The sequence below is a fragment of the Actinomadura sp. NPDC049382 genome (assembly GCF_040677125.1).
Taxonomy (GTDB): Bacteria; Actinomycetota; Actinomycetes; order Streptosporangiales; family Streptosporangiaceae; genus Spirillospora; species Spirillospora geliboluensis.
This window is the reverse complement of the sequence record NZ_JBFARO010000019.1, coordinates 1-108,894: the sequence shown is the minus strand read 5'-3', so window position 1 is coordinate 108,894 and position 108,894 is coordinate 1. Positions and strand designations below refer to the sequence as shown.

The following is a 108,894-nucleotide window of genomic DNA, read 5'->3' as shown; positions in this document are numbered from 1 at the left end:
GCAAGCTCCGCTGCAGTCCCTGCAAGGCCGGCCACCTGGTCAAGGCCATCGCTGTCCTACAGAACTACGAGGTCACCCGAGGATGAAAAAGGCTCACTCCGCGTGACGTCCACGCCCCGCGTTCTGCCAGCCGGTGCTGTTCCTCAAGAAGCCCGTCCGGCTGCCGCTCTAGGAACAACAGATGGTCGAGCACCATGCGGATGCCCAACTCTCCGCCCAGCACTTCGGGCCTGCGCAAGGCGAAATTGAGCCTCTCAACGAGGTAGCCGTGAATGTCTTCCGAGGAGGCGAGCACCGGAGCGGCCATTCCTTCATTATCCCACCTTCGATCATGGCGACGCCGGCCGGGGACTCGCCCATTTCCCCGGCCAACGCGCTCAACTCCGAGTCGGACGCGGAGCAGCCCCTGCCTGAACAACGCCATTGGCGCTTAACGCTCTACCGGTGGTTCAGCAGGGCCGTGGCAATGGCGACCTGGGCGGGTTCCAGCGCCGTCTTACCGTCCTCGATGTCCCACAGGGCGTTCTGCAGGACGCGGCCGAGCGTCCAGCCGGTCGCTCGGCGGCGGTCGAGTTCGAGGACCTCGGTCAGCAGGTCGAAGCGCCGGAGGACCGCCCGAGCCACATTGCCGGTGGCCTCCACCTCGTCCCACCGGTTGTCCAGGGCGGGCAGCAGCTCGAACCCCGGATCGCCCGCGAGCGGTTCCGGGTCGATCGCCAGCCATGGTTCCCGCTCTCCGGCGAGGACGTTGTCGTAATGCAGGTCCCAGTGCAGCAGCCGGTCGCCGGGCTCACCGACCAGCTCGGCCATGGCCCCCGCGCACGTGCGCACCAGCCGCCGTTCGTCGGGGTCGCTCAGTAGCGGCACCGCACGCGGCACCTGGTCGAGCATCGCCGAAGCGACGTCGGCCAGCCGCCGCAGGCCCTTCGGAGCGGGCACCGAGGTCAGCCGCGCCATCAGTTCGGCCAGGATCTGCACCGCCGCGACGTCGTCGGCCACCGTGGACAGGGGACGGGCCGCGTCCAGCCGTTCCAGCAGTTGCGTGGCGCTCGCGTCGTCATGGTCGAGCAGGCGCACGACCCCGTCGCCGTTCCATGCCCGAAGCCCAACGGCAGTACCGGCGGTCTCGTCCCGAAGCTGCTGGAGCTTCAGCGCAGCCGGAGTGCCGTCCGATCGGACCACCGGCAGGACCAATGAAGCCATGCCGTAGGCGGACGGACCATCGAGCCGCAGGTCCCAGCGCTCCAGGAACTCACCGCCCAGTCGCGGCAGCTCGGCGACCCACGCACGCTCCTCAGCGCCGTGCGCACCATAGGACGCGGCGAACGCGTCCGGAACATGAATCGACCTGGTCACGGAAATCTCCTTCGTCATATGAGAGCCAGAGCGATGAACGAAGGAGACAACGGAGGTGCCCGAGCATCGGGCAGGCGTCAACGCATGAACTCACCCTACCCGAACAAGATCACCGCCCGGGATCGTCCAGGCAGCGCACATTGCGACACAGCGCTACTTACTCACGACGACCCGCAGACGGTCATTCAGTACTCTGCCAAGCGCACTAACTCGACCAGAACCCAATCATCAGGGAGACGTAAGCACGAGAGGCGAATTGATCTGCGTGTTGCCGGCCACCCAGATCTGTCCACTCGGCGCGACGGAGACGTCGTGCGCCCACGCCTCAATCGGAGTGGTGAACGTCTGCCAGGCACCGCCCGCGTATCGCAGCAGCGGCGCGGGGCCGTACAGGAAGGCGCGACTAAGGACCACGAGCGGATTGCCATCCTCGTCCAGCCGGACCTTCTTGCCGTAGCCGTCAAAGGCACCGGCGGGGGCCGCAGTCCACGTCTGGCCGTTCCAGCGGTACAGGGTGTCCCAGGTGAGCGCCCAGACCGTCCCGTCGGCAGCGGGCGCAACACTGGCGACGCAATACTGCGTGGGGAGCGGGGGCAGCGTCATCCAGGCAGCGCCATTCCAGCGCAGGGCAACCGATTCCTGGCTTTGGACGGCGGCGTTGTAGCGGCAGCCACCGGCCCATGCCTCGGTGGCGCTGCGCGCTTGGAAGTCCGCCAGCCCTTCCGGCAACGAACTGGCACCGGGGTCGGCCTGCCACACATCGCCCACGCGGCGGTACAGCGCGCGCAGGAAATGGTGCTCGCTCGGGCCGCGCACGGTGATCTGAAGCCACACCCCGGCCGGGCCGGCCCACAGACGGGTGTCGTACGCGTATGTTGCATCGGCCGGCAGGGCGACGGGCTGGAACGCTCTGCCGTCGAACCGCGCCAGATAGACCTTTTCCCCGCCCTGGACGCCCCAGGCCCAGACTTCCCCGCCGTACGCGACGACCTCCGAAATACCCCCGTTCCCGGACCAGCCGTTGAGCGGGTACTCCTTCCACTGCGAGCCCATCCGACGGCGCACCACCGGGTTGCCGACGCTGTCACCGACCTGCCCCTGCCGTCCGGCAACCCATGCCTCGGTGTCAGAAACGGCGGCAACGCTGTGCACCCCTGCCCTGGGCCACAGGAACGGCAGCGGGACGTCCCTCAGCGCGGCGGGCTGGGTCTCGGCATGGACGGCGGACACAGGAGCCAACGCAACGACCGCAACAGCCACAGCGGCCAACCGGGCGCGGAATGATCTCATCCCGCCATCATGCGGTCTGCACCAAAAAGATGCCAGTGTTCACTGGAAAGAACCTCAGCCGCGACGCTCAGACGAGCCTGGCCGGCGGTGGTGGTCCGGTCGTTCGATTGGCGGGGCGGCTGCCGAGGGCTCTCGACGGTCTTGCTAACCGCAGGAAGTACCCAGAGCCCGGCAGGCGGTTGAAGACCTGGTCACGGAGCTGAAGCAGGCGGTCGGGCCGGTCCTGAGCGTCCTAAGAGGCAGGGCGTTCGCGATGACGACGGTATCTTCCGATCGTGGGTTGGGATAGCGAGGGTGTGCTGGCGGGCCGGTACCGGAAACTCGGGCCGATCGGGCAGGGCGGGATGGGCGCGGTGTGGCGCGCTTATGACACCGATTTGGAACGCGAGGTGGCCATCAAGGAACTGCGGGTTCCCGAGCAGGTCACCGAGCAGGAACGGCGCGTGTGGTACGCGCGGATGGGGCGGGAGGCCCGGGCCGCCGCCCGGCTGAGGCATCCGGGGATCGTCACTGTCTACGACCGGGTGATGGGCGAGGACGGCCGTCCGTGGATCGTGATGGAGCTGATCCGGGGGCAGTCCTTGGATCACCTGCTGGCCGAACGGCAGATCCTCCCCAAGCAGCAGGTCGCCGTGATCGGGTTGGCGGTGCTGGAGGCGCTGTCGGCCGCCCACGCGCACCGGATCGTGCACCGCGACGTCAAACCGGCCAACGTGCTGCTGGAGGGCGATCGGATCGTCCTCACCGACTTCGGCATCGCCGCGGTGGAGGGCGATGCCACCCTCACCCGCCCTGGCGCCGCGCTGGGCACTCCCACCTACATGTCCCCCGAGCAGGTGGCCGGCCAGGCCGTCACTCCCGCCTCGGACCTGTGGTCACTCGCCGCGACCTTGTACGCGGCGGTGGAAGGCCGCCCGCCGTTCGCCGCTCCCACGTTCGGGGCACTGTTCGTCGCCATCGCCACCCAGGACCCCGTACCGCCCCAATGCGGCGGGCCGCTCGCGCAAGTCCTGAACGGACTGCTGCGCAAAAACCCCGCCGACCGGCTATCCGTCGCACAGGTCCGTGATCTGCTCACCACCGTCACCGAGCCCGGTGCCCAGTCCCGCCGATCTGCTGACCAGAAATCCGCGCCCACCCGCAGCTTTACGGACGACGTGACGCTTCTCCGTGGCCCCATATCCTCCCCAGAAGACAAAGGACGGTCCCAGTCGGCCCGTGCTGCCAAGGATCTGCCCGAGCATGCAGAGGTCGCCAAGTACCGGGAGCTGGCCGAGGCCGACCCTGGCCGCTACCGTCCCGACCTCGCCCGATCTCTGAGGCAGCTCGGCAACGCCCTGAAGAAGCTGAACCGCCATGCCGAGGCGGCAACCGTCAGGCAGGAGACGGTCGCCCTCTACCGGCGGTTGGCCGAAGCCAACCCCGGCCGCTACCGCCCCAGCCTCGCCCTGGCGCTGCACAACCTCGGCTTCACCTTGGGGAAACTGGACCGCCATGCCGAGGCAGTGCCCATGCAGCAGCAGGCGATCGCCATCTACCGGGAACTCGCCGAGGCCGAACCCAGCCGCTATCGCCCCGATCTCGCCGTATCGCTGCACGAGCTCGGCAACACACTGTGGAAACTTCAGCGCTTCACCGAAGAGCTGGCTGTAGAGCAAGAGGCGGTCTCCATCCGCCGACAGCTGGCAGAAGCCAACCCTGAGCCCTACCGCCCCGACCTCGCCCTATCGCTCCACAACCTCGGCCTCACACTGTGGAAACTGGACCGTCTCGCCGAGGAGCTGACTGTAGAGCAAGAGGCGGTCGCCATCCGCCGGGAGTTGGCGGAGGCCGACCCAGGCCGCTACCGCCCCAGCCTTGCCCAGACTCTGCGCAACCTCAGCTTCACTCTGAAGAGGCTGGACCGCCATGCCGAGGCCGCACCCATGCAGCAGCAAGCGGTCGACCTCTACCGGCAGTTGGCCGAAGCCGACCCAGACCGCTACCTTCCCAACCTCGCTCAATCGCTCCACGAGCTAGGTAACACGCTGTGGAAACTACAGCGCTACGCCGAAGAGCTGCCCGTGGAACAAGAGGCGGTCGCCATCCGCCGGCAGTTGGCCGAAGCCGACCCAGACCGCTACCGCGCCAACCTTGCCCTTTCGCTCCAAAACCTCAGCTTCACCATGGGGAAACTGGACCGCCATGCCGAGGCGGTCCCCGTGAGGCAGGAGGCGATCGCCCTCTACCGGCGGTTGGCGGAGGCCGAACCAGACCGTTACCGCCCTGACCTCGCCGTATCGCTGCACGAACTCGGCAACACACTGTGGAAGCTACAACGCTTCACCGAAGAGCTGGCTGTAGAGCAAGAGGCGGTCTCCATCCGCCGACAGCTGGCAGAAGCCAACCCAGAGCGCTACCGCCCCGACCTCGCCCTATCGCTCCACAACCTCGGCCTCACACTGTGGAAACTGGACCGTCTCGCCGAGGAGCTGACTGTAGAGCAAGAGGCGGTCGCCATCCGCCGACGGTTGGCGACCGCCAACCCTGACCGCTACCGCCCCGGCCTCGCCCAATCCCTGAGCAACCTCGGCAACACGCTGAAGAGGCTTAACCGCCATACCGACGCGGAAGCCGTGAAACAGGAGGCAGACGCCATCCGCCAACAGCTAGGCCAAACCTGACCCAACCGCGACCACCCGCTGACATAGCCGCCAAACTCGGGCTTCCGGACGTGGCCGGGGTCCGGTGGGTGCATGCGGGGCAGCTCGCGCGGCTGGTGGAGGTGCCGGGACGGGCGAGCGTCCGGCACATCTGGGCGCGCCCCCAGTGCGGACCTCTACTCACCGGCACATCGCGTCGATCAGGTCCGTGAAGTTCGGGAACTCCTCTCCCGCCGCCGCCACGATCTCCGCCGCGGAACGGCGCCCACCCGGCGCGTGCTGCTCCGCGATCGCGCGAAAGACCTCGTTCGGCTCCGTTTTACGACCTGGATCCGTGATCGCCTCATGCGGCCCCGAGCCGGCCGCGAACAACCAAAGCAGGTCGCCGAGGTCGCGGGCTATCACGCCGCACTCGCCCTCGGAACCGAGGTAGACGACAGGCTGCTCGACGATGGGCGCACCGGGCCGAGCAAGCCAGAAACCGACATAGTCGCCGGTCCCGGTGGCGCCGAAGAAGCGGAACTCGCTGCCATCGACCTCTTCGTTGCCGGTCCACAGGCGAAACCACCACGCGGTCTCCGCCGGCGCCTCGAACCGTTCGTACGGCTCGAAATCACAGCCGTGGGCCTCGTCGGTTTCTTCGTCCCATTCCCACTCGAAGCCCACCTCGGCCACTTCGGCCAGGGCGATGGGCAGCGTCAGATCTTCGGGGGCCTCCGTCATTTTGAAATGCTAAACCACCTCTCACACCTGGCAGTCAGAGGGCTTCAGACCTCCGCCCCCTGCTGTGCAACGAGATCAAGTCCGCCCAGGAGCGTCCTCACATCCCTCCTGACCAGCGTCGGCCCCCTCCCGCACGCCCACACCCGGCACGGTGGGCGAGTCCGCACGGCCGCCGATGCGGTGCCGCTGGTCAGTCGATGCCTTCGACGATGCGGAAGTCGCGCTCGACGCCGTCGGGGAGGGCGACCAGCGCCTTCTGGTATGCCTCGCTCTCGTATGCCGCGACGGCCTGTTCAAAGCTGTCGAACTCGATCAGAACGACGCGTTGCGTGATTCCGGCCTCGTGGGCGACGACTCGACCGCCACGGGACGGGAGGAGGGCCAGGTTGCGCCCGCCCCCAGCCTGGACGGCCGGACCGGCCAGCTTGTCGTAGGCAGCCAGCCTCTCAGGGTCGGAAATGGCGGGGTAGACACTGACCCAGTAGCCCTTAGCCATGGAAACCTCCAGTGTTCGGCCGGACACGTCCGACTTCGAATTGACACCCAGATCGATCGATCCCGGCGACCGGTACTGCGGTCGGCTGAATCGTCATATGCGCAGGTTAGGACTTGATGTGCGGTCGAGGGAAAGACCGGTACGAGATAGACTCAGAACGGATCGTTATCAATCGACCGGGAGGGCACGTGGCGCCGGATACGGTGAGCCTGCGGTACTTCCTGGTGCTGGCGCAGGAGTTGAACTTCACCCGCGCGGCCGCTCGGATTGGTATTGCACAGCCCGCACTCAGCGCCCGGATGCGCCGATTGGAGGCGGAGCTCGGCACGGCCCTGCTGGTCCGCAACACGCGTAGCGTCGTATTGACCACAGCCGGTGCGGCTTTGGCGGAGTCCGCGCCGCCCGCGCTGGCGGCGCTGGACCGGGCCTGGGACACCGCCCGGAGCGCGGCGGCCGGTGAACTGGGCACGCTGCGCATCGGATACAGCCTCAGCACCGGGGCCGAGACGGCACCGGCCCTGGTGGACAGGCTGATTCGCGGCAACAGCGGACTCGATGTCGGCGCGGTCCCGATGGCGACACCGGAGATCTCCCCCGCGGTGGCCGACGGCCGCATCGATGCCGGGATCACCCGCGGTGAACAGCCTGGCCGCGGCGTGCGCCGGTTCCTGCTGCGGCGTGAGCGCATCGGGGTTCAACTGGCGCAGCACCATCCGCTGGCCGAACACCCGGAGATCGAGATCGCCGACGCGGCCGCGTATCCCCTGCGACTCGCCGACCGTGCGGCCAACCCCGTGGTCCACGATCAGCTGTCCGCACTGTTCCAAGACACCCGACCACACCCCCGATTCCACACGCCCGCAGTCTCTTTCGACATGTCTCAGCGCGACCTGCTCGACGGGGTCACCCTCGCCCCGGCCGGAGAAGCCGCGGTCACAGCACAACCGGCCGGTCTCACCTGGCGACCGCTGCGGGGCGCGCCCACCCTGACGATCCACCTGGTCCTCCCACGCGAACAGTCGCCGCTGCACCGCCGCATCCGTACCGTCGCCAAAACCCTGGCGCACGAGCTGAACTGGCTGCCGGACTGACGCTCAGGAGGTCAGGCGAGACGGACGCCTGCGGTGGCGAGGCCGAGCACCTCGCGCCCGGCGGACTTCGCGATGATGATGACGACGGCGGTCTTGCTGAATGCCCGACTCCGCCCCGCCTGCTCCGCCTCGGCGCGGTAGAGGTCGGTGTGGCGGTCGTGCTGGTCGGCGCCGAGGGAGATCAGCAGGCGTTCGGTCATGCGGCGGGTGAGGGCGTCTTTGTCGAGGAATGCCCAGCCTGAGAGGTCGGAGAGGAAGCGGGCGAACTCGGTCTTGCCGGATCCTGCGTAGCCGCCGACCAGGACCAGGACAGGGTTACCGCTGGCGTTGGCGACGGCTCGGCCGTGCCAAGCGTTGGCGAGTCGGGTCTTGAGGCGTCGGGGATGCGTAGTCCGCGTTCCCAGCGGGATACCTCGTGTCGGGTGAGGGTGTCAGAACCGGCGAGGTCGCAGAGTTGGCAGCTGGGGTGCGTTGGCTTCCTGCTACCTCGTAAGCGTTCTCGCCCTGGTCCTGGTCTTCCTGGCCGTTCTGGACAGCGCCGGCAGCGGCAGGGGCGGGTGGGAGGCTCCCAGACCACCCACGGGGACGAGGTAGAGGACGAGGGGTCAGGCAAACCGGACGAAGACGGCGACGGGGTGCCGAAGGAGTCCGGGACCGGGAACACATCGGCGGCTGGACGGGCGAGGGGCGAGCCGCCGCGTGGGGGCGGCCTTACGGCGTTTCGCCATGGACGAAATGGCGGGGGCGCTGTGTCAGCAAAGCCCTCTTGCGGTGACCGCAAGAGGGCTTTGGGGTGGAGCCGCCTATCGGAATCGAACCGATGACCTATTCATTACGAGTGAATCGCTCTGCCGACTGAGCTAAGGCGGCGTGCCGTGCGGGGCACGGCGGGATGAAGTCTACCGGGTGTCGGGGGGTGGGTGTGCACGGGTTTCAGCCGCAGGTGGTTCCGGACTTGGGCGGGTCGGCGGTGATCAGGTAGTTGTCGGTGGCCTTGGTGATGCAGGGGTTGCCCTGGAGGTAGGCGGTGTGGCCGTCGCCGTTGAAGGTGAGGAGGACGCCGCTGGAGAGCTGGCTGGAGAGGTTCTGGGCCCACTTGTAGGGCGTGGCGGGGTCGCGGACGGTTCCGATGACGACGATGGGGGCCGCGCCCTTGGCGGTGATGGGTTTCGGCTGCTGGTTGGTCTGGAAGGGCCAGTAGACGCAGGGGAGGCCGCCCCAGACGACGAAGGGGCCGAAGCGGGGGGCGACCTTCTGGGCCTCGTCGGCGGCCTTCTTGTAGGCGGCGAGGTTGGACGGGTTGGGCTTGTCTATGCAGTTGACGGCCATGTTGGCGTCGGTCTGGTTGCTGTAGGTGCCGTTGGGCTTGCGTTCGACCATCTCGTCCGCGAGGGCCAGGAGGACGGTGCCGTCGCCGCTCAGCGCCTGGACGAGCGCCTGGCGGAGGACGGGCCAGTACTCCTTGACGTAGAGCGCCCTGGCGATGCCCATCACGGCCAGGGACTCGGTGACCTTGCGGGAGTCGCGGGTGTTGCTGAGCGGCTTCTTGTCGGTGGCGGCGAGGAAGGACTCGATCTTCGCGATGACGGCGTCGGGGGTGGTGCCGAGCGGGCAGTTGCCGGACTGGACGCAGTTGTCGGCGAAGGCGCGGAGGGCCGTCTCGAAGCCCTTGGCCTGCTCGATCAGGAGGTCGGTCGAGGAGAGCTGGGGATCGACGGCGCCGTCCAGGACGAGGGCGCGGACGTTCTTCGGGAACTGCTCGGCGTAGAAGGCTCCCAGGTAGGTGCCGTACGAGGCGCCGTAGTAGGTGAGCTTCTCGTCACCGAGGGCGGCGCGGAGGACGTCCATGTCGCGGGCTGCGTTGGCGGTGCCGACGTAGGGCAGTTTCGAGGCGTCCTTGGTCCTGCAGCGCTGGGCGAACTCCTCGCTCTGGACGCCGAGGGCGTTCGTCTCCTGCTGGTCGTCCGGGGACGCGTCGGTGGCGAAGAACTTGTCGAGTTCGGGGCCCGTGTTGCAGCGGACGGGGTCGCTGGCGGCGACGCCGCGGGGGTCGAAGCCGACGATGTCGAAGCGGCGGCGCAGGTCGTCCCCGAACGTGCGGGCGGCCTGGCGGACGAAGTCGACCCCGGAACCGCCCGGCCCGCCCGGGTTGGTGAGGAGCGAGCCGATCCGTTTTGATTTGTCCTCGGCCGGGAGCCGGATCACGGAGATGCCGATCTCCGCGCCGGTCGGGTCGGAGTAGTTCAGCGGCACCTGGACGGTCGCGCACTCGAAGCCGTTGTCGCAGGACTTCCAGGACGGTTTCTGGCCGTAGAAGGACTTGAGGTCCGCAGGGACGCTGGCCGGCACCGTCTTCTTCTCGCCGTCGGCGTCGCTGCTGCTACTGCTGCATCCGGTGGCCATCGCCAGTACCAGCACGGTGGCCGCACTGATGAACCTCGCTGCCTGCACCCTGGTCCCCGTCTCGTCATAGCGGCACGTACGCCGCCGCCTACGCTACGTCGGCGCGGCGGCAAAGGGCCACCATAGGGCCGAGACGGGGCCCGCGTGGCGCGGCGCGGGCCCCGTCCGTGCGCCATGCCCCGCGGGGTCGGGCACGGCGCGTCCGGGCGGTCGTTTGGGCCGAGCGGCCGACCGGACGTTTCTAACCCGGGCCTCCGCCGGGCGGTCCCTCTGGGCCGCTGACGGGTGGTCGTCCTCCTCGGCCGTCGCCGGGGGCTCCTCCTCGGCCATCGCCGGGACGTTGCGGGGCCAGGGATGCGCATGCCTGCATGGCCTTCTGTTCCTCGGCCGATCGGGTTGGACGGGTGGACGGTGCGTTGCTTGGGCGGGTGGTCGGTGCCCCGGTCGGGCGGCCTCCTTCTGGGAGGTTGACGCCCTGTTGCTCCAGGCAGGCGCGGAACGAGGCCATTGGGTCGGCGGCGCCGGGCTTGTCCGACGCGCCGCCTCCGCAAGCGGCGGTGAACAGCAGCAAGGCGGCGCCCAGAGCGCCCAGAGCGTAGGTCGGTCTCATGAGTCTCCTCGGTCCTCGGGTCAGCGGCCCGCGCCCTGGTTCACGGTGGTCGCGGTGAGCGTGCCGTCCGCGGCCTTGGTCCCCCGGACGGTGACGTTCGCGCCCGAGGCGACGTTCTTCAGGTCGCCGTCCTTGGTGATGCGGACCCTGGTCTCCTCGCTGGTCGCGACCTTCACCGTCTGGCCGGACGTCGTGCGCAGGTAGAGCGTGTTGCCGGTGACCTTCACGACCGTGCCTGTCGTGGTGTCGCCGCTCCCTGCGAAGCCTCCGGGGCCCGGGGCGTTGCCGGGCGGCTGCGCCCCGGGCATGCCGCCGTAGCCGCCTTGGGGGCGTCCGGCGGTGAAGCCTCCGGCCGGACGCTCGGAGCCGTCCGATGACCACTTCTGCGCCTGGACGCCGCCCAGGAAGCCCGCGACCAGGATGATCCCGGCGGCGAGGTAGAGCGTCGGTCCGGGCAGGGAGCGGCGCTGCGGGCGTGCCGCCAGCGTGGCGTCGAGGTCGTCGGCGAACGGGGAGCTGGACAGCAGTTCCGCGTCCTCCGAGGGTGCGCGCGGGCCGGCAACGCGCTTGCCGGGCGGTTCGGGGCTCACGGTTCTCCTTCGGTCGTCAGTCATGGCGGAGCGCCTCGATGGGACGGAGCCGGGCGGCGCGGGAGGCGGGGTAGCCGCCGAAGAACAGGCCGATCGCGACGGAGACGCCCAGGGCGAGGACGATCGACGACGGCACCAGGACGGGGTCGACGCCCGCGATCGTGAAGCGGCTGCCGACAACGCCGGCGAGGACGCCGAGGAGGCCGCCGAGCAGGCTGAGGACGGTGGCCTCCGCGACGAACTGGCCGAGGATGGCGCCGCGCGGCGCGCCGATGGCCTTGCGGATGCCGATCTCGCGGGTCCGCTCGGTGACGGTGACCAGCATGATGTTGGTGATGCCGATGCCGCCGACGAGCAGGCTGATCGCGGCGACGGCGCCGAGCAGGACGGTGAACGTGCGGCTCGACTCGCTGACCGCCGTCTGGACGCTGGCCTGGCTCGACACGGTGAAGTCTGCGGTGCCGGAGGCGGTGTCGTGCCGCTGGGCGAGGAGTGTCGTGATCTCGGCCTGGGCTGCGTCGACGGCCTCGCTGCCCGTGGCCTGGACGATGATCTGGTCGAGGCCGCCGTAGCCGGTGAGGGTCTCCTGGACGGCGGGCAGCGGCGCAACGGCGATGCTGTCGGGGTCGGAGAAGGAGGACGAGGACGAGCCCGTCGCCTTGAGGACTCCGGTGACCGTGAACCGGATCCCGCCGACGTCGATCTTCTTGCCGAGCGGGTCCACCCGTCCGAACAGGTCGGACGCGACCGTGCTGCCGAGCACGACGGTCTTGCGCGCGGCGGTCACGTCCCCGTCGGTGAACAGTGCGCCGGACGCGACGGTCTTGTTCGCGGCGCCGAAGTAGGTCGGGGTGGTGCCGACGAACTGGCCGATGGTCACGCTCGTCCCCTCGTAACCGGCGGTGACCGACTGGCTGGTCACGACCGGGGACGCGCTCTTCACCGACGTCGCCTTGGCGAGGGCCTTCGCGTCGGCCGTGGTGAGGTCGTGGGCCTGGGTGCGGGGGCCGGTGTCGGTGCTCTGGCCGGGACCGCCGCCGAAACCGCCGAAGCCGCCCGGGCCGCCGAAACCGCCGCCGCGGCCGGTCGTGGACGGGCTGACGGTCAGCGAATCGGCGCCGAGCCGCTGGATGCTCTTCTTGATCTGCTCGGACGAGCCGTTCCCGACCGCGACGAGCAGGATCACCGCGGCGACGCCGATCAGGATGCCCAGCGTGGTGAGGGAACTGCGCAGCTTGTTGGCCGACAGTCCGCGCACGGCGAACCGCAGGATGTCGAGGACGCTCAACGCGCGCCTCCCGCAGGCGTCGTCCAGGCGGCGCCGGGCGGCGGCCCGGTGACGGGGGCGCGGCGCGCGTCCTCGACGATCCGGCCGTCCACGAGGCGGACGACGCGTTTGGCGTGCGCGGCGACGTCGTCCTCGTGGGTGATCACGATGATGGTGCGGCCGGCGAGCGCGAGCCGGTCGAAGACGCCGAGGACGTCGGCGGTGGAGGCGCTGTCGAGCGCGCCGGTCGGCTCGTCGGCGAGCAGCAGCGCGGGCGCGGTGACGAGGGCGCGGGCGACGGCCACGCGCTGCTGCTGGCCGCCGGACAGCGCGTTCGGCTCGTGCCGGGTCCGGTCGGCGAGCCCGACCTCGCGGAGCGCGGCGAGGGCGCGCCGCCGCCGGTCGGGGCCCTTGACGCCGCCGTAGGCGAGCGGGAGTTCGACGTTGGCCTGCGCGGTCATCCGCGGGATGAGGTTGAAGGACTGGAAGATGAACCCGATGCGGCGGTTGCGCAGGATCGCGAGGCTCCGCTCGTCCAGCCCGGCGACGTCCCGGCCGTCGAGGAGGTAGCGGCCGCCGCTCGGCGTGTCCAGGCAGCCGATGATGTTCATCAGCGTGGACTTGCCGGAGCCGGACGCGCCCATGACCGCCACGTAGTCGCCGCGTTCCACGGTCAGCGAGACGCCTTGCAGCGCGTGGACGGCCGTTTCGCCCGTCCCGTACACCTTCGTCACGTCGCGGAGGTCGAGCACGGGGGCCGCGGGCGTCATCGGCGGCCTCCCCCGCCGGGACCGCCCCCGCCGCCCATTCCGGGCCCGCCGCCGCCCGGGAACCCCTGGCGTCCGGTGGTGCCGGACGTCCCGGAGCCGCTCGTAGAGGACGTGACGACGACCTGGTCGCCCTCCTCCAGGCCGGATTTGATCTCGGTGCCCTGGTCGCCCTTGACGCCGGTCTCTACCGTAAGGGTGCTCTGCACGCCGTCGCGGACGACCGTCACGGTGCTCTGCCCGCCGGCCGTCCTGACCGCCGCGCTCGGGACGTAGAGGACGTCCTCCGCCTTGGCCACGGTGATCTCGACGGTCGCGGTCTGGCCGAGCCGGACCCCGGACGGGACGTCCCCCAGCGAGATCGTGGCGGGGAACTTCACCACGTTGTCGGTGGTCGTCGGCGACACCCCGATCGCGGTGATCTTGCCGGTGGCGGTCGTGCCGGTCAGCGCGTCGAACGAGATGGTCGCGGCCTGGCCGACCTTGAGCTTGGTCGTGTCCGCCTCGGTGAAATTGCCCTCGATCTGCAGGTGCTTGGTGTCGGCGATCTCGATGAAGCCCGACCCAGAGGAGGACGACGACGAGGACGTGGACGAGGACGTGGACGAGGACGTGGACGAACCCCCCGGCGAAGATCCCCCGCCGGAGCTCGCCCCAGTGCCCGAGGTGGAGCCGGAGCCGCTGGAGCTGCCGCCGACCGTCCCGTTGACGGCGGTGACCGTCCCGGCGAACGGGGCCTTCAAGACAGTGCCCTCATAGGCGCGCAAAGCGGAGTTGTAGGCGTTCTTCGCCTGGACGTAGCCGGCGTAGCCCTTCTCCGACGACGTGTCACCCTGGGCGGCGACGGCCAGGTTCGCCTTGGCGGCGTTGACGTTCTCCAGCGCCTCGGTCTGGTCCAGGCGGGCGAGGACCTCGCCTCCCGAGACCTTCTCGCCCGCCTTGACGTAGATCTTGGCGACCGTGCCGGACGCGCCGAACGACAGGGCGCGGCTCCGGGCGCTCGCCACGGAGCCGGACGCCGACACCGACGACTCCACGGTCCCCCGCGCCACGCGCGAGACCCGGGTGGACGCGGCGGCTCCGTCACCCCCGTCGCCGAGCGTGAGGTATGCGGTGCCGGCGCCCGCGACGAGCAGCACGCCGAGCGCGCCGTTGACGAGCAGCGTCCGGCGCTGAAACGGCCGATTCATGGAGGTGATGCTCTTGGGCCCGCATGTGGCTCTCGTGAGCCGTGAGTGAGAAACGGATGAGAGAGGCGCCGGGGGTCCGCGGCGTTGGCGGGCGGCGACAACCTCCGCCGCCGTCTTTGTCATCTGTCTTTACACCAACGAATGGAACATCCTGCGATGGTGTGATGCCTGTCGCTTTGGCGCTGGACGCCTTGAAAGGTCACACCTCCCTACGCGACCGTAGGTTACGCGAACGTAAGTTACCGGTCGGCAGGGAGGCAAGGTGATCAGTGCGGCGCGGTCACGCCCGGACACCAAGGCGGGCACACGCAGACGGCGACGGGTCGCGGAGGCGGCCCGGGTCCTCACGACCCCGCTCCTGCCCGAGGACTACCTCGGCCTGGTCAACCCGCTGTGGTCGGCCACCGACCTGCGCGGGCGCGTCGACGCCGTCCGCCACGAGGCGCCGTCCGCCGCGACGCTCGTGATCAGGCCCGGCCGGGCGTGGCGGGGGCACCGGCCGGGCCAGTGGGTCAGGATCGGCGCGGACATCGGCGGCGTCCGGCACTGGCGGACGTTCTCGCTGTCGTCCCCGCCCCGGCCGGACGGGCGGATCACCGTCACCGTCAAGGCCGCCCGCGACGGGTTCGTCTCCGCGCACCTCGTCAACGAGATCCGGCCCGGCGCGCTCGTCCACCTGGCCCCGGCGGACGGCGAGTTCGTGCTGCCCTCGCCGCTCCCCCGCAAGCTGCTCTTCATCACGGCCGGCAGCGGGATCACCCCGGTCATGGCCATGCTCCGCGCCCACGCCGGAGACGGCGCCGACATCGTCGTCCTGCACTCCGACCGGACGGCCGGGGACGTCATCTTCGGCGCCGAACTCCGCGCGATGACCGGCATAAGCCTGCACGAGCGGCACACGTCCGCCGAGGGCAGGCTCAAACCGTCCGAGCTACCGGACGTCTGCCCCGACTGGGCGGAACGCGACACCTGGGCCTGCGGGCCCGGCGCGATGCTGGACGATCTCGCCGCGCACTGGGACGCCGCCGGGATCGCCGACCGGCTCCGCGTCGAACGCTTCCGGACCGTTCTGCAAAGCGGCGGTGAAGGCGGGCGCGTCACGTTCACCAGGAGCGGCGTCGAGGCGGACGCCGACGGGAGCACGCCGCTCCTGGTCGCCGGCGAGGACGCGGGCGCGCTGCTGCCGAGCGGCTGCCGGATGGGCATCTGCCACGGCTGCGTCGGCGCGCTGCGCTCCGGCAAGGTCCGCGACCTGCGCACCGGCCGGGTGCACGGCGAGGAGGGCGAGATCGTCCAGACCTGCGTCTCGGCCGCCGCCGGCCCCGTGGAAATCGACCTCTGAGGCTCTGGGGGACCCACCATGACCGACCATCTGACGACCGCGGACTACGACACGATCGCCGCCGAACTGGACGCCCTCCGCGAGGAGGTCATGGCGGCGCTGGGCGAGCGCGACGCGTCCTACGTCCACCGGGTGATCCGCTGGCAGCGCGGCCTGGAGATCACCGGGCGGGCGCTGCTGCTGGCGTCCTCGCTGCCGCCCGCCTGGGTCGCCGGGACCGCGACGCTCGCCGTCGCGAAGATCCTGGAGAACATGGAGATCGGGCACAACGTCATGCACGGCCAGTGGGACTGGATGCGCGACCCGAAGATCCACTCGACGAGCTGGGAGTGGGACAACGTCTCGCCCGCCGAGCAGTGGAAGCACTCGCACAACTTCGTCCACCACACGTTCACGAACGTCCTCGGCAAGGACAACGACGTCGGCTACGGCATCCTGCGCGTCGCGCCCGAGCAGCGGTGGAGCCCGGCGCACCTCCCGCAGCCCCTCTACAACCTGCTGCTCGCGATGTTCTTCGAGTACGGGGTGGCGGTGCACGACCTGGAGATCGACAAGATCCGGGCGGGGACGGCCGACCCGGCGGCCACCCGGGAGAAGCTGCGCCAGATCGGCCGCAAGATCGCCCGCCAGTGGGGCAAGGACTACCTGGCGTTCCCGCTGCTCAGCGGCCCGCAGTTCCTCTCCACGCTGGCCGCGAACCTCACCGCCAACGTCACCCGCAACGTCTGGGCCCACATGATCATCTTCTGCGGGCACTTCCCCGGCGACGTCGACGTCTTCGAGGAGGAGCGCCTCGACGGCGAGACGAAGGGCGAGTGGTACGTCCGGCAGCTGTGCGGCTCGGCCAACATCACCGGCGGGCCGCTGTTCCACCTGATGACCGGGAACCTCAGCCACCAGATCGAGCACCACCTGTTCCCCGACATGCCGAGCAACCGCTACGCCGAGGTCGCCCCGCGCATCCGCGCCCTGTGCGAGAAGTACGACCTGCCGTACCACACGGGCTCGCTGTCGAAGCAGGTCACGAGCACCTGGAAGAAGATCTTCCGCTACGCCCTCCCCGGCGGGCGGCCCGCCCCGGCCAAGGTCTGAACACGGCCAGGTCTGAACAAGGCCGGGGACGGAGTCCGGGCGTCAGCCCAGGGCTTGGGCGACCGGCAGGTGGAGGCGGGACGGGTCGTTCGCGATCGGGGCGCCGTACTCCATGACCGTGGTGGTGAACGCGGGGCGGAGGCCGTGGTCCTCCGCCCACGCGATCAGTTCCGGGTGCCGGTGGTCGATGTCGAGCCGTATCGGACCCTTGGGAGCGACCTCCTCCACCAGCGCGAGCGCGGTTCCGGCGTCCTGCGCGATGACGGGGCCGACGACGGCCTGGTCGTCGTTCCACCACGCGCCGCCGTAGCCGACCACACCGGTCTCGTCCCGGACGATCCGCAGTGTCGCGCAGAACTCCGGCAGGCCCTCGACCAACTGCGACCGGTCGGCACCGAACACCTCGGTGTCGAGCTGGTGCACACCGGGCAGGTCGTCCGCCTCCAGTGGGACGGACATGCCCTGCCCGGACGTCCCTCCCCACTCGCCCTTGTACGTCGTGCACAGGCCCACAGAACGGAACCCAAGACGCTCATATAGAGGACGCCCGTACTCCGTGGCAGTCAGGCACAGGCTCGCCGTGCCCGAGTTCTCCATCGCGTGGCGCATCAGCCGCCCGCCCAGGCCGCGCCGCTCGAAACGCTTGGCGACCAGCACCATGCTGATGGCCGCGACGTCCTTGCCGTAGGGAGTCGACACCACCGTCCCGGCGAGCCCTCCCTCGCCGTCGTCGATCCCGTAGACGTCCCCCACCGAGAACAGGAACCGCCACTTGCGGTCCTCCGGCCCCCACTCGCGATCGGCCGCGAGCCGCTGGCAGGCCCCGAGCTCATCGATCCCTAGCAACCGCACAGTCCCGTCCATGGGCGGACGCTAGATCGGCCCGAGCGGCCCCCACAACCGATTTACCGGCGTCATGGGCTTCAGTACACGGAGACGCCGTAGGCGGAGAGGATCGGGCTGATCGGCTGGAAGAAGGACGTGCCGCCGCTGGCGCAGTCACCGATGCCGCCGATGCCCAGGCCGACCGCGGTGGTGCCCGAGAAGTACGGTGCGCCCGGGGTGTCGCCGGGCTCGGTGCAGAGGGTCGTCCTGGCCAGGCCGGTGATCGTCCCCTCGGGGAAGCGGACGGTGACGTTGATCGCCGTCACGCTGCCGCACCGGACGCCGGTGGTGGGGCCGCTGCGGCACACGCGCTGGCCGACGACCGGGCTGCCCGCGGACGTGATGTCCTGGGAGCCGGGGTAGAGGCGCACGCTGCCCGGCCGCTCCACCTGCGGCTCGACGTACCGGACGAGCGCGACGGCGATATTGCTGACCGCGACGACGGTCCCGAGTTCCGTGGTCAGCGCCGGGTCGGCGTACAGGATCAGCCCGACCTGCGCGCAGCCGCCCGCCGTGAGGAAGTAGTAGGTGCCGTTCTGGCGGACGTTGAAGCCGAGCGTGCAGCGGACGCCGTTGGCCCCGTAGACCGCCTGCCCGCCTTCCCCGCTCGGCGCGGCGGCAGGTGCGGCGTGGGCGGCGGGTGCGGCGGGTGCGAGGACGCCCAGAACGGCGGCGACCACGGCCAGCGTGAAGATGCGGCGCATCACGTACCTCCTGTGGGAGCCCAGGATGGCGACTCCCCGGAATAGTGCGTAGGACGGGCCGCGACGGCAAGGGGACGAAGGTGCCAAGGTTCGCGGGGGCCGTATATCAGAATCACGATCACCCCAGGTGGGAGGGCGGTCTTGGAATGACCGCGACCCTGCGGGGGTTCTCCAGACCGTTCCATGGGACGGACGGGAACCGGGGCGGGTGAGACTTCCAGGATGACCGAAAGTCGGGACGAGTCCGGGCCGTTCGCCGGGCGGACCGCCTGGGCGCGCAGCCTGCGCACCCCCCTGCGGCAGTTCCTGCGCACCGAGACCGGCGGCGCGACGGTGCTGCTGGCCGCGACGCTCGCCGCGCTCATCTGGGCGAACGCGGACGCCGGATCGTACGAGCGGCTGTGGGACACGGAGGCGTCCGTCACCTTCGGCGGCACCGGCATCTCGCAGGACCTGCGCGACTGGGTCAACGGCGGCCTGATGACGGTGTTCTTCTTCGTCGTCGGGCTGGAGGCGCGCCGCGAGTTCGACGTCGGCGAGCTGCGCGACCGGCGGCGGCTCGCGCTGCCGCTGGCCGCCGGGCTCGGCGGCATGATGGCGCCGATCGCGATCTACCTGGCGTTCAACGCGGGGCAGCCGACCGCGCACGGCTGGGGCATCGCGATGTCGACCGACACGGCGTTCGCGCTCGGCGTGCTGGCGCTGGTCGGGCGGCGCTTCCCGGCCCGGCTGCGCGCCTACCTGCTGACGGCGACCGTGGTGGACGACGTCGTCGCGCTCGCGGTCATCGGGATCTACTACAGCGAGGACGTGCACGCCCCGGCGCTGCTGGCGGCGCTCGGCGTGTTCGCGGTCATCGTCGCGATCCGCGCCGCCGGCGTCCGGCAGTTCGGCGTGTACGTGCTGCTGGGCGTCGGCGCGTGGGCGGCGCTGGAGTCGTCCGGGGTGGAGCCGGTGGTCATCGGGCTGGCCATGGGCCTGCTGACGTACGCACATCCGGCCGCGCGCAGCGACCTGGAGCGCGCGTCGGAGGTCTTCCGGCTGTTCCGGGAGCAGCCGACGCCGGAGTACGCGCGGTCGGCGCAGACGAACGTGGCGGCGGCGATCTCGCCGAACGACCGCCTGCAGCTGCTGATCCACCCGTGGACGAGCTACGTGATCGTTCCGCTGTTCGCGCTGGCCAACGCGGGGATCTCCATCAGCGGCGACTTCCTCGGCCGCGCGTTCACGTCCCCGGTCACGCTGGGCGTCCTGGTCGGCTACGTCGCCGGGAAGCCGGTCGGCATCGTCGGCTTCTCCTGGCTGGTCACGCGGCTCAGCCGGGGCCGGCTGCGGCCGCCGGTCGGCTGGGCGGCGGTCGGCGGCGGCGGCACCGTCGCCGGCGTCGGGTTCACCGTGGCGCTGCTGATCGCGGCGCTCACCTTCACCGGGCCGCGGCTGGAGGAGGCGAAGATCGGCATCCTGTCCGCCGCGCTGGTCGCCACGGTCCTCACCTGGGCCGTCGTCCGCGCGACGTGGCTGCTGCCGCCGGCCTGGCGGCTGCGGGCCCTGCTCGGCACGGCGGAGACGATCATCGACCTGGCCGCGCCCGTCGACTCCGAGCGCGACCACATCCGGGGCCCGGCCCGCGCCCCGGTCACCGTGGTCGAGTACGGCGACTTCGAATGCCCGTACTGCGGGCAGGCCGAGGACGTCATCCGGGAGCTGCTCGCCGACTACGGGGACGTCCGGTACGTGTGGCGGCACCTGCCGCTCACCGACGTCCACCCGCGGGCGCAGCTCGCGGCGCAGGCTGCGGAGGCGGCGGCCGAGCAGGGCGCGTTCTGGGAGATGCACGACCTGCTCCTCGACCGCCAGGACGCGCTTCAGCCGAAGGACCTCGTCCGCTACGCCGCCGAACTGGGCCTCGACGTCGACCGGTTCCGCGCCGACCTGCGCGCGAACGTGGGCACCGACCGCATCGCCGAGGACGTCGACTCCGCCGACCTGAGCGGCGTCTCCGGCACCCCGACGTTCTTCGTCAACGGCCGCCGCCACACCGGCGCCTACGACATCACGGCCCTCTCCGCGGCCGTCAAGACGGCCCGCAAGGCCATCGCCCTACGCTCCTGACCCCTCGTCGGGGTTGTACATGGCGTCGTGCTGCTGGCGCGGCGAGCACACCGACGCGGACGGGCAGGAGCACCGCCGCGAGCCCACCTTCACCGTCACACGGTCGCCGGGAACGTTGTATCCGATGACCTGCCCCTCGCCCTCGGGAGTACTGACGCGCGACCCCAGCCGCGGCGCCTTCTCCTTGAACTCCATGTAGAGCGGGTGCTCGTACTTGAGGCAGCACATGAGGCGGCCGCAGGCACCGGCTATGCGGAGCGGGTTGACCGGGAGGTCCTGCTCCTTCGCCATGCGGACGGAGACGGGTTCGAAGTCCTTGAGGAAGGTGGCGCAGCACAGGTCGCGGCCGCAGGGGCCGATGCCGCCCTGGAGGCGGGCCTCGTCGCGGGGGCCGACTTGGCGGAGCTCGACGCGGGCCTTGATGCCGCGGGCCAGGTCGCGGACGAGGGCGCGGAAGTCGACGCGGTGCGGCGCGGTGAAGTAGATCTTGAAGACGTTGTCGTGGTCGAGGAAGTCGACGCCGATGACCTTCATCGGCAGCTCGTGCTTGCGGATGAGGCGCTTGGCGATCGAGCGGCCCTCGGCGCGGCGGCGGCGGTTGGTCTCGTCGCGGGCGAGGTGCTCCTCGGTGGCGGGGCCCGCGCACTCGGGCAGGCCGTCGATGTCGTCGGACACCCACTGGGGCGCCCACACGCACTCGGCGACCTCCGGGCCCGAGTCGGTCGGGACGAGCACCTTGTCGCCGACCTTCGGGGTGTGCGGACCCGGGTCGAGGTAGTACAGGCGGCCGTAACGGGTGAAGCTGACGGCCATCACCATGCCCACGGTTTCGCTCCGTTCGCCCGGTTCCGTTGCTCCACGTTAGCCGTCCGGGCGCGTGCGTCACCAGATGGCGCCGGCTCAGCGGACGGCGCCGCGGCTCACCAGGTGGCGTCGGCGAGGTCCTTCGCGGGGACGGCGGGGCTGCCCAGCACGTACAGGTCGCCGGCGGTGACCATGATCGTCCCGCCGGGGACGGCCGGGTCGATGTCGGTCAGCGGGCCCGCCACCTTCTGCCGCCACAGCACCTTCACCGGCTTGCCCGCCAGGGTGAACGACTGGACGGTCAGCTGCGACTTCGCGACCGTCCCGGCGACGATGGTCTTGCCGTGGACGACGGCGTTGGAGCTGCCCTTGGGCAGCGTCATGACGGCCTTGCTGACCTTCAGGTTGCCGTCGGCGCCCTTGGTGTCGAGCATGCGGAGCTGGCTCTTGGCGGAGCCGACGGGCGTCCAGACGAAGGACAGTCCGGTGCCGGACCAGGAGAGGCTGTCGACGCGCCCAGGCGACTTCGTCGTCCAGGTCTTGCTGGTGCCGCTGCTCAGGGACAGCACCGTCACGCGGCTCCGCTTGCCCGTGTAGGTGACGTAGGCGACGTGGTCGCCGGAGACGGCGATGTCCGACCAGGCGGTGGAGGTGCCGGGGACGGTCGCCTTCGGGATGTCCTTCAGGTCGTGCGGGTGCCCGTCGTCGTTCAGGTGGAGGCGCTGGAAGGTGACGGTGCGGTCGCCGTAGGACGCGACGATGTACGAGCCGTCCTTCGCGGCGGCGACGCGGTGGAAGACGCGGCCCGGCGGCGGAGCCACCGGCAGGCCCACGTTCGCGCCGGTGCGCACGTCGCGGACGAGCAGCGCCGTCCCCTCCGCGGTGACGCCGACGACGAAGCGGGGGTCGTTCCGGTCGGCCTTCGCGGCGGCGGCGGGCTTGGCCTCGCGCTCCTCGTCCGGGGCGTCCTGGCGGTTGTGCACCAGGTCGACACCGCCGCCGATGAACAGCGCCGCGGCCGCGGCCGCGGCGAGCGGAGCCAGGCTCTTCCATGAGCCGAGCCGCATCCCCGAGTCGTCGCGCCTGCCGTCGTCCATGGGTACGCCGTGCACCTGCCTCTCCACGCATGGGTTACCGCGTCGTTTCTATCTCATCTACGGGCATACAAAAACCCATGAAGCGGGAGTTACCACATCGACGCACAACGCCGGGCGCGCGGCGGTGCCGGAGCGTGAGGCACTACAGGACGACGGCGCGGGCGCGGCGGACCTCCTCTCACCTCTCCGGAGCAACGTCATCACGAAGCGTAACCAGCATGGCCAACACGGTTACAGAGAGTTCTCTCTTACTCAGCCGAGAGACGCGCGTGCGGCGTCCACGAGCGACGCCCGGTACGAGCCGCCGAACAGCGCCACATGGACGAGCAGCGGATGCAGCTGGTGCAGCGGGACGCGGGCGCGCCAGCCGTCCGCGAGCGGCGCCGCCTCGTCGTAGGCGGCCAGGACCGTGTCGAGGTGCGGCGTCCCGAAGAGCGCCATCATCGCGAGGTCGGTCTCCCGGTGCCCGCCGTGGGCGGCCGGGTCGATGAGCAGCGCGCGGCCGTCCGTCCACTGGACGTTCCCGGACCACAGGTCGCCGTGGATCCGGCTCGGCGGCTCCGGCGGCCCGGCCAGCTCCTCGATCTCCGCCATCACGCGCTCGATCAGCCGGACGTCGTCGTCCGACAGGTGCCGGGCGCCGAGGCGGAGGAACGGCTCCAGGCGGCGCTCGGCGTACCAGCGCGGCCAGCCGTCGCCGTCCGGGGTGTTGTCGAGCGGGAGGTCGGCGATGAAGCCGTCCCAGGGCGCGCCGTAGGCGTCCGGGCGGTTCCCGGTGTGCAGGGCGGCCAGCTCGCGGCCGAGCCGCTCGGCGGCCTCGCGGGACGGCGACGCCGACGGCAGCCACGGCAGGACGAGCATGCGGTCGTCCGCCGCGAGCACCTCCGGGACGGGCGTCCCCGGCCCCGCCTCGCCCAGCCACCGGAGCCCCGCCGCCTCCGCCGCGAACACCCCGGCCCGGTCGGCGGCGGCCTTCACGAACACCTCGCGGCCGTCGGCGAGGGACGCCCGGTGCAGCGTCCAGGAGTGGCTGGAGCCGAGGCCGCGCACGTCCGCGACCCCCGTGCCGAGGAGGCGCTCCAGCCGGGCCCGCACTCAGCGCTCCTTGAGCGCGGCGCGGATCTCCTCCAGGAGGCCGGGCATCGCCGCCTCGACCTGCTCCATGACCAGGTCGAAGTCGGCGGGCCTCCCGTAGTACGGGTCGGGGACGTCCAGGTCGCCGGCCGCGTCCGGGTCGAACTCGCGCAGCAGCCTGGTCTTGCCGCGCGCCTCCTCGTCCGGCGCCATCGAGCGCAGCGCCCGCAGGTGCCCCTCGTCCAGCGCCAGGATCAGGTCGTACCGGCCGAACCAGGACGGCTCGAACTGCCGCGCGACGTGCGCCGACCGGTAGCCGGCGCGCTCCAGCGTCGCGACCGTCCGCTCGTCGGCCCCGTCGCCCACATGCCAGCTGCCGGTGCCGGAGCTGTCGACCTCGACGTCCAGGCCCTCCTGCTCGACGTGGTGGCGCAGGACCCACTCGGCCATCGGAGAGCGGCAGATGTTACCCGTGCAAACGAACGTGACGCGGTACGGCATGACCCCCATCATGCCCGAGGTCAGCGCCTTTCAACGATGACGGTGTCCACCCCCGGAACGCCCAGCACGACCGGGGGTGAGCCGCCCCCGGACAGAACACGACCCCCGGCCGGGGGGCCGGGGGTCGCGTCCTGGGGTGGGTCGAGCGGCGGCGTCAGCTGCGGACGGCGTTCAGCGCGTCCACGATGCCGTTGCCGAAGAACCCGTTCTGCTCCTTCGAGCCCTCACAGGTCTGCGTCGAGGTCTGCTTGCCCGCCGAGGTGTACCAGACGTACTCGACGGTCCGCGGGCTCGGGCATTCCTTGGCGGTCGCCGTGCCGCGCAGCACGCGCTCGACCGTGTTCGGGCTCAGCGTCAGGCCGCCGTTCCGGGTGTCCCGGTGCCCGTACCGGCTGACGATGAGCGCGGCGACGCCGACGGCGTGCGGCGACGCCATCGAGGTGCCCTGGATCGACTGGTAGTAGGCGCAGTCGTCGCCCTTGCAGCTGCGGATGATGTACGGCACCTTCGGCGTGCCGTCCGCGTTCAGCTCGCCGCGCTCCTTCGCGAGCCGCTCGGGGTAGGCGGCCCAGATGCCGCCCTTGTCGTCCGGACGCTGCTCGGCGTTGTCGACCTTGTCGCCGCCGGGCGCCGCCACGGCGACGTACCCGTTGCCGAAGCTGCTGTAGTACGACTTGCGGGTGGACGGGCCGGTCGCCGAGACCGGGATGACGTGCTCGCCCTCGGACGGCATCGACACGCAGCTCGCCGGGACCGTCCGGTCGTGCGGCTCCTCGCCCGGCGTGGACGGGAAGTCGGGGCTGGAGTCGTCCTTGTTGGTCTTCGTGTAGTCGACGAGGTCGTTGCCCGCCGCCGAGATCAGCGTGACGCCGCGGTCATGCGCGAAGTCCAGGGCGCGCTGCGCGGCCTTGATGATGGTGCGCTGCTCGAGCTGGTCCTCGGGGCTGTCGGCGGGGTTGTTGCCGCAGTTCCACAGCCACGGGTCGATGTAGTACGACATGTTGACCACGTCGATGCCGTGCTTGGCCGCGTAGGTGAGGCCGTCGACGGTCGGCTGCAGGAAGAAGTAGCCGGAGTCCTGGCCGACGCGCAGGTTCACGATCGACACGTTCGGCGCGACGCCCGCCATGCCGAGCCCGTTGCGGGGCGAGGCGATCGTGGACGCGACGTGCGTGCCGTGGTCGTTGTCGTCCCAGTCGTTGGGGTCGACGCACGACTTGAACTCGCAGGGGCCGTCGACCTCGTTGCCGTTGGCGTCCGTCGGGATGTCGGTGGTGAAGTTGCGGCTCAGCTGGCGGTTGAAGTTCGGCTTGATGTCCGGGTGGTCGCCGTCCACACCGGTGTCGAGGACGCCGACGAGCACGCGCTTGTCGCCCGGCTCCTTCTTGTACGAGCCGTCAGCCGTCGCGTGGATCTGCTTCATGTCCCACTGCAGGTCCGCGAGCGGCTCGGCGTCCTTGGACGGGGCGCCCTTCAGCGACACCGTGCTCTTGGTGCCGGTCATCCGCTCGACCTTCGGGGCCGCCTTCTTGGCCTTCGGGGCCTGCCCGATGATCCGGTTGTGCGCGACGCCCTCCAGGGCGCGCTGGCGCATCACCGCGCGGATGAACTCGGGGTTGTCGGACCGGACCGTCGCGACGCCCACATCGCGGTTCTCGTGGACGATCTTGCCGCCGGCCGCCCGCACCGCCTGGTGGGCCTGTCCGGGGGATACGCGTTCCTTGTAGAGGACGACGTACTCCGACACCTCACCCTTCGCCTGCGCTGGTGTGGGTTCCGCTGACGCTGGGACCGCGAGAGCCGCCATGGTGGCGACGGCGCACGCGGCGGAAATCAAGGCTCGCCGCAAAGCTGACCTCCTGGCCGTGGGGAGCTAGCCCGGGTGATTGGGGGTAAACCAGGCGAAGGTACGCGTGCGGCTGTTGAGAGTTGCGTACGTTTATGTAACGAAAAGGGAGATTCCTTGTAAGACGTCATCATCCGGTGCGGAGCGCCAGCGTGAGCGCCTCCACGGCCAGCAGCGGGTTGACGTTCGCCTCCAGCCGCTCCCGGCACGCCATGATCGCGTCGAGGCGCTTCAGCGTGTCCTCGGGACGGCCCTGCGCCGCGGCCGTCCGCAGCTCCGGCCCGAGCTCGGTGTTGACCAGCTCCGTGCCCGCCCCGAGCTGCAGCGTCAGGACGTCCCGGTAGTACGACGCGAGGTCGAGCAGCGTCCGGTCGAGGGCGTCGCGCTCCAGCCGGGTCGCGCGCGACTTCTGCCGGGCCTCCAACTCCTTCAGCGCGCCGGCCGTGCCCCGCGGCATCCGGCCCTTCGCGCTCTCCCCGAGGGCCTGCCGCAGCGCGGACGTCTCCGACTCGTTCAGCTCCTCCGTCCGCGCCTTCGCCTCCGCCTTCGCCGCCGCGACCAGCGACTCCGCCGCCGCCACGGCCGGGCCCACCGACGACAGCCGGCGCGGCACCGCCAGCACCTCGGCCCGCCGCCGCCGCGCCTGCGGGTCGGTCGCGAGCCGCCGCGCCCGGCTGATGTGCCCCTGCGCGGCCCGCGCCACGACGTCCGCCGTCTCCCGGTCGACGCCGTCGCGCAGGGCGAGGACGTCCGCGACGGCGCTGATCGGCGGCGTCCGCAACGTCACCAGCCGGCACCGCGACCTGATCGTCACCAGCAGGTCGTCCGGGGACGGCGTGCACAGCAGCCACACCGTCCGGGCCGGGGGCTCCTCGATCGCCTTCAGCAGCGCGTTCGCCGCCGCCTCCGTCGCCCGGTCGGCGTCCTCGAACAGCACGACCTGCCAGCGCCCGCCCGTCGGGGACGACGACGCCCGCAGCACCAGCGCGCGCGCCTCCTTCACCCCGTACGACAGGCCCTGCGGCCGGACGACCTCCACGTCCGCGTGCGTGCCCTGGAGCACCTGGTGGCAGGACGCGCAGTGCCCGCAGCCGCGCGGCGCCTCCTCGCACTGCAGCGCCGCCGCGAACGCCCGCGCCGCCGCCGACCGCCCCGCCCCGGGAGGCCCGGTGAACAGCCACGCGTGCGCCAGGCCGCTCGTGCCCTCCGCGGCCGACGACAGCTGCGCGACGACGGGCTCCTGCCCGACCAGGTCATCCCACACGCTCATGGGATAGAGGCTAACCGGCCGGGCGGATCAGAAGTCGCGGATGGCCGGGAAGGTGCTCGTGGCGTCCTCCGTGCCCGCCGGGACGGGGTCGGGGAGGATCTCCCGGATGCGGTACTGGATCTCCCGGCTCAGCTCGCCCTGCGGGCGGCTCGCGTCCAGGATCAGGTACCGGTCGGGGTCGGCCTCGGCGAGCGCGCGGAACCCGGCGCGGACGCGCTCGTGGAAGTCCTGCGGCTCGGACTCGATGCGGTCGGCGGGCGCGGGCAGCCGGCGCAGCCCCGCCTCCGGCGGGATCTCCAGCAGGACGGTCAGGTCCGGGACGAGGCCGCCGGTCGCCCAGGCGTTGACGCGCACGATGTCCTCGACCGCCTGCTGCCGCCCGAACCCCTGGTAGGCGAGGGACGAGTCGACGTACCGGTCGGTGACGACGATCGCGCCGCGCTCCACCGCCGGCTTGATCACGTTGGCCACGTGGTCGGCGCGGTCGGCCGCGTACAGCAGCGTCTCGGCGCGGTCGGACAGGCCGGTCGTGTCGCGGTCGAGCAGCATCGCGCGCAGCCGCATGCCGATCTTGGTGGCGCCGGGCTCGTGCGTGGTGACGACGTCGTAGCCGTGGTCGCGGAGCCAGATCGCGGCGAGCCGCGACTGGGTGGTCTTGCCGGCGCCCTCACCGCCCTCGAACGCGATGAACACGCCGCGTTCGCGGTGCGCGGGCTGCGGCGCGTCGGGGGCCTGCTGCGGCGGCGTGTAGATCTCGCCGCGCAGGGCGGCGCGCAGGTCGGGGACCAGCGGGATGCCGCGCCGGTCGTCCAGCCGCCGGTACGCCGGGAGCGCGGCGACCAGCGCCACGACCGCCGCGACCAGCAGCCCGCCGCCGGAGCCGGTGAAGTCGTAGACGCCGCCGCCGAGATCGATCCGGTGCTCGCCCAGCGCCCCCGCGATCAGCGGGACCGCGACGAACGCGACCAGCACGGCGACGAGCGCCACGGAGCGCAGGTAGGCGGTGGGGCGGGCGTCCTCCGGGGCGTCGGGGTCGGTCACCGCGCCCGCGGCCGTCGACCATGCGGCCCCGGCGAACACCCCGAGGAACGCCGCCAGGAACACCACGACGACGAGGTTCTGGACGAGCGCGAGCACCACCAGCGTCAGCGCGGCGGCGATCAGCGCGAGCCCGAGCAGCCGACGGCGGCTGAACGGCACCAGGACGCGCGGCCCGAGGAACGCCCCGAACCCGAGCCCGACCGCCAGCCCGGCGAGGACGGTGCCGTACCCGGCGTTCCCTCCGCCGAGCGCGTCCGTGTGGACGCGGGCGACGGCCACGACCGCGCCCGCCGTCAGGGACGCCCCGGCGACCGCGAGCCCGAGCCCGCGCGCTGCGGCCGTCCCGGGGCCCTGGAACAGCAGCTTCAGCGGCGCCGGGACCGGGTGCATCGCCGTGACCGGGATCTCCCGGATCAGCGCGACCGCGGCGGTCGCGACGGCGAACACCCCGGCCGTCACGTAGAGCGCGAGGTCGGCGCGCGAATCGCGGCCGAACGTCCCGTCCGCGATCAGCGCGAGGACGGCGAACAGCACGGCGGCGACCGGCGCCGGGCCGTAGTTCACGCGGGTCGCGGCGCGGGCGGCGCGGGGCTGCTCCTCGTCCGGCAGCGCGGCGGACAGCGAAGCGCGCGCCGCCGCGACCCACAGCAGGCTCAGGCACGACACGAGGAACGCCGCGGCGAGCGTCCACGCGAGCATGCCGACGAGCGGCACCGTCACGACGACGACCAGCCGCAGCACGTCCGCGATCAGCAGCATGAGGCGGCGGTCGACGCGCGCGGCGAGCATCCCGCCGAGCGGCGCGAGCAGCACCGCCGGCAGCAGCATCAGCACCAGCGTGCCGCCGACCGCCTGCGCCTGGACGGACACGTCGTCGTCGCGGGTCAGCAGCGCGGCCATGGCGGTCAGTGCGGGGACACTGAGCCACTGCGCGAGGCTGGACAGCGACAGCGCGGTCCGGAGCCGCCGGAACGGCCCGATCGGCGGAAGCGACGAAACGCCCGGCGGCTGTGACGCGGCGGGGTGCGGCCGGGGTGCGCCCGTTCTGGTCATGTCGGTCAGGGTATCGGCGTAGATGTCCCTAGGAGCCGGACTTCGCGGAGGTTCGGCGGCGGGGCGCCGCCTTCTTCTTGCCGCCGCCCGCGGCGACCTTCTCGCGGCGCTCCGCGAGCAGCTCCGCCGCCCGCTGGATCGTGATCGACTCCACCTCGTCCCCCTTGCGGAGGCTCGCGTTCGTCTCGCCGTCGGTCACGTACGGGCCGAACCGCCCCTCCTTCACCACCACCGGCTTCTCGCTCGCCGGGTCCTTGCCCAGCTCGCGCAGCGGCGCCGCGGCGGCCGCCCGGCGGCCGCGCTGCTTCGGCTGGGCGAACAGCTCCTTCGCCTGCTCCAGCGTGACGGTGAACAGCTCCTCCTCGGAGCCGAGCGACCGGCTGTCCGTCCCCCGCTTGATGTAGGGGCCGAACCGGCCGTTCTGCGCGGTCACCGGCTCGCCGTCCAGCTCGCCCAGCGTGCGCGGCAGCGACAGCAGCTTCAGCGCGTCGTCCAGGGTGATCGTGTCCAGCGACATCGACTTGAACAGCGACCCGGTGCGCGGCTTGGGGGCGTCCGCCTTCTTCGTCCGCTTCTTCTTCTCGCCCTCGGCGGGCGGCGCCGGCTCCGGCAGGATCTCCGTGACGTACGGGCCGAACCGGCCCGACTTCGCGACGATCGTGTGCCCCGTCGCCGGATCGGTGCCGAGCTCCCGGTCGCCGGACGGCTGCGCGAGCAGTTCCTCCGCCTTCTCGGCGGTCAGCTCGTCCGGCGCGATGTCGTCGGGGATGTTGACCCGCTCGCCGTCCCGGTCCAGGTAGGAGCCGTACCGGCCGACCCGCACCACGATGTCGGTGCCTTTGATCGGGAACGAGCTGATGCCCTTGGCGTCGATGTCGCCGATGTCACCGACCAGCTCCCGCAGGCCCTCCTCGCCGTTGTCGCCGTAGTAGAACCGGTTCAGCCACGGGACCCGCTCGGCGTCGCCGCGCGCGATCTCGTCGAGGCCGTCCTCCATGTGCGCGGTGAAGTCGTAGTCGACCAGGTTGCCGAAGTGCTGCTCCAGCAGGTTCGTCACGGCGAACGCCAGGAACGACGGGACCAGCGCCGTGCCCTTCTTGAACACGTACTCGCGGGCCAGGATCGTCCCGATGATCGAGGCGTACGTCGACGGCCGCCCGATCTCCCGCTCCTCCAGCTCCTTGACCAGGCTGGCCTCGGTGTAGCGGGCCGGCGGGCGCGTCGAGTGGCCCTCGGCGTCCACCGCGTTCGCGGTCAGCGCGTCGCCCTCCGCCAGGTTCGGCAGCCGCCGCTCCTGGTCGTCCCGGTCGGTGGACGGGTCGTCCGCGCTCTCCACGTACGCCTTCAGGAACCCGTGGAACGTGATCGTCTTACCGGTCGCGCCGAACTCCGCGCGCTCGTTCTCGGTCGACAGCCCGGTCACCCGGATCGACACCGACTGGCCCGCCGCGTCCTTCATCTGGGACGCGATCGTCCGCTTCCAGATCAGCTCGTACAGCCGGAACTGGTCGCCGCTCAGGCCCGTCTCCGCCGGGGTGCGGAACGTGTCGCCCGCCGGGCGGATCGCCTCGTGCGCCTCCTGCGCGTTCTTGACCTTGGACGCGTAGACGCGCGGCTTGTCCGGCACGTACTCGCCGCCGAACAGCGACGCGGCCTGCCGCCGGGCCGCCGTGATCGCCGTCTCCGACAGGGTGATCGAGTCGGTTCGCATGTAGGTGATGAAGCCGTTCTCGTACAGCTTCTGCGCCACCGACATCGTGTACTTCGCGGAGAAGTTCAGCTTCCGGCTGGCCTCCTGCTGGAGGGTCGTCGTCCGGAACGGGGGGTACGGCTTGCGCGTGTACGGCTTGCGCTCGACGGACTTGACCTCGTACGGCCTGCCGCGCAGCCGCTCCGCCAGCGCGCGCGCCGCGGTCTCGTCCAGGTGCAGCGCGTCCCGCGTCTTCAGGGTGCCGTCGGACGCGAAGTCGCGGCCCTGCGCAACCCGCTTGCCGTCGACGCTGACGAGCCCGGCCTTGAAGACCTTCGGCTCCTCGTCCTTGCCGGTGTCGAACTGGCCCGCGATGTCCCAGTAGTGGGCGGGGACGAACGCGATCCGCTCCCGCTCCCGCTCGACCACCAGCCGCGTCGCCACCGACTGCACCCGGCCCGCCGACAGCTTCGGCATGACCTTCTTCCACAGGACGGGGCTGACCTCGTACCCGTAGAGGCGGTCCAGGACGCGGCGCGTCTCCTGCGCGTCCACCAGCGGCATGTTCAGCTCGCGCGGGTTCGCGGCGGCGCGCTGGATCGCGTCCTTGGTGATCTCGTTGAAGACCATCCGGTGCACCGGCACCTTCGGCTTCAGGACCTCCTGGAGGTGCCAGGCGATCGCCTCGCCCTCCCGGTCCTCGTCCGTCGCGAGGTAGAGCTCGTCGGCCTCGGCCAGCAGCTTCTTCAGCTTCTGGACCTGCTGCCGCTTGTCGGAGTTGACCACGTACAGCGGCTCGAACTCGCGCTCGACGTTCACGCCGAGCTTCGCCCACGGCTCGCCCTTGTACTTGGCCGGCACCTCCGAGGCGCTCCCGGGCAGGTCCCGGATGTGGCCGATACTGGACTCCACGATGTAGCCGCGGCCCAGGTACCCCGCGATCGTCTTCGCCTTCGCCGGCGACTCGACGATCACCAGGCGCGTCCCCGCGCCGTTCCCCCGGCCACTGCTCGCGGTGCCGTTCTTGGCTGGCACAGTCGCTCCAACCTCGCTGTCTTGGTCCTCTAACACAGGCTCTTTCTTACCGGCTTCATACAACGTCGCAGGACGGCGCGTTCATGCCCGCGCGCTCCCCGACCATCGTGCCGCCCCTGCGGTGCACTAGCCCCGCGCCTCCGACAGGATGACATGCCGCCGGACGCCGCGCGGACCGGGACGCCCCACCGTAGGGTGCCGGACGCACGGTAGACCAAGTAATAATGGTCGCAATGGCGGAGTACACCTACCTCGTCCTCTCACTGCCGCGCGGCACCACGCGGGATACCGCCCGGCAGATCCTGACCGAGCACGCAGAACGCGGCGGCTGGGAAATCGATCGGTTGCGCCTCTACCCGGACGGCCGCCGCCGTATTCAACTTCGCCGCAAGGTCATCCGCGCCGTCCGCACCTTCTGACCGACCGCCCTCGGCGGAGCGTAGCACTCCGTTGACGCACCGTTGCCCGAAAACATGGCTTCGCCCGCCCCGGACCGCGCCTCCGGGACGGGCGAAGATCTGTGCGCGCAGGTCAGCGGCGCCCGCCCGGCAGCATCCGGCGCGCCAGCGCCAGCACCCCGGCGACGGCGCCCAGCACCGCGCTCGCGCCGAGCGCCCACAGCGACCCGGCACCGTCCTCGATGATCGGCCCGTCCGCCGCGACGTTCCGCACGGCCCCGAGCTCACCCGTACCGTCCTGCAGGGCCCGCGTGTCGAGCACGGAGACCGCGACCGGCCCCTCCTGCCCCGCGCCCGCCCGCTGCTGGACGGCACCGCCGCCCGCCCCGGCGGGCGGCACCGGCGGGTTGACCGTCACGAGCCCGGTCACCGCGGCCAGCGGATCCTGCCGGAGGACGACGTCGAGCAGCCCCGGCCGCACGGCCTCCGCCCGCTCGTCCTGCGGCTTGACCAGCTTGGAGAAGCCCATGCTGGGCAGTCCGCCGCTCAGCCCGGGCCGTCCGAGCGTCCCGAGCGTCCCGAGGGGAGCGTCCACCGGCAGCAGCCCGTCCGCGCCGGGCACCTCGGCCCGCCGCGCGCCCACCACCGACACCCCAGGCAGCCCGCCCGCCTGGACGAGATCACCCACCTCGGTCAGCTCACCGTTCACTGGAACACCGTCCGTACCCGGCAGACCACCTTGCGTCCGGTGCCCAGCCGCCACCGGCACCACCAGATCGTTGACCTGGGCCAACCCGTTCACCCCAGGCAGGTCCTCCGCACCCGGCACACCGCCCTGTGCCCGCTGCCCAGCAGCCGGCAGAACCAGGCCGTTGACCTGGCTCAGCCCGTTCGCCGCGAGCAGCTCCTCCGCGCCCGGCACGCCGCCCTGCGCACGCTGCCCGGCCGCCACCGGCACCACCAGGTCACTGACCTGGGTCAGCCCGATCGCCCCAAGGAGGCCCTCCGTGCCGGGCAGGCCGTTCTTGGTGCGCTGACCGTCCGCCGCCGGGCGTCCCAAGGTCTGGGGCAGTTCGCGCGGCTGGAGCAGGTTGTTGGCGCTGGGCGTTCCGGCCATGTCGAGCAGGGTGGCCGGTGAGGGGGTGGTGCCGCCCTGGGCACGGCTGTAGGAACTAAGGACGTTCGCCTGGCCCGGCAGGTCGGTCACAGAAGGAAGGTCGCTCGCGACCCTGGGGAGGACGGGGTGGCTCCCGGTCCCGGGCAGGAGGTCGAGCGGGCGGGGCGACGAGGAATAGCCGGGGTACCCGCCGTTGCCGTCCTGGCATTGGGCGGACGCGATGCCGACGAGCGCGGCGGTGTTGCCGCAGGCGTCCGCGGGGGCCTTGGTCGGGGCGTGCGCCTGGTTTCCGGCGAGGACGCCGCCCGTCCCGGACGTGTGCTGGTGGCCGCCGGTCGCGGGGGTCGCGTGGGCCCCGCCCTCGCAGAACGCCCAGGCGTGTCCGACCACGGCCGCCGCGTTGCCGCAGGCGTTCACGGGGACGCTGATCGGCGAGTTCTCCTGGTTCCCGGACAGGACCCCGGAGGCGCCGTCGGTGATCTGGTGGCCCGCCCCGTAGTGGCCGCCGCCGTGGACGGACGCCCCGCCCGCGCAGGACGCGGCGCCGTTGCCGACCGTGTTGCCGCAGGCGTCCACGGGCGCGCTGATCGGAACGTTGCCCTGGTTTCCGCTGCCGACTCCGGCGACGCCGGACGTCTCCTGCCCGGAGCCCGCGTGTCCGCCGTTCTTGACGTGCGCGCCGCCCTCGCAGCCGGCCACCGCGTTCCCGGCGACCGCGACGGCGTTGCCGCACACGTTGACGGGTGCGGAGATCGGCGCGTTCAGCTGGTTGCCCGCGAGGACGCCGCCCGACCCGTCGGTGGTCTGCCCGCCGTGGGCGCCGCCGCCGTTGACCTTGGCGCCGCCCTTGCAGCCGCCGTCCGCCGTGCCGACGACCGCGGCGCTGTTGCCGCAGACGTTCACCGGCGCTGAGATGGGAGCGTTGACCTGGTTGCCGGACGCGATGCCGTGCGCGCCGGACGTTCGCTGCCCGTCCGCGTGCCGCTTGTGGACCTTGGCGCCACCGTGGGACGTGGCGTCGCCGATGCCGGCCACGGCGACGTTGTTGCCGCTGACGTCGACCGGCGCGGAGACCGGCGCATCGATCTGGTTGCCGCTCAGGATCCCGCCGTCGCCGCTCGTGACGTCGGCGAAGGCGTGGGACGGGAGGACGGTGACGCCGAGGGCGACAAAGCCCGCGGCGAGCACCGCGGCACGCGATGTGCCCTTTGCCCGCGTTCGCATGATGCTCCGTTCAGGGGATGTGTGGAGACGCACGTGTGCCGTGGGTCTCGTGGGGGATGACATGCCGCGCCGGGGGCGCGGCGGATGACCGGACCGGCGCGCCCGAGCCGCACGGGCACGCGTCCGGAGCCTGTGAACAGGGGTCAGTCGGGCGCGAAGGACGGCTCGTCCGCGGCGGTGCGGACGGCCGGGGGAAGCGCGCCGGAGACGCGCGCGAGCGGCGCGCGCGGCGGGGGCGGAACCCAGGTGACGGTGTCGGGGCAGCCTGCGGTCACGCCGCCGCCAATGCCGGCCGCGTCCGAGTGATCGCCGTGCCGCTCGGGGGCGGGCGGTGCCGGGTGCTGGACGGCGTGCCGGGGCGCCTGCGCGACGGCGGGCCGTGTGTGCGCGACTTTTGAGACGGCGGGAGCGCGGTGGCCCCACGCGGGCAGGTGCACGTCAGGCCGTGGGCGCGTCGCCACCCGGGCGGCCGAGGTGCTCGACCGCACCACATCGAGGCGCCGCACGCCCGGCCGGACCGGTGCCTGCCGCACCGGGGGCGGGAGCTCCGGGGCCGCCGCCGGCGGCACGTCCGCGGTCACGGGCGCCACGGCCCGTTTCACCGGCTCGTGCTCGTGGACGATCGCGGCCGCCCGCTCCAGCACGGGGGCCTTGGCGACGAGGTGCGCCGCCGGTGGCGGGAGCTCGTCGGCGTGCGCGGACTGTGCCGCGCATCCGAGCAGCCAGCCCGCGATCAGCAGCCCGCCGAGGACGAGCAGCCGCCGGACGGCCCGTCCGGTGGGGACGCGGCGCAGCCGGACGGAGACCGCCCCGACCCGTGCCGCGTCCCCTGCCACCGAACACCCTCCGTTGCACCCGAACCACCCTCAACGAAGAGTGACGTTAGCACCACGGAACGCATTGGCGTTGGCAAATTCAGGAGCGATCAAGGAATTTGTCGAGGACCCTGGCGCCGAAGCGGAGCCCGTCCACCGGAACGCGCTCGTCGACCCCATGGAACATTCCGGAAAAGTCCAACTCTGGGGGCAATTTCAGCGGCGCGAAGCCGAAGCAGCGCATGCCGAGCCGCGCGAACGACTTGGCGTCCGTCCCGCCGCTCAGGCAGTACGGCACCGGCAGCGCGCCCGGGTCCTCCGAGGTCAGGGCCGCCTCCATGGCCGCGACGAGCGCCCCCTCGTAGTCGGTCTCGACCGCCTGGTCATGGTGGACGAAATCGCGCTGCACGTCCGGTCCGAGAAGTTCGTCCACGACCGCGAAGAACTCTTCCTCGTGCCCGGGCAGAAAGCGCCCGTCGACCTGAGCCGTGGCGCTCTGCGGAATGACATTCGTCTTGTACCCGGCGTCCAGCCGCGTCGGATTGAGCGTATTGCGGAGCGTCGCGCCGATCATCCGCGCCAGCGGCCCGATCTCATCAAGGCACTTTTCCGGACGTTCCGGATCGAATTCCACCCCGTACGCCATGCACGCCCGCTCCAGGAAGGCCCGCACGGACTTCGTGAGCCGCACCGGGAACTCGTGCGACCCCAGCCGCGCGACCGCCGCCGCCACCGCCGTGACCGCGTTGTCCGGATGCACCATCGACCCGTGCCCGGCCGTGCCCCGCGCGGTCAGGTTCATCCACGCGATGCCCTTCTCCGCCGTCTCGATCAGATACATGCGCCGGTCCCCGGGCACCGTCAGGCTGAACCCGCCGACCTCCCCCACGGCCTCCGTGCACCCCTCGAACAACTCCGGATGCTCCCGCACCAGCCACTGCGCACCCCACGTCCCGCCGGCCTCCTCGTCGGCCAGGAAGGCCAGCACGACGTCCCTGGGCGGCCTGCGCCCCTCCCGCAGGCGCTGCCGCACCACCGCGAGGATCATCGCGTCCATGTCCTTCATGTCGACGGCGCCGCGCCCCCAGACGCACCCGTCGGCGATCTCGCCGCCGAACGGGTCCCGCGTCCAGTCCTCCCGGCGGGCCGGCACCACGTCGAGATGCCCGTGCAGCAGCAGCGCGTCCCGCCCGGGATCCTCCCCCTCGACCCGCGCCACGACGCTCGCCCGCCCCGGATGCGACTCGAAGATCCGCGCCTCCAGGCCGACCTCCTCGAGCTTCTCCGCGACGTACTCCGCCGCCACCCGCTCCCCCGGCCCCGAATGATCGCCCGGGTTGCTGGTGTCGATCCGGATCAGCTCCTGGCAGAGCCGGACGACCTCGTCCTCAGCGGTCGGCTGCCGAACCACAGTGATCACCTCGCGTCCTCGCGTACCCGTCCCATGGTGCCCGCCGATCGACTTCGCCGCGACTCGTCTCCTTTGGTACAGTGAAGCCCGCCGCAGCCCCGCTGCGGCCTGCACACCAGGTCCGGGTGGCGGAATAGGCAGACGCGCTAGCTTGAGGTGCTAGTGCCCTTTACGGGGCATGGGGGTTCAAGTCCCCCCTCGGACACATACTGACCGCGCATGTGGGGGTTCCGGAATCTCTCGGGCCTCCACTTCGTGTTTCTGGGGACGGTAGGGCATCCCAAGGGGCGTTACTCGCCTGTTTCGCCGTCGATCAACTCTCGGGCTATGTCCAGGTGGCCGGCGTGGCGGGCGTACTCCTGGAGCGCATCCAGCGGCGTTCGAGCCGGCCGAGGTGCTGGACCAGTCCTAGCGGTGACCAGCCCAGCGGCTCGACCGGCGTGCGGAGCAGTGCGTCGGGCAGGCCGGAGATCTTCCGCATCAGGGCCTCGCGGTACCACTCCAGGTAGCCGAGGAGGAGTTCACGAGCGTCCGTGACGTCGGTGCCCGGGCCGTCGAGGAGTGCGGGGCACGGCGTCAGCGGAGGGAGTTGCCTCCGTCGGCTATGAGTGAGCGGCCCGTGATCCAGGCGGCCTTGTCGCCGCATAGGAACGAGATGACGCCGGCGAGGTCTTCCGGGGTGCCCGCGCGGCCGAGGGGGGTGGCGCGGGCGGCGGCGGACAGGAGGCGTTCCGGGTCGGGGCTGATGTCGTGCAGGGCGTCGGTGGCGATGACGCCCCCGCTCACGAGGTTGACCGTGATGCCGTCGCGGCCCAGTTCCACCGAGAGGTAGCGGACGACGGACTCGGCCGCGGCCATGGCGGCGGCGATCGCGGCGTAGCCGGGGACGTGCCGGCTCGTTCCGGTGCTCACGGTCGTGACGACGCGGCCCCCGTCGGCCAGGTGGGGGCGCGCCGCCGCCACCAGGGCGAGGAGGGAGCCGACGCGGGTGGCGAACATCTGCTCATAGGTGTGCCAAGGCGTGTCGAGGGCCTTTCCCAGTGCCGGCGAGGTCGCGCCGAAGCCCGTGGCGTTGGAGACGACGGCGCGCACGGGGCCGAGGCGTTCGCTCGCGGCGCGCACGAACTCCGTGCATTGGTCCTGGTCCGCGACGTCCAGCGCGAAGGCGGCGGCGTGTCCGCCGTTGCGGTGGATCTCATCGACGACCCCGTTGGCGGACGCGGCGTTCCGGTGGTAGCCGACCGCCACGGCGTAGCCGTCGCGGGCGAGCGCCAGGGCGGCGGCGCGGCCGATGCCGCGGCCGGCGCCGGTGATGGCGGCGGTCTTCATCGGCGTTCTCCGAACGTGACGCGGTCGCCGTCGGCCGCCTCGGCGTAGCGGCGCCGCGCGTCCCGCTGGAGGTCCGCGGACTCGGGGCTCGCGAGGCGCTCCGCGAAGAGCCCGGCCTCCAGGCGGAGACCGTCGGTGAGCGGCAGCCGGGTCCCCTCGACCAGGGCGCGTTTCGCCGCGGCGAGCGCGGCGGCGGGACGGGACGCCATGTGGCGCGCCAGTCGCAGCGCCTCCGTCTGGAAGGCAGGGATGGGGAGGACCCGCTCGACGATTCCGGCCGTCCTGGCCTGCTCGGCGGTGAGGACGTCACCGGAAAGGACGACGTCGGCGGCCCGGCCGGGGCCGATCAGCCTGGCCAGGCGCTGGGTGCCGCCCGCGCCGGGAATGATGCCGAGCGCGGTCTCCAGAAGGCTGAAGTGGGCGCCGGCCGAGGCCCAGCGCAGCGTGCACGCCAGGGACAGTTCGAGGCCGCCGCCCCACGCCTGGCCGTCGATCGCGGCGATCACCGGCTGCGGGAGGCGCTCGATGCGCCGCATCGCGGTGTACCAGATCCTGGCGCGCGGCACCGGCCCCCGGGACAGCTCGGCGAGTTCGTCCAGGTCCGCGTGGGCGATGAAGTAGCCGGGGACGCCGCCGGTGAGCATCACGACGCCGATGTCCGGGTCGGTCTCCAGCCGGGCGAGCTCCGCGTCCAGTTCTTCGAGCGCGGCGAAGGTGAGGAAGTTGCGCGGCGGGTTGCGGTAGGTGAGGACGGCGACGCCGTCGCCATCCTCCCGGGTCCACATCGTCATGTCAGTCCTTGGGTGAGTCGAGTCCGTGCTCGGTGAGGAAGCGCAGCACGGCGTCATTGAAGAAGGCGGGGTTGTCCTGGTTGGCCAGGTGGGCGGAGTCGGGGACGACGAGGTATCGAGCCAGCGGGTCGCGGCGCGCCCAGGCGGGCATGGCGGTGCGGAAGTTGCCGAGCCGGTCGTGTTCGCCGTGCAGCAGCAGTTCGGGTACGTCGATCCGGTAGCCGGGCTCGGGGTGGAGGGCGCCGACCAGGCTCGCCATGACCGCGACCATGTCCGCGTGCGCCATCCGGCTCGCCGTGTCGAGCACGTACTCCCGGACGCGCGGATCCCGTGCGGACGCCTTGGCCTCCTGGCGGATCAGGGCCTTGCGCGGGTACCAGGGCAGCATGCGGACGACCGCCGCGGCCTGGAGCCGTTCCCGGCGCGACAGCGGCAGGGTGTTCCCGGCGCAGCCCAGCGCGACCAGAGCCGAGACCCTGCCGGGGTGGTGGTAGACGATCTCCTGGGAGAGGTTGCCGCCCATCGACTGGCCGACGAGGACGGTCCGCTCGATGCCCTCCCCGTCGAGGATCGCGAGCAGGTCCTCCGTGGCCGCGTCCAGGGACCAGGGAGTCCGGTTGGGAATGGAGCGGCCGTGTCCCCGGACGTCCCACAGGAGGATCCGGTGGCGGGCGGCGAACCTCTCGATCTGCGGTTCCCACGTGCGGTGGTCGAGGGTGGCGCCGTGGGTGAACACGATCGGGGGTCCGTCACCCGAGCCGCCGGTCCAGTAGTGGATCTCGCAGCCGGTGCGCTGGACGGTCCGGTGCCGCAGCGTCACGGCTCCGCCTCGTCGCCCAGGAGGAGCACCGACGCGCCGTAGTGGACGCTCTGGCTGGACGGTGTGCCCGCCCCGGCCGTGGCGACCGGCTCTCCGCCACCCTGATTGCGGTCGAAGTGCGGGAAGTTGCTGCTGGACAGCAGCAGGCCGATGCTGTGGCCCGCCCGGAAGCGCTGGGCCGTGTACCCGAGGTCGATCTCCAGTTGGACGGGTTCTCCGCGCGGCACGGTGGTGCCCGGGCCGTCGCGGTGGCTCAGCCGGACGACTCCTTCGCAGACCGGCAGGAGCCGTCCGTCCGGTAGCCGGTCCACCAGGCGGGCCATCACGTCGGCGTCCGCGGCGTCGGTCGCGAAGGTGAGCCGCAGCCGGACCCGGCCGGTGACGTCGGTGTCCTCGTCGAGCGCGTCGCCGAGGTAGAGCAGGACGTCGGGTCTCGCGGCGATCCGGCCGAGGTCCAGCGGCCCGGGGGCGAGCCGGCCGAGGTGCAGGACGCGCCCGCCGCGGCTCGGGACCGGGTCGGCCGGGTCGTGGACGTAGCCGTCGGGTTCCGCCGGGTCGGGCACGGCGGTCAGCCTGCCGGGCGTTCCACCGGCGACCGCGGGGCCGGTCAGGTAAAGGGCGTGGCCGGTGGCGTCGGCCGGGGGCCACCGCTCGGCGGTGCGCCATTCGTCCGCGCCCATCATGAAGTAGAGGACGGGGTCGGATTCGCCCGGCCCGTCCAGGCAGCGGCGGAAGAAGTCCAGGTGCCGGGCGGGGAGCCGGGCGGCGGCAGCCGAGGCCGCGACGCCGAAGTTCACCTCGCCCTGCAGGTGGGTGAGGGCGCCGGTGTGCGCCCAGGGCCCGACGATCAGCTCGTGCCGCAGGTCCGGGCGCAGCCGCCGCATCTCCAGGTGGCCGCGGACGGTCGCGGTGGCGTACACGTCGTACCAGCCCGTCACCGACAGGACCGGCACCTCCACGGCCGCGTGGTCCCAGTCGGGCAGGGCCCTGACCCGGCCGTCCAGCAGGTCGCCGATGCGGATCGGGAATCCGGGCAGGTCCAGTTCCGGCATGCCGGCGAGCGGCAGCCGCCGCATCGCCCGCTCCGGGTCGTGGATCAGGGCCGCGACCTTCGCGGCGAGCGCCGGGTCGGCGTCCGGCCCCTGCCGGCCCAGCCAGTCGGCGGCCATGTAGGCCAGCCATCCGACCAGGTGGTCGAGCCGGAGCGCGCCGCCGGTGTCGCGGGCGTCGGCCGCGGCGCCGGTCGTCATGGCCGGGGCGATGCCCCGCAGGTGCGGCGGCCGCAGCGCCGCGCCGAGCCAGGCGACGATGCCGAGGTAGGACGTGCCCGCGAGGAACACGTTGCCGTCGCACCAGGGCTGCGCCGCCGCCCATTCGACGGTGTCGAAGGTGTCCTCGGCCTCCTGCTCCCACATGACGGCCTGCCACTCGCCGCCGGATTCGAACCGGCCGCGGGTGTCCTGCACCAGGGCGGCGAACCCGCCGGTGAGGCAGTGCTGGGGGTGCAGGGCGTCGGAGCTGATCTGCCGCCGGCCGTACGGCGTCCTGAAGATCACGGCCGGGGCCGGGGACGGGGGCCGCCACAGGTCGCCGCGCAGCAGCACGCCGTCCCGCATCGGGGTTTCGACGCCGCCTTCGATGCGCCCCAGTTCCATCGTCACACCGCCTTGAGGGTGAGCATCGTGCGGGCCATCTCGTTCCATCCGGCGGTCGCGCCGCCGTCCACGGTCAGGGCGCAGCCGGTGAGGAACGAACTGCCGGGCAGTGCCGCGAACACGGCGGCGCGGGCCTGCTCCTCGGGGGCGGCGAGCCGTCCGGCGGACGTCGTCGCGGTGAGGGAGTCGCGCAGCGGGCCGGGCGGCCACAGCTCGTCCACCATCCCGGTGTGCGTCGGGCCCGTGACCAGCGCCACCGCGCGGATGCCCTGCGCGCCGTAGTCGACGGCCACCGACTGGGCCAGCCCGATGAGGGCGTGCTTGGCCATGTTGTAGACGGGGGAACGCGGTGTCGCCGCCACCCCGCACATCGAGGACGTGAACACGAACACGCCGCCCTCGGCGCGCATGTGCCCGACGGCGGAGCGCACCAGGTAGAAGTTGGCGTCGCAGCACACCCCCATCACCTTGCGGTAGTCGGCGTCGGTGAGGCTGTGCGGGCGCCCGGGGACGTTGACGCCGGCGTTGCCGTGGACGACGTCGAGCCGGCCGTGCCGGGCGACCACCGTCTCGACGACCTCGGCGACCTGGGCCGGGTCGGAGACGTCCGCCTGGACGATCCCCTCCCCCGGCGTCAGGTCCACGCCGACGACCTCCGCGCCCACGGCCCGGAAGAGTCTCATCGAGGCGGCTCCGATGCCGCTCGCCGCGCCGGTGATCAGGACGACCCGGCCGTCGAGGCGGCCGAAGACGTCGCCGTCCGTCATGGTCATGCGTTTCTCCTCAGCGGCCGGTGAACTCGGGGCTGCGCTTCTCGACGAAGGCCCGCGCGCCTTCGACCGCGTCGTGCACTTCCCTGTTGTTGCGGATGTGGAAGGTGTTCTGGATGCGGAGCGCCTGTTCGAGCGGCTGGCCGTAGACCCGCTCGCGCAGCTGCTTGTAGAGGCCGATCGCCCGGGTCGGGCCGGCCGCGAGGCGCCGGGCCTCGGCGAGCGCCGCGTCCCGCAGGTCCGCCGGCGGGACGACCCGGGTGTAGATGCCCAGGCGCTCGGCGTCGGCGGCGTCGAGCAGCCCCCCGGACAGGTAGATCTCCGTCGCCTTCGCGGTCCCGACGATGCGGGCCAGCATCACGGCGGTGCCGGTCTGCGCCACGTTGACCAGGCAGCTGCCGATCCGGGCCGTGTCCGCGGCGATCCGCAGGTCGGCGGCGCAGGCGAGCTCGGTGCCCGCTCCGGCCGCGGCGCCGTTGACCGCCGCGATGACCGGCTGCGGCGCCGTGACGATCGCCTCGACGATCCGCAGGTACACCGGGTCGGCGGTGTCGCCGAGGACCGGCGAGTGCCTGCGCTCCCCGGCGAGGTGCTCGTCCACCGCGCCGAGGTCGTCCCCGCCGCAGAACGCGCTGCCCGCGCCGGTCAGCACCACGACCCGCGCCCGCGGATCGGTCTCGGCGCGCTCCAGCGCGCGCAGCAGCTCCTCGCCGAGCGCGCGGTCGAGCGCGTTGCGCCGGTCCGGGCGGTTCATGGTCAGCCACAGGACCCCCGGCGCCGGCCGCGAGACCAGCAGGACCCCGCCGCCTCCGGACGCCGTGCTCTCCTGCCCCTGCGTCATGCTCGGACCATCCCTCCATCGACGAACAGTGCTTGGCCGGTGATGTAACCGGCGCTCGTTCCCAGCAGCCAGACGACCGCGGCGGCGACCTCCTCCGGGTACCCGCAGCGGCCGAGCGGCAGCCGCGCGGCGACCTTCTCGGCCAGCCCGCGGAGCCCGCTCTCATCAAGCATCGGAGTGTCGATGAAGCCGGGGCACACCGCGTTCGCGCGGACGCCGAGCGGCCCCAGCTCGACGGCGAGGGACCGGGTCAGGCTCAGCAGCCCGCCCTTGCTCGCGTCGTAGGCGGCCTGCCCAGCGAACCCGGTCACCGCGATCGAGCAGACGTTGACGACGGCGGCGCCCGGCGGCCCGGCGAGGGCGGGGGCCGCCTCGCGGGCCAGCCGGAACGGCGCCGACAGGTTGACCTCCAGCACGCGCGTCCAGTCGGCGGTGCGGTGCTCGCCGAGCGGCGCGCGGTGCTCGACGCCCGCGTTGTTGACCAGGCCGTCGAGGCCGCCGAGCCGCTCGGCGGCGCGGGCGACGAGCCGCCGCGGCGCACCGCTCGCGGTCAGGTCGAGCGGGAGTGTGTGCAGCCGGTCGTCCGCGACCTCGGCGCCGAAGCGGCGCTCCAGGCGGCGGCATCCGGCCTCATCGATGTCGGTCGCCAGCACCCGCGCGCCGTGCAGGAGCAGTTCGGCGACGAGCGAGGTGCCGATGCCTCCGGCGGCGCCGGTGACCAGGACCCGGCGGCCGTTCACGCCGCCGTCCCGGTACGGGCCCGGTGCAGCAGCCGCTCGGCGTTGCCGTGCAGCCAGGCCCGGACGGTGCCGTCCGGCAGGCCGAGCCCCGCGACCTCAGCAGCGAGCGCGGCGGGCGGGCGGGCCTGCGTCCAGCTGGTCGACCCGAACATGACCCGGTCCCGGACGGGCCCGGCGCCCAGCGCCATCAGCGCCTCCCAGCCCGATCCCGGGGTCGCCATCCTGGACGGGCGGTGCGAGGAGAACTCCAGGTGGACGTTGGCGTGCCGCTGCGCCACGGCCAGCATCTCGGCGACCCAGGGCCATCCTCCATGGCCGGCGATCAGGACCAGGCCGGGGTGGGCGCCGGCGATCCGGTCCAGCACGCGCGGCGCCGAGACGTCGATCGGGACGTCGGAGCGGAAGTGCTGCCCGCAGTGCAGCCACACCGGGACGCCGGCGTCGGCGGCGAACCGCCAGAACTCGGCGTGCTCGGGCCCGGACGGGTCGACGCCGTCGAGGAACGGGATCACCGACAGGCCCGTCGCACCGAGCGAGTCGAGCGCGCGGCGCGCCTCGGCGAGCGCGGCCCGCGGGTCGGCGAGGGCGACGCCCGCCCACGCGCTGAGCCGGTCCGGGTGCCGCGCGGCGTAGCCGGCGACCCGGTCGTTGACGGTGCCGTCCGCGACGGGCCACGGCCCCCCGTGCAGGACCTGGTGGGTCACCCCTGTCTCGGCGAGCGCGGCGACATGGCGGTCGATGTCGAAGACGTCCCCGAGGACGGCGGCCAGCCGCTCCGCCGTGCCGGCCGGGTCGCGCGCCGCGTCGGCCGCGACCTCGCCGGGCGCCCGCCCGGTGCGGGCGGCGAGCCGCCCGGCGAACAGCACGAGGTAGCGGGGCGCGGCGGTGGCCAGCGCGCCCAGATAGGCCGTCCAGCACTCGGTGTCATAGGCGACCTCGCAGACGTCGATCACCGGTTCACGCATCACGGCCTCCCTTGTGTACAAACGTTTGTTTACCAGATTTCCCGATGACAGGTCAATGAACGTTCATGTGGTGATAGCGTCAAGGCGTGGCTACGACACGCTCCCGGACGACCGCCGCCGGCACCCCGGCCGCGGCCTCGATGAGCCGGCGGATCCTCGACGAGGCGGCGCGCCTGTTCTACGAGGACGGGTTCCCCGCCACCAGCGTCCGCAAGATCACGGCCGCGTGCGGGGTCACCGCGGGCTCGCTCTACAACCACTACGGGTCCAAGGAGGAGGTCCTCTACGCGATCCTCAAACGCGCCCACGAGGACTCGGAGGCCCTGCTGGAGGAGGGCCTCCTGCACGGCGGCGACCGGCCCGACCGGCAGCTCGCGGAGCTGGTGCGGGAGCTCACCCTGTTCCACACCGAGCGGCGCATCGAGGGCCTCGTCGCCCGGACCGAGTGGCGCCACCTCCCGCCCGAGCAGGCCCGCGAGGTCCTGGACGCGCAGCGGCGCGTCCGCCGGATCTTCGAGCGGACGCTGGAGCGCGGCCTGGCCGCCGGCCGGTTCCGGCTGAGCGACCCGCGCTCGCAGCGCCCGGCGCAGGTGGACGTGGTCGCCAAGGCCATCCTCGACATGTGCATCAACGCCGGGCAGTGGTTCCGGCCGGAGGGCGCGATGACGGCCCGGGAGCTCGCCGACCAGTACGCGTTCCTGGCCCTCCAGCTCGTCGGCGCCGACCCCCAGCAGACCTGACGCCCCGGCGTTCTGCCGGGTGGGTCGTCCCGCACGCGCGGAGACCGGAGGGCGCACCGGACGTGCCGGTGCGCCCTCCGGCCGGGCGGTTCAGCGGGTGGCGGACGTCCCGCCGATGCGGTCCCGCCGGACGACGACGCCCAGCCGCTCGCGGTCGGCCGTATCCGGAGTAACGCCCTCCGCGCGCAGCCGATGCTTCTCGATCTTGTTCGTGGGCGTGTGCGGCAGCGCGCCGACCACGCGCACATAGCGCGGCACCATGAAGTGCGCCATCCGCGGGATGAGGAAGCGCAGCAGCTCGGCGGGGTCGACCGCCGCGCCGTCCACGGGCGCGACGACCGCGAGCACGTCGTCCTCGCCGTGCGGGCTCGGCACCGCGACCACCGCGGCCTCCCGGACCGCCGGATGCGCCAGCAGCTCGGCCTCCACCTCGGCCGAGGAGATGTTCTCGCCGCGGCGCCGGATCGTGTCGCCCATCCGGTCGACGAAGAAGTACTCGCCGTCCACCGTGCGGAAGGCGTCGCCGGTGTGGAACCAGCCGTTGCGCCAGGCCCGGGCCGTCGCCTCGGGCATCCCGAGGTAGCCGGAGTTCATCGCCCAGGGCTGGGCGGTGCGCAGCACCAGCTCGCCGACCTCCCCGTCGGGGACGGCCCGGTCGTGCTCGTCGACGACCCGCGCCTCGACGCCCGGCCGCAGCCGCCCGGACGTGCCCGGCACCTCCGGATCGGGCCCGGAGATGATCGGGATCGAGACCTCCGTCATGTTGAACATGGCGACCACGTCGACGCCGAAGCGCTCGGCGAACGCCGCGCTGTCCTCGATGAGCGGGATCATGAAGACGCGCCGGAGCGGGTGCGCGCGGTCCTCCGGGGAGGGCGGGCGCTTGCCGAGGAACGTCGCCATCACGCCGAGCAGCGTGACGTGCGTGGTCTCCGTCGCGCGGACGGTCGGCCAGAACGACTCGGTGTCGAACGCGTCCACGAGGCTGATGCCGCCGCCGAACAGCAGCGCGGCGTAGGTGCCGATGGTGCCGCCCGCGTGGAACAGCGGCAGGTTCACCATGTAGCGGTCGGCGGCTCCGAAACCCGTGAACGCGGCGCGCGCGCACGCCGCTAGCTGGACGTACGAGCACAGGACGCCCTTCGACGGCCCGGTCGTCCCGGACGTCAGGATCACCGCGTACGGGTCCCACGGCCTGGCCGGCGCCTCCGCCCGGAATCCGGGGGCGGGCGCGGCCAGCGCCTCCGGCCCGAGGACTTCCAGGCCCGGTGCCGTCTCCGGCGGGGCGTCGTCCGGTCCGAGCACGACCACGCGTTCCAGCGCGCCGGTGTCGATGTCGGCCAGCCGCCCGGCCAGTTCGGCGTGCACGACCGCCGCCCGCGCCCCCGACAGCCGGATCGCGTGTTCGAGCAGCCCGCCGCGGTAGGCGGTGTTCAGCGGGACGAGGGTGCAGCCGAGCAGGTTCACGCCGAACCAGACCCGCAGCGCGTCCGGCCCGTTCGGCAGCCAGGAGACCACCGTGTCGCCCGGCCGCACGCCAAGGCCGTGCAGCCCGGCGGCGACGCGCTCGGCCTCGGCGAGGGTCTCGGCGTAGGTCCACCGCGTCCCGTCCTGGAAGACCGCGTACACCCGGTCGGGGTGCTCGGCGGCACGGCGGACGAGGAGCTCCCCGACCACGCAGTCCTCGGCCCCGGGCACCGCCGGGCCCCACCATTCGTCGCTCATGTCACTCCTCGTTCCGCGGCCCGCCGGCCGCCGCCGCGCCCAGGTAGGCGACCCGCAGCGCCGGGTCCGCCGCCAGCGCGGCGGCGTCCCCGGACGCCTCCACCTCACCGTGCCGCATGACGAGCCCCCGGTCGGCGAGCGCCAGCGCCTGGCCGACGCGCTGCTCGACCAGGATCACCGTCAGGCCCTGCTCGCGGAGCCGGTCCACCACCGCGAACACCCGCTTGATGATCACGGGCGCGAGGCCGATGGACGGCTCGTCCAGCAGCAGCGCCCGGGGCTCGCGCATCAGCGCCTGCCCGATGGCGAGCATCTGCTGCTCCCCGCCGCTGAGCACCTCCGCGTAGGCGTCCATCCGCTCGCCCAGGACCGGGAACAGGTCGACGACCCGTTCCGTCCGCTCCCGCTCGACTTTGCGCCGGTTCGGGACGTTCCACAGCCCGAGCCGCAGGTGCTCGGCGACCGTGAGCCCGGTGAACAGGCGCCTGCCCTCGGGGATGTGGACGAGGCCGTGCGCCACGATCCGCTCCGGGCTCCACCCGGTGATGTCGGTGCCGCCGAAGCGCACCGACCCGGACGTGGGGCGCAGCAGCCCCGAGATGGTGCTGAGCAGGGTGGTCTTCCCGGCGCCGTTGCCGCCGACCACCGCGAAGACCTCGCCCGTCCGGACCGCGAAGTCCACCGAGCGGACCACCGGCACCGCCCCGTACCCGGAGCTCAGCCCGGACACGCTGATCAGTTCCTCGCCCTGCGCCGTCATGCCGGTGCCCCCAGGTACAGTTCGACGACCCGCGCGTCGCCGAGGGCGTCCTCCGGCGCCCCCGACGTCACCAGTTCGCCCCGGTCGAGGACCGTCACCACGTCGGCGACGTTCGCGACGAGTTCGATGTGGTGCTCCACCAGGACGACGGTGGTGCCGGCGTCGCGGATCGCGCGGATCAGCCGTCCGAGCGCCTCCAGCTCGCGCGGGGTGAGCCCGGCGGCCGGCTCGTCCATCAGCAGCAGCCGCGGGCGCGCCATCAGCGCCCGCGCCACCTCCAGCAGCCGCTGCTCGCCGTGCGGCAGCGCGGCGGCCTCCTCGTCCGCCCGTCCCGCCAGGCCGTGGGCGGCGAGCAGCCGGTCGGCCTCCGCCGCCAGCGCCGCTCGTTCGCGCCGGGCCCGGGGCAGCCGCAGGACGGTCGCCGGCCCACCGGACCGTTCACGCGCGTAGGCGCCGAGCAGGACGTTGTCGCGCAGGCTCGACGCCCCGAGCAGCCGCGGCGTCTGGAAGACGCGCGCGACACCGCGCCGGGCGAGCCGCTCCGCGGGGGCCCGGCTGACGTCCTCGGCGCCGAGGAGGACCCGGCCCTCGTCCTGCCGCAGCAGGCGGCTGATCACGTTGAGCAGGGTCGTCTTCCCCGATCCGTTCGGCCCGACGATCGCGTGCACCTTGCCGGGCTCGATGGTGAGGTCGACGCCGCGCAGGGCGTGCACGCCGCCGAACGACTTGCGGACGCCGGACAGTTCGACGCCGAGCGGCGCGCCGCGCGGCGGCCCCACTTCGGCCGTGCCCTCGGCCTCGGGCTCGGCCTCGGCCTCGGACTCGGTGCGGGGAGTCGCGGCGGGCGGGCGGGCCTTGCGGTACCGCGCCAGCAGTTTGTCCCACGCGCCCGCGATGCCCTGCGGCGCGTACACCATCAGCGCGAGCAGCGCCGCGCCGTAGATGAGGCCGCGCCACTCCGCCAGGCCGGTCAGCAGCTCCGGGAGCGCGAAGAACAGCAGCGTGCCGATGATCGGGCCCGCCAGGCGCGCCGCGCCGCCGATGATGACGACCAGCAGGAAGAGGATCGAGAAGTCGAGCGTGAAGTCGTCCGGCGTGACGAGCCCGTGGTGGACGGCCAGCAGCGCCCCGCCCAGCCCGGCGGTGGCGCCGCCGCAGGCGAACGCGAACAGCTTCGCCCGCGCGGGGCCGACGCCGACGCTCCGCGCCATCTCCGGCGCGTCCCGGACGGCCATCATGCCCCGCCCGAGACGGGAGTCGACGATGTTGCGGACCATGACGAACAGTACGGCGTTCACGGCGATGACCAGCCACAGGACGTCCCGCTCCGCCAGCTCCCACGACCCGATCGCGGGCCGCGGGATGCCGACGAGCCCGGACCAGCCCCCGGTCAGCCCCTCGAACTCGACGAGCAGGCTGCGCGCCGCCATCGCCGCGCCGAGCGTCACCAGCGCGATGTACCAGGACGACAGGCGGAACGCGGGGAGCGCCATCAGCGTCCCGGCGACCGTGGTGACCAGCACCGCCGCGGGCGCCGCCCCCCAGAACGTCCAGCCGTGGTCGGCCATGAGGACGCCGGTCGTGTACGCGCCCACGGCGACCAGCGCGCCCTGGCCGAGCGAGACCTGGCCGGTGTAGCCGAACATGATGTTCAGGCCCGTCCCGACCACCACGTAGATCGCGGCGGTGGTGGCGAGGTAGGTGATCGTGGGGTCCCCGGTCGCGGGCGGCAGCACGGCCGCCGCCGCCAGCAGGACGAGCCAGGGCGCGGCACGGCGCACGGCGCCCGGCCGGTTCCGGATGGCCTCAGACATGGCGCTGCACCGCCAGACCCCGCAGGCCGTTCGGCCGGACGAGCAGGATGAGCAGCATCGCCGCGAGCAGCACGACCGACTGCGAGCCGGGCGAGGCGTAGGCGGCGCCGGCGGCCTCGACGGTGCCGAGCACCCAGCCGGCCACCAGCACGCCGCGGTTGTCGCCGATGCCGCCGACCGCCAGGGCGGCGAACCCCTTGATCAGCAGGCCGAGGCCCATCGTCACCGAGGCGAGCAGCAGCGGCGCCGCCAGCACGCCGGTGAGCCCCGCCAGGGCGCCGCCGAGCAGGAACGAGCGCCGGGTCAGCGCCCGCGGGTCGATGCCGCGCAGCCGGGCGCCGTCGCGGTCGGCGGCCACCGCGCGCAGCGCGGTGCCGAGCCGGGACCGGTCCAGCAGGCCGAGCAGCAGCACCACGGCGACGGCGACCGCCACCACCGCGACCTGGTAGCTGGAGAACCGGAACCCCGCCACGTGGTTGACGTCCAGGGACAGCGGCCACGGCGGCGCGACGGTGCTCGGCTGGTCCGTCCAGAGCCGTCCGGCGGCCTCCGCGATCAGCAGCGAGAACGCCAGCGTGGTGATCACCCAGCCGGCGGCGTGGGACGACCTGCGCAGCACCGGGGTGACGGCCACCCGCTCCTCGGCCAGCGTCACGACCCCGACGACGGCCATGACGCACAGCACGGCGATCCCCCAGGGGAGCCGGCCGATCGGGGTGGCGGCCATCAGCATCGCGCCGATCATGATGAGCTCGCCCTGCGCGAAGTTCACCACGTTCGTCGGCCGGTGCAGCACGTTGAAGCCCATCGCGACGAGGCCGTACAGGCTGCCGAAGACCAGCCCGGCGACCAGGATGTCGGCGATCATGGAGCGGTCACACCCCGTCCGCGCGGCGCCGCAGGACCCCGCCGAGGCTCTCCGGGTCCTTCGCCGACATCAGGGTGCCGATGGTGATGTCCTCGTCGGCGATGCCGGAGTGCCGCTTCGCGGTGAAGGAGACCTTCGCGCGGATGCCCTGGTAGCCGCTCACCTTGTCGAGCGCGGCCTTCAGCTTGGCCGGGTCGGTGCTCTTGGTGTCCTCGACGACCTCGGCCATCAGCATCATGTAGTCGTAGTAGGGGCTCGTCACCGCCGAGTAGCCGAGGCCGGCGGTGTCCGGGTGCTTGTTGATGCGCTCGACCAGCTTGGTCACCTCCGCGGACGGCTTCTCCTGGCCGGTGTAGGTGAGCCCCCGGTAGGTGGTGCCGAAGAACCCGTCGAGCAGCGGACGCGGGAACTCCCCGAGCGCGTCGATGTAGTTGAGGTCGTGCGACACGATCACCGGCTGGAAGCCGCTCGCCGCCATCGCCCGCAGGATGAGGACCGTCGCCTGCGGCTGGCCGGTGAACAAGCCCAGCCCGTCGACGCCGGCGCGCTCCAGGTTGCGGACGAACGGCGTCATGTCGGAGGCGTCCACCTCGAACACCTCGACGGCCACCGGCTTGGTGGAGTAGGCGTCCCGCAGGGTCGCCACGACGGCGTCCCTGATCGAGGTGCCGAACTCCGAGTTCTCCACGATGATGCCGATCTTGCGCAGTCCCCGGACCTCGTGGAGGAAGCGCGCGGCGACCCTGGCCTGCTGGGTGGTGTTGTAGACGAGCTGGTAGTGGTGCGGGAAGCGGTCGCCGTCGCCGAGCAGCTCGGCCCCGCCCCACGCCGACTGGATCAGCTCGGCGCGGGCGAGCGCCGTCACCGACGCCAGCACCTGTGAGCTGCCGGTGGGGCCGACGACGAAGGTGGGCTTGTCCCGGATCAGCCGCTGCGCCACCGCGGGCTGGCTGGCCGGGCTCCCCTTGTCGTCGTGCTCGGTGACCTGGACGGCCTCGCCGAGCAGCCCGCCGGCCGCCTTGATGTCCTCCAGGGCGAGCCGCGCGCCGACGTAGATCGGCTTGTAGGCGGCGGCGAGCCGGCCGGTCTTCGGCTCCACCCACCCGATCCGGGCGGCCTTCGTCCCGCCGCCGCCCGAACTGCCGCACGCCGCCGTTCCCAGGCCGAGCACGCCGAGCGCGGTGGCGGACGCGGCGCCCGCCAGGAACCCGCGCCGGGACATCCCGTCCGTCCGGTAAGTGACCAAGGCCGCCTCCTCGATTTGGTGTATGAACGTTTGTATACTTCACCCCGATCCACGTCAAGGGAGGTCTGGCAGCACCGGTCCCCGCCACACCCTGCGGCGGTCTGGTGCCCGAGAGATTCGCGTTGCTTCGCCGCGATGCGGCGACGGCGGCTTCCCTGCCGCCGGACGGCGCTCCGCATCGTCATGGGCCGAAGGCGCGACGAGCGGGAAAAGGACGGCCCGGATCGAGCGGTGGGGTGCGTCGATCCGGGCCGCCAGGCGGTGATCCGTAGGTTATGAAGCCTGGTTCAGGACGTACTCGGCTACCTGGGCGTGGGTGGCGTACCAGACGCCCTGCTGAGCGTCGATGTGCTCAAGGAGTTCGCGCAGGACGGTCATGCGGGAGCGGTGGCCGATGACCTGCGGGTGCATGGTGAGCTGGAACAGCCCGCCCTCCTCCAGGGCGGCGTCGAACTCGTCGCGCCAGATCCCCGCCACGTCCCGCGGCGGCGGGCACGTCCGCAGCATGCCGCCGAACTCCAGCACCAGGTACGGGACGTCGTCCCTGATCCAGTCGACCGGGATCTCCACGACGCCGGTCGGCTCGCCGCCGGCGAGCAGCTCGTACGGTTCGTCGTCGGCCATGAGGGAGGAGTCGTAGCGCAGGCCCAGCTCGCGGGTGATGGCCAGGGTGTGGTCGGAGAAGTCCCACGCCGGGGTGCGGATGCCGACCGGGCGGGTGCCCGACAGCTTCTCCAGGGTGTCGGCGGCGCGCAGGGCCAGCTCGCGCTCGTCGGCCGGGTCCAGCGTCGTGTTGCTCTCGTGGATCCAGCCGTGCATGCCGATCTCGTGGCCGGCGGCGACGTAGTCGCGGACCTCCTCCGGGTGCAGCAGGCCCGAGACCGCCGGCATGAAGAACGAGGCCGGGATGCCGAAGCGCTCCAGCAGGCGGAGCACCCGGCGGGCGCCGACGCGGGAGCCGTACTCGCCCTGCGCCAGGGGGCCCGGCCCGGTCTCGCCGACGCGCAGGACGCTCGTCTCGTGGTCGCAGTCGAAGGAGAGCGCGACCGCGACGCGGGCGCCTCCCGGCCAGGACGCCGGGTGCAGGGAGCGGCCGGCGCGGACCCGCTCCACATGGCCGCGCCAGATCTGCTCGTCCCACTGCCAGGGCTGCTGTTCGGTCATGTGAGCCTCTCCGGTTCGTTGGGGACTGCGGGGGTCTCACGCGCGGTCGTCGCCCTAGTCGGGCAGCGCCTCCGCGAGCTGCTGGCGGGAGGTGATGGCGAGCTTGGTGAACACCTTGCTCAAGTGGTATTCGACGGTGCGGGGGCTGAGGAAGAGCTGGGCGCCGATCTCCGGGTTCGACAGGCCCGTCCGGGCCAGGCGGGCGATCTGCCCTTCTTGAGGGGTGAGGTTGCCGCCGGCGGAAGCGATGGTGCGTTTGCGGACGGTCTCGCCGGTGGCCTGCAGTTCGCGCTGGGCGCGGCTCGCGAAGGCCGTGGCGCCGAATTCCTGCAGCATCTCGTGGGCGGTGCGCAGGTGCTCGCGCGCGTCGGTGCGGCGTTTCTCGCGGCGCAGCCATTCGCCGTAGACCAGGTGGGTGCGGGCGAGGTAGACGGCGGCGCGGCTGCGTTGGAGGTGTTCGATGGCCTCCTGGTACAGCCGGTCGGCGTCCTCGCCGTCGGAGAGCAGGGCCTTCGACCGGGCGAGCATGCCGAGGGCCAAGTCGGTGCCGCTGGCGGTGGTGCGTTCCATGAGTTGCCGCAGCGCGGTCGCGGCCGCTTCCGGGGCCTTGCTGTAGGCGGCCGCCTCGATCAGTTCGATGAGGGCGAACCCGGTGGCCCCGAGATCGTCATGCCTGCACGCCCGCTCCGCGTAGTCCAGGGCCTCCTGGTAGCGGCCAAGGGCGTTGCGCACCAAGGCGCCCATGTAGAGGCTCTGGCTGACCGCTCGGCCCTCGCCCCAGGTGCTCGCCGATTCGGCGGCGGCGTCCATCTGCGCCGGCGCATCGTCCGCTCCGCGCCAGGCGCGGAGCAGGGTGATGGCGAAGCCGAAGTAGGAGTTGCCGGTCACCTTCAGGATCGCGTCGGACTCCTCCACCAACGTCGCCGCCGCATCGAACTGACCTGCGTAAACGTGGACGGCGGCGCGGTAGGTGAGGGCTTGGGGGAGGAAATGGAGCGCTCCCATCTCGCGTGCGGCTTGGACCGCGTGCTCGGCCAGGTCATGGAGGGTTGCGTCGTCCCACATGTCCGCGGCGACCAGGTAGCTCAGCCAGAGCCAGCGCATGTTGTCGTCGGGGTTGCTTCGGGCTTGCTGCCGGAACGTGTGCAGGACGTTCTTCAACTGCGGTGCTCCTTGGGCGAAGCCGTCGCAGAAGCGTGTCGCCAGCGCGTCGAGCAGCGCGTCGACCGGGCGGGCCGGCAGCGGCCCTTCGGGTGCGGTGCGTGCGGCGTCGGCCACGGTCCGCAGGAGGCCGGGCCGGCCGAGCCTGCCGGCGAAGATCGCCGACCCCATCGCGTCGATGTACGCTTCGCGGGCCTGCCCGGCATCGACGCGGGCCAGCCGCCCGGCCGCCTCCAGCAGCGGCTGCAGAGCCTCACCGCCGCGCTTGCGCGCGAAGATGATCTGGGCGCGCAGCCAGGCCATCCGCCCGCTCTGCAGCTCGGTCAGCCGCCCCCGCTCCGCCGACACCAGCAGCTCCAGCGCCATGTCCGGGGCGCCGGAGTCGAACGCGGCCTGCGCCGCCGCCAAGGCCCGCGCGGTGCGCCGGGCCGGGTCGGGGGTCAGCTCGGTCGCGCGCCGCAGGAACGCCGCCGCCGCCGCGATACCGCCGCGGACCTGGGCACGGTCGGCCAGCCGCTCCAGCTCACCGGCCACCGACTCGTCGGCCTCCAGCGCCGCGTGCGCGCGATGCCAGGCCCGGCGCTCGGGATCGGCCGCCGGATCGGTCGCCTCGGCCAGCGCGCCGTGCGCCGCCCGCCGCTGCGGCGGCGTCGCGGCCGAGTACACCGCCGACCGCACCAGCGGATGCCGGAACCGCAGCCACGTCCCGATCTCCAGCAGCTCCTCGGCCTCCGCCGGCTCCACCGCCGACCCCGGCACCCCCAGCCGCTCGGCCGCCCGCCGGATCAGCACCGGATCCCCGGTCGGCTCGGCCGCCGCGACCAGCAGGAACGACCGCGTCGCGTCCGGCAGCCCTGCCAGCCGCCGCCGGAAACCCTCCTCGATCCGCGCCGGGACGGCCTGGGCCTCCACCAGCCCGAACCCGCCCGCCAGCTGCGCCGGGCTCAGCCCCCGCGGCAGCTCCAGCAGCGCCAGCGGGTTCCCGTTGGTCTCGGCCAGGATCCGGTCCCGGATCCGCTCGTCCAGCGGGAACCGGACCACCGACCCCAGCAGCGCCTGCGCGTCCTGCTTCTCCAGCCCGCGCACCTCCAGATCCACCAGCCCGTGGAACTGGCTGCCCGGCTCACGCGCCGCGAAGATCAACCCCACCGGCTCGGCCAGCAACCGCCGAGCCACGAACGCCAGCACCTGCGCCGACGACTGGTCCAGCCACTGCGCGTCGTCGATCACGCAGAGAAGGGCGCGTTCCTCCGCCGCCTCCGCAAGGAGGGTCAGCACCGCCAGGCCGATGATGAACCGGTCGGGTGTGTCGCCGTTGCGCATGCCGAACGCGACCGCGAGCGCGTCGCGCTGCGGGCCGGGCAGCTTCTCGATCCGGTCCAGCAGCGGCGCGAGCAGGAGATGCAGGCCGGCGAACGCCAGCTCCATCTCCGATTCCGTCCCCACGGTGCGGACCACCCGCATGTCGGCCGCACGCCCCACCGTGTGCCGCAGCAGGGCCGACTTGCCCACACCCGCCTCGCCGCGCAGCACCAGGGCCCGCCCGCGCCCGGACCGGACATCCCCCAACAGGCCATCCAGCTCGGCACGCTCCCAATGCCGATCAAGCAACGGCATGCGCTCAGATAGCGTCTCCATGCCCGTCCATGCTCCCGCCGTTCAGCGCCGATCCGTCGGCGCACCAAGTCAGCAGCCATCGGGCGCTGCGTCTTCCGCCTGACCTCGATCGATGCCCCGCCCGGTAACTCCGTAACTGTAGCGATATGGATGCCCCCCTCTCCCCTCAGAGCGAAGGCGGCGCCGCTCCCGCAGGGGTACCGGACGCGGCTCGTCCTCCTCGGCACCTCCGGAGGGCCCATCTGGTGGGAGGGGGCGGACCGCGTGGGCGTGTCGTCCGCGCTCGTCGTCGGTGACGCCCTCTACCTGGTCGACTGCGGGAACTCGTCCGTCCACAACCTGCGCGGAGCGGGGCTGCTCGGGCCGGGCGAGGGCATGAACGACCTGGGCCACCTGCGCGCCGTGTTAGCCCGCTAATCTCCGGCGCGCAGGTGCCGGGCGAGGTATTGCCCGGTGATGGACGCGGGGTCGCGGGCGATCCGGCCCGGGGTGCCGGTGGCGATGATCTCGCCGCCCTCCTCGCCCCCGCCGGGGCCGAGGTCGATCACGTGGTCGGAGTTGGCGATCAGGTCGAGGTCGTGTTCGATCACGATGACGGTGGCGCCGCGGTCGGCCAGCCGCTGCAGGACGTCCAGGAGGGTGCGCACGTCCAGCGGGTGCAGGCCCACGCTCGGTTCGTCGAGCACGAACACGGCGTCGGTCTGGTCCCGGTGCATCTGGCTCACCAGCTTCAGCCGCTGGGCCTCGCCGCCGGACAGGGCCGGGGTGGCCTCGCCGAGGGTGAGGTAGCCCAGTCCCAGTTCGTCCAGGGCCGCCAGGCGCTTGTGCACCCGCCGCAGGTCGGCGGTGGCGTTGAGGGCTTCGCGGATCGTGCACCCGAGCAGGCCGGGCAGGGAGACGCCGTCGCGCCGGTAGGCGTCCGCGCGGGGCGCGAAGCGGCTACCGCCGCACTCGGGGCAGACGATGTCCACGTCGGGCAGGAACTGGACGTCGAGGGAGATCTCGCCGGTGCCGCCGCAGCGCGGACAGGCCAGTGACCCGGTGTTGTAGGAGAAGTCGGAGGCCGTCAGCCCGTCGCGGCGGGCCTCCGGGGTCGCGGCGTAAGCCTTGCGCAGCTCGTCCATGACGCCCGAATAAGTGGCGACGGTGGAGCGGACGTTGATGCCGATCGGGGTCGCGTCGACCACGTGGGCCTTGATGCCGTCGGGCGCCTCCAGGTCGCGCACATGAGCCGGCAGGGCCGCCGATCTCGACCGTGCCTCCAGGGCCGGGACCAGGCATTCGAGGACGAGCGTGGTCTTGCCCGATCCGGAGACGCCGGTGACGGCGGTCAACCGGCCGAGGGGGAACTCGACCTCCAGCGGGTGGACGGTGTGGACGGCCTCCGTCTTGAGGCGGAGCGCCCCCTGCTCGAACACGGCGGCCGGCTCGGCGCAGGCACGGACGATCACCGGTTCGGCACCGGTGAGGAAGCCGGCGAGCCGCGAGCGGGGCGCGGCGGCGAGCGCGTCCGGGCCGCCCTCGGCGATGACGGTGCCGCCGTCGTCCCCCGAGCCGGGGCCGATCTCGATCAGCCAGTCGGCCTCGCGCAGGATCTGCACGTCGTGGTCGACGAAGACGACCGAGTTGCCGTCGGCCAGCAGGTCGCGCATCACGCCGAGCAGGCCGTCGACGTTGGCGGGGTGCAGGCCGATGGACGGCTCGTCGAGAACGTAGAGGACGCCGGTGGTGCGGTTGCGGACCGCCCGCGCGAGCTGGGCCCGCTGCCGCTCGCCGGTGGACAGCGTCGACCCCGCCCGGTCCAGCGCGAGATATCCCAGGCCGAGCTCGACGAGGCGCCGCCCCATGTCGATCAGGGTGTCGGCCAGCGACCGTCCCATCTCGCGCATGTCGGCGGGGAGCGCCGCCACGACGCCGGGCGCCCACGCCAGCACCTCGTCCAGGGTCATCGCGGTGACCTCGGCCAGGTTCCGCTCACCGATCCGGGGCGCCCGCGCGGCGGGGCTGAGGCGGGTGCCCCGGCAGTCCGGGCAGGTGCCCTCGCGCAGGAAGCGGCTGACCCTGGCCAGCCGCTTGTCGGTGTCGGCGCGCTTCAGCTCCTCGGTCACCGTCAGCCGCGCGTTGCGGAAGGTGAAGTCCAGTTCGTGGACCCCCTTCTTGCTGGTGACGGTGATGTGCTTCTTCTCCTCCGGCCCGTCCAGCACGATCTCCCGCTCGCGGTCGGTCAGCCCGCTCCACGGCACGTCGGTGCGCACGCCGAACTCGCGCGCGATGTCGGGCTGGACGTTGAACCCGAACATCTGCCAGGGGGCGACCGCACCGTCCTCTAGCGTCTTGGACGGGTCCGGGACGAGCGTCGCGTCGTCCACCGTGCGCACCACGCCGATGCCCTGGCAGCGGGGGCAGGCGCCGGTGGAGTTGAACGACAGGTCCTCGGCGCCCGGCGGGTGCACCCGCTCACCGCAGACGGGGCACGTGAACGGCACCTCGGCCGCCACGTCGATCGTCGGCGGGACCCGGTGGCCGTTGGGGCACAGGTGGGAGGCCAGCCGCGAGAACATCAGCCGCAGCACGTTCAGCAGCTCGCTGGAGGTGCCGAACGTGGACCGCACGCCGGGCACTCCGGGCCGCTGCCGCAGCGCCAGCGCGGCGGGGACGTGCTCCACCGAGTCGACCGCCGCCCGCGGCGCCTGGGCCATCCGGCGGCGGGTGTAGGTCGACAGCGCCTCGATGTAGCGGCGGGACCCCTCGGCGTACAGCACGCCCAGCGCCAGCGACGACTTCCCCGACCCGGACACGCCGGCGACCCCGACCATGACGCGCAGCGGAACGTCGACGTCCACGTTCCGCAGGTTGTGCACGCGGGCGCCGCGCACCCTGAGCTGGTCGGGCTGAGTGGACCTCATCGCCGCATGCTCCTCCTGGTCGCTGCCCAGACGAACGACTCCGGATCGGACGCCCATACCCCTCACGCCGACCGGTACCCCTCACGCACCAGGGCGGGCGGTTCGCGATGATCATGTGGGGTCGCGTGACGGACGCCCCTGCCCGGCGCATTCAGCCGGCGGGGCCGAGTGCTCTGTCGATGCGGTCTCGCAGGGAGCGCAGCGCTTGCCTGAGTTCTGCCGGTTCGATCTCCGTCATGTCTGCGTCGAAGGTCAGGAGGAGTCCTGCCAGCCCCGCCCATGACCACGCGCCGAGCGTGAGCCGGCACCGGGAGTCGGTGTCGTGCTCGACCGTCGACCCGCCGGGGGCGAACCTCGCGACGACGGGCGCGGGCAGGGCGATGAGCGCCGAGCCGCGGCACGGCCACTCCGCCGGCGTGTCGCCGCGATCGTGCGTGCTCATGACGAAGGCCGCCGGATCGCCGTGCGGGACGTCGCGCCGCCGGAAGGGCGTCCCCGTGGGCATGCGGAGTTCAAGGCGGTCGACGCGCATCGCACGCCACCGGTCCGCGTCCGGTTCGAACGCGACGAGGTACCAGCGCGCCGCCCATACGACGAGGTCGTGCGGTTCCAGGGTGAGCGTCGCCGTGCCGTCCTCGCCGGTGTAGTCCGCGCGGACGACGTGCCGCCGGTTGATCGCGCCGCCGATGGCGCGGACGGCCTCCGCGTCGATGGGCGCCGCGGGGAACTCCCAGTAGTTGCGCGCCGCGGAGACGGAGAGCGCCTCGGTGTGGACGCGGCTGCGGGCGGGCATCGCCTGCCGCAGCGTGGCGAGGGCGCGGACGGCGTTCTCCCCGATGCCGGACAGGATCGCCGGGACGGTCTGGAGCGCGACGGCCGCCGCGACGGCCTGGTCCTCGTCGAAGACGACCGGCGGCAACCGGGTGGCGCGGCCGAGCCGGTAGCCGCCGCCCGCCCCGCGCACGGCCTCGATCTCGTACCCGAGCTCCCGGAGCGTGTCGATGTCGCGCCGCACGGTCCGCACCGACGTCCCGAGCCTGGCGGCGAGGTCCCCGGCGGTCAGCGTCGCGCCGGTCCCGAAGACCGACAGCAGCTTGAGCGTCCGGGCGGAGGTGGCGGCCATCGCTCGCACTCCTCACGACAAAGCGGTCACTCGGCGGCAACTATAGCGGCGAGGGTCGCCCGCATGACCGCTTCACAGATCCCTCACGAGGGCACGCGCGCGCCCGGCGCCCCGCCGGCGCTCGTCTCCGGCGCGGGCGCGAGCGCGGCGCTCCTGGTGGTGCTCTTCGGCTCGTTCCTGGACCTCCTCGACGGGACGATCGTCACCGTCGCCGCCCCGGCGATCGCCCGCGACCTCGGGGCCGGCGACGCCCAGATCCAGTGGACGATCGCCGCCTACCTCCTCGCCCTGGGCGCGGGCCTGGTCACCGGTGGGCGGCTCGGCGACCGGTACGGCCGCAAGCGCCTGTTCATGATCGGCCTGACCGGGTTCACCGTCACCTCCGCGCTCTGCGCGCTGGCCGCCGGCCCCGGAATGCTCATCGGCACCCGCGCCGCGCAGGGACTGACCGCGGGGGTCATGGTTCCGCAGGTATTCGGGATCATCCGGGCGTCGTTCGCCCCGGGCGAGCGCGCCAAGGCGTTCGGCGCCTACGGGGCGGTCCAGGGCCTCGCGTCCGTCGCGGGCCCGCTGCTCGGCGGGCTGCTCGTCGACGCCGACCTGTTCGGGCTGGGCTGGCGCACCATCTTCTGGATCAACGTGCCCGTCTCGGTCCTGGCGCTCGTCATGGGCGCGAAGGTGCTGCCGGAGTCCCGCTCGGCCTCGACCGCCCGCCTCGACCTGCCGGGCGCGCTGCTCGCGGCCGCGGGCATCCTGCTCCTGCTGCTGCCGATCATCCAGACCGACTCCTGGGGATGGACTCGGACCAGCTATGCCCTGCTCACCGCCGGGATCGTCGTGCTGGCGGTCTTCGTCGTCCATGAGCGACGCCTCGCCGGACGCGGGGGCGAGCCCGTCTTCGATCCGGCCCTGCTCCGGATCCGCGCCTTCGCGGTCGGCCTGTCCGCGTCCCTGCTCTTCTTCGGCGGTATCGGGGCGTTCTTCCTCACCCTGTCGGTCTACCTCCAGGACGGCACCGGCCGGACGGCGTGGGAGACCGGCCTGGTGATCCTGCCCTACGCGCTCGGCTCGATCGTCACCTCCGGGGTCGGCGTCGCGCTCGCCGCCAAGGCCGGGCGGGCCCTGCTGATCGCCGGCTCGCTCACCGTCGCGGCATCGCAGCTCGTCCTGTGGACGGCCGTGAGGGACGGCGGCGACCCCGGATACCCGCTCCTCGCCCTCGCTCTCCTCATCGGCGGCCTCGGGCTCGGTCTCTGCGCCCCGATCCTCGTCAACGTCGTCCTCGCCGGCATCCCCGGGCGCGACGCCGGCGCCGGGGGCGGCGTGCTCTCCACCGTCAACCAGATCGGCGGCGCCGCCGGCATCGCCGCTCTCGGCACGGTCTTCTTCACCACCGCCACCGGTTCGGCGACCGGCGCACCGGGACGGGCCGACTACGCCGACGCGCTCGGCATCGTCCTCGTCATCTCCGCCGTGCTCTACGCCGTGGCGGCACTCGTGATGCTCGCGCTCCCGAAGAACACGGCCGAGCACGGCGACCAGTGACGCGCGCGCGGGCGAACCGCTCCGCTCAACTCGCGTTGGGTTCCCGGGTCGCGGTGGGGTGGTTCGCCCGCATTTCGATGCGGGCTTGGGACGGCCAGTGGACGTCGTGGGCGCAGCCGAGTCTCTCCAGGAGGCGGATCAGGGCCGCGCTGGGGTCGGTCTGGCCTTTGAGGACGCCGTGGCGGGCGCTGGTCGGCTCGATGTGGTGCCAGTTGTGCCAGCCCTCGCCGAACGTCAGCAGCGCCACCCACCGGACGTTCGAAGAGCGGTCGCGGGTGGGGAAGTCCTGGTCGCCGAAGCAGTGCGCGATCGAGTTCACCGACCACGTGACGTGGTGGACGACCGCGTAGCGGACGAGGCCGGCCCAGAAGAGGGCCGTCCAGAAGCCCGCCCACGACCAGGTGATCAGGCCGCCGGCCGCGGCGGGCAGCAGGAAGGACGCGACGGTGATCGCCGGGTAGGCCGCGTCCACCCGGCGGATGTCGCGGTCGGCGAGCAGGTCGGGCACCCAGTGCGCGCGGTTGGACCGCCTGCGGGCGCTGTAGAACCAGCCGACCTGGGCGTGCAGCAGGCCGCGCAGCAGCGCGAAGCCGCTGTCGCCGTAGACCCAGGGCGAGTGCGGGTCGCCGGGCTTGTCGGAGTACTTGTGGTGCCTGCGGTGCTCGGCGGCCCACAGTGAGGGCGGCCCTTCGAGGGCCAGCGCGCCCGCGAGGGCGAACCCCACCCGGACGGGCCGGGGGCACTTGAAGGAGCGGTGGGTCAGCAGGCGGTGGTAGCCGACGCTGATGCCGAAGATGTTGACGGTGTACATCGCCAGGGCGAGCAGGAGGTCGACGGGCCCGACCGCGCGCCCCCAGACGGCCGCCACCGCCGCGACCAGGGCCAGCGGGGGCAGCACGACCAGGACGGCCAGGTAGGCGTGCCGGCGGGTTCCGGAGACCGGGAGCGTCTCCCCCATCGACCGATCCGCCTCCGCCATCCGTTCCTCCCGCCATCCGGTTCAGCCCGCAGGTCGAGGCCCATTGAACTGCGACGACGCGGAGGGCGGCAGTCGCCTGGCAGATAGGCAACCATCACCGAGTGAAGCTACTTAACTACTCAATGTGCCAAATCTCTTGGCGGTGACGGTTTGGACTCTTACTCTCTGGATCCGGCCGGTCACGACTTGGGAGCTGATGCCATGCAGCCAGAGGGGTACCTCGCCGCCTACGACGCCCTCGTCCGGGCCGATCCGGGCGCCGCCCAGGTCCGGCTGGCCGGGTGGTTGCGCACCGACTGGCGGGAGCTGTTCGCCGAGCTGCGCGCGGACCGGCCCGTCCTCGCGGCGCCGGCCTTCACCCTGGTCACCCGGCACGCCGACGTGACCGAGGTGCTGTCGCGGCCGGACGCGTTCCCGGTCAGCGCCTACCGTCCGTCGATGGAGGCCGCGCTCGGCGCCCCGATCATGCTGACCCGCGACGGGACCCCGATGAACTGGCGGGAGAAGGGCCTGATGCAGGTCATGCTCGCGCCCGAGGACGTCCCCTCTGTGCGCGCGCTCGCGGGGAAGCTCGCCGACGAGGCGCTGGACGCGGCCGACGGAGAGCTCGACGCGGTCGGCGGGGTGTTCCGAGGCGTCCCGCTGAAGGTCTGCGCCCGCTACTTCGGCTTCCCGGGGCCGGACGAGGCGACGCTGTCGCGCTGGTCGCGGGCCATCATGACCGACGTGACCGCCAACTTCACCGGCGATCCCGGCGTGCACGCGGCGGCGGTCGCCGCGGGCGCGGAGATGATGGCGTACCTGCGCGGCCTGGTCGCCGAGCGGCGCGCCGCGCCCGACGCCGCGGACGTGCTGGGCCGGCTGGTCCGCACCCGGCTGCCCGCCGAGCTGGGCTTCGACGACGAGCGCGTCGCGGTCAACGTCGCCGGCCTGCTGCTGGGGTTCGTCGAGAACGCCGCCGGGTCCATGACGAACGTGGTGTCGCTGCTGCTCGGCCGGCCCGAGCTGCACGCCGCCGCCGTGGCGGCCGCCGGCGACCCCGCGCGGTTCGACGGCCATGTCTGGGAGGCGCTGCGGTTCGACCCCTTCCTCAAGATGATCGCCCGCTACTGCGTGCGCGACCACGTGCTGCCCAGCGGGGCGACCGTCCCGGCCGGGCGCCTGGTCCTGGCGGCGGTCGCCTCCGCCATGTTCGACGACGACGTCGTGGACGACCCCGCCGCCTTCCGGGCCGACCGGCCCGCGGACGCCTGGCTGCACTTCGGCCACGGCCCGCACGCCTGCCTGGGCGTGCACCCGGGCCGGGTCGTGATCGCCGAGACCCTGCGCCGCGTCCTGCTGAGACCCGGGCTGCGCGCGGGCGGGGAGGTGCGCCGCGACCGGGACGTCTTCCCCGACGGCTTCCCGCTGCGGTTCGACGCTCCGGCGCGGGAGGGGGCGTGACCGTGCGAGAGTCCCACCCGAGCGCCCGCGGCTTCGCCTCCGACGGCGCCCGCAACCGGCTGCGGTTCCTCGCGCTGACCCACGGCCGGCCGCTGTGGCGGCTCGCCGAGTCGTCCACCGCGCTGCGCCGCCGCATCAACGCCGCCGTGATCGACCAGGCGTGCCGGGAGATGCCGCCGCGGCCCGAACCGCTGAGCACGATGGCGCCGTACACGTCCTGGCCGTCGCTGACCGACCGCACCTACAGCGGCCGGCACCTGCCGCCCGTCCCCGACCAGGAGACCGGCCGCCCGACGGTCGAGCAGGCCGCCGACCTGTTCGCCCGCGACGGCGAGATGATCCCCTGCCCCCGCTCCACCGTCCTGTTCGCCTACTTCGCCCAGTGGTTCACCGACGGGTTCCTGCGCGGCGAGTCCGAGGAGCCCCGCGACCCGCGGCGCAGCACGTCCAACCACGAGATCGACCTCAACCCGCTGTACGGGCTGACGGCCGAGGCCACCGACGCCGTGCGCGCCCGCGAGGGCGGGCTGCTCAAGAGCCAGCTGATCAACGGCGGCGAGTTCCCGCCGTACCTCTGCGAGAACGGCAAGATCAAGCCGGAGTTCTGGGCGCTGACGGCGGTCCGGATGGACATGCTGACCGACGCGCAGCGCGACACCCTGTTCGCGACCGGCGGCGACCGCGGCAACGTCCAGGTCGGCTTCACGATGATGACGGTGCTGTTCCTGCGCGAGCACAACCGGGTCGCCCGGGCGCTCGCGGCGGAGAACCCCCGGTGGGACGACGAGCGGCTCTTCCAGACCGCCCGCAACATCGTCATCGTCGAGGTCATCCGGCTGGTCGTCGAGGAGTACATCAACCACATCACGCCGTACCACTTCCGGTTCCTGCTCGACCCCCGCCTCTCCCGGATGCTGCAGCGCGCGCCCTGGCACCGGCAGAACTGGGCCTCGGTCGAGTTCAACCTGGTCTACCGCTGGCACAGCCTCATCCCGTCCAGCCTGGTCGTCGGCGACACCGAACTGCCCACGGCCCGGACGCTGTTCGGCGGGGCCCTGATCCCCGGCCCGGGGCTCGGCAGGCTGTTCGAGGACGCCTCCGAGCAGCGTGCCGGGCGCATCGGCCTGTTCAACACCGACCCGATCCTGCGCGAGGTCGAGATCTCCTCGATCAAGGACGCCCGCACCCTGCAACTGGCGTCCTACAACGACTACCGCGCCCACTGCCGCTTCCCCAGGGCGCGCGGCTTCGCCCAGGTGTCCGGCGACCCGCGCGTGCAGGACGCCCTCGCCGACCGGTACCGGAGCGTGGACGACCTGGAGCTGTACGTCGGCCTGTTCGCCGAGGAGCCCGGATCGCCCGCCGCCGTCCTGCCGCCCCTCCTCACCAAGATCATCGCGATCGACGCGTTCTCGCAGGCGCTCACCAACCCGCTGCTGGCCCCGCGCGTGCTGAACGCCGCGACCTTCACCCCCGCCGGCCTGCGGACGATCGCCGAGACCCGCACGCTCGGCGACGTGGTCGCCCGCAACACCCCCGAGGACCCGCGGCCCCGGTTCGTGAGCATGACGTGGCGAGGAGCGGCGCGATGACCGCCCCCGCCGACGCGGCCCCGGGCGCGCTGCTGCCGGCCGCCGCGCGGGAACTCGCCGAGATCGCGCACACGCTCCGCGAGGCGGCCGTGCACGCCACGGCCGCGCTGTCCGACCCGCAGGTCGCCGCGGCCGTGTGCCGCGCGCCGCGCGAGGGGTGGCGGGCGCAGCGGGCGCTGGCCCGCGCCGTCACCGACCCCGCCGGGCTCGGCTGGGCCCCGGCGGGCGGCGTGCTCGGCGTCCTCGGCGCCAAGCTCGGCGGGTTCGCCGGGACGCCGAGCCTGCCCGTCGCGGTCATGACCACGTCGCTGCGGCTGCGCATCGCCGCGGTCGCCCTCGCCGAGCCCGCGCTCACCGAGGACCCGCTGGTCCGCCGGCTGGTCGAGGCGGCCGGCGAGGGCCGGTCCGGCATGCTCGGGGCACTGCGCGACCTGGTCGCCGACCGCGGCGCGGCGGGCGCGCTGAGCGCGCTGTCCCCCGTCTTCAGCGAGGTCCTCGCGCTGCGCGCGCTGCTCGACCGCAACCCGCTGAACGACCACACCGCCTGGCTCATCGCGACCGGCGCGGGCGCCGCGACCGCCGACCCGCTGACCGGGCTGAGCAACCGCGCCATCGCCCGGCTGGACCGCGGCCGCGGCGCCGCCCTGCGCGCCGAGCCGACCGCGGCGGAGGCCGCCCGGTTCTGCGCGGAGGCGTCCCTGCTCGGCCTGCTCGGCGACCTGATCGCGGTCGGGCCCACCGGCCGCGCACTGCTGCTCACCGTGCGCGGCCCCGACGGCGCCGAACGGTACGTCCTGCTGGCGCCCGGGATGCGGCTCGGCGCACCGGACGGCGCGTCCCCCGCCGACCTGCTCGGCGCGTTCAGCAGCACCGTCCAGGACAGCGGCCCCTACAGCCGCGCCCTCGCCAAGGCCATCGACGACTACCGGATCCCCGCCGGCGCCGACCTCGCCCTGATCGGCCACAGCGCCGGCGGCGCGGCCGTCATGAGCCTGAGCCAGGACGCCGCGCTCAACGCCCGGTACCGGATCACCCACGTCATCGCGATCGGGTCGCCGATCGACTTCAAGACCCCCGCGGACCCGGCGACCTGGGTCGCCAGCGTCACCAACCGGCACGACATCATCCCGAGCCTCGACGGGCAGGGCGCCGGGAACTGCTTCACGGAGGGGCCCGGCCGGTACGTCGTGGACTACACCGACCCGACGCACCTGTTCCCCGCCTGCCACCGGCTTGAGCACTACGCCGCCAACATCGAGCACGACCTCCCCGAGGCGCGCGCGCACATCGAACAGCAGCTCGCGCCCTACAACGGCCCCGTCGTCGATCGCCGGCTCTACGAACTCTACGACGACGCCCGCCGCCCGGAGGGCTTCCCGTTCCTCAGCGTCGCCGCCCGCGCCGAGCCCACTCCCGACGGCCCGGTGGAGGTGCCCGCGCGGACGTCGGACGCGGCGGCGCTCACGGCCTGGTTCGCGGTCGACGCCGCCTCCGCCGCCGCCGTCCTGGAGGAGGGCGGCGCCGTCCCGGTGCGGGCCGGGACGCGGTCGCTGGTGGCGCTGTCCGTCCACGACCACCGGGCGAGCACGCTCGGGCCGCACCAAGAGGTCACCCTCGGGCTAGTCGTCCACGATCCGTGGTGCCCCCGTCCCGTCGGCGTCTGGCTGGACCTGCTGCGCCGCCCGCACCTGCGCGGCGCCGGCCTGTGGACGCTCGCCACCGCGCTGAGCACCCCCGCCGCCGGCGCCGCCCACCGCAACCTGTGGAGCGAGCACGCCGTCACCGCCCCGATCCGCGTCCGCCTGGACGGCCGCGCCGCCGCGCTCACCGTCGGCACCCCGGACGACCGCGTCCTGACCTTCGCGGGGCCGCTCGGCCCGAGCAGCCCGGCGCGCTCCGGCGATCTGGTCGTCTACTCCGCCCTCGCCGGCGCGACGCAGCGCACGCTCGTCCACACCCATGGCCGGGCCCGGCTGCACCCCGCGCCCCGCGCCCGGCTGCACACCGGCGCGGGCGACGACCCCCTGGCCGCCCGGCTGCGCGCCCTCGGCCTCGACGGCGCCCGGCCGATCCTCTGCCTCGCCCACCCGCACCGGATGCTCCGCCGCGACGCGGGCACCCTCGTCTTCCCCGCTTAGGAGGCCGCCTTGCCCGCCCGCCGCTCGGTCGCCGACTCCGCCGCCCTGCTGCGCTCCGACGCCGAGGCCGTCGAACACGCCACGGCCCGCCTCCGCGCCCTGGTCCAGCGCCTCAAGGACGACCCGGCGACACCCCCATGGTTCACCGCCACCGCCGAAGCCCACATAACGGCCGCCACAACCGCCGCCACCGACCTGGCAGCCGCCGCCACCCACCTGAACACCCTGTCCAGATCGACCGCGCGTCCCGTCACTCCGCCTCCGCGCGCCTCGCACACCTGAGCCGGAGAGCACGAGCCCCGACGGCGGCGGTCAGTCGTGGTGGGGGGTGGTGAACTCCTTGATAAGGACGGGGTACTGCTCGGCGCCGTGGCCGGCGGCGATCGCGCGGTCGGCGATCGCCTTGAAGAGTTTCGGCAGTTCGGCCTTGACGCCCGCCGCCTCGCTCTCCTTGATCAGGTGGGTCATCGCCGCCGCGTCGGTCTCCAGGGCCGATACCTCGGCCGGGAAGGAGCCGGCGTCGACCTGTTCGGCGTAGCCGGGGAGCCATCCGGCCACGCCTTCGGCGATCTGCCGCGCGAACGGCGCGTACGTCGCGGCGTCGACGCCGGCCGTCCTGACCAGGGCGGTGCCCTGGAGCCAGGCGTTCAGGACGCTCCACATCATGGCCAGGCCGGCCACGTCGTACAGGGACGCCAGTCCGGGGTCGTCGCCGAGATAGGTCACGGTGCCGAGCACTTCGAGCACCGGCCGGTGCGCCTCGAACTCCGGCTGCGGTCCGCTGTGCAGGATCACGGCTTCGGCCGTCCCGATCGCCGGTGGGACGGCCATGATGGCGCCGTCCAGATATCCGGCACCGCGCTGCGCGGCCCAGTGGGCGGTCTCCCGGGCCTCGGCGGAGTCGCCCGAGGTCAGATTGACCAGTGTCGCGCCGTCCAGTTCGACGCCGTCCGCGTCGAGCGACTCGCGCACGGCTCGGTAATCGGTGAGGCAGATGATCGTCAGGCTCCCCGCTTTGACCGCGTCGCCCACCGTGGGTGCGAGTTGCGCGCCCTCGGCGACCAGTGGGGCGGCCTTGGCCGCCGTACGGTTCCACACCGTGGTGGGATGGCCGGCCTTCAGGAAGGCACTGGCCAGCGCCCGGCCCATGAGCCCGAGTCCGATGATCGTCACACGTGTATCGGTTCTGCTGTCCATGGCAGCATCGTCAACGTTGAGACCGGTGTGAGAGTCAAGTGAGGTCTGGGTGCGGATCGGGGAACTGAGCCGGCGGACGGGCGTCAACGCCCACCAGCTGCGCTACTACGAGGCCCGCGGCCTGCTGGCGGCGGACCGCCGCGCGAACGGCTACCGCGAGTACGACGAGTCCGCCGTGCTGCGGGTGAGGGAGATCCGGCATCTGCTCGGTGCCGGCCTGTCGTCCGAGGACATCGCCTACCTGCTGCCCTGCGCGGTCGGAGAGGCCCCGGAGCTGCTCGGATGCCCTGAACTGCTGACCGCGATGCGGTCGCGGCTGGAGCGCCTGGACGAGCAGATGACCAGGCTCGCGCAGTCCCGCGACGCCCTCGCCGACTACATCGACGCGGCCGAACGAACCGCCGCCGAGAACTACCCGCCCTTCGACGACTGCCAGGCCCCCGTCCCCGCCTGAACGGCCTTTCGTGCGGGCACGCGGTGCCCGGCGGCTGGGTCAGGTCAGGTCTTCCAGGGTTCGGACGAGGTCGGTGGGGGCCGGCTGGGCGAGGATCTCCGCTTGGAGGCGGGTGGCGGCCGCGCGGACGGCGGGTTCGGTGAGGACGGTCGTCGCGGCGGCCTTGATGGCGTCGGCGGCGGTCTCGTCGGCGATCATGCCGATGCCCGCGCCGGTGGCGGCGAGGCGCTGGGCGTTGAAGATCTGGTCCGCGACCGGGGCGATGACCAGCTGCGGGACGCCGTGGCGGGCGGCGGTGAGCAGGGTGCCGGCGCCGCCGTGGTGGACGACCGCGTCGCAGCTCGGCAGCAGCAGGTCGTGCGGGAGGCCGGAGACCAGGCGGGCGCCGGCGGGCAGTTCGCCGACCAGGGCGTGGTCGCGTTCGGGGATGGTCGCCACGATCTCCACGTCGAGGCTCTCCAGGGCCTTGAGGATCTCCGGCACCAGGTAGCCGTCGGAGCCGACGAGCTGGGTGTTCACGGTGCTCCAGGTGACGCACACCCGGGGGCGGCGCGGGGGTTCGACCAGCCAGCCGGGCAGTTCGGCGTTGTCGTTGTACGGCGTGTAGCGCACCGGTATCCGGTCGGGGACCTGGATCTGCAGGGACGCCGGGCACGGGTCGATGTTGCGCAGGGCGTGGTCGGCCTGGGGTTCCACCCCGTACCGCTCGTAGAGGCGCACCAGGTCGGGCGGCCATTCGGCAGGGGGCGCCCCTAGGCCGGGGAAGCCGGCGTGCCGGGAGATGTCCGGGCCCCACAGGTGGCGGATGAGGCGGGCGCCGGACGCCGCGGCCGCGAGGGGGGCGGCGAGCACGATCGGGACGGTCACGATGACGTCCGGCCGCCAGGTGCGGGCGAACGGCACCAGGTCTTCGGCCATGTCCTCGGCGGCCCGCACGTGCGGCGCGAGCCGGGCGTGGCGGAGCCGGCGGACCGTCTCCGGGGGCAGCGCGGCGAGGTCGCCGGGGCGGGGCGCGCGGCCGATCTCGCGCTGGATGCCCTGGTGGGCCTCGGCGAGCCCGGCGGTGAAGTCGTAGCGCCCGCCGGCGCGGAGCACGGGCATGCCCGAGCGGACCACGGCGTCCACCGGGGGCCGGGCCGCGATCCGCACCTCGTGCCCGGCGGCGCGGCACGCCCACGCGAGCGGGACGAGGTGGAAGTAATGCGCGATGCCGGCCAGCGGAGTGAACAGGATCCGCACGGTCTCTCCCTTCCCCGGAATGAGGGTGGCCCGAGCACACCAGCGCGTTCTTAAGCACCGGCAAAGCACGGCCATGCGGGGACCGCCAAGTCATGCGTTAGGTGGGCTTAAGGCCGCGTCCGGAGGGTGAACAGCGACCAGCACACCGAAGAAGGGAACCGCCATGCGGCCGTCCGTGCGGAAGCCGGGGACCATCGCGCTCACGACGTTGACGGCGCTCGCCTGCGTGAGCGCCGGGTCCGCCGCGCACGCCGAGAGCAAGCGGTGGGACTGCGTGAACATCACCGGTCTCACGGAGGTCGTGACCATCGTGGACCGGACCGACGTCGCGCCTCCGGGGCCGAGCCTCGGGGACGTCTCGACGTTCCACGACGAGTTCTTCGACGCGTCCGGCGCGAAGGTCGGCACGGCCGACGGCACGGCGAAGCTGATCCCCGTGGTGCTGGACAACCTGCAGTGGGTCGACAGCACCGACGTCTACGGCGACGGGACGATCCGGGCCACCGGGATCACGTCCATCAGCCAGGCGCTCGAAGGCAAGGTGCTGACGCTCAGCGCGGTCGGCAAGAGCGGCCGTTACGCGGGCAAGTTCGGGACGCGGACGTTCCGGCTCGTCGAGCAGCGGGACGGCCAGAACGTCTACGAGACGAATTACCGGCTCTGCGGCTGAGACACGACGACATGGACGACGCGTACGCGATCGTAGGCATCGCCTGCCGGTTCCCCGGCGCCCCCGACCCGGCCGCTTTCTGGCGCCTGCTCCGCGACGGCCGCGACGCCGTCTCGCGGGCGCCCGCGGACCGCTGGGGCGGACGTCCGGTGGACGGTCCGGGCGGCCACGGCGCCTTCCTGGAGCACATCGACCGCTTCGACGCCGGCTTCTTCGGCGTCTCCCCCGTCGAGGCGACGACGATGGACCCGCAGCAGCGGCTCGTGATGGAGCTCGGCTGGGAGGCCCTGGAGGACGCCGGGATCGTTCCGGCGTCGCTGGCGGGCACCGCCACCGGGGTCTTCGTCGGCGCGACGTGGGGCGACTACGCCGCGCTGCTGTACCGGGACGGCGGCGCGGCGATGAACCGGCACTCCATGACCGGCATGAACCGGGGTGTCATCGCCAACCGGCTCTCGTACGCGTTCGGGCTGCGCGGGCCCAGCATGACGGTGGACACCGCGCAGTCGTCGTCCCTGGTCGCGGTGCATCTTGCGGTGCAGAGCCTGCGGCGCGGCGAGTCCTCGCTCGCCCTCGCCGGCGGCGTCAACCTGGCGGTGCTGCGGGAGAGCACGAGGAGTTCGGAGCTGTTCGGCGGGCTGTCCCCGGAGGGGCGGTGCCGCACCTTCGACGCCCGCGCCGACGGCTATGTGCGCGGCGAGGGCGCCGGGATCGTGGTGCTCAAGCCGCTGGCCCGCGCCCTCGCGGACGGCGACGCCATCTACTGCACGGTCCTCGGCAGCGCGGTCAACAACGACGGCGACGGGCCGGGGCTGACCGTGCCGAGCCGCGACGCCCAGGCCGAGGTGGTGCGCCGGGCCTGCGCGGACTCGGACGTCGACCCGGCCGGGGTCCAGTACGTGGAGCTGCACGGCACCGGAACCCGTGTCGGCGACCCGATCGAGGCGGCGGCGCTCGGGCGCGCGCTCGGCTCGGCCCGGACGCCGGGCGATCCGCTGCGCGTCGGCTCGGTGAAGACCAACATCGGGCATCTGGAGGCGGCGGCGGGCATCGCCGGCCTGATCAAGACGGCGCTCGCGCTGCGGCACCGGTTCCTGCCGCCCAGCCTGAACTTCGCCTCGCCGAACCCCGCGATCGACCTCGATGCCGCCAACTTGACCGTCCAGGTCGAGCCCGAGGACTGGCCGTCCGGGACGCCGGTCGCCGGGGTCAGTTCGTTCGGCATGGGCGGCACCAACTGCCACGTCCTGCTCGGCGCGACGAGTGCGGAGACGTCCGCCGTCGCGGACACCGGACCTGCGGCGGCGGTCCCGCCGGAGTGGACGCCGTGGGTGCTGTCGGCGGCGAGCCGGAGGTCGCTGCGGGCGCAGGCGGCGCGGCTGCGGGAGCACGCCGGCGGCGGGCCGGCGTCCGCGCTCGGCGATGTGGGATGGTCGCTGGCCACCACCAGGACGTCCTTCGCTCACCGCGCGGTGCTGGTCGGGCGGGGTCGCGATGACCTGCTGGACGGCCTGGACGCGCTCGCGCGCGGGCTCCCGGCCGGCGGCCTGACCGAGGGCACCGCCTCCGACCCCGGCAAGACCGTGTTCGTGTTCCCCGGCCAGGGCTCGCAGTGGGCCGGGATGGCCGTCGACTTGCTCGACTCTTCCGAGGTCTTCGCCGGGGAGCTGGAGCGCTGCGCCGAGGCGCTCACCCCGCACACCGACGGCTGGTCGCTCATCGACGTCCTGCGGCAGGCCCCCGGCGCGCCGCCGCTGGACCGGGTGGACGTCGTCCAGCCCGCGCTCTTCGCGGTCATGGTGGCGCTGGCGGGGCTGTGGCGGTCGCTCGGCGTGGCGCCGGACGCGGTGGTCGGCCATTCGCAGGGCGAGATCGCGGCGGCGTGCGTCGCGGGCGCGCTGTCGCTGGAGGACGCCGCGAAGGTGGTGGCGCTGCGCAGCCGGGCGCTCGCCACGCTGCCCCGCGGCGGCGGCATGGCGGCCGTCGCGCTGTCCCGGGCCGAGACCGAAGCCCGCCTCGCGGGCCTCGGTCCGGGGCTCGCGGTCGCGGCGGCCAACGGCCCGCGCTCGACGGTGGTGTCCGGCGACGCCGAGGCGGTCGCCGCGCTGGTCGCGGCGTGCGAGGCCGACGGCGTCCGCGCGCGGACGGTGCCCGTGGACTACGCGTCGCACTCCCCGTACGTCGAGCCCGTCCAGGACGACCTGCTGGCGGCGCTCGCGGGCATCACGCCCCGGGAGTCGGAGGTGGCCTTCTACTCCACGGTGACCGGTGGGCGGATCGACACCGCGCAGCTGGACGCCGCCTACTGGTACGCCAACCTCCGCCGGCCGGTGCTGTTCGACCGGGCGGTGCGGGCCCTCGCCGAGGACGGCCACCGGGCCTTCGTCGAGGCGAGCCCGCACCCCGTGCTCACCGCGGGCGTGCAGGAGACATGGGAGGACGCTTCAGCGGAGCCGGACGCGTCCCCCGTGGTCGTCGGTTCGCTGCGCCGCGACGACGGCGGGTGGGAGCAGATGCTGGAGGCGCTGGCCCGGCTCCACGTCCACGGCGTCCCGGTGGCGTGGGCCTCGGTCTTCGGCGGACGGGAGGTCCGCCGGGTCGCCCTGCCCACCTACGCCTTCGACCGCGAGCGGTACTGGCCGGACGAGACCACGCCCACGGCAGCGGCTCCGCTGGAGGCTCCCGCCCGTCCGGTGGTCGTGGAGGCGGCTCAGGAGACCGCCTCGGAGCACGATCTGCTTGACCTCGTCCGCGCGAACATCGCCGTCATCGCCGGGCATTCCGCGCCCGGCGCCGTGGACGCCGCCCGGACGTTCAAGGAACTCGGCTTCGACTCGGTGTCGTCGGTGGAGCTCCGCAACCGGCTCGGCGCCGCGACCGGGCTCCGGCTCCCCGCCGCGCTCCTCTTCGACCATCCCACCCCCGCCGCCGTGGCTCGGCACCTGCGCGCCGAACTGGCGGGCGAGCCGGTCGGCGACGCGGCCGCGGCCGTGCCGGCGGCGGACGACTCCGACCCGATCGTCGTCGTCGGGATGGGCTGCCGCTTCCCCGGCGGGGTCGGCTCCCCCGAGGAGCTCTGGCGGCTGGTGCTGGACGGCGGCGACGCGATCGGCGGCTTCCCGGCGGGACGGGGCTGGGACCTTCCCGGCCTGTACGACCCCGACCCGGACGCGCACGGCAGGTCCTACGTCCGGGAGGGCGGGTTCCTCCACGACGCCGACCGGTTCGACCCGGCCTTCTTCGGCATCAGCCCGCGCGAGGCCACCGCCATGGACCCGCAGCAGCGGCTGCTGCTGGAGACCTCGTGGGAGGCGCTGGAGCGGGCCGGGATCGATCCCGGCGCGCTGCGCGGCACGCCGGTCGGCGTCTACGTCGGCGCGATGTCGCAGGACTACGGGCCGCCCCTGCACCAGGCGCCGGCGGGCCTGGACGGCCATCTGCTCACGGGCGGGACGGCGAGCGTCGCGTCCGGCCGGATCGCCTACACCCTCGGGCTGGAGGGGCCGGCCGTCACGGTCGACACGGCCTGCTCGTCTTCCCTGGTGGCGTTGCACCTGGCGCGGCAGTCGCTCCGGCAGGGCGAGTGCTCGCTCGCGATCGCCGGGGGCGTCGCGGTCATGGCCGGGCCGGGGATGTTCGTGGAGTTCTCCCGGCAGCGCGGGCTGGCCCGCGACGGCCGGTGCAAGGCGTTCGCCGCCGCCGCCGACGGCACCGCGTGGGCGGAGGGCGCGGGGATGCTGGTCCTGGAGCGGCTCGGCGACGCCCGCCGCAACGGCCATCCCGTCCTCGCCGTACTGCGCGGTTCGGCCGTCAACCAGGACGGCGCCAGCAACGGGCTGACCGCGCCGAACGGACCGTCGCAGGTGCGGGTGATCCGCGCCGCGCTCGCCGACGCGGGCCTCGCGCCGGACACGGTGGACGCGGTCGAGGCGCACGGGACGGGCACCGCGCTGGGCGACCCGATCGAGGCGGAGGCGCTGCTCGCCGCCTACGGGCGGGGCAGGCCCGCGGACCGTCCGCTGCGGCTCGGTTCGCTCAAGTCCAACATCGGGCACGCGCAGGCCGCCGCGGGCGTGGGCGGGGTCATCAAGATGGTGATGGCGCTGCGGGAGGGCGTCCTGCCGAAGACCCTGCACGTGGACGAGCCCACCCCGCACGTGGACTGGTCGGCGGGCGCGGTGTCGCTGCTCACCGAGGCCGCGCCCTGGCCGGACGCCGACAGGCCGCGCCGCGCCGGGGTGTCGTCGTTCGGGATCAGCGGCACCAACGCCCACCTGATCGTCGAGCAGGCCCCCGAGGACGCGGCCGCGGGCGGTGCTCCGGAGGACGGGAGGCCGGGCGGCCCGGTGCCGCTGACGGTCTCGGCGCGTTCCGAGGGCGCACTGCGCGCGCAGGCCGAGCGGTTGCGCGCGTTCGTCGCCGACCCCGGCCGGGACCTCGACCTCGACGACCTCGGCCGGTCCCTGGCGTTCGGCCGCGCGTCGTTCGAGCACCGCGCCGTGGTCGTCGCCGGTGACCGGGACGCGGCGGCGGCCGGGCTGGCGGAGCTGGCGGCGGGCGACGCGGGCGCCGGGGCCCTCCGGGGCATCGCGGGCGCTCCCGGCCGGACGGTGTTCGTGTTCCCCGGGCAGGGGGCCCAGTGGGCGGGGATGGCCCGCGAGCTGCTGGCGTCCTCGCCGGTCTTCCGCGCCCGGATGGAGGACTGCGACCGCGCGCTGTCCCCGCACGTGGACTGGTCGCTGCTGGACGTGCTGCACGAGGCCGAGGGCGCGCCCGGCCTGGACCGGGTGGACGTCGTCCAGCCGGCCCTGTTCGCGATGATGGTCTCGATCGCCGCGCTGTGGCGGTCCTTCCGCGTCCGCCCGGACGCCGTCGTCGGGCACTCGCAGGGCGAGATCGCGGCGGCGTGCGTCGCGGGCGCGCTGTCGCTGGAGGACGCCGCGAAGGTGGCGGCGCTGCGCAGCCGGGTCCTCACGGCGCTGGCCGGGACGGGCGGCATGGCCTCGGTCGCGCTGCCCGCCGCCGAGGTCGCGGCGCGGCTGGAGGACCGGGCCGGGCAGCTGGAGATCGCCGCGGTGAACGGGCCGGCCGCCACGGTCGTCTCCGGCGCCCCGGACGCGGTCGCCGCGTTCGTCGCCGACTGCGAGGCCGGAGGGGTGCGCGCCCGCACGGTCCCGGTGGACTACGCCTCGCACTCCGCCCACGTGGAGGCCATCGAGGAGGCGCTGGCGGAGGCGCTCGCCGGGATCGAACCGCGCTCCACCGATGTCGCGTTCTACTCGACCGTCACCGGCGAGCCGGTCGACACCGCGACCTTGGACGCCGGGTACTGGTACACCAACCTGCGCCGGACGGTGCTGTTCGAGCCCACCGTGCGGGCGCTGCGGGACGCCGGTCACGGGGTGTTCGTCGAGGTCAGCCCGCATCCCGTACTGACCACCGGCATCGCGGACGCGCTCGGCGGCGGGCCCGCGGGCACCGTGGTCGCCGGTTCCTTGCGGCGCGACGACGGCGGCATGGAACGGATGCTGACGTCCCTGGCGGAGCTGCACGTCCGCGGCGTCGAGGTGGACTGGGCACCTGCCTTCAGCGCTCCCCGCGCCGGGAGTGTCAAGAGCGAGCTGCCGACCTACCCGTTCCAGCGCAACCGCTACTGGCTGGACGCGTCAGCGGGCGGCGGCTCGCTCGACGGTCTGGACCATCCGCTGCTGACGTCCGCCTTGGACCTCGCCGATGACGGACGGCTGGTGCTGACCGGCCGGGTCTCGACCTCGGCGCACCCGTGGCTGGCCGACCACGCCGTGGCGGGCACCGTGCTGCTGCCCGGGGCCGCGCTGATCGAGCTGGTGTCGTGCGCGGCGGAGCGGGCGGGGTGCGCGCAGATCGACGATCTGACCCTGGAGGCGCCGCTGGCGCTGCCGGACGGGGCCGAGGTCCGGATCCAGGTGACCGTGAGTCGGGAGGAGGCGGGGCGGCGGTCGGTCGCGGTCCACGCACGCGGCGGCGCGGACGACGACGAGCCGTGGACGCGGCACGCGACCGGCGTCCTCGCGGTCGAGGCCCCGGCCGGGGACGCGGGACCGGACCGGCTCGCCGCCTGGCCGCCGCCGGACGCGACCCCGGTCCCGGTGTCCGGCCTGTACGAGCGGCTGGCCGAGGACGGCTACGAGTACGGTCCCGCCTTCCAGGGGCTCCAGAGCGCTTGGAAGGTCGGCGACACCGTTTACGCCGAGGCAATCCTCGCCGAGGAGCAGACCGCCGACGCGGCCCGGTTCGGTGTCCATCCCGCGCTGCTCGACGCCGCGCTGCACGCGCTCGCGCTCGGCGGGCCGCTGGGGTCCGGCGGGCCGGGCCAGGTCGCGCTGCCGTTCTCCTGGTCGGGGGTCCTGCTGCACGGTTCCGGTTCCAGGGTGGCGGCGGTGCGCGTCCGCTGGTCTCCCTTGTCGGACGACACGGTCGAGGTGCTGCTCAGCGACACCTCCGGCAACCCGGTCGCGGCGGTGCGGGCCCTGACCACGCGCCAGGTGCGGCTGGACGAGATCGCCCCCGCCACGTCCGACGCGCTCTACGAGATCGCCTGGACGCCGGTCGAGACCTCCGAGAACGACACCGTCGCGGTGGCCCTGTTCGAGGACGTCATCCCGTCGGACGCGGCCGTCCCGGAGTTCGTCCTCTACACACCCCCGACCGCAGCACCCGAGACCGCCCCGCCCGACGCGGCGCGGTCGGCTGCTCACGCCGCCCTTGAGGCGGTGCAGCGCTGGCTGTCCGATGACCGCTTCGCCGAGTCGCGGCTGGTGGTGCACACCCGGCGGGCCGTGGCCGTGTCTCCGGACGAGACCCCCGATCCCGCCGCCGCCGTGGTGTGGGGGCTGGTCCGTTCCGCCGAGCGGGAGAACCCCGGCCGGTTCGTCCTGCTCGATGCCGAGGATGCCGAGAACACAGCGGCGGCGCTGGCGACCGGCGAGCCGGAGCTCGCCCTGCGCGGCAGCGGTGCGCGAGCACCACGGCTCGTCCGGACGGCGCCGGGCACGCAGCCGCTTCCCCGGTTCGGCGACGGAACCGTCCTGATCACCGGAGCGAGCGGCACCCTCGGCGGGCTGGTGGCACGCCGTCTGGCAGCCGAGCACGGCGTCCGTCACCTGCTGCTGCTCAGCAGGCGCGGCGCCGACGCGCCCGGCGCGCGGGAGCTGGAGGCCGAACTCGCCGCGCACGGCGCCGCCGCGACGTTCGCCGCCTGCGACGCGGCCGACCGCGACGCGCTCGCCGCCGTCCTCGGCGCGGTGCCCGACGACCGTCCGCTCGTCGCCGTCGTGCACGCGGCCGGGACGCTCGATGACGGCGTTGTCGGCGCGCTCACCCCGGACCGGCTCGACACGGTGCTGCGTCCGAAGGCGGACGCGGCCTGGCACCTGCACGAGCTGACCCGCGACCTGGATCTGGCTGACTTCGTCCTGTTCTCGTCTGTGGCCGGGACGGTCGGCACGCCGGGCCAGTCCGGCTACGCCGCCGCGAACCGGTTCCTGGACGCGCTCGCCGAGCAGCGCCGCGCCGAGGGCCTGCCGGCGCGGTCGCTTGCCTGGGGCCTGTGGGCGGAGGCGAGCGGCATGACCGGCCACCTCGACGCCGCCGACCTGGCGCGGATGGCGCGCGGCGGCGTCCTGCCGCTGCCCACCGACCAGGGGCTGGCGCTGCTGGACGCCGCGCTGACGACCGACACGGCCGTGCCGGTCCCGGCCCGGATCGACGCCAAGGCGTTCCGTGGCAGGGACGGCGCCGGGATCCCGGCCGTCCTGCGCGGCCTGGTCCGCACGCCCGCGCGCCGCACCGCGACGGGCGCGACCGGCCCGGCGGACTGGCCGGCGCGGCTGGCGGCGCTCTCCCCCGAAGAGCGGGAGCGCACGCTGCTGGATCTGGTCCGCACCCACACGGCGGCGGTGCTCGGCCACGCGCCCGGCGAGCGCGCCGACGGCGACCGCGCGTTCAAGGAGCTGGGCATCGACTCGCTGACGGCGGTCGAGTTGCGCAACCGGCTGACGGCGGCGACGGGGCTGCGGCTCCCGGCGACGCTGGTCTTCGACCACCCGACCCCCGCCGCGCTGGCCTCGCGCCTGCGAGCGGAACTGATCGGCGGCGCGGAGGACCGCGCACCCACCGCCGCGTCCGCGGCGGCCGACGAGCCGATCGCGATCGTCGGCATGGCGTGCCGCTTCCCCGGAGGCGTCCGTTCGGCCCGGGACCTGTGGCGGCTCGTCGCGGCGGACCGGGACGCCATCGGCGCCTTCCCCGAGCACCGCGGCTGGAACGTCGAGGAGCTCTACGACCCGGATCCGGACCGGCCGGGCACCAGCACCACCCGGCACGGCGGGTTCCTCGACGGCGCCGAGCTGTTCGACGCCGACTTCTTCGGGATGAGCCCGCGCGAGGCCCTGGCCACGGACCCGCAGCAGCGGCTCCTGCTGGAGACCACCTGGGAGGCGTTCGAGCACGCCGGGATCGACCCGGACACGGCGCACGGCAGCCGCACCGGGGTCTTCGCCGGGGTGATGTACGGCGACTACGGCGCGCGGCTCCGGACGGCCCCCGAGGAGCTGGAGGGATACCTGCGCAACGGGAGCCACGGCAGCGTGGCGTCCGGCCGGGTCGCCTACACGTTCGGCTTCGAGGGCCCTGCGGTCACGGTAGACACGGCCTGCTCGTCCTCCCTGGTCGCCCTGCATCTCGCCGCGCAGGCGCTGCGGAACGGCGAGTGCGACATGGCCCTCGCCGGCGGCGTCACCGTCATGGCGACGCCGATGACGTTCATCGAGTTCAGCCGGCAGCGCGGCCTCGCGCCCGACGGCCGGTGCAAGCCGTTCGCGGACGCCGCCGACGGCACGGGCTTCTCCGAGGGGATCGGCATGCTGCTGGTGGAGCGCCTGTCGGACGCGCGGCGCAACGGGCACCGCGTCCTCGCCGTGGTGCGCGGCAGCGCGGTCAACCAGGACGGCGCCAGCAACGGGCTGACCGCGCCGAACGGTCCGTCGCAGCAGCGGGTGATCCGCGCCGCGCTCGCCGCCGCCGGGGTGGCCCCGCACGAGGTCGACGCCGTGGAGGCGCACGGGACCGGGACCACGCTCGGCGACCCGATCGAGGCCCAGGCCCTCCTCGCCGCCTACGGGCAGGACCGGCCGGACGACCGTCCGCTGTGGCTCGGGTCGGTCAAGTCGAACATCGGGCACGCGCAGGCCGCCGCGGGCGTCGCCGGGGTGATCAAGATGGTCATGGCGATGCGGGCGGGCGTGCTGCCCCGGACGCTGCACGTGGACCGGCCGACCTCGCACGTGGACTGGGCGGCGGGCGCGGTCCGGCTGCTCACCGAGCCGGTCCCGTGGCCGGAGGCGGACCGTCCCCTCCGGGCGGGCGTCTCGTCGTTCGGAGTCAGCGGCACCAACGCCCACGTCGTGCTGGAGTCCCCACCGCCGCCCGCGCCGGCGGACGCCGAGGCTACTCGCGACGACGCCCCCGCCGTCCTGGCGGACGCCGTCACGCCCTGGCTGCTCTCCGGCAAGAGCCCGGACGCGTTGCGCGACCAGGCCGCCCGCCTCCTGGACTTCATCACCACGGAGACCGACCCGGCGGCGGCCGACCCCGTGGCGGTCGGGCGGGCCCTCGCCGCGCGCACCCACCACGACCACCGGGCCGTGATCGTCGGCAGCACGCCCGACGTCCTGCGCGACGCGCTGGACTCGCTCATCCGGGACGACCCCGCCACCGCGCTCGTCCGGGGCACGGCCGCCGCAGGCGCGTCCGGCGGGACCGTGTTCGTCTTCCCCGGCCAGGGCTCGCAATGGGAGGGCATGGCGGTCGAGCTGCTGGACGCCTCGCCGCTGTTCCGCCGGCACATGCGCGCCTGCGCCGAAGCGCTGGCCCCGCACGTCGACTGGTCGCTGGAGGACGTTCTGCGCGGCGCTCCGGATGCACCCCCGCTGGAGCGGGTCGATGTCGTGCAGCCCGCGCTGTTCGCCGTGATGGTCTCGCTCGCCCGGGTGTGGGAGGCGTGCGGCATCCGCCCGGACGCGGTGCTCGGCCACTCCCAGGGCGAGATCGCCGCCGCCCACGTCGCCGGGGCGCTCAGCCTGGAGGACGCCGCCGCCGTGGTGGCGATCCGCAGCCGGGCGATCACCGCGCTCGCCGGGACGGGCGCGATGGCGGCGGTGCCGCTGCCCGCCGCGCGGGTCCGCGACATGCTCGCGGGCGCGTACGAGGAGGTGCGGGTCGCGGCGGTCAACGGCCCGTCCGCCACCGTCGTCGCGGGCGACCCGGACGCGGTCGCGCGGCTGGTCGCGGACTGCCGGAGCGCGGGCGTCCGGGCCCGGACGATCCCGGTGGACTACGCGTCCCACTGCCACCACGTGGAGGCGGTCGAGGAGCGGCTGCTCGCCGAACTCGCGCACGTCCGGCCGCAGGCTCCGGCGGTCCCGTTCTACTCCTCCGTCACCGCCGCCCGGATCGACACCGCCGAACTCGACGCCGCCTACTGGTACCGGAACCTGCGGCGGCCGGTGCGGTTCGAGGAGGCCGTCCGGCTGCTGCTGGCGGACGGCCACGGCCTGTTCGTCGAGGCGAGCCCGCATCCGGTGCTGACCGGGCCGGTCGAGGAGACCGCCGAGGACGCGGGCTCCGGCGCCGCCGCGCTCGGCACGCTGCGGCGCGACGACGGCGGGGCGTCCCGCCTGCTCACCTCGCTCGCCCAGGCCCACGCGCACGGCCTGCCGGTGCGCTGGGACCGGCTCTTCGCCGGGCGGGACGGCGAGCCGGTGCCGGAGCTGCCCACCTACGCCTTCCAGCACCGGCCCTACTGGCTGGACGCGCCGCCCGAGACGGACGCGGCGGCGGGCGTCTCCGCGGCCGGGCTCGACCCGCAGGACCATCCGCTGCTGGCCGCCGCGACCGAGCTTCCGGACGGCGGACGGCTGTTCACCGGACGGCTCTCGCAGGACGACCACCCGTGGCTGGCCGACCACCGGGTGCTGGACGTGGTGCTGCTGCCGGGGGCGGCGCTCGCCGACCTGGCCTTGCACGTCGCGGCGCGCACCGGATGCGGGCGCGTGGACGACCTGACACTGCACACGCCGCTGGTCGTCCCGGAGGGCGGCGGCGTTCAGGTGCAGATGCTCGCTGGGCCACCGTCCGGTGCGGACGGCCGGCGGGCGCTGACCGTCCGGTCCCGGCCGTCCGGTGCCGAGGACGCCGAGTGGGAACAGCACGCCACCGGCACCCTGGCCCCGCTCTCGGCTGTGAAGGGGCCGCAGAACACCGAGGCGTGGCCGCCGCCTGATGCCGAGCCGGTAGCCGTGGACGACCTCTACGACACGCTGCTCGACCAGGGCCTCGGCTACGGTCCCGCCTTCCAAGGTCTGCGCGCCGCCTGGCGCCGCGCCGACGACGTCTACGCCGAGGTTGAACTAGGCGCAGACCTCGACACAGGCGGCCATCTCCTTCACCCCGCACTGCTGGACGCCGCCCTGCACACGGTGTTCCTGCGCCCGGCCGCGAGCCAGGGCGCCGATGGCGTGCCGCTGCCATTCGCCTGGACGGGCGTGACGTGCCATTCGGCCGCGCCCACCGCGCTCCGCGTGCGCCTCACTCAGACGGGCGACGAGTCGGTCTCGCTGGAGGCAGCCGACGCGGACGGCCGTCCGGTCGCCACGGTCGAGTCCCTCGTGATCCGGCCCATCAGTCCCGAGCGGCTGCGTCCGACCGGGGACGCCGGCGGCGTGCTCCACCGGGTCGACTGGGTCGCCGCCCCGATTCTGGGCGGCGCCGCACCGGGCCGGGCGTGGGCGGTGGTCGGCGGCGACGCGGCCCGCGCGGCCCTGCGGCTCGGCGGCCTCGCGGGACGGACGCACTCCGGCCTCGACGAGCTGCGCGCCGCCGTGGACGCGGGCGCCCCGGTCCCCTCGGCCGTCCTCGTCCCGATCAGCGGCGGCGAGGTGCACGCGACCGTGCGGGACGCGCTCGCGCTGCTGCAGGGCTGGCTCGGCGACGACCGCTTCACCGGCTCCCGGCTGGTTCTGGTGACCCGGGACGCGGTCGCGACCACCGGCGAGCCGGATCTGTCCGCCGCCGCGGTGTGGGGTCTGGCCAGGTCCGTCCAGAGCGAGCACCCGGGCCGGGTCACCGTCGTCGATCTCGACGGGACGGACGCGTCCGCTGTGGCGCTGCCCGCCGCGCTGGCCGGAGACGAACCGCAACTGGCGCTGCGGGACGGTGCCGTCCGGGTGCCGCGCCTGGTCCGGGCCGCGCCGCCGGACGGAGGCGGCGCGGCCCCCTCCTTCGACTCGGTGCTCATCACCGGCGGCACCGGGACGCTGGGCGGCGCCCTCGCCCGCCACTTGGTGGAGCGCCACGGCACCCGGCGGCTGGTGCTGGCCGGCCGGCGTGGCCCGACCGCACCGGGCGCCGCCGAGCTGTGCGACGAGCTGGCCGCGGCGGGCGCCGAGGTCACGGTCGCGGCCTGCGACGCCGCCGACCGGGACGCGCTCGCCACGCTGCTCGCCGGGCTGCCGGACTTGACGGCGGTGGTGCACGCCGCCGGGGTCCGCGACGACGGCACCGCCATGTCGCTCAGCCCCGGTCAGGTGGACGGCGTGCTGCGGGCGAAGGCCGACGCCGCCTGGAACCTGCACGAGCTCACCCGTGACCGCGACCTATCGGCCTTCGTCCTGTACTCCTCGTCCGCCGGGGTGCTCGGCACGGCGGGGCAGGGCGGCTACGCCGCCGCCAACGCCTACCTCGACGCGCTGGCCGCGCACCGCCGGGCGCTCGGCCTCCCCGCCCTCTCGCTCGCCTGGGGGCTGTGGGAGCAGGACACCGGCATGACCCGCGACCTGAGCGGCGCCGACCGGGCACGCCTCGCCCGGACCGGCCTCGCCCCGCTGGACACCGCCGCCGGGCTCGCCGCCTTCGACGCCGCGCTCGCGCTGGACGAGGCCGTGGCCGTGCCGCTGCGGCTGGACCGCGCGCGGCTGCGCGAGCAGGCCGCCGCCGGTCTGCTGCCGCCGCTGCTGAGCGGACTCGTCCGCGTACCGGCGGGACGCGCGGCGGCGACCGGCGACGGCGGCCTGACACGGCGGCTGGCCGGGCTGGACGCGGCGGAGCGCCGCGCCGAGCTGCTCGCGCTGGTGCGCGGCGAGGCCGCCGTGGTCCTGGGGCACGGCTCCCCGGACCGCGTCGACCCCGAGCGCGGCTTCCTGGACATGGGCTTCGACTCGCTGACCGCGGTGGAGCTCCGCAACCGCCTGGCCGCCGCGACCGGCCTGCGGCTGCCCGCCACGATGGGCTTCGACTACCCCGACCCGGCGGCGCTGGCCGGCTACCTCGGCGAACGGCTCGCACCGCGCGAGGCCGCCGGCGCCCAGCCCGTCCTGGACGAGATCAGCCGGCTGGAGCCGCTGCTGCCCGCCGTCACCCGCGAGGCCCGCGCCGAACTCGCCGCCCGCCTCGAGGACTTCCTGCTGAAGCTGACCGGCGCCGACCCGGCCGCCGCGGTCGGCGCCCGGATCGAGTCCGCCACCGACGACGAGGTCTTCGACTTCATCGACAAGGAGCTCGGAATCACCTGATGTCCGCCAGTGCGAAGGGTCAGCCGCCGATGTCCATTTCCGAGTCGTCCACGCCTCCGGCCTCCGCCGAGGAACGCCTCCGCGACTACCTGAAGCGGGTGACGACCGAGCTGCACCGGACCCGGCGGCGGCTCGCGGAGGCCGCCGCCGGACCGGAGCCGGTCGCGGTCGTGGCGATGAGCTGCCGCTACCCCGGCGGCGTGGACTCCCCGGAGGGGCTGTGGCGGCTGGTCGCCGAGGGGCGGGACTCGATCCGCCCCTTCCCCGCCGACCGCGGCTGGGACGCCGACCTGTACGACCCCGACCCCGCCGCCGCGGGCCGCTGCTACGTCCGCGAGGGCGGCTTCCTGGAGGACGCCGACCACTTCGACGCGGCATTCTTCGGCATCAGCCCGCGCGAGGCCCTCGCGATCGACCCGCAGCAGCGGTTGCTGCTGGAGACCGCCTGGGAGGCGTTCGAGCGGGCCGGGATCGACCCGGGGACGCTGCGCGGTTCCCGGACGGGCGTCTTCGCGGGCGTCATGTACGGGGACTACGGCGGCCGGCTCTGGCACCGTCCCCCGGAGGAGTTCGAGGCGTACCTCGGCACGGGCAGCGCCTACAGCGTCGCGTCCGGGCGGGTCGCGTACACGTTCGGGCTGGAGGGCCCGGCGGTCACGGTCGACACGGCGTGCTCATCGTCGCTCGTGGCCGTCCACCTGGCCGCGCAGGCACTGCGGAACGGCGAGTGCGACATGGCCCTCGCGGGCGGCGTCACCGTCATGGCGACCCCGGCCAGCTTCCTGGAGTTCAGCCGTCAGCGCGGCCTCGCCGCCGACGCCCGCGTGAAAGCCTTCGCGGCGGCGGCGGACGGCACGATCCTCGGCGAAGGCGCCGGCCTGCTGCTGCTGGAGAAGCTGTCGGACGCGCAGGCGAACGGGCACCGGATCCTCGCGGTGATCCGCGGCAGCGCGGTCAACCAGGACGGCGCGAGCAGCCAACTCTCCGCACCGAACGGACCGTCGCAGCAACGCGTCATCCGAGCTGCCCTGGCCGACGCCGGACTCACCACCGAGGAGATCGACGCGGTCGAAGCACACGGGACTGGCACCAAATTGGGCGACCCGATCGAGGCCCAAGCGCTGCTGGCCACCTACGGGCAGGGACGGGACGGCGCCGCGCCGCTGTGGCTGGGGTCGGTCAAGTCGAACATCGGGCATGCGCAGGCGGCGGCCGGGGTCGCCGGGATCATCAAGATGGTCATGGGCATGCGGGAAGGCGTCCTGCCCAAGACGCTGCACGTGGACGAGCCGTCCCCGCACGTCGATTGGGAATCGGGCGCGGTCTCCCTTCTGACGGAGAACACCCCTTGGCCGGAAACCGACCACCCGCGCCGCGCCGGAGTGTCGTCCTTCGGGATCAGCGGGACGAACGCCCACATCATCCTGGAGGCCGCCGACGGGGAGGCCGAGGAGCCGGTGGACGCACCTGAGCCGGTGATCGTGCCTTGGGTGCTGTCGGGCAAGACCGAACAGGCCGTGCGGGATCAGGCTGCCCGCCTCGCCGAACACATCCACGAACACCCTGAACTGAACATCGGCGATATCGCCTATTCACTGGCGAAAACTCGGGTGCATTTCGATAATCGTGCGGCCGTTGTCGGGCCCTCCCGTGAGGAGATGCTGGCAGGGCTTGCCAAAATCACCGTGCAGCAGGCTCGCAGCGGAAAACTCGCGGTTCTGTTCACCGGACAGGGGAGCCAACGCCCGGGCATGGGACGCGAACTCTACGAGAGCTTCCCCGTCTTCGCGGACGCTGTCGATGAGGCCATGCAGTACCTTCCCGATGGCCTGAAAGAGCTGATGTTCAGCGACAGTCCCGATCTACACCAGACCGGGAACGCCCAACCCGCCCTGTTCGCGTTCGAGACCGCGCTCTACCGGCTCTACGAGCACTGGGGCCTACGGCCCGACCACCTCGCCGGACACTCCATCGGCGAAATCACCGCCGCCCACATCGCCGGCACCCTCACCCTCCCCGACGCCGCCCACCTGGTGACTGTGCGCGGCCACCTCATGCAGCAACTCCCCGCCACCGGCGCCATGATCGCCATCCAAGCCACCGCCCAAGAGCTCCAGCCGCACCTGACCGACCAGCTCAGCATCGCCGCCATCAACACGCCTCACTCCCTGGTCATCTCCGGCGCCCACGACCAAGCCCACACCGTCGCCGCACACTTCACCGACCAAGGCCGCAAAACCAAAACCCTCAACGTCAGCCACGCCTTCCACTCACCCCTCATGGAACCGGTATTGAAGGAATTCCGGGAGGCTGCCGAGCAGATCACTTATCACGCACCGCAGATTCCGATCACCACGACCAACCCCGGCGACATCACCACACCTGATTACTGGACCAACCACATCCGCAACACCGTCGACTACCACCACGCCGTCACGACCCTCCACCAGCAACACCAGATCGCCCACTACCTCGAAATCGGACCCGACAACACCCTCACCAAACTCACCCAGAACAGCGGCCTCACCGATCCAGAGCCCAGCATCACCGCCGCACAAAAGCCCAAGACCAACGAAGTACACGCAGCCGTCGATGCGCTAGCCGAACTCCACACCCACGGGGTCACCCCCAACTGGGACAACGTCGTCACCGGTAAACCCACCGACCTGCCCACCTACGCCTTCCAACGCCACCCCTACTGGCTCCATGCCTCCACCACTCTCAGCGACGCGCGCGGCCTCGGGCTCGACACGATCGACCACCCGTTCCTCCACGCGCACGCCGACCTCCCGGACGGCGGGCACCTCTTCACCGGACGCATCAGCACCCACGACCACCCGTGGCTCCACGACCACACCGTCCACAACCACACGCTGCTCCCCGGCACCGCTCTCCTCGACCTCGTCCTGCACACCGCAGAGACCGCCGACACTCCGCACATCCACGACCTCACGCTCCAGACCCCGCTCGTGCTCCATCAAGACCACGACACCCACCTCCAGATCACCGTCGGAGCAGAGGGTGAGGACGGTCGGCGGTCGTGTTCCGTCCGTTCGCGGTCCGGGCCTGATGCGGCGTGGGTGGAGCACGCGACTGGTGTGCTCACACAGGACGCGCCAGAGGTTGACGTACCCGACGCCACGACGGTCTGGCCGCTGCCTGGTGCCGTGCGGGTCGAGACGGACCCCTATGAAGTCCTGGCCGAGCTGGGCCTCGACTACGGTCCCGCGTTCCAAGGGCTGCGCGCGGTCTGGCGGGACGGGACGACGCTGCACGCCGAGGTGGAGCTGCCCGGCGAGGTCGGTGGCTTCGGCATCCATCCGGCGCTGCTGGACGCCGCGCTGCATCCGCTCGGTCTGGCGCCGGGCACAGAGCCCGGTGCGGTCGTGCTGCCGTTCGCGTGGTCAGGGGTCGCCCTACACGCGGTCGGCGCCGCTCATGTGCGGGTGACACTGTCGCCGGTCGGTCCCGACGCGTGGTCACTCACCCTCGCCGACACCACGGGCATGCCGGTGGCCACGGTCGAGTCGCTGACCGTTCGTCCCGTGACGCCCGGCCGGCTGGCCGCGGTGCTCCAGGTCGACGACCCCCTGTACCGCCTGGACTGGGTGCCGGTCGCGGTGCCGCCGGAGCCGTCCACGGGCCCGTACGAGATCGTCCGACCCGACGGCGTCCACGACGCGCTCACGCTCGTCCAGGACTGGCTGGCCGCTGAGCCGCCCGCCGACGAGCGGCTCGTGGTCGTCACCGGGCACGCCGTCGCGGCGCGCGAGGGCGAGCGGATCACCGATCCCGGCGCCGCCGGTGTGTGGGGTCTGGTCCGCGCGGTCCAGCGGGAGGAGCCCGGCCGGATCGTCCTGGCCGACATCGACATCGACGGCGACCTCGATGCGGTGCCGGTGGCCCTGCTGCTCGCGACCGGTGAGGAGCAGCTAGCGCTGCGGGACGGCGCGTTCCTGGCGCCGCGGCTCAGCTCCGGTGCCGACGACGCGGAGCTGGTGCCACCGGCGGACACGCCCGCCTGGCGGGTGGACGCCGGCGAGCCGGGCGCGCTCACCGGACTGGCGCTGGTCCCCGCGCCCGAGGCCGTCCGTCCGCTGGGGCCGGGTGAGGTGCGGATCGCGGTCCGCGCCGCCGGGCTGAACTTCCGGGACGTCCTGATGGCGCTCGGCATGTATCCGGGCGCGGTGTCGATCGGCGGCGAGGCCGCGGGCGTGGTGACCGAGGTGGGCGCGGACGTCACCGGGATCGGCGTCGGCGACCGGGTGATGGGCCTGTTCCCGGGCGCGATGGGACCGGTCGCGGTCGCCGACCGGCGGTGCGTGACCCGGATGCCGTCCGGCTGGACCTTCGCCGAGGCCGCCACCGTGCCGGTGGTGTTCCTCACCGCCTACTACGGGCTGAAGGAGCTGGCGGGTCTGCGGCGCGGGCAGCGGCTGCTGGTGCACGCCGCGGCGGGCGGGGTCGGCATGGCCGCCGTCCAGCTCGCCCGGCACTGGGGCGCCGAGGTCTTCGGCACGGCGAGCACCGGGAAGCACGCGGTGCTGCGGGCGACCCTCGGCTTCGACGGCGACCACCTCGCGGACTCGCGCACGCTCGGCTTCGAGGCCGACGTGAAGGCCGCCACGCGCGGCGAGGGCGTGGACGTGGTGCTGAACTCGCTCGCCGGGGACTTCGTGGACGCGTCGCTGCGGCTGCTGCCGCGCGGCGGCGGTTTCCTGGAGATGGGCAAGACCGACCTCCGTTCCGCCGAGGAGGTGGCGGCCGGACATCCGGACGTCGACTACCGGCCGTTCGACCTCGCCGACGCCGACCCCGACCTGGTGCAGAGCATGCTCACCGACCTGGTCGGGCTGTTCGAGCGCGGGGTGCTGGCGCCGCCGCCGGTCACCGCCTGGGACGTGCGCCGGGCGCCGGAGGCGTTCCGGTTCGTCAGCCAGGCCCGGCACATCGGCAAGGTGGTGCTGACCGTCCCCGCGCCGTTCGACCCCGAGGGCACGGTGCTCGTCACGGGCGGCACCGGGGCGCTGGGCGGGCTCGTGGCCCGGCATCTGGCGGCCGTGCACGGCGTCCGGCACCTGCTGCTGGTCAGCCGCAGCGGCCCGGACGCCGGGTGCACCACCGAGCTGACCTCGGCGCTAGGCGAGCTGGGCGCGACGGTGACGGTCGCCGCCTGCGACGTCTCCGACCGGGACGCGCTCGCGGCGGCGCTGGACGCGATCCCGGCCGAGCATCCGCTGACCGGCGTCGTGCACACGGCGGGCGTCCTGGACGACGGGCCCTTCGCGTCCCTCACCCCGGACCGGCTCGACCGGGTCATGGCCGCCAAGGCCACGGCCGCCCGGCACCTGGACGAGCTCACCGCCGGGGCCGACCTGGCCGCGTTCGTCCTGTTCTCCTCGCTGGCCGGGACGCTCGGCAACGCGGGCCAGGCCGCCTATGCCGCGGCCAACGCCGCCCTGGACGCCGTCGCGCACGAGCGCCGCGTGCGCGGCCTGCCCGCCGTCTCGCTGGCCTGGGGCCTGTGGGAGCAGCCGGGCGGGATGGCCGGCGACCTGTCCGCCGCCGACCGGGACCGCATGGCCCGCACGGGCATCCTGCCGATGTCGCCGGACGACGGGCTCGCGCTGTTCGACCGGGCCGTCCCGTCCGCGCGGGCGACCGTGGTCCCGGCCCGGCTCGGGCCCGCGCTGACGGGCGGCACGGTCCGCAGCCGCCCGTCGCGCGCCGCCGCCACCGGCAGCCCGGCCGTCCGGGACGGGCGGACGGCGGACGCGCGCTGGGCGGCGCTTCCCCCGGCACGCCGCACGGAGGCACTGCTCCAGTTGGTGCGGGACGAGGCCGCCGCAGTCCTCGGACACGCGGACGGTGACGCCGTCGATCCCGACACGGCGTTCAAGGACACGGGCTTCGACTCGCTGACCGCCGTGGAGCTGCGCAACCGGCTGGGGGCCGCCGTCGGCCGCCGCCTGCCCGCAGCGCTGATCTTCGACCACCCGACGCCGGTCGAACTCGCCGAGCACCTGGCGGATGCGCTGGCTCCCGCCGAGGAGGCCGCCGCCCCCGCCGCGCTCGCCGAACTGGAGCGGCTGGAGGCCGGGGTGCTCGCCGCCCCGCCCGACGCCGAACTGCGCGACCGGCTCACCGGCCGCCTCAAGGACTTCCTGTTCCGGCTCAACGAGCTCGCCGGAGCCGCCGCTGAGGACCCCGCCGAGTCCGCCGAGGGGCCGCCGTCCGATCCGGCGGCGGCGCTCGACGCGGCCAGCGACGAGGAGATCTTCAGCTTCATCGACAACGAACTGTGACGAAGGGGGCGGGCTCGATGGCGACTGCCAACGAAGAGAAGCTGCGCGACTACCTGAAGCGGGTGACCGCCGACCTCGCACAGGCGCGCCGGCGGCTCAAGGAACTGGAGCAGGACCGGCGGCCCGAGCCGGTCGCGATCGTCGGGATGGCCTGCCGCTTCCCCGGCGGCGCGGACTCCCCCGAGGCGCTGTGGCGGCTCGTCGCCGAGGAGCGCGACGCGGTCACCGCGTTCCCGCGCAACCGCGGCTGGGCGGTGGACGACCTCTACGACCCCGACCCGGACGCGCCGGGGAAGACCTACGTCCGGCACGGCGGCTTCCTCCACGACGCCGACCGCTTCGACGCGGGGTTCTTCGGCATCAGCCCGCGCGAGGCCCTGGCGATGGACCCGCAGCAGCGGCTGCTGCTGGAGACGTCCTGGGAGGCGCTCGAACGCGGCGGCATCGACCCGTCGGCGCTGCGCGGCAGCGGCACCGGCGTGTTCACGGGCGTCGCCGCGCAGGAGTACGCGTCCCTGCGGTACCCGGCGCCGGAGGAGGCGGAGGGGTACGTCCTGACCGGCATCGCGGCGAGCGTCGCGTCGGGGCGGGTCGCCTACACGTTCGGCTTCGAGGGCCCGGCCGTCACGGTGGACACCGCCTGCTCGTCCTCGCTGGTCGCCCTGCACCTGGCTTGCCAGTCGCTCCGCCATGGTGAGTGCGACATGGCGCTGGCGGGCGGCGCCACGGTGATGCCGAGCCCCGGGATCTTCCTGGAGTTCAGCCGTCAGCGCGGCCTCTCACCGGACGGCCGCTGCAAGTCCTTCGCCGCCGGCGCCGACGGAACGGCCTGGGCCGAAGGCGCGGGCATGTTCGTGCTGGAGCGACTGTCGGACGCGGTCCGGAACGGGCACCGCGTGTTGGCGGTGGTGCGCGGCAGCGCGATCAACCAGGACGGCGCCAGCAACGGGCTCACCGCCCCCAACGGCCCCGCCCAGGAACAGGTCATCCGCCAAGCCCTCGCCAACGCCGAACTACCCCCGGAAGGGGTGGACGCGGTCGAGGCGCACGGCACGGGCACCCGGCTCGGCGACCCGATCGAGGCCCAAGCCCTGCTGGCCACCTACGGGCAGGGCCGGGACGGCGCTGCACCTTTGTGGCTCGGGTCGATCAAGTCGAACATCGGGCACGCGCAAGCGGCGGCCGGGGTCGCCGGGATCATCAAGATGGTCATGGCCATGCAGGAGGGCGTCCTGCCCAAGACCCTGCACGCGGACGAACCGTCACCGCAGGTCGACTGGTCGGCCGGAGCCGTGGAACTGCTGTCGGAGACCACGCCTTGGCCCGACACCGGACGCCCCCGCCGCGCCGGAGTGTCGTCCTTCGGGATCAGCGGCACCAACGCCCACATCATCCTGGAGGCCGCCGACGGGGAGGCCGAGGAGCCGGTGGACGCACCTGAGCCGGTGATCGTGCCCTGGGTGCTGTCGGGCAAGACCGAGCAGGCCGTGCACGACCAGGCCATCCGCCTCACCGAACACCTGAACCGGCACCCCGAAGCGAATATCGGTGATGTCGCCTATTCACTGGCGACGACCCGGGCACATTTCGATCATCGTGCTGCCGTCATCGGACGCACGCGTGAGGAAATGCTCGCGGGGCTTTCCGAGATTACCGTGCAGCAGGCCCGCAGCGGGAAAATCGCGGTGCTGTTCACGGGCCAGGGGAGCCAACGTCCCGGCATGGGACGCGAACTCTACGAGAGCTTCCCCGTCTTCACGGACGCTCTCGATGAGGCCATGCAGTACCTGCCCGATGGCCTGAAAGAGCTGATGTTCAGCGACAGCCCCGACCTGCACCAGACCGGGAACGCCCAACCCGCTCTCTTCGCGTTCGAGACCGCCCTGTACCGGCTCTACGAGCACTGGGGCCTGCGGCCCGACCACCTCGCCGGACACTCCATCGGCGAAATCACCGCCGCCCACATCGCCGGCACCCTCACCCTCCCCGACGCCGCCCACCTAGTCACCGTACGCGGCCACCTCATGCAGCAACTCCCCGCCACCGGCGCCATGATCGCCATCCAAGCCACCGCCCAAGAACTCCAGCCACACCTCACCGACCAGCTCAGCATCGCCGCCATCAACACCCCACACTCCCTGGTCATCTCCGGCGACCACGACCAAGCCCACACCGTCGCCGCACACTTCACCGACCAAGGCCGCAAAACCAAAACCCTCAACGTCAGCCACGCCTTCCACTCACCCCTCATGGAACCGATCCTGGAACAATTCCGGGAGGCCGCTGAGCAAATCACTTATCACGCACCGCAGATTCCGATCACCACCACTAATCCCGGAGACATCACCACACCCGACTACTGGACCAACCACATCCGCAACACCGTCGACTACCACCACGCCGTCTCAACCCTCCACCAGCAACACCACATCGTCCATTACCTAGAGATCGGGCCCGACAACACCCTCACCACACTCACCCAGAACACCGGCCTCATCGACCCCGAACCCACCACCACCGCCGCGCAAAAGCCCAAGAGCGACGAAGTCCACGCAGCCCTGACAGCGCTAGCCGAACTCCACACCCACGGCCACTCACCCAACTGGGACACCGTCCTCAACGGCACACCCACCGACCTGCCCACCTACCCCTTCCAGCACCAGCCCTACTGGCTCAACTCCACGGTCGCGGTCAGTCCGGGTGAGCTGGGGCAGAGCGACGTCGACCATCCGCTCCTCGACGCCGCGATCGAGTTGGCCGATGAGGAAGGGCACGTCTTCACCGGACGGCTGTCCACGGCCACGCACCCGTGGCTTTCCGAGCACCTCATCAACGGTGTGGCCGTCGTCCCCGGCGCCGCGTACGTCGATCTCCTGCTGCGCGCCGCGGAGGAGACCGGCGGCGGGCACATCGAGGAGCTGACCCACCACGCCTTCCTCGCGGTTCCCGAGCGGGGTGCGCTGCATCTGCGGCTGGCCGTGTCGGTCGCGGACGCGTCGGGGCGCCGTTCCGTGACGCTGCACTCCCGGCCGGCCGACGCACTGCCCGACACCGAATGGACCCGGCACGCCACCGGGACGCTGGGCTCCGGCGAGCCCGCGCCGGTCGCGTCCGTGCCGTGGCCGCCGTCCGCCGAGGCGACGCCGCTGGACGTCGAGGAGATGCAGCACGGGCTGGCCGCGATGGGGTTCGGCTACGGACCGCTGTTCCTCGGCTTGAAGTCGGCCTGGCTGGACGGCGACACGATCTACAGCGAGCTGGAGCTGCCCGAAGGCACCGGCGCAGGATCGTTCGGTGTGCATCCCGGGCTTTTGGACGCCGCTCTCCAGTCCTTCATCGCGGAGAAGTTCCGGCAGGACCCGAACGTGCGGCTCGGGGTGCCGTTCTCCTGGAGCGGAGTGACGCTGCACGCGCGCGGTGGCAGCCGATTGCGCGCCCGTGTCCGCGTCGTGGACGCCGACACCATGTCGCTGGAGATCGTCGACACCGCGGGCGCGCCGGTGCTGACGGTGGAGTCCCTTGTGACGAGGCAGGCCGACCCGGCGCAGCTCAGCGGCGGGAGCCTCCCCCTTCATGTCGCGGCCTGGAAGCCGGTCGAAGCCGATGACGCCGACCTCGTCAGCCTGGACGAGGTTCCCGATCTGGAGGTGCTGTCGTGGGAGTCGCCTGACGGCGTCGCTCCCGTCGAGGCCGCCCACGCCGCCGCCCGGCACGTCTTGGCACGCGTCCAGGAGTTCCTCGCGGACGAGGACTCGACCGGCCGGCTCGCGGTCGTCACGCGCGGCGCCGTCGCGATCGGCGCGGACGACCCGCTCCGCGACCTGGCCGCCGCGACGATCTGGGGCCTGGTCCGGGTGGCGCAGAACGAGAACCCCGACCGGCTGCTCCTGATCGACCACGCCGGGGGCGAGCCCGGCGAAGTGCGCGTCTCCCCCGCTCTGCTGGCGGAAGAGCCGCAGCTGGCCGTCCGGGACGGACGTGTCTACGTCCCGCGACTGGTCCGTGCGCAGCCCCCGGCCGACGACCACCCCTCCACCCTGGACACCGACGGCACTGTCCTGATCACCGGCGGCACAGGCACCCTCGGCGCACTCGCCGCCCGCCACCTCATCACCCACCACGGTGTCCAGAAACTGGTGCTCGTCAGCCGCCGAGGCCCGGACGCCCCCGGCGCGAAGGAACTCACCGACCTCGGCGCCGACGTCACCATCACCGCCTGCGACCTGGCCGACCGCACCGCTCTGGCCGACGTCCTCGACACCATCCCCGACCTGACCGCCGTCATCCACACCGCAGGCATCATCGACGACGCCACCATCCTCAACCTCACCCCCGAACAGCTCGACTCCGTCCTGCGCCCCAAGGTCGACGCCGCCTGGAACCTGCACGAACTCACCCAAGACCGCGACCTGTCGGCCTTCGTCCTCTACTCCTCCGCCGCCGGAACCCTCGGCAACCCAGGACAAGCCAACTACGCCGCCGCCAACACCTACCTCGACGCCCTCGCCCACCACCGCCACGCACAAGGACTCCCCGCCACCTCCCTCGCCTGGGGACTCTGGCAACAGGCCAGCGCCCTCACCCAGCAGATCGACGCCAACCGCACCGCCCTCACTCCCCTCACCACCCGGCAAGGTCTCTCCCTTCTCGACGCCGCGCTCGCCGCCGACCAGCCCACGCTCGTCCCAGCGCAGCTCAACACCGCCGCGCTGCAGCGGCAGGCGCGCGCCGGGCGGCTCGCGCGGATCTACGGCGACCTGGTGCGGACGCCCGTCCGGCGGGCCGCCGCGCCGGGGGGCGGCGCGGACGCGTCCGGGCTGCGGCGGGAGCTGGCCGGGAAGGACGAGGCGGAGCGCACCCGGGTCCTGCTGGATCTGGTCCGCGCGCACGCCGCGCGCGCCCTCGGCCATGACTCGCCGGACGCGGTCGCGCCCGGCGAGGCGTTCCAGAACCTCGGCTTCGACTCCCTCACCGCCGTCGAGCTCCGCAATCAGCTCAAGGCCGCCGCGGGGCTGCGGCTGCCCGCGACGGCGCTGTTCGACTATCCGACGCCCGCCGCGCTGGCCGAGTACCTGGTCACCGAGATCACGGGCGCCGACCCCGAGCCGGAACCGGAGGAGACGGCCCGTCCGGGCCGCCTCCGCGCCGCGCCCGCCGCCGACGAGCCGATCGCGATCGTGGGCATGGCCTGCCGGTTCCCCGGCGGCGCGGACTCACCCGAGGCACTCTGGGAGCTGCTCGCCGAGGGCCGGGACGCGATCTCGGCGTTCCCCGGCAACCGGGGCTGGGACGTCGACGCGCTGTACGACCCGGACCCGGACGCGCCGGGCAAGACGTACACGACGCACGGCGGGTTCGTGCACGACGCGGACCGGTTCGACGCCGCCTTCTTCGGGATCAGCCCGCGCGAGGCGCTGGCGATCGAGCCGCAGCAGCGGCTGCTGCTGGAGACGTCCTGGGAGGCGCTGGAGCGGGCCGGGATCGCCCCGGACGGCCTGCGCGGCAGCCGCACCGGCGTCTTCATCGGGATCTCCGCGCAGGAGTACCTCGCGCTCGGCCACCTCGGTCCGGAGGACGTCGAGGGGTACCTGCTGACCGGGAACTCGCCGAGCGTCGCGTCCGGGCGCATCGCCTACACGCTCGGCCTGGAGGGGCCGACGTTCAGCGTGGACACGGCCTGCTCGTCCTCCCTGGTGGCGCTGCATCTGGCCGTGCGTTCGCTGCGCTCCGGCGAATGCCCGATCGCCCTGGTCGGCGGGTCGACGATCCAGTCCTCGCCGGGCATGTTCCAGGAGTTCAGCCGGCTGCGGGGGCTGGCCCCGGACGGCCGCAGCAAGTCGTTCTCCGCGGCCGCCGACGGCGTCGCGTGGAGCGAGGGCGCGGGCACGCTCGTCCTCGCGCCGCTGTCGGTGGCGCGCCGCGACGGCCTGCCCGTCCTGGCGCTGGTGCGCGGCACCGCGATCAACCAGGACGGCGCCAGCAACGGGCTCACCGCGCCCAACGGGCCGTCGCAGCAGCGCGTCATCCGCGCCGCGCTCGCCGACGCCGGGCTGGGGACCGACGACGTGGACGCCGTGGAGGCGCACGGCACCGGCACGTCCCTCGGCGACCCGATCGAGGCGCAGGCGCTCCTCGCCACGTACGGGAAGCGGTCCGGGGACCGGCCCGTGTGGCTGGGCTCGATCAAGTCCAACATCGGGCACGCGGTGGCCGCCGCCGGAATCGGCGGGGTCATGAAGATGGTGCTGGCGATGCGGCACGGGACGCTGCCGAAGACGCTGCACGCCGAGGAGCCCTCCCCGTACGTCGAGTGGGACGCGGGGGCGGTCTCCCTGCTCACCGAGGCGCGACCGTGGCCGGACTACGGGCATCCGCGCCGCGCCGGGGTCTCGTCGTTCGGCGTGAGCGGCACCAACGCTCACGTCATCATCGAGCAGGCCCCCGCCCGCCCGGCGAAGACGGAAGACGCACCGGACGAGACCGCCGTGCCGGTGATCTGGCCGATCTCCGCCAGGTCCGGGGAGGCGCTGCGCGCGCAGGCGCGGCGGCTGCACGAGTTCGTCGCCGCCGACCCCGCGCTCCGTCCCGCCGACGTCGGTCACTCCCTGGCCGTCTCCCGCACCGCCTTCGACCACCGGGCCGCCGCCGTCGGCCGGAGCCGCAAGGAACTGCTGGCCGCGGTGGCGGCGCTGGCGGAGGGACGTCCCGGCTCCGGCCTCGCGGGGGCCGATGTCTCCGGCGAGCACCGGGTCGCCTTCCTGTTCACCGGGCAGGGCAGCCAGCGGCCGGGCATGGGCCGGGAACTGTACGAGGCGTTCCCGGTGTTCGCGCGGGCCTTCGACGAGGTCTGCGGGCACCTCGACGCGCACCTGGAGCAGCCCCTCGCGGCGGTGGTGTTCGCCGCCGACGGGACGCCCGAGACGGAGCTGATCCACCAGACCCGCTACACCCAGCCCGCGCTGTTCGCCCTGGAGGTCGCGCTCTACCGGCTGCTGGAGTCGTGGGGCCTGCGCCCGGACCGGCTGGCCGGGCACTCCATCGGGGAGATCGCCGCCGCGCACGCCGCCGGGGTGCTGCCGCTCGCCGAAGCGTCCCGGCTGGTCGCTGCGCGCGGGCGGCTCATGCAGGAGCTTCCGGAGGGCGGCGCCATGGTGTCCGTCCGCGCTTCGGAGGAGGCCGTGCGGGCGGTCCTGGACGGGCTGGGCGACGGCATCCGGGATCGGGTGGACATCGCCGCCGTCAACGGTCCGCAGTCCGTCGTGGTGTCCGGCGACGAGGACGCCGTGCGGCGCGTCGCCGAACAGCTCGCGGAGCAGGGCCGCAAGACCCGCCGGCTGCGGGTCAGCCACGCGTTCCACTCGCCCCGGATGGACCCGATCCTCGCGGCGTTCCGCGAGGTCGCCGCGTCGCTGACGGTCGAGCCGCCCCGCATCCCCCTCGTCTCCACGCTCACCGGCCGCACCGCGACGCCGGACGAGCTCCGCTCGCCCGGCTACTGGACCGAGCACATCCGGCGCGCCGTCCGGTTCGGCGACGGCGTGCGGACCCTCCACGAGGACGGCGCCACCGTCTACCTGGAGATCGGCCCCGACGCGGTGCTGAGCCCGCTCACGGAGGAGTGCCTCCCGGACGTCGCGCCTCCCGCGATCCCCACGCTGCGGTCCGGCCGCCCCGAGCCGGAGACCGTGCTGACGGCCGTGGCGCGGCTCCACACGCTCGGCCTCTCCCCGGACTGGACGCGGCTGTTCGACGGCACCAGCGCACGCCGCGTGGACCTTCCCCCGTACGCGTTCCAGCGCGAACGCTTCTGGGTGGCGCGGGGCAGCGGTGCGGGCACCGCCGGAAACCTGGGCCTGGACGCGACCGGTCATCCCTTCCTCGGCGCGGCCGTCGATCTACCGGACGGGGCGGGCACGGTGCTCTCCGGGCGGCTCTCGCTCGCGACGCATCCATGGCTGGCCGACCACGCGGTCAACGACGTCGTGCTGCTGCCCGGGACGGCGTTCCTCGACCTGGCAGCGCACGCCGCCGCGCGGGTCGGCGCGTCCCGGATCGACGAGCTCACCCTGCACGCGCCGCTCGTCCTGCCCGAACGCGGCGCCCTCCAACTCCGCGTCACCGTGGCGGAACCGGACGAAGGCGGGCTGCGCGCGCTCACCGTCCACTCGCGGCTCGACGAGTCAGACGACCCCGAACGCCCCTGGACGACGCTGGCCTCCGGCACCCTCGGCGTCGACGGCACGGCCGAGCCGCCGCCCGCCGGCGCGGGTTCCTGGCCGCCTCCGGGCGCCGAACCCGTCGCGGTCGAAGACCTCTACGAGCGGCTCGCCGCGCACGGCTACGCGTACGGTCCGCTCTTCCAGAACGTCCAGGCCGCGTGGCGGGACGGCGACACCTCCTACGTCGAGGTGCGGCTCCCCGAGGACACGCCCGTCGCCGGTTTCACGGTGCACCCGGCGCTGCTCGACGCCGTCCTGCATCCGGGCGTGCTCTCCGGCATCGAACCGGGCGGGGCGGTGCGGCTGCCGTTCGCCTGGCGCGACATCACCGTGCACGCGCCCGCGACCACTCGGCTGCGGGCACGGATCACCCCTGCGTCCGCGTCCGCTGAGGACGGGATCTCGCTGGAGCTGACCGATGACTCCGGTGCCGCGCTGCTGTCCGTCGGGACGCTGCTGACCCGCGAGACGCATGCCCGGCGGTCCGAGCCGATGTACGAGCTCACTTGGTCGGCCGCAGCGTCCGACGAGACCGCCCCCGTCAATTGGGCACCGCTGGACGGGGACTTGGAGGACATCACCGACGTCCCCGACGTGCTGGTGCTGGACTGCGCCTCGCCCGCCGACGCCGATCCGGTGGCGGACGCCCACTCCGGCGCGCAGTGGGTGCTGGCCGTTCTGCAGCGGTTCCTGGCGGACGACCGGTTCGGCACCGCGCGCCTCGCGGTCGTCACCCGAGGCGCGGTGTCCACCGGGACCGGTGACGCAATGCGCGACCTGGCGGGAGCGCCGCTGTGGGGACTCGTCGGGGCCGCGCAGAACGAGAACCCCGACCGGTTCCTGCTCATCGACACCGACGCCGAGGCCGGCGACGTCGACATCGCGGCGGTCGTCGCCACCGGGGAACCGCGCGTCGCGATCCGCGGCGGCGACCTGCTCGTCCCGCGCCTGAGCCGTACCGCACCCGGTGCGGACGACGCGGTCACGCTGGACGCGGACGGCACCGTCCTGGTCACCGGAGGCACCGGCACCCTCGGCGCCCTCGCCGCCCGTCACCTCGTCACCCGGCACGGCGTCCGGAAGCTGCTGCTCGTCAGCCGCCGAGGCCCGGACGCACCCGGCACCGACGAAGTCGCCGCCGAACTCACCCAGTTGGGCGCGGACGTCACGATTGCCGCCTGCGACCTGACCGACCGCACCGCCCTGGCGCGCCTGCTGGAGAACGTCCCGGATCTGACCGCCGTCATCCACACCGCAGGCGTCATCGACGACGCCACCATCCCCAACCTGACGCCCGAACGCCTGGACGCGGTGCTGCGCCCGAAGGTGGACGCCGCCTGGAACCTGCACGAACTCACCCAAGACCGCGACCTGTCGGCGTTCGTGCTGTACTCCTCGGCCGCCGGGGTCACCGGCAACCCGGGGCAAGCCAACTACGCGGCCGCCAACACCTACCTCGACGCCCTCGCCCACCACCGCCACCAGGCGGGGCTCCCCGCCGCCTCACTCGCGTGGGGTCTGTGGGAACAGGTCGGCGGGCTCACCGAGACGCTCGACGACGCCGGCAAGGCCAGGATCAACCGTGCCGGGATGGTCCCGCTCACGGCCGAGCAGGGGCTAGCGCTGCTCGACACCGCTCTGGCCCTGCCGGACCGTCCAGCCCTGGTGCCCGCCCGCCTGGACCTCGGCGCCCTGCGAGCCCAGGCGACGGCCGGATCTCTTCCCGCACTGTTCAGCGGACTGGTGCGGGCGAAGACCCGCGTTTCGGGCGCGGCCACCGCGTCGCTGATCCGGCGGCTGGCGGGGTTGGCGGACGACGAGCAGCACGCGCTGCTCCTCGACCTGGTCCGCGCCCAGACCGCCGCCGTCCTCAGCCACTCCACATCCGACACCATCGACCCCGACCGTGCCTTCAAGGACTTCGGGTTCGACTCCCTCACCACCGTCGAGCTGCGCAACCGGCTCAACGCCGCCACCGGACTCCGCCTGCCCCCCACCCTCGCCTTCGACCACCCCACCGCCACCGCACTCGCCGCCCACCTGCGCGACGAACTCCTCCAAACCGGCGCGGACCGAAGCGCCCCCGTGACCACCGTTGGGACGGCGGCACCCGACGAACCGATCGCCATCGTGGGGATGGCCTGCCGCTACCCCGGCGATGTCACCACACCCGAGGACCTGTGGCGACTGGTCGCCGACGGCACCGACGCCATCACCGACTTCCCCACCCAACGCGGCTGGAACACCGACCACCTCTACAACCCCGACCCCGACCACACCGGCACCACCTACACCCGCCACGGCGGATTCCTCCACAACGCCGACCACTTCGACCCCGCCTTCTTCGGCATCAGCCCCCGCGAAGCACTCGCCATCGACCCCCAACAACGACTCCTCCTAGAGACCGCCTGGGAGACGCTGGAACGCGCCGGAATCGACCCGGGAACGCTGCGCGGCTCCCGGACGGGCGTCTTCGCGGGCGTCATGTACGGGGACTACGGCACCCGGTTGATCCAGCGCGCCCCGGACGGATTCGAGGGCTACATCGGGACGGGCAGCGCGTACAGCGTCGCGTCCGGGCGAGTCGCTTACACGTTCGGCTTCGAGGGCCCGGCGATGACCGTGGACACCGCCTGCTCGTCCTCCCTGGTCGCCCTGCACCTGGCCGCGCAGGCGCTGCGGAACGGCGAGTGCGACATGGCGCTCGCGGGCGGCGTCACCGTCATGGCGACCCCGGCCACCTTCCTGGAGTTCAGCCGGCAGCGCGGCCTCTCACCGGACGGCCGCTGCAAGTCCTTCGCCGCCGGCGCAGACGGCGTCGGCTGGGGCGAGGGCGTGGGCATGCTGCTGGTGGAGCGGCTGTCGGACGCCCGGCGCAACGGACATCGTGTGTTGGCGGTGGTGCGCGGAAGTGCGATCAACCAGGACGGCGCCAGCAACGGGCTCACCGCACCGAACGGGCCGTCCCAGCAGCGCGTCATCCGCGCCGCCCTGGCGAACGCTCGGCTCACTCCTGCCGACGTGGACGCCATCGAAGCCCACGGGACGGGCACCACACTCGGCGACCCGATCGAGGCGCAAGCGCTGCTGGCCACCTACGGGCAGGACCGGCCGGACGACCGGCCCCTGCGGCTCGGCTCGATCAAGTCGAACATCGGCCACACCCAGGCCGCCGCAGGCGTCGCCGGGATCATCAAGATGGTCATGGCCATGCAGGAGGGCGTCCTGCCCAAGACCCTGCACGCGGACGAACCGTCGCCGCAGGTCGACTGGTCGGCCGGAGCCGTGGAACTGCTGACCGAGAACACGTCCTGGCCGGAGACCGACCACCCGCGCCGCGCCGGGATCTCGTCGTTCGGGATCAGCGGGACGAACGCCCACATCATCCTGGAGGCCGCCGAGGAGGCTGAAAAGCCGGAGGACGCGTCCGAGCCGGTGATCGTGCCTTGGGTGCTGTCGGGCAAGACCGAACAGGCCGTCCGCGACCAGGCCGCCCGCCTCACCGAACACGTCCACGCACACCCTGAAGCGAATATTGGCGACATCGCCTATTCACTGGCGAAGACTCGGGTGCATTTCGAATACCGTGCCGCCGTGGTCGGACGCTCCCGCGACGAACTCCTCTCCGGGCTCACCAAACTGACTCCCACCCGCATCCAGCCTGGAAAACTCGCGGTTCTGTTCACCGGACAGGGGAGCCAACGTCCCGGCATGGGCCGCGAACTCTACGAGGCATTCCCCGTCTTCGCGGACGCTCTCGATGAGGCCATACAGTACCTTCCCGATGGCCTGAAAGAGCTGATGTTCAGCGACAGCCCCGACCTGCACCAGACCGGGAACGCCCAACCCGCCCTGTTCGCGTTCGAGACCGCCCTGTACCGGCTCTACGAGCACTGGGGCCTACGGCCCGACCACCTCGCCGGACACTCCATCGGCGAAATCACCGCCGCCCACATCGCCGGCACCCTCACCCTCCCCGACGCCGCCCACCTAGTCACCGTACGCGGCCGGCTCATGCAGCAACTCCCCACCACCGGCGCCATGATCGCCGTCCAAGCCACCGCCCAAGAACTCCAGCCGCACCTCACCGACCAGCTCAGCATCGCCGCCATCAACACCCCACACTCCCTGGTCATCTCCGGCGACCACGACCAAGCCCACACCGTCGCCGCACACTTCACCGACCAAGGCCGCAAAACCAAAACCCTCAACGTCAGCCACGCCTTCCACTCACCACTAATGAACCCGATCCTGGAGGAATTCCGGGAAGCCGCCGAGCAGATCACCTACCACCAGCCGCAAATTCCGATCACCACGACCAACCCCGGAGACATCACCACACCCGACTACTGGACCAACCACATCCGCAACACCGTCGACTACCACCACGCGATCACGACCGTCCACCAGCACCAAATCACCCACTACCTCGAAATCGGACCCGACGACACCCTCACCACACTCACCCAGAACACCAACCTCACAAACCCCGAACCCACCTACACCGCCGCACAAAAGCCCAACAGCGACGAAGTCCACGCAGCCCTGACAGCACTAGCCGAACTCCACACCCACGGCCACTCACCCAACTGGGACACCGTCCTCAACGGCACACCCACCGACCTGCCCACCTACCCGTTCCAGCACCAGCCCTACTGGCTCAACCCCGCACAGGGCACCGACATCGCAGCGGCCGGGCTCGACACCGCCGACCACCCCTTCCTCCACGCGCAGACCGCGCTCCCCGACGGCGGGCACCTTTTCACCGGGCGCATCACCACCCAGGAACACCCCTGGCTCGGGGACCACACCATCCAGGACCACACACTCGTTCCGGGCACCGCGTTCCTCGACCTCGTCCTCCACGCCGCGAACACCACCGGCACGCCCCACGTCCACGACCTCACCCTCCACACCCCGCTCCCCCTCCACCAAGACCACGGCACCCAACTCCAGGTCGCCATCGGGGCAGAGGACGAGCACGGGCATCGGACGATCACGGTCCAGTCGCGCACCGAGAACGGCGACTGGACGCGCCACGCCGACGGTGTGCTCGCGCCCACCGCGGACGAGCCCCGGGAGGCACCCACGGCGCCGTGCGCCAAGGAGGCCGCCCGTGTGGACGTCGACGACATCTACGAGCGCTTCGCCGACGCAGGGATGGTCTACGGCCCTGCCTTCCAGGGCCTCCAGAAAGCGTGGCGGGACGAAGGCGCCGTCATCGCCGAGATCGGGCTTCCCGACGAGTTGGAGGGCGGCGCGTTCGGCGTCCACCCGGCGCTGCTCGACGCGGCGCTGCACGGAATCGCGCTCCTGAGCGACGAGGGCGGGGCACGGCTGCCGTTCGCCTGGCAGGGCGTCGCCTTCTACGCCGCGCCCACCACGACGACGTTGCTGGCGCGGCTGTCCCGGACCGGCGACGACACCGTGTCCCTTGAGCTGACCGATGCGTCCGGGGCGCCGGTGCTGACGGCCGAGTCGCTCACCGTCCGCGCCGTCCGGTCCGAGCAACTCGCGCCCACCGGAGCCCTGTTCGAGCTCGGCTGGACGCCGCTCGCCACCGCCGCGACCGCAGACGCGAGCGAGCCAGAGCCGGCCGTGTTCGCTTACCGGACGCCCGAAGGCGCCGACCCGGTGGCGGCCGTCCACACCGCCGTCGCGGACACGCTGGAGCAGGTGCGGGAGTTCCTGGCCGGGGACGCCACGGGACGCCTCGCGGTCGTGACCAGGGGCGCCGTCGCGATCGGCTCTCGGGAGGACGTCACCGACCTGCCGGGCGCAGCCGTCTGGGGCCTGGTCAGGTCGGCCCAGGGAGAGGCTCCGGAACGGCTGGTCCTGATCGACGCCCCCGACGACCTCGCACCGGAACTGGTCCGGGCGGTCGCCGCGTCCGGGGAGCCGCAGGTGGCCGTCCGGGACGGGCGCCTTTACGTCCCGAGGCTGGGTCGCGCGTCCGCGCCCGGCGCGGACGACGCGGTCACGCTGGACGCGGACGGCACGGTCCTGGTCACCGGCGGCACCGGCACCCTCGGCGCCCTCGCCACCCGCCACCTCATCACCCACCACGGCGTCCAGAAACTCGTGCTCGTCAGCCGCCAAGGCCCAGACGCACCCGGCGCGAACGAACTCGCCACCGAACTCACCGACCTCGGCGCGGACGTCACCGTCACCGCCTGCGACCTGACCGATCGCGCCGCCCTGGCCGACGTCCTCGACACCATCCCCGACCTGACGGCCGTCATCCACACCGCCGGCGCCATCGACGACGCAACCATCGCCAACCTCACGCCAGAGCGCCTCAACACCGTCCTGCGCCCCAAGGTCGACGCCGCCTGGAACCTCCACGACCTCACCCAGAACCGCGACCTGTCGGCCTTCGTCCTCTATTCCTCCGCCGCCGGAACCTTCGGCAACCCGGGGCAGGGCAACTACGCCGCCGCCAACACCTACCTCGACGCCCTCGCCCACCACCGCCGTACGCAAGGGCTTCCCGCCATCTCCCTCGCGTGGGGCCTTTGGGAGGACTCAAGCGGGATCACGCAGGCTCTTAACGAAGCCGATCACGCACGACTCACCCGCAGCGGACTCACTCCGCTCTCCAGCGAGGAAGGGCTCGCCCTGCTCGACATGGCGCTCCAGACGAAGGACCGGGCACTGCTCGTCCCGGCCAGGCTCGACACGGCCGCGCTGCGCGCGGTGGCGGCGGCGGGGATGCTGCCGCCCCCGCTGCGCGGCCTGGTCCGCGAGCCGGCCCGCCGGGGCGCGGTGGCGCGGGACACGCTGGTCCGGCGGCTGACCGGCCGGGACGGCGCCGAGCAGGAGCGGATGCTGCTGGAGTTCCTGCGCGAGCAGATCAGCACGGTGCTCGGGTACGCCGACCCCGGCGAGGTGGAGGCGGAGCGGGGCCTGCTCGACCTCGGCTTCGACTCCCTCACCGCCGTGGAGTTCCGCAACCGGCTCAACGCCGCGACGGGCCTGCGGCTGCCGCCCACCGTCGCCTTCGACTACCCGACGCCGCTGGCGCTGGCCCGCTACCTGCACGGCGAGCTGGGGGTCGCCGGCGGGGACGGCGCCGCGCAGGACGAAGAGCTGCGCCGCGCGATCGCCGCGATCCCGCTGGAGCGGCTCCGCGAGGCCGGGCTGATGGAGGTGCTGACGCGGCTGGCCGGGCTCACCGCGACCGCGACCGCTGCGGAACCGGCGGACGCCGGCGCCGGCGCCGACCAGGCGAAGGCCATCGCGGAGGCCGGCGCGGCCGACCTGATCGAGATCGCGCTGGCCAACACCGACACGTGACGCACACCGGGGATTCCTGATGCCTGCTGAAGAGAAACTCGTCGAGGCGCTGCGCGCGTCCCTGCTGGAGAACGAGCGGCTGCGCAAGCAGAACCAGCGCCTCTCCGAGGCGTCGCGGGAGCCGGTCGCGATCGTGGGGATGGCGTGCCGCTACCCCGGCGGCGTCACCACACCCGAGGACCTGTGGCGGCTGGTCGCCGACGGCACCGACGCCATCACCGACTTCCCCACCCGACGCGGCTGGAACACCGACCACCTCTACAACCCCGACCCCGACCACACCGGCACCACCTACACCCGCCACGGCGGATTCCTCCACAACGCCGACCACTTCGACCCCGCCTTCTTCGGCATCAGCCCCCGCGAAGCACTCGCCATCGACCCCCAACAACGACTCCTCCTGGAGACCGCCTGGGAGGCCGTCGAAGGGGCCGGTATCGTCCCGGACGGCCTGCGCGGCAGCCGGACCGGCGTGTTCAGCGGCATCATGTACGGCGACTACGCGGGACGGATGATCGAACGGGTCCCCGCGGAGTTCGAGGGGTTCATCGGCACGGGGAGCTCCTACAGCGTCGCGTCCGGACGGGTCGCGTACACGTTCGGCTTCGAGGGGCCCGCCGTCAGCATCGACACGGCGTGCTCGTCGTCGCTCGTGGCCGTCCACCAGGCGTGCCGGGCGCTGCGCTCCGACGAGTGCGACCTGGCCCTCGCGGGCGGCGTCACGGTGATGGCGACGCCGAGCCTGTTCATCGAGTTCAGCCGGCAGCGCGGCCTCTCACCTGACGGCCGCTGCAAGGCGTTCGCCGCCGGCGCCGACGGGGTCGGCTGGGGCGAGGGCGTCGGGCTGCTGGTGCTGGAGCGGCTGTCGGACGCGGAGGCCAACGGCCATCAGGTCCTCGGGATCGTCCGGGGCTCGGCGGTCAACCAGGACGGGGCCAGCAGCCAGCTGACCGCGCCGAACGGGCCGTCGCAGCAGCGCGTCATCCGGGCGGCGCTGGCCGACGCACGCCTCACCCCTGACGAGATCGACGCCGTCGAGGCCCACGGGACGGGCACCACGCTCGGCGACCCGATCGAGGCGCAAGCGCTGCTGGCCACCTACGGGCAGAACCGCGACGGTGCGGCACCGCTGTGGCTGGGGTCGGTCAAGGCGAACATCGGGCACACGCAGGCCGCCGCAGGCGTCGCCGGGATCATCAAGATGGTCATGGCCATGCAGGAAGGCGTCCTGCCCAAGACCCTGCACGTGGACGAGCCAACACCCCACGTCGACTGGGGATCCGGCGCGGTCTCCCTCCTCACCGAGACCACCGCCTGGCCCGACACCGGACGGCCTCGCCGGGCCGGGGTGTCATCGTTCGGGATCAGCGGCACCAACGCCCACATCATCCTCGAAGCCGCCCCTGAAAAGGCCATTGCCGAACGGCAGGAAAACCCTGAGCCGCGTCCCGTGGCATGGGTTCTTTCAGGAAAGAGCGAGCAGGCCGTTCGCGACCAGGCCGCGCGTCTGGCGGAGCACATTCCGGACGATGCCGATCCCGCCGAGATAGCTCACGCATTGGCGACCACGCGCACGCATTTCCCGCACAGGGCCGCAGTGGTCGCTTCCCGACCCGAAGAATTCCGTGAAGGGCTCGACGCGTTGCGCCGGGGAGAGCCAAGCTCGCTCGTGGTGCAGGGTGTGGCGAATAGCAGTCAGCCCAAGGTCGTGTTCATTTTTCCGGGGCAAGGGTCGCAATGGCCCGGCATGGCCGTCGACCTCCTGGACGCCGAACCCGCGTTCGCCGAACACATGGACGCCTGCAACCAAGCACTGAAACCCCACACCGGAACCGACCTCATCCACACCCTCACCACCCTGGACCCCACCCACCAACCACCCCACATCATCCAACCCCTCCTATTCGCCATCACCACCAGCCTCGCCCACCTCTGGAAAACACACGGCATCCACCCCCACGCCGTCATCGGACACTCCCAAGGCGAAATCGCCGCCGCCTACACCGCCGGAGCACTCACCCTCACCGACGCCGCCACCATCATCACCACCCGCGCCCACGCCCTCACCACCCTCGCCGGCACCGGCGCCATGGCCGCCATCCCCCTCCCCCACCACCACATCCAACAACACCTCACCACCACCAACACCAACGCCACCATCGCCGCCATCAACAGCCCCACCCACACCGTCATCTCCGCCGACCCCCACACCATCGACCAACTCATCACCCACTACACC

General features: G+C 72.9%; 64 protein-coding genes, 2 tRNA genes and 1 pseudogene. 20 read left to right on the top strand and 47 right to left on the bottom strand.

From position 1 onward, the window contains the following. Window positions 1-64: 64 nt before the first annotated feature. From AB0K34_RS15080 to AB0K34_RS15070, 3 genes are all read right to left on the bottom strand, one after another. A complete protein-coding gene (locus AB0K34_RS15080; RefSeq protein WP_364548858.1) occupies window positions 65-307 on the bottom strand; it encodes a hypothetical protein in 243 nt (80 codons plus the stop codon). Window positions 308-438: 131 nt separating this feature from the next. Beyond that, the gene (locus AB0K34_RS15075; protein WP_364548855.1) at window positions 439-1,356 is read right to left on the bottom strand and encodes an aminoglycoside phosphotransferase family protein; all 918 of its coding nucleotides are present in this window, start codon (window positions 1,354-1,356) and stop codon (window positions 439-441) included. A gap of 228 nt (window positions 1,357-1,584) precedes the next feature. Next, on the bottom strand, window positions 1,585-2,646 hold the full coding sequence (locus AB0K34_RS15070; protein ID WP_364548852.1) for a hypothetical protein: 1,062 nt from the start codon (window positions 2,644-2,646) through the stop codon (window positions 1,585-1,587). Window positions 2,647-2,921: 275 nt separating this feature from the next. Here AB0K34_RS15070 and AB0K34_RS15065 point away from each other — a divergent pair, with 275 nt between their 5' ends. Beyond that, window positions 2,922-5,309 carry a tetratricopeptide repeat protein gene (locus tag AB0K34_RS15065; protein WP_364548849.1) on the top strand — a complete coding sequence of 796 codons (2,388 nt, stop codon included), beginning with the start codon at window positions 2,922-2,924 and terminating at the stop codon, window positions 5,307-5,309. Between the two features lie 159 nt (window positions 5,310-5,468). Here AB0K34_RS15065 and AB0K34_RS15060 read toward each other — a convergent pair whose 3' ends face one another. Together AB0K34_RS15060 and AB0K34_RS15055 are read right to left on the bottom strand one after the other, a co-directional pair. After that, a complete protein-coding gene (locus tag AB0K34_RS15060; protein ID WP_364548847.1) occupies window positions 5,469-6,011 on the bottom strand; it encodes an SMI1/KNR4 family protein in 543 nt (180 codons plus the stop codon). A 190-nt stretch (window positions 6,012-6,201) separates the two neighbouring features. Then, complete coding sequence (locus AB0K34_RS15055) at window positions 6,202-6,507, bottom strand: DUF1330 domain-containing protein (protein WP_138640450.1); 306 nt, start codon at window positions 6,505-6,507, stop codon at window positions 6,202-6,204. A 188-nt stretch (window positions 6,508-6,695) separates the two neighbouring features. Here AB0K34_RS15055 and AB0K34_RS15050 point away from each other — a divergent pair, with 188 nt between their 5' ends. Beyond that, entirely contained in the window at window positions 6,696-7,598 is a 903-nt protein-coding gene (locus AB0K34_RS15050; protein WP_364548844.1) for a LysR family transcriptional regulator, read from the top strand. An 11-nt stretch (window positions 7,599-7,609) separates the two neighbouring features. Here the strand turns inward: AB0K34_RS15050 and AB0K34_RS15045 are convergent, their stop codons facing one another. The 7 genes from AB0K34_RS15045 to AB0K34_RS15015 all read right to left on the bottom strand — a co-directional run bounded on the left by AB0K34_RS15045 (window position 7,610) and on the right by AB0K34_RS15015 (window position 14,425). Beyond that, window positions 7,610-7,798 carry a hypothetical protein gene (locus tag AB0K34_RS15045; RefSeq protein WP_364548841.1) on the bottom strand — a complete coding sequence of 63 codons (189 nt, stop codon included), beginning with the start codon at window positions 7,796-7,798 and terminating at the stop codon, window positions 7,610-7,612. Between the two features lie 594 nt (window positions 7,799-8,392). Then, window positions 8,393-8,468, bottom strand: a tRNA-Thr gene (locus tag AB0K34_RS15040). A 63-nt stretch (window positions 8,469-8,531) separates the two neighbouring features. Next, entirely contained in the window at window positions 8,532-10,049 is a 1,518-nt protein-coding gene (locus tag AB0K34_RS15035) for an alpha/beta hydrolase (RefSeq protein WP_364548838.1), read from the bottom strand. A gap of 582 nt (window positions 10,050-10,631) precedes the next feature. After that, the gene (locus AB0K34_RS15030; protein ID WP_364548835.1) at window positions 10,632-11,201 is read right to left on the bottom strand and encodes a hypothetical protein; all 570 of its coding nucleotides are present in this window, start codon (window positions 11,199-11,201) and stop codon (window positions 10,632-10,634) included. 16 nt (window positions 11,202-11,217) lie between these two features. Continuing rightward, window positions 11,218-12,489, bottom strand: coding sequence for an ABC transporter permease (locus AB0K34_RS15025; protein ID WP_364548832.1), 1,272 nt, complete (start codon window positions 12,487-12,489; stop codon window positions 11,218-11,220). Beyond that, window positions 12,486-13,238: an ABC transporter ATP-binding protein gene (locus AB0K34_RS15020; protein WP_138640455.1), complete on the bottom strand. Its 753-nt coding sequence runs from the start codon at window positions 13,236-13,238 to the stop codon at window positions 12,486-12,488. Before AB0K34_RS15020 ends, AB0K34_RS15025 begins: the two co-directional genes overlap by 4 nt. Next, window positions 13,235-14,425 carry an HlyD family efflux transporter periplasmic adaptor subunit gene (locus AB0K34_RS15015; protein ID WP_364548829.1) on the bottom strand — a complete coding sequence of 397 codons (1,191 nt, stop codon included), beginning with the start codon at window positions 14,423-14,425 and terminating at the stop codon, window positions 13,235-13,237. The genes AB0K34_RS15020 and AB0K34_RS15015 overlap by 4 nt, the downstream gene beginning before the upstream one ends. Window positions 14,426-14,687: 262 nt before the next feature. Between AB0K34_RS15015 and AB0K34_RS15010 the strand changes: the two genes are divergently transcribed. Then, a complete protein-coding gene (locus tag AB0K34_RS15010; protein WP_364548826.1) occupies window positions 14,688-15,767 on the top strand; it encodes a ferredoxin reductase in 1,080 nt (359 codons plus the stop codon). An 18-nt stretch (window positions 15,768-15,785) separates the two neighbouring features. Continuing rightward, on the top strand, window positions 15,786-16,859 hold the full coding sequence (locus tag AB0K34_RS15005) for an acyl-CoA desaturase (protein ID WP_364548823.1): 1,074 nt from the start codon (window positions 15,786-15,788) through the stop codon (window positions 16,857-16,859). Window positions 16,860-16,901: 42 nt separating this feature from the next. On the opposite strand, the gene AB0K34_RS15000 is transcribed toward AB0K34_RS15005, so the two are convergent. Then, entirely contained in the window at window positions 16,902-17,723 is an 822-nt protein-coding gene (locus AB0K34_RS15000; protein ID WP_364548820.1) for a GNAT family N-acetyltransferase, read from the bottom strand. A gap of 59 nt (window positions 17,724-17,782) precedes the next feature. Then, complete coding sequence (locus tag AB0K34_RS14995; protein ID WP_364548817.1) at window positions 17,783-18,448, bottom strand: S1 family peptidase; 666 nt, start codon at window positions 18,446-18,448, stop codon at window positions 17,783-17,785. A 222-nt stretch (window positions 18,449-18,670) separates the two neighbouring features. Between AB0K34_RS14995 and nhaA the strand changes: the two genes are divergently transcribed. Then, complete coding sequence (nhaA, locus tag AB0K34_RS14990) at window positions 18,671-20,560, top strand: Na+/H+ antiporter NhaA (RefSeq protein WP_364548815.1); 1,890 nt, start codon at window positions 18,671-18,673, stop codon at window positions 20,558-20,560. On the opposite strand, the gene ricT is transcribed toward nhaA, so the two are convergent. The 8 genes from ricT to topA all read right to left on the bottom strand — a co-directional run bounded on the left by ricT (window position 20,549) and on the right by topA (window position 31,971). Continuing rightward, entirely contained in the window at window positions 20,549-21,379 is an 831-nt protein-coding gene (gene ricT / locus AB0K34_RS14985; protein WP_301174927.1) for a regulatory iron-sulfur-containing complex subunit RicT, read from the bottom strand. The two genes, nhaA and ricT, sit on opposite strands and share 12 nt — an antisense overlap. Before the next feature lie 101 nt (window positions 21,380-21,480). Beyond that, window positions 21,481-22,476 (bottom strand): hypothetical protein, encoded by a 996-nt coding sequence (locus AB0K34_RS14980; protein ID WP_138640468.1) that lies wholly within the window; start codon window positions 22,474-22,476, stop codon window positions 21,481-21,483. Between the two features lie 237 nt (window positions 22,477-22,713). Continuing rightward, entirely contained in the window at window positions 22,714-23,556 is an 843-nt protein-coding gene (locus AB0K34_RS14975) for a fructosamine kinase family protein (RefSeq protein WP_301174906.1), read from the bottom strand. After that, window positions 23,557-24,036, bottom strand: coding sequence for a low molecular weight protein-tyrosine-phosphatase (locus AB0K34_RS14970; protein ID WP_138636558.1), 480 nt, complete (start codon window positions 24,034-24,036; stop codon window positions 23,557-23,559). A 154-nt stretch (window positions 24,037-24,190) separates the two neighbouring features. After that, window positions 24,191-25,783: a S8 family serine peptidase gene (locus AB0K34_RS14965; protein WP_364548810.1), complete on the bottom strand. Its 1,593-nt coding sequence runs from the start codon at window positions 25,781-25,783 to the stop codon at window positions 24,191-24,193. Window positions 25,784-26,012: 229 nt separating this feature from the next. Next, window positions 26,013-27,152, bottom strand: coding sequence for a DNA polymerase III subunit delta' (locus AB0K34_RS14960; RefSeq protein ID WP_364548808.1), 1,140 nt, complete (start codon window positions 27,150-27,152; stop codon window positions 26,013-26,015). A gap of 27 nt (window positions 27,153-27,179) precedes the next feature. Beyond that, a complete protein-coding gene (gene tmk / locus AB0K34_RS14955; protein WP_364548805.1) occupies window positions 27,180-29,246 on the bottom strand; it encodes a dTMP kinase in 2,067 nt (688 codons plus the stop codon). Between the two features lie 28 nt (window positions 29,247-29,274). Continuing rightward, window positions 29,275-31,971, bottom strand: coding sequence for a type I DNA topoisomerase (gene topA, locus AB0K34_RS14950; protein WP_364548802.1), 2,697 nt, complete (start codon window positions 31,969-31,971; stop codon window positions 29,275-29,277). 233 nt (window positions 31,972-32,204) lie between these two features. On the opposite strand from topA, the gene AB0K34_RS14945 reads away from it, so the two are divergent. Then, entirely contained in the window at window positions 32,205-32,390 is a 186-nt protein-coding gene (locus AB0K34_RS14945; RefSeq protein ID WP_021596264.1) for a DUF5703 family protein, read from the top strand. Between the two features lie 112 nt (window positions 32,391-32,502). Here the strand turns inward: AB0K34_RS14945 and AB0K34_RS14940 are convergent, their stop codons facing one another. The 3 genes from AB0K34_RS14940 to AB0K34_RS14930 all read right to left on the bottom strand — a co-directional run bounded on the left by AB0K34_RS14940 (window position 32,503) and on the right by AB0K34_RS14930 (window position 36,945). Continuing rightward, on the bottom strand, window positions 32,503-34,710 hold the full coding sequence (locus AB0K34_RS14940; RefSeq protein WP_364548800.1) for a chaplin family protein: 2,208 nt from the start codon (window positions 34,708-34,710) through the stop codon (window positions 32,503-32,505). A gap of 143 nt (window positions 34,711-34,853) precedes the next feature. Then, complete coding sequence (locus tag AB0K34_RS14935; protein WP_364548798.1) at window positions 34,854-35,546, bottom strand: hypothetical protein; 693 nt, start codon at window positions 35,544-35,546, stop codon at window positions 34,854-34,856. Between the two features lie 79 nt (window positions 35,547-35,625). Beyond that, window positions 35,626-36,945, bottom strand: coding sequence for a M20/M25/M40 family metallo-hydrolase (locus AB0K34_RS14930; RefSeq protein ID WP_301174908.1), 1,320 nt, complete (start codon window positions 36,943-36,945; stop codon window positions 35,626-35,628). Between the two features lie 110 nt (window positions 36,946-37,055). Here AB0K34_RS14930 and AB0K34_RS14925 point away from each other — a divergent pair. Beyond that, a tRNA-Leu gene (locus tag AB0K34_RS14925) sits at window positions 37,056-37,141 on the top strand. 85 nt (window positions 37,142-37,226) lie between these two features. Here AB0K34_RS14925 and AB0K34_RS14920 read toward each other — a convergent pair. The 10 genes and pseudogenes from AB0K34_RS14920 to AB0K34_RS14875 all read right to left on the bottom strand — a co-directional run bounded on the left by AB0K34_RS14920 (window position 37,227) and on the right by AB0K34_RS14875 (window position 44,847). Then, window positions 37,227-37,436, bottom strand: a complete 210-nt coding sequence (locus tag AB0K34_RS14920) for a DUF664 domain-containing protein (RefSeq protein ID WP_338072569.1) — start codon at window positions 37,434-37,436, stop codon at window positions 37,227-37,229. Further along, window positions 37,371-37,582 (bottom strand): annotated as a pseudogene (locus AB0K34_RS14915) (hypothetical protein); the annotation flags it as partial. The pseudogene AB0K34_RS14915 and the gene AB0K34_RS14920, both read right to left, overlap by 66 nt. Next, entirely contained in the window at window positions 37,513-38,265 is a 753-nt protein-coding gene (locus AB0K34_RS14910) for an SDR family oxidoreductase (RefSeq protein ID WP_364548795.1), read from the bottom strand. The gene AB0K34_RS14910 and the pseudogene AB0K34_RS14915, both read right to left, overlap by 70 nt. Then, entirely contained in the window at window positions 38,262-39,056 is a 795-nt protein-coding gene (locus tag AB0K34_RS14905) for an enoyl-CoA hydratase/isomerase family protein (RefSeq protein WP_364548792.1), read from the bottom strand. The genes AB0K34_RS14910 and AB0K34_RS14905 overlap by 4 nt, the downstream gene beginning before the upstream one ends. A 1-nt stretch (window position 39,057) precedes the next feature. Beyond that, complete coding sequence (locus tag AB0K34_RS14900) at window positions 39,058-39,876, bottom strand: alpha/beta hydrolase (protein ID WP_364548789.1); 819 nt, start codon at window positions 39,874-39,876, stop codon at window positions 39,058-39,060. Continuing rightward, on the bottom strand, window positions 39,873-41,531 hold the full coding sequence (locus AB0K34_RS14895; RefSeq protein ID WP_364548786.1) for a CocE/NonD family hydrolase: 1,659 nt from the start codon (window positions 41,529-41,531) through the stop codon (window positions 39,873-39,875). The genes AB0K34_RS14900 and AB0K34_RS14895 overlap by 4 nt, the downstream gene beginning before the upstream one ends. Window positions 41,532-41,533: 2 nt before the next feature. After that, window positions 41,534-42,304: an SDR family oxidoreductase gene (locus AB0K34_RS14890; protein ID WP_364548783.1), complete on the bottom strand. Its 771-nt coding sequence runs from the start codon at window positions 42,302-42,304 to the stop codon at window positions 41,534-41,536. A gap of 10 nt (window positions 42,305-42,314) precedes the next feature. Beyond that, complete coding sequence (locus AB0K34_RS14885; protein WP_364548781.1) at window positions 42,315-43,142, bottom strand: enoyl-CoA hydratase-related protein; 828 nt, start codon at window positions 43,140-43,142, stop codon at window positions 42,315-42,317. After that, window positions 43,139-43,882: an SDR family NAD(P)-dependent oxidoreductase gene (locus AB0K34_RS14880; RefSeq protein WP_364548779.1), complete on the bottom strand. Its 744-nt coding sequence runs from the start codon at window positions 43,880-43,882 to the stop codon at window positions 43,139-43,141. Before AB0K34_RS14880 ends, AB0K34_RS14885 begins: the two co-directional genes overlap by 4 nt. Then, entirely contained in the window at window positions 43,879-44,847 is a 969-nt protein-coding gene (locus AB0K34_RS14875) for an amidohydrolase family protein (RefSeq protein WP_364548776.1), read from the bottom strand. The genes AB0K34_RS14880 and AB0K34_RS14875 overlap by 4 nt, the downstream gene beginning before the upstream one ends. Before the next feature lie 86 nt (window positions 44,848-44,933). Here AB0K34_RS14875 and AB0K34_RS14870 point away from each other — a divergent pair, with 86 nt between their 5' ends. Next, window positions 44,934-45,587, top strand: coding sequence for a TetR/AcrR family transcriptional regulator (locus AB0K34_RS14870; protein WP_138641884.1), 654 nt, complete (start codon window positions 44,934-44,936; stop codon window positions 45,585-45,587). A gap of 90 nt (window positions 45,588-45,677) precedes the next feature. On the opposite strand, the gene AB0K34_RS14865 is transcribed toward AB0K34_RS14870, so the two are convergent. From AB0K34_RS14865 to AB0K34_RS14835, 7 genes are all read right to left on the bottom strand, one after another. Beyond that, window positions 45,678-47,312 (bottom strand): AMP-binding protein, encoded by a 1,635-nt coding sequence (locus tag AB0K34_RS14865; protein WP_364548772.1) that lies wholly within the window; start codon window positions 47,310-47,312, stop codon window positions 45,678-45,680. 1 nt (window position 47,313) lies between these two features. Beyond that, window positions 47,314-48,072, bottom strand: a complete 759-nt coding sequence (locus AB0K34_RS14860) for an ABC transporter ATP-binding protein (RefSeq protein ID WP_364548770.1) — start codon at window positions 48,070-48,072, stop codon at window positions 47,314-47,316. Next, entirely contained in the window at window positions 48,069-49,886 is a 1,818-nt protein-coding gene (locus AB0K34_RS14855; RefSeq protein WP_364548767.1) for a branched-chain amino acid ABC transporter ATP-binding protein/permease, read from the bottom strand. The genes AB0K34_RS14860 and AB0K34_RS14855 overlap by 4 nt, the downstream gene beginning before the upstream one ends. Next, complete coding sequence (locus tag AB0K34_RS14850; RefSeq protein WP_138641738.1) at window positions 49,879-50,754, bottom strand: branched-chain amino acid ABC transporter permease; 876 nt, start codon at window positions 50,752-50,754, stop codon at window positions 49,879-49,881. Before AB0K34_RS14850 ends, AB0K34_RS14855 begins: the two co-directional genes overlap by 8 nt. A gap of 7 nt (window positions 50,755-50,761) precedes the next feature. Further along, window positions 50,762-52,000 (bottom strand): ABC transporter substrate-binding protein, encoded by a 1,239-nt coding sequence (locus AB0K34_RS14845; RefSeq protein ID WP_364548763.1) that lies wholly within the window; start codon window positions 51,998-52,000, stop codon window positions 50,762-50,764. Between the two features lie 273 nt (window positions 52,001-52,273). Further along, window positions 52,274-53,164 carry a polysaccharide deacetylase gene (locus tag AB0K34_RS14840; protein ID WP_364548760.1) on the bottom strand — a complete coding sequence of 297 codons (891 nt, stop codon included), beginning with the start codon at window positions 53,162-53,164 and terminating at the stop codon, window positions 52,274-52,276. A gap of 54 nt (window positions 53,165-53,218) precedes the next feature. Beyond that, complete coding sequence (locus tag AB0K34_RS14835; protein ID WP_364548758.1) at window positions 53,219-55,963, bottom strand: AAA family ATPase; 2,745 nt, start codon at window positions 55,961-55,963, stop codon at window positions 53,219-53,221. Between the two features lie 129 nt (window positions 55,964-56,092). Between AB0K34_RS14835 and AB0K34_RS14830 the strand changes: the two genes are divergently transcribed. Continuing rightward, complete coding sequence (locus AB0K34_RS14830) at window positions 56,093-56,359, top strand: hypothetical protein (protein WP_364548755.1); 267 nt, start codon at window positions 56,093-56,095, stop codon at window positions 56,357-56,359. On the opposite strand, the gene AB0K34_RS14825 is transcribed toward AB0K34_RS14830, so the two are convergent. Together AB0K34_RS14825 and AB0K34_RS14820 are read right to left on the bottom strand one after the other, a co-directional pair. Then, a complete protein-coding gene (locus AB0K34_RS14825) occupies window positions 56,356-58,848 on the bottom strand; it encodes an excinuclease ABC subunit UvrA (protein ID WP_364548752.1) in 2,493 nt (830 codons plus the stop codon). The genes AB0K34_RS14830 and AB0K34_RS14825 overlap by 4 nt on opposite strands. A gap of 151 nt (window positions 58,849-58,999) precedes the next feature. Then, window positions 59,000-59,971 carry a WYL domain-containing protein gene (locus AB0K34_RS14820; RefSeq protein ID WP_364548749.1) on the bottom strand — a complete coding sequence of 324 codons (972 nt, stop codon included), beginning with the start codon at window positions 59,969-59,971 and terminating at the stop codon, window positions 59,000-59,002. Window positions 59,972-60,034: 63 nt separating this feature from the next. Between AB0K34_RS14820 and AB0K34_RS14815 the strand changes: the two genes are divergently transcribed. Continuing rightward, window positions 60,035-61,516, top strand: coding sequence for an MFS transporter (locus tag AB0K34_RS14815; protein ID WP_364548746.1), 1,482 nt, complete (start codon window positions 60,035-60,037; stop codon window positions 61,514-61,516). Window positions 61,517-61,541: 25 nt separating this feature from the next. Here AB0K34_RS14815 and AB0K34_RS14810 read toward each other — a convergent pair whose 3' ends face one another. Next, on the bottom strand, window positions 61,542-62,495 hold the full coding sequence (locus AB0K34_RS14810) for an acyl-CoA desaturase (RefSeq protein ID WP_138638771.1): 954 nt from the start codon (window positions 62,493-62,495) through the stop codon (window positions 61,542-61,544). 201 nt (window positions 62,496-62,696) lie between these two features. Here AB0K34_RS14810 and AB0K34_RS14805 point away from each other — a divergent pair, with 201 nt between their 5' ends. The 4 genes from AB0K34_RS14805 to AB0K34_RS14790 are packed head-to-tail and all read left to right on the top strand — an operon-like array spanning window position 62,697 to window position 67,950. Next, entirely contained in the window at window positions 62,697-63,938 is a 1,242-nt protein-coding gene (locus AB0K34_RS14805; protein WP_364548743.1) for a cytochrome P450, read from the top strand. Further along, on the top strand, window positions 63,935-65,530 hold the full coding sequence (locus AB0K34_RS14800) for a peroxidase family protein (RefSeq protein ID WP_364548740.1): 1,596 nt from the start codon (window positions 63,935-63,937) through the stop codon (window positions 65,528-65,530). Before AB0K34_RS14805 ends, AB0K34_RS14800 begins: the two co-directional genes overlap by 4 nt. Continuing rightward, the gene (locus AB0K34_RS14795; RefSeq protein ID WP_364548737.1) at window positions 65,527-67,668 is read left to right on the top strand and encodes a hypothetical protein; all 2,142 of its coding nucleotides are present in this window, start codon (window positions 65,527-65,529) and stop codon (window positions 67,666-67,668) included. The genes AB0K34_RS14800 and AB0K34_RS14795 overlap by 4 nt, the downstream gene beginning before the upstream one ends. Before the next feature lie 9 nt (window positions 67,669-67,677). Beyond that, window positions 67,678-67,950 carry a hypothetical protein gene (locus tag AB0K34_RS14790; RefSeq protein ID WP_138638774.1) on the top strand — a complete coding sequence of 91 codons (273 nt, stop codon included), beginning with the start codon at window positions 67,678-67,680 and terminating at the stop codon, window positions 67,948-67,950. 30 nt (window positions 67,951-67,980) lie between these two features. Here the strand turns inward: AB0K34_RS14790 and AB0K34_RS14785 are convergent, their stop codons facing one another. Continuing rightward, a complete protein-coding gene (locus AB0K34_RS14785) occupies window positions 67,981-68,841 on the bottom strand; it encodes an NAD(P)-binding domain-containing protein (protein WP_364548734.1) in 861 nt (286 codons plus the stop codon). 73 nt (window positions 68,842-68,914) lie between these two features. On the opposite strand from AB0K34_RS14785, the gene AB0K34_RS14780 reads away from it, so the two are divergent. Then, entirely contained in the window at window positions 68,915-69,319 is a 405-nt protein-coding gene (locus tag AB0K34_RS14780; RefSeq protein WP_364548732.1) for a MerR family transcriptional regulator, read from the top strand. Between the two features lie 39 nt (window positions 69,320-69,358). Here AB0K34_RS14780 and AB0K34_RS14775 read toward each other — a convergent pair whose 3' ends face one another. Next, window positions 69,359-70,558, bottom strand: a complete 1,200-nt coding sequence (locus AB0K34_RS14775) for a nucleotide disphospho-sugar-binding domain-containing protein (protein WP_364548730.1) — start codon at window positions 70,556-70,558, stop codon at window positions 69,359-69,361. A gap of 163 nt (window positions 70,559-70,721) precedes the next feature. On the opposite strand from AB0K34_RS14775, the gene AB0K34_RS14770 reads away from it, so the two are divergent. The 5 genes from AB0K34_RS14770 to AB0K34_RS14750 form a co-directional block, all read left to right on the top strand. Then, window positions 70,722-71,228 carry a hypothetical protein gene (locus tag AB0K34_RS14770; protein ID WP_364548727.1) on the top strand — a complete coding sequence of 169 codons (507 nt, stop codon included), beginning with the start codon at window positions 70,722-70,724 and terminating at the stop codon, window positions 71,226-71,228. An 11-nt stretch (window positions 71,229-71,239) separates the two neighbouring features. Further along, complete coding sequence (locus AB0K34_RS14765) at window positions 71,240-84,835, top strand: SDR family NAD(P)-dependent oxidoreductase (RefSeq protein ID WP_364548724.1); 13,596 nt, start codon at window positions 71,240-71,242, stop codon at window positions 84,833-84,835. A 29-nt stretch (window positions 84,836-84,864) separates the two neighbouring features. Beyond that, window positions 84,865-91,140, top strand: coding sequence for an SDR family NAD(P)-dependent oxidoreductase (locus AB0K34_RS14760; RefSeq protein WP_364548721.1), 6,276 nt, complete (start codon window positions 84,865-84,867; stop codon window positions 91,138-91,140). Window positions 91,141-91,157: 17 nt separating this feature from the next. Further along, on the top strand, window positions 91,158-106,655 hold the full coding sequence (locus tag AB0K34_RS14755) for a type I polyketide synthase (protein ID WP_364548718.1): 15,498 nt from the start codon (window positions 91,158-91,160) through the stop codon (window positions 106,653-106,655). Window positions 106,656-106,674: 19 nt separating this feature from the next. Beyond that, on the top strand, window positions 106,675-108,894 hold a 2,220-nt coding region (locus AB0K34_RS14750; RefSeq protein WP_364548716.1), incomplete at its 3' end, for a type I polyketide synthase.

What these genes read in the sequence shown, in the direction of transcription:
- AB0K34_RS15080 (WP_364548858.1), bottom strand. Translation starts at nt 307, where the DNA reads ATGGCCGCTCCGGTGCTCGCCTCCTCGGAAGACATTCACGGCTACCTC.
- AB0K34_RS15070 (WP_364548852.1), bottom strand. Translation starts at nt 2,646, where the DNA reads ATGAGATCATTCCGCGCCCGGTTGGCCGCTGTGGCTGTTGCGGTCGTT.
- AB0K34_RS15060 (WP_364548847.1), bottom strand. Translation starts at nt 6,011, where the DNA reads ATGACGGAGGCCCCCGAAGATCTGACGCTGCCCATCGCCCTGGCCGAA.
- AB0K34_RS15055 (WP_138640450.1), bottom strand. Translation starts at nt 6,507, where the DNA reads ATGGCTAAGGGCTACTGGGTCAGTGTCTACCCCGCCATTTCCGACCCT.
- AB0K34_RS15045 (WP_364548841.1), bottom strand. Translation starts at nt 7,798, where the DNA reads ATGACCGAACGCCTGCTGATCTCCCTCGGCGCCGACCAGCACGACCGC.
- AB0K34_RS15020 (WP_138640455.1), bottom strand. Translation starts at nt 13,238, where the DNA reads ATGACGCCCGCGGCCCCCGTGCTCGACCTCCGCGACGTGACGAAGGTG.
- AB0K34_RS15015 (WP_364548829.1), bottom strand. Translation starts at nt 14,425, where the DNA reads ATGAATCGGCCGTTTCAGCGCCGGACGCTGCTCGTCAACGGCGCGCTC.
- AB0K34_RS15005 (WP_364548823.1), top strand. Translation starts at nt 15,786, where the DNA reads ATGACCGACCATCTGACGACCGCGGACTACGACACGATCGCCGCCGAA.
- AB0K34_RS15000 (WP_364548820.1), bottom strand. Translation starts at nt 17,723, where the DNA reads ATGGACGGGACTGTGCGGTTGCTAGGGATCGATGAGCTCGGGGCCTGC.
- AB0K34_RS14995 (WP_364548817.1), bottom strand. Translation starts at nt 18,448, where the DNA reads ATGCGCCGCATCTTCACGCTGGCCGTGGTCGCCGCCGTTCTGGGCGTC.
- nhaA (WP_364548815.1), top strand. Translation starts at nt 18,671, where the DNA reads ATGACCGAAAGTCGGGACGAGTCCGGGCCGTTCGCCGGGCGGACCGCC.
- ricT (WP_301174927.1), bottom strand. Translation starts at nt 21,379, where the DNA reads ATGGTGATGGCCGTCAGCTTCACCCGTTACGGCCGCCTGTACTACCTC.
- AB0K34_RS14970 (WP_138636558.1), bottom strand. Translation starts at nt 24,036, where the DNA reads ATGCCGTACCGCGTCACGTTCGTTTGCACGGGTAACATCTGCCGCTCT.
- AB0K34_RS14960 (WP_364548808.1), bottom strand. Translation starts at nt 27,152, where the DNA reads ATGAGCGTGTGGGATGACCTGGTCGGGCAGGAGCCCGTCGTCGCGCAG.
- tmk (WP_364548805.1), bottom strand. Translation starts at nt 29,246, where the DNA reads ATGACCAGAACGGGCGCACCCCGGCCGCACCCCGCCGCGTCACAGCCG.
- AB0K34_RS14945 (WP_021596264.1), top strand. Translation starts at nt 32,205, where the DNA reads ATGGCGGAGTACACCTACCTCGTCCTCTCACTGCCGCGCGGCACCACG.
- AB0K34_RS14940 (WP_364548800.1), bottom strand. Translation starts at nt 34,710, where the DNA reads ATGCGAACGCGGGCAAAGGGCACATCGCGTGCCGCGGTGCTCGCCGCG.
- AB0K34_RS14910 (WP_364548795.1), bottom strand. Translation starts at nt 38,265, where the DNA reads ATGAAGACCGCCGCCATCACCGGCGCCGGCCGCGGCATCGGCCGCGCC.
- AB0K34_RS14905 (WP_364548792.1), bottom strand. Translation starts at nt 39,056, where the DNA reads ATGACGATGTGGACCCGGGAGGATGGCGACGGCGTCGCCGTCCTCACC.
- AB0K34_RS14895 (WP_364548786.1), bottom strand. Translation starts at nt 41,531, where the DNA reads ATGGAACTGGGGCGCATCGAAGGCGGCGTCGAAACCCCGATGCGGGAC.
- AB0K34_RS14890 (WP_364548783.1), bottom strand. Translation starts at nt 42,304, where the DNA reads ATGACCATGACGGACGGCGACGTCTTCGGCCGCCTCGACGGCCGGGTC.
- AB0K34_RS14885 (WP_364548781.1), bottom strand. Translation starts at nt 43,142, where the DNA reads ATGACGCAGGGGCAGGAGAGCACGGCGTCCGGAGGCGGCGGGGTCCTG.
- AB0K34_RS14875 (WP_364548776.1), bottom strand. Translation starts at nt 44,847, where the DNA reads ATGCGTGAACCGGTGATCGACGTCTGCGAGGTCGCCTATGACACCGAG.
- AB0K34_RS14865 (WP_364548772.1), bottom strand. Translation starts at nt 47,312, where the DNA reads ATGAGCGACGAATGGTGGGGCCCGGCGGTGCCCGGGGCCGAGGACTGC.
- AB0K34_RS14860 (WP_364548770.1), bottom strand. Translation starts at nt 48,072, where the DNA reads ATGACGGCGCAGGGCGAGGAACTGATCAGCGTGTCCGGGCTGAGCTCC.
- AB0K34_RS14855 (WP_364548767.1), bottom strand. Translation starts at nt 49,886, where the DNA reads ATGTCTGAGGCCATCCGGAACCGGCCGGGCGCCGTGCGCCGTGCCGCG.
- AB0K34_RS14850 (WP_138641738.1), bottom strand. Translation starts at nt 50,754, where the DNA reads ATGATCGCCGACATCCTGGTCGCCGGGCTGGTCTTCGGCAGCCTGTAC.
- AB0K34_RS14840 (WP_364548760.1), bottom strand. Translation starts at nt 53,164, where the DNA reads ATGACCGAACAGCAGCCCTGGCAGTGGGACGAGCAGATCTGGCGCGGC.
- AB0K34_RS14835 (WP_364548758.1), bottom strand. Translation starts at nt 55,963, where the DNA reads ATGGAGACGCTATCTGAGCGCATGCCGTTGCTTGATCGGCATTGGGAG.
- AB0K34_RS14830 (WP_364548755.1), top strand. Translation starts at nt 56,093, where the DNA reads ATGCCCCCCTCTCCCCTCAGAGCGAAGGCGGCGCCGCTCCCGCAGGGG.
- AB0K34_RS14825 (WP_364548752.1), bottom strand. Translation starts at nt 58,848, where the DNA reads ATGAGGTCCACTCAGCCCGACCAGCTCAGGGTGCGCGGCGCCCGCGTG.
- AB0K34_RS14820 (WP_364548749.1), bottom strand. Translation starts at nt 59,971, where the DNA reads ATGGCCGCCACCTCCGCCCGGACGCTCAAGCTGCTGTCGGTCTTCGGG.
- AB0K34_RS14815 (WP_364548746.1), top strand. Translation starts at nt 60,035, where the DNA reads ATGACCGCTTCACAGATCCCTCACGAGGGCACGCGCGCGCCCGGCGCC.
- AB0K34_RS14810 (WP_138638771.1), bottom strand. Translation starts at nt 62,495, where the DNA reads ATGGCGGAGGCGGATCGGTCGATGGGGGAGACGCTCCCGGTCTCCGGA.
- AB0K34_RS14805 (WP_364548743.1), top strand. Translation starts at nt 62,697, where the DNA reads ATGCAGCCAGAGGGGTACCTCGCCGCCTACGACGCCCTCGTCCGGGCC.
- AB0K34_RS14795 (WP_364548737.1), top strand. Translation starts at nt 65,527, where the DNA reads ATGACCGCCCCCGCCGACGCGGCCCCGGGCGCGCTGCTGCCGGCCGCC.
- AB0K34_RS14770 (WP_364548727.1), top strand. Translation starts at nt 70,722, where the DNA reads ATGCGGCCGTCCGTGCGGAAGCCGGGGACCATCGCGCTCACGACGTTG.
- AB0K34_RS14765 (WP_364548724.1), top strand. Translation starts at nt 71,240, where the DNA reads ATGGACGACGCGTACGCGATCGTAGGCATCGCCTGCCGGTTCCCCGGC.
- AB0K34_RS14760 (WP_364548721.1), top strand. Translation starts at nt 84,865, where the DNA reads ATGTCCATTTCCGAGTCGTCCACGCCTCCGGCCTCCGCCGAGGAACGC.
- AB0K34_RS14755 (WP_364548718.1), top strand. Translation starts at nt 91,158, where the DNA reads ATGGCGACTGCCAACGAAGAGAAGCTGCGCGACTACCTGAAGCGGGTG.